Source organism: Streptomyces sp. NPDC104367 (genome assembly GCF_055583825.1).
The window spans coordinates 1-113,853 of record NZ_JBVJND010000031.1 but is presented as its reverse complement, the minus strand read 5'-3'; the positions used below and the strand labels follow the sequence as shown (position 1 = coordinate 113,853).

The 113,853-nt window shown below is 72.7% G+C and carries 102 protein-coding genes (1 of these 102 only partly in view); 55 read left to right on the top strand and 47 right to left on the bottom strand.

The window, feature by feature from the left end:
* The 8 genes in view from ACZ619_RS35520 to ACZ619_RS35485 are tightly spaced (at most 48 nt apart) and all read left to right on the top strand, a layout consistent with a single transcriptional unit that may run on beyond the window.
* Positions 1-580: the 3' portion of a 3-phenylpropionate/cinnamic acid dioxygenase subunit beta gene (locus tag ACZ619_RS35520; RefSeq protein ID WP_469608005.1), read on the top strand. The gene continues 41 nt to the left of window position 1, outside the view; the window shows 580 of its 621 coding nt (coding positions 42-621); its start codon lies off the left edge, out of view; it ends in the stop codon at positions 578-580.
* A 20-nt stretch (positions 581-600) separates the two neighbouring features.
* Positions 601-1,467, top strand: coding sequence for an alpha/beta fold hydrolase (locus ACZ619_RS35515; protein WP_469608002.1), 867 nt, complete (start codon positions 601-603; stop codon positions 1,465-1,467).
* Positions 1,464-2,300, top strand: a complete 837-nt coding sequence (locus ACZ619_RS35510; RefSeq protein ID WP_469607999.1) for an SDR family NAD(P)-dependent oxidoreductase — start codon at positions 1,464-1,466, stop codon at positions 2,298-2,300. The genes ACZ619_RS35515 and ACZ619_RS35510 overlap by 4 nt, the downstream gene beginning before the upstream one ends.
* Positions 2,301-2,319: 19 nt before the next feature.
* Positions 2,320-3,906, top strand: coding sequence for an AMP-binding protein (locus tag ACZ619_RS35505; protein WP_469607997.1), 1,587 nt, complete (start codon positions 2,320-2,322; stop codon positions 3,904-3,906).
* Between the two features lies 1 nt (position 3,907).
* Positions 3,908-4,363 (top strand): hypothetical protein, encoded by a 456-nt coding sequence (locus ACZ619_RS35500; RefSeq protein ID WP_469607996.1) that lies wholly within the window; start codon positions 3,908-3,910, stop codon positions 4,361-4,363.
* 48 nt (positions 4,364-4,411) lie between these two features.
* Positions 4,412-5,950: an AMP-binding protein gene (locus tag ACZ619_RS35495; RefSeq protein ID WP_469607993.1), complete on the top strand. Its 1,539-nt coding sequence runs from the start codon at positions 4,412-4,414 to the stop codon at positions 5,948-5,950.
* A gap of 12 nt (positions 5,951-5,962) precedes the next feature.
* Positions 5,963-6,748 carry a TIGR03084 family metal-binding protein gene (locus tag ACZ619_RS35490; RefSeq protein WP_469607991.1) on the top strand — a complete coding sequence of 262 codons (786 nt, stop codon included), beginning with the start codon at positions 5,963-5,965 and terminating at the stop codon, positions 6,746-6,748.
* A 4-nt stretch (positions 6,749-6,752) separates the two neighbouring features.
* Positions 6,753-8,174, top strand: a complete 1,422-nt coding sequence (locus ACZ619_RS35485; RefSeq protein WP_469607989.1) for an amidase — start codon at positions 6,753-6,755, stop codon at positions 8,172-8,174.
* Between the two features lie 55 nt (positions 8,175-8,229).
* On the opposite strand, the gene ACZ619_RS35480 is transcribed toward ACZ619_RS35485, so the two are convergent.
* Together ACZ619_RS35480 and ACZ619_RS35475 are read right to left on the bottom strand one after the other, a co-directional pair.
* Entirely contained in the window at positions 8,230-9,660 is a 1,431-nt protein-coding gene (locus tag ACZ619_RS35480) for an amidase (protein WP_469607986.1), read from the bottom strand.
* A 280-nt stretch (positions 9,661-9,940) separates the two neighbouring features.
* Positions 9,941-10,906 (bottom strand): Lrp/AsnC family transcriptional regulator, encoded by a 966-nt coding sequence (locus ACZ619_RS35475; RefSeq protein ID WP_469607984.1) that lies wholly within the window; start codon positions 10,904-10,906, stop codon positions 9,941-9,943.
* Between the two features lie 327 nt (positions 10,907-11,233).
* Between ACZ619_RS35475 and ACZ619_RS35470 the strand changes: the two genes are divergently transcribed.
* Entirely contained in the window at positions 11,234-12,616 is a 1,383-nt protein-coding gene (locus tag ACZ619_RS35470; RefSeq protein WP_469607981.1) for an NAD(P)/FAD-dependent oxidoreductase, read from the top strand.
* A 79-nt stretch (positions 12,617-12,695) separates the two neighbouring features.
* Here the strand turns inward: ACZ619_RS35470 and ACZ619_RS35465 are convergent, their stop codons facing one another.
* Positions 12,696-13,331 carry a TetR/AcrR family transcriptional regulator gene (locus ACZ619_RS35465; RefSeq protein WP_469607979.1) on the bottom strand — a complete coding sequence of 212 codons (636 nt, stop codon included), beginning with the start codon at positions 13,329-13,331 and terminating at the stop codon, positions 12,696-12,698.
* 76 nt (positions 13,332-13,407) lie between these two features.
* Here ACZ619_RS35465 and ACZ619_RS35460 point away from each other — a divergent pair, with 76 nt between their 5' ends.
* From ACZ619_RS35460 to ACZ619_RS35425, 8 genes are all read left to right on the top strand, one after another.
* The gene (locus ACZ619_RS35460; RefSeq protein ID WP_469607977.1) at positions 13,408-15,072 is read left to right on the top strand and encodes a CocE/NonD family hydrolase; all 1,665 of its coding nucleotides are present in this window, start codon (positions 13,408-13,410) and stop codon (positions 15,070-15,072) included.
* Positions 15,073-15,278: 206 nt separating this feature from the next.
* Complete coding sequence (locus ACZ619_RS35455; protein ID WP_469607975.1) at positions 15,279-16,901, top strand: ABC transporter substrate-binding protein; 1,623 nt, start codon at positions 15,279-15,281, stop codon at positions 16,899-16,901.
* 3 nt (positions 16,902-16,904) lie between these two features.
* A complete protein-coding gene (locus tag ACZ619_RS35450; RefSeq protein ID WP_469607972.1) occupies positions 16,905-17,864 on the top strand; it encodes an ABC transporter permease in 960 nt (319 codons plus the stop codon).
* Positions 17,861-18,730: an ABC transporter permease gene (locus ACZ619_RS35445; protein ID WP_469607970.1), complete on the top strand. Its 870-nt coding sequence runs from the start codon at positions 17,861-17,863 to the stop codon at positions 18,728-18,730. The genes ACZ619_RS35450 and ACZ619_RS35445 overlap by 4 nt, the downstream gene beginning before the upstream one ends.
* A complete protein-coding gene (locus ACZ619_RS35440) occupies positions 18,727-19,713 on the top strand; it encodes an ABC transporter ATP-binding protein (protein ID WP_469607967.1) in 987 nt (328 codons plus the stop codon). Before ACZ619_RS35445 ends, ACZ619_RS35440 begins: the two co-directional genes overlap by 4 nt.
* On the top strand, positions 19,710-20,528 hold the full coding sequence (locus ACZ619_RS35435; RefSeq protein WP_469607965.1) for an ABC transporter ATP-binding protein: 819 nt from the start codon (positions 19,710-19,712) through the stop codon (positions 20,526-20,528). Before ACZ619_RS35440 ends, ACZ619_RS35435 begins: the two co-directional genes overlap by 4 nt.
* Positions 20,522-22,192: a CocE/NonD family hydrolase gene (locus ACZ619_RS35430; protein WP_469607963.1), complete on the top strand. Its 1,671-nt coding sequence runs from the start codon at positions 20,522-20,524 to the stop codon at positions 22,190-22,192. Before ACZ619_RS35435 ends, ACZ619_RS35430 begins: the two co-directional genes overlap by 7 nt.
* A 21-nt stretch (positions 22,193-22,213) precedes the next feature.
* Positions 22,214-23,344 carry a class II histone deacetylase gene (locus tag ACZ619_RS35425; RefSeq protein ID WP_469607960.1) on the top strand — a complete coding sequence of 377 codons (1,131 nt, stop codon included), beginning with the start codon at positions 22,214-22,216 and terminating at the stop codon, positions 23,342-23,344.
* Positions 23,345-23,551: 207 nt separating this feature from the next.
* On the opposite strand, the gene ACZ619_RS35420 is transcribed toward ACZ619_RS35425, so the two are convergent.
* A complete protein-coding gene (locus ACZ619_RS35420) occupies positions 23,552-24,169 on the bottom strand; it encodes a TetR/AcrR family transcriptional regulator C-terminal domain-containing protein (RefSeq protein ID WP_469607958.1) in 618 nt (205 codons plus the stop codon).
* A gap of 374 nt (positions 24,170-24,543) precedes the next feature.
* Between ACZ619_RS35420 and ACZ619_RS35415 the strand changes: the two genes are divergently transcribed.
* Both ACZ619_RS35415 and ACZ619_RS35410 read left to right on the top strand, forming a co-directional pair.
* Positions 24,544-26,028, top strand: a complete 1,485-nt coding sequence (locus tag ACZ619_RS35415) for an APC family permease (RefSeq protein WP_469607955.1) — start codon at positions 24,544-24,546, stop codon at positions 26,026-26,028.
* Positions 26,029-26,186: 158 nt separating this feature from the next.
* On the top strand, positions 26,187-27,137 hold the full coding sequence (locus ACZ619_RS35410) for a tetratricopeptide repeat protein (protein WP_469607953.1): 951 nt from the start codon (positions 26,187-26,189) through the stop codon (positions 27,135-27,137).
* A 74-nt stretch (positions 27,138-27,211) separates the two neighbouring features.
* Here the strand turns inward: ACZ619_RS35410 and ACZ619_RS35405 are convergent, their stop codons facing one another.
* From ACZ619_RS35405 to benA, 5 genes are read right to left on the bottom strand one after another with little or no spacing between them, the layout of a single operon-like run.
* Positions 27,212-29,953, bottom strand: coding sequence for a helix-turn-helix transcriptional regulator (locus ACZ619_RS35405; protein ID WP_469607951.1), 2,742 nt, complete (start codon positions 29,951-29,953; stop codon positions 27,212-27,214).
* 30 nt (positions 29,954-29,983) lie between these two features.
* Positions 29,984-30,760, bottom strand: a complete 777-nt coding sequence (gene benD / locus ACZ619_RS35400) for a benzoate diol dehydrogenase BenD (RefSeq protein ID WP_469607949.1) — start codon at positions 30,758-30,760, stop codon at positions 29,984-29,986.
* On the bottom strand, positions 30,757-31,797 hold the full coding sequence (gene benC / locus ACZ619_RS35395) for a benzoate 1,2-dioxygenase electron transfer component BenC (protein WP_469607946.1): 1,041 nt from the start codon (positions 31,795-31,797) through the stop codon (positions 30,757-30,759). The genes benD and benC overlap by 4 nt, the downstream gene beginning before the upstream one ends.
* 8 nt (positions 31,798-31,805) lie before the next feature.
* Positions 31,806-32,324, bottom strand: a complete 519-nt coding sequence (locus ACZ619_RS35390; protein WP_469607944.1) for an aromatic-ring-hydroxylating dioxygenase subunit beta — start codon at positions 32,322-32,324, stop codon at positions 31,806-31,808.
* On the bottom strand, positions 32,321-33,667 hold the full coding sequence (gene benA / locus ACZ619_RS35385) for a benzoate 1,2-dioxygenase large subunit (protein ID WP_469607943.1): 1,347 nt from the start codon (positions 33,665-33,667) through the stop codon (positions 32,321-32,323). The genes ACZ619_RS35390 and benA overlap by 4 nt, the downstream gene beginning before the upstream one ends.
* Before the next feature lie 247 nt (positions 33,668-33,914).
* On the opposite strand from benA, the gene ACZ619_RS35380 reads away from it, so the two are divergent.
* From ACZ619_RS35380 to catC, 4 genes are read left to right on the top strand one after another with little or no spacing between them, the layout of a single operon-like run.
* A complete protein-coding gene (locus ACZ619_RS35380; RefSeq protein WP_469607940.1) occupies positions 33,915-34,814 on the top strand; it encodes a LysR substrate-binding domain-containing protein in 900 nt (299 codons plus the stop codon).
* Positions 34,811-35,911 carry a mandelate racemase/muconate lactonizing enzyme family protein gene (locus ACZ619_RS35375; protein ID WP_469607937.1) on the top strand — a complete coding sequence of 367 codons (1,101 nt, stop codon included), beginning with the start codon at positions 34,811-34,813 and terminating at the stop codon, positions 35,909-35,911. The genes ACZ619_RS35380 and ACZ619_RS35375 overlap by 4 nt, the downstream gene beginning before the upstream one ends.
* Positions 35,912-35,941: 30 nt before the next feature.
* Positions 35,942-36,796, top strand: coding sequence for a catechol 1,2-dioxygenase (catA, locus tag ACZ619_RS35370; RefSeq protein WP_469607935.1), 855 nt, complete (start codon positions 35,942-35,944; stop codon positions 36,794-36,796).
* A gap of 6 nt (positions 36,797-36,802) precedes the next feature.
* Positions 36,803-37,087, top strand: a complete 285-nt coding sequence (gene catC, locus ACZ619_RS35365; protein WP_469607934.1) for a muconolactone Delta-isomerase — start codon at positions 36,803-36,805, stop codon at positions 37,085-37,087.
* 65 nt (positions 37,088-37,152) lie between these two features.
* On the opposite strand, the gene ACZ619_RS35360 is transcribed toward catC, so the two are convergent.
* From ACZ619_RS35360 to ACZ619_RS35325, 8 genes are all read right to left on the bottom strand, one after another.
* Positions 37,153-38,643 (bottom strand): CoA-acylating methylmalonate-semialdehyde dehydrogenase, encoded by a 1,491-nt coding sequence (locus ACZ619_RS35360; RefSeq protein WP_469607931.1) that lies wholly within the window; start codon positions 38,641-38,643, stop codon positions 37,153-37,155.
* Positions 38,644-38,655: 12 nt separating this feature from the next.
* Positions 38,656-40,536 (bottom strand): 3D-(3,5/4)-trihydroxycyclohexane-1,2-dione acylhydrolase (decyclizing), encoded by a 1,881-nt coding sequence (gene iolD / locus ACZ619_RS35355; protein ID WP_469607928.1) that lies wholly within the window; start codon positions 40,534-40,536, stop codon positions 38,656-38,658.
* Positions 40,533-41,420 (bottom strand): 5-deoxy-glucuronate isomerase, encoded by an 888-nt coding sequence (iolB, locus tag ACZ619_RS35350; protein ID WP_469607926.1) that lies wholly within the window; start codon positions 41,418-41,420, stop codon positions 40,533-40,535. The genes iolD and iolB overlap by 4 nt, the downstream gene beginning before the upstream one ends.
* Entirely contained in the window at positions 41,417-42,286 is an 870-nt protein-coding gene (locus tag ACZ619_RS35345; protein ID WP_469607923.1) for a Cgl0159 family (beta/alpha)8-fold protein, read from the bottom strand. The genes iolB and ACZ619_RS35345 overlap by 4 nt, the downstream gene beginning before the upstream one ends.
* Entirely contained in the window at positions 42,279-43,232 is a 954-nt protein-coding gene (iolC, locus tag ACZ619_RS35340) for a 5-dehydro-2-deoxygluconokinase (protein ID WP_469607922.1), read from the bottom strand. Before iolC ends, ACZ619_RS35345 begins: the two co-directional genes overlap by 8 nt.
* A gap of 81 nt (positions 43,233-43,313) precedes the next feature.
* Positions 43,314-44,207 (bottom strand): TIM barrel protein, encoded by an 894-nt coding sequence (locus tag ACZ619_RS35335; RefSeq protein ID WP_469607920.1) that lies wholly within the window; start codon positions 44,205-44,207, stop codon positions 43,314-43,316.
* 209 nt (positions 44,208-44,416) lie between these two features.
* Positions 44,417-45,226, bottom strand: coding sequence for a TIM barrel protein (locus tag ACZ619_RS35330; RefSeq protein WP_469607918.1), 810 nt, complete (start codon positions 45,224-45,226; stop codon positions 44,417-44,419).
* Positions 45,223-46,284: a Gfo/Idh/MocA family oxidoreductase gene (locus ACZ619_RS35325; protein WP_469607917.1), complete on the bottom strand. Its 1,062-nt coding sequence runs from the start codon at positions 46,282-46,284 to the stop codon at positions 45,223-45,225. The genes ACZ619_RS35330 and ACZ619_RS35325 overlap by 4 nt, the downstream gene beginning before the upstream one ends.
* A gap of 142 nt (positions 46,285-46,426) precedes the next feature.
* On the opposite strand from ACZ619_RS35325, the gene ACZ619_RS35320 reads away from it, so the two are divergent.
* From ACZ619_RS35320 to ACZ619_RS35305, 4 genes are all read left to right on the top strand, one after another.
* Positions 46,427-47,509, top strand: a complete 1,083-nt coding sequence (locus ACZ619_RS35320) for a LacI family DNA-binding transcriptional regulator (protein WP_469607915.1) — start codon at positions 46,427-46,429, stop codon at positions 47,507-47,509.
* A 334-nt stretch (positions 47,510-47,843) separates the two neighbouring features.
* A complete protein-coding gene (locus tag ACZ619_RS35315) occupies positions 47,844-48,860 on the top strand; it encodes a sugar ABC transporter substrate-binding protein (protein ID WP_469607912.1) in 1,017 nt (338 codons plus the stop codon).
* Positions 48,860-49,939, top strand: a complete 1,080-nt coding sequence (locus tag ACZ619_RS35310; protein WP_469607910.1) for an ABC transporter permease — start codon at positions 48,860-48,862, stop codon at positions 49,937-49,939. Before ACZ619_RS35315 ends, ACZ619_RS35310 begins: the two co-directional genes overlap by 1 nt.
* A gap of 5 nt (positions 49,940-49,944) precedes the next feature.
* Positions 49,945-50,802, top strand: coding sequence for an ATP-binding cassette domain-containing protein (locus ACZ619_RS35305; protein ID WP_469607908.1), 858 nt, complete (start codon positions 49,945-49,947; stop codon positions 50,800-50,802).
* A gap of 81 nt (positions 50,803-50,883) precedes the next feature.
* Here the strand turns inward: ACZ619_RS35305 and ACZ619_RS35300 are convergent, their stop codons facing one another.
* Complete coding sequence (locus tag ACZ619_RS35300; protein WP_469607906.1) at positions 50,884-51,030, bottom strand: hypothetical protein; 147 nt, start codon at positions 51,028-51,030, stop codon at positions 50,884-50,886.
* A gap of 165 nt (positions 51,031-51,195) precedes the next feature.
* Here ACZ619_RS35300 and ACZ619_RS35295 point away from each other — a divergent pair, with 165 nt between their 5' ends.
* Entirely contained in the window at positions 51,196-51,603 is a 408-nt protein-coding gene (locus tag ACZ619_RS35295; protein WP_469607904.1) for a DUF6153 family protein, read from the top strand.
* Positions 51,604-51,688: 85 nt separating this feature from the next.
* A complete protein-coding gene (locus ACZ619_RS35290) occupies positions 51,689-52,288 on the top strand; it encodes a DUF305 domain-containing protein (RefSeq protein ID WP_469607902.1) in 600 nt (199 codons plus the stop codon).
* Positions 52,289-52,607: 319 nt separating this feature from the next.
* Here the strand turns inward: ACZ619_RS35290 and rocD are convergent, their stop codons facing one another.
* The 3 genes from rocD to ACZ619_RS35275 form a co-directional block, all read right to left on the bottom strand.
* The gene (rocD, locus tag ACZ619_RS35285; protein ID WP_469607899.1) at positions 52,608-53,843 is read right to left on the bottom strand and encodes an ornithine--oxo-acid transaminase; all 1,236 of its coding nucleotides are present in this window, start codon (positions 53,841-53,843) and stop codon (positions 52,608-52,610) included.
* 19 nt (positions 53,844-53,862) lie between these two features.
* A complete protein-coding gene (ddaH, locus tag ACZ619_RS35280) occupies positions 53,863-54,672 on the bottom strand; it encodes a dimethylargininase (RefSeq protein ID WP_469607896.1) in 810 nt (269 codons plus the stop codon).
* 155 nt (positions 54,673-54,827) lie between these two features.
* On the bottom strand, positions 54,828-55,313 hold the full coding sequence (locus ACZ619_RS35275; RefSeq protein ID WP_469607894.1) for an Lrp/AsnC family transcriptional regulator: 486 nt from the start codon (positions 55,311-55,313) through the stop codon (positions 54,828-54,830).
* A gap of 111 nt (positions 55,314-55,424) precedes the next feature.
* On the opposite strand from ACZ619_RS35275, the gene ACZ619_RS35270 reads away from it, so the two are divergent.
* The 4 genes from ACZ619_RS35270 to ACZ619_RS35255 are packed head-to-tail and all read left to right on the top strand — an operon-like array spanning position 55,425 to position 59,494.
* Positions 55,425-56,174, top strand: coding sequence for a LytR/AlgR family response regulator transcription factor (locus ACZ619_RS35270; RefSeq protein ID WP_469607891.1), 750 nt, complete (start codon positions 55,425-55,427; stop codon positions 56,172-56,174).
* A 2-nt stretch (positions 56,175-56,176) separates the two neighbouring features.
* Positions 56,177-56,536, top strand: a complete 360-nt coding sequence (locus ACZ619_RS35265; protein WP_469607888.1) for a hypothetical protein — start codon at positions 56,177-56,179, stop codon at positions 56,534-56,536.
* A gap of 22 nt (positions 56,537-56,558) precedes the next feature.
* The gene (locus ACZ619_RS35260; RefSeq protein ID WP_469607885.1) at positions 56,559-58,289 is read left to right on the top strand and encodes a sodium/solute symporter; all 1,731 of its coding nucleotides are present in this window, start codon (positions 56,559-56,561) and stop codon (positions 58,287-58,289) included.
* A complete protein-coding gene (locus ACZ619_RS35255; RefSeq protein ID WP_469607882.1) occupies positions 58,286-59,494 on the top strand; it encodes a sensor histidine kinase in 1,209 nt (402 codons plus the stop codon). The genes ACZ619_RS35260 and ACZ619_RS35255 overlap by 4 nt, the downstream gene beginning before the upstream one ends.
* A 4-nt stretch (positions 59,495-59,498) precedes the next feature.
* On the opposite strand, the gene ACZ619_RS35250 is transcribed toward ACZ619_RS35255, so the two are convergent.
* The 7 genes from ACZ619_RS35250 to ACZ619_RS35220 all read right to left on the bottom strand — a co-directional run bounded on the left by ACZ619_RS35250 (position 59,499) and on the right by ACZ619_RS35220 (position 67,105).
* Positions 59,499-59,681 carry a hypothetical protein gene (locus ACZ619_RS35250; protein ID WP_469607879.1) on the bottom strand — a complete coding sequence of 61 codons (183 nt, stop codon included), beginning with the start codon at positions 59,679-59,681 and terminating at the stop codon, positions 59,499-59,501.
* A gap of 13 nt (positions 59,682-59,694) precedes the next feature.
* Positions 59,695-61,476 carry a serine/threonine-protein kinase gene (locus tag ACZ619_RS35245; protein WP_469607876.1) on the bottom strand — a complete coding sequence of 594 codons (1,782 nt, stop codon included), beginning with the start codon at positions 61,474-61,476 and terminating at the stop codon, positions 59,695-59,697.
* Positions 61,477-61,498: 22 nt separating this feature from the next.
* On the bottom strand, positions 61,499-62,803 hold the full coding sequence (locus ACZ619_RS35240; RefSeq protein WP_469607874.1) for a DUF6777 domain-containing protein: 1,305 nt from the start codon (positions 62,801-62,803) through the stop codon (positions 61,499-61,501).
* Between the two features lie 57 nt (positions 62,804-62,860).
* A complete protein-coding gene (locus tag ACZ619_RS35235; RefSeq protein ID WP_469607873.1) occupies positions 62,861-63,811 on the bottom strand; it encodes a cytochrome c oxidase assembly protein in 951 nt (316 codons plus the stop codon).
* A gap of 100 nt (positions 63,812-63,911) precedes the next feature.
* Positions 63,912-64,937: a 6-phosphofructokinase gene (locus ACZ619_RS35230; protein ID WP_469607871.1), complete on the bottom strand. Its 1,026-nt coding sequence runs from the start codon at positions 64,935-64,937 to the stop codon at positions 63,912-63,914.
* 180 nt (positions 64,938-65,117) lie between these two features.
* The gene (locus ACZ619_RS35225) at positions 65,118-65,846 is read right to left on the bottom strand and encodes a type 1 glutamine amidotransferase (protein ID WP_469607869.1); all 729 of its coding nucleotides are present in this window, start codon (positions 65,844-65,846) and stop codon (positions 65,118-65,120) included.
* Between the two features lie 20 nt (positions 65,847-65,866).
* Positions 65,867-67,105, bottom strand: a complete 1,239-nt coding sequence (locus ACZ619_RS35220) for a MurT ligase domain-containing protein (RefSeq protein ID WP_469607867.1) — start codon at positions 67,103-67,105, stop codon at positions 65,867-65,869.
* 152 nt (positions 67,106-67,257) lie between these two features.
* Here ACZ619_RS35220 and def point away from each other — a divergent pair, with 152 nt between their 5' ends.
* Entirely contained in the window at positions 67,258-67,797 is a 540-nt protein-coding gene (gene def / locus ACZ619_RS35215; protein WP_469607865.1) for a peptide deformylase, read from the top strand.
* 43 nt (positions 67,798-67,840) lie between these two features.
* Here the strand turns inward: def and ACZ619_RS35210 are convergent, their stop codons facing one another.
* Positions 67,841-68,485 carry a TetR/AcrR family transcriptional regulator gene (locus ACZ619_RS35210; protein WP_469607863.1) on the bottom strand — a complete coding sequence of 215 codons (645 nt, stop codon included), beginning with the start codon at positions 68,483-68,485 and terminating at the stop codon, positions 67,841-67,843.
* 172 nt (positions 68,486-68,657) lie between these two features.
* Between ACZ619_RS35210 and ACZ619_RS35205 the strand changes: the two genes are divergently transcribed.
* On the top strand, positions 68,658-69,884 hold the full coding sequence (locus ACZ619_RS35205) for an acyl-CoA dehydrogenase family protein (protein WP_469607861.1): 1,227 nt from the start codon (positions 68,658-68,660) through the stop codon (positions 69,882-69,884).
* A gap of 139 nt (positions 69,885-70,023) precedes the next feature.
* Here ACZ619_RS35205 and ACZ619_RS35200 read toward each other — a convergent pair whose 3' ends face one another.
* The 8 genes from ACZ619_RS35200 to ACZ619_RS35165 form a co-directional block, all read right to left on the bottom strand.
* The gene (locus tag ACZ619_RS35200; protein WP_469607858.1) at positions 70,024-70,545 is read right to left on the bottom strand and encodes a cupin domain-containing protein; all 522 of its coding nucleotides are present in this window, start codon (positions 70,543-70,545) and stop codon (positions 70,024-70,026) included.
* Positions 70,546-70,552: 7 nt separating this feature from the next.
* A complete protein-coding gene (locus ACZ619_RS35195; protein ID WP_469608045.1) occupies positions 70,553-71,800 on the bottom strand; it encodes a cytochrome P450 in 1,248 nt (415 codons plus the stop codon).
* Positions 71,797-72,861, bottom strand: a complete 1,065-nt coding sequence (locus ACZ619_RS35190) for a type III polyketide synthase (protein ID WP_469607855.1) — start codon at positions 72,859-72,861, stop codon at positions 71,797-71,799. Before ACZ619_RS35190 ends, ACZ619_RS35195 begins: the two co-directional genes overlap by 4 nt.
* 417 nt (positions 72,862-73,278) lie before the next feature.
* Positions 73,279-73,515, bottom strand: a complete 237-nt coding sequence (locus ACZ619_RS35185) for a DUF6213 family protein (RefSeq protein WP_351698394.1) — start codon at positions 73,513-73,515, stop codon at positions 73,279-73,281.
* Between the two features lie 24 nt (positions 73,516-73,539).
* Positions 73,540-74,925, bottom strand: coding sequence for an NADP-dependent succinic semialdehyde dehydrogenase (locus ACZ619_RS35180; protein ID WP_469607852.1), 1,386 nt, complete (start codon positions 74,923-74,925; stop codon positions 73,540-73,542).
* A 75-nt stretch (positions 74,926-75,000) separates the two neighbouring features.
* Positions 75,001-75,477 carry an NUDIX hydrolase gene (locus tag ACZ619_RS35175; protein WP_469607849.1) on the bottom strand — a complete coding sequence of 159 codons (477 nt, stop codon included), beginning with the start codon at positions 75,475-75,477 and terminating at the stop codon, positions 75,001-75,003.
* Positions 75,474-77,012 (bottom strand): ATP-dependent DNA ligase, encoded by a 1,539-nt coding sequence (locus tag ACZ619_RS35170; RefSeq protein ID WP_469607846.1) that lies wholly within the window; start codon positions 77,010-77,012, stop codon positions 75,474-75,476. The genes ACZ619_RS35175 and ACZ619_RS35170 overlap by 4 nt, the downstream gene beginning before the upstream one ends.
* A gap of 29 nt (positions 77,013-77,041) precedes the next feature.
* Complete coding sequence (locus tag ACZ619_RS35165) at positions 77,042-77,971, bottom strand: NAD(P)/FAD-dependent oxidoreductase (protein ID WP_469607844.1); 930 nt, start codon at positions 77,969-77,971, stop codon at positions 77,042-77,044.
* Between the two features lie 78 nt (positions 77,972-78,049).
* Between ACZ619_RS35165 and ACZ619_RS35160 the strand changes: the two genes are divergently transcribed.
* The 5 genes from ACZ619_RS35160 (at position 78,050) to ACZ619_RS35140 (ending at position 82,402) form a co-directional block, all read left to right on the top strand.
* Positions 78,050-78,625 carry a helix-turn-helix domain-containing protein gene (locus ACZ619_RS35160; protein WP_469607841.1) on the top strand — a complete coding sequence of 192 codons (576 nt, stop codon included), beginning with the start codon at positions 78,050-78,052 and terminating at the stop codon, positions 78,623-78,625.
* A gap of 88 nt (positions 78,626-78,713) precedes the next feature.
* The gene (locus ACZ619_RS35155; protein ID WP_469607839.1) at positions 78,714-79,682 is read left to right on the top strand and encodes an NADPH:quinone oxidoreductase family protein; all 969 of its coding nucleotides are present in this window, start codon (positions 78,714-78,716) and stop codon (positions 79,680-79,682) included.
* The gene (locus ACZ619_RS35150; RefSeq protein ID WP_469607838.1) at positions 79,679-80,860 is read left to right on the top strand and encodes an acyl-CoA dehydrogenase family protein; all 1,182 of its coding nucleotides are present in this window, start codon (positions 79,679-79,681) and stop codon (positions 80,858-80,860) included. The genes ACZ619_RS35155 and ACZ619_RS35150 overlap by 4 nt, the downstream gene beginning before the upstream one ends.
* Entirely contained in the window at positions 80,857-81,939 is a 1,083-nt protein-coding gene (locus tag ACZ619_RS35145; protein ID WP_469607835.1) for an acyl-CoA dehydrogenase family protein, read from the top strand. Before ACZ619_RS35150 ends, ACZ619_RS35145 begins: the two co-directional genes overlap by 4 nt.
* 268 nt (positions 81,940-82,207) lie before the next feature.
* Positions 82,208-82,402, top strand: a complete 195-nt coding sequence (locus ACZ619_RS35140) for a hypothetical protein (protein WP_469607833.1) — start codon at positions 82,208-82,210, stop codon at positions 82,400-82,402.
* 7 nt (positions 82,403-82,409) lie between these two features.
* Here the strand turns inward: ACZ619_RS35140 and ACZ619_RS35135 are convergent, their stop codons facing one another.
* The 4 genes from ACZ619_RS35135 to ACZ619_RS35120 form a co-directional block, all read right to left on the bottom strand.
* Positions 82,410-83,648 carry a phosphodiester glycosidase family protein gene (locus ACZ619_RS35135; RefSeq protein WP_469607830.1) on the bottom strand — a complete coding sequence of 413 codons (1,239 nt, stop codon included), beginning with the start codon at positions 83,646-83,648 and terminating at the stop codon, positions 82,410-82,412.
* 76 nt (positions 83,649-83,724) lie between these two features.
* On the bottom strand, positions 83,725-84,093 hold the full coding sequence (locus ACZ619_RS35130) for a DUF779 domain-containing protein (protein WP_469607828.1): 369 nt from the start codon (positions 84,091-84,093) through the stop codon (positions 83,725-83,727).
* 80 nt (positions 84,094-84,173) lie between these two features.
* Complete coding sequence (locus ACZ619_RS35125; RefSeq protein WP_469607826.1) at positions 84,174-86,516, bottom strand: ABC transporter permease; 2,343 nt, start codon at positions 86,514-86,516, stop codon at positions 84,174-84,176.
* Positions 86,513-87,205, bottom strand: a complete 693-nt coding sequence (locus ACZ619_RS35120; RefSeq protein WP_469607824.1) for an ABC transporter ATP-binding protein — start codon at positions 87,203-87,205, stop codon at positions 86,513-86,515. The genes ACZ619_RS35125 and ACZ619_RS35120 overlap by 4 nt, the downstream gene beginning before the upstream one ends.
* A gap of 174 nt (positions 87,206-87,379) precedes the next feature.
* Here ACZ619_RS35120 and ACZ619_RS35115 point away from each other — a divergent pair, with 174 nt between their 5' ends.
* Together ACZ619_RS35115 and ACZ619_RS35110 are read left to right on the top strand one after the other, a co-directional pair.
* Positions 87,380-88,615 (top strand): sensor histidine kinase, encoded by a 1,236-nt coding sequence (locus ACZ619_RS35115; RefSeq protein ID WP_469607822.1) that lies wholly within the window; start codon positions 87,380-87,382, stop codon positions 88,613-88,615.
* Positions 88,612-89,286 (top strand): response regulator, encoded by a 675-nt coding sequence (locus ACZ619_RS35110; protein ID WP_469607820.1) that lies wholly within the window; start codon positions 88,612-88,614, stop codon positions 89,284-89,286. The genes ACZ619_RS35115 and ACZ619_RS35110 overlap by 4 nt, the downstream gene beginning before the upstream one ends.
* 40 nt (positions 89,287-89,326) lie before the next feature.
* On the opposite strand, the gene ACZ619_RS35105 is transcribed toward ACZ619_RS35110, so the two are convergent.
* Positions 89,327-90,919 carry an MFS transporter gene (locus ACZ619_RS35105; protein ID WP_469607819.1) on the bottom strand — a complete coding sequence of 531 codons (1,593 nt, stop codon included), beginning with the start codon at positions 90,917-90,919 and terminating at the stop codon, positions 89,327-89,329.
* A 192-nt stretch (positions 90,920-91,111) separates the two neighbouring features.
* Here ACZ619_RS35105 and ACZ619_RS35100 point away from each other — a divergent pair, with 192 nt between their 5' ends.
* The 10 genes from ACZ619_RS35100 to ACZ619_RS35055 all read left to right on the top strand — a co-directional run bounded on the left by ACZ619_RS35100 (position 91,112) and on the right by ACZ619_RS35055 (position 104,319).
* The gene (locus ACZ619_RS35100; RefSeq protein WP_469607816.1) at positions 91,112-92,107 is read left to right on the top strand and encodes an Lrp/AsnC family transcriptional regulator; all 996 of its coding nucleotides are present in this window, start codon (positions 91,112-91,114) and stop codon (positions 92,105-92,107) included.
* 191 nt (positions 92,108-92,298) lie between these two features.
* Positions 92,299-93,474 carry a sensor histidine kinase gene (locus ACZ619_RS35095; RefSeq protein ID WP_469607813.1) on the top strand — a complete coding sequence of 392 codons (1,176 nt, stop codon included), beginning with the start codon at positions 92,299-92,301 and terminating at the stop codon, positions 93,472-93,474.
* The gene (locus ACZ619_RS35090) at positions 93,471-94,151 is read left to right on the top strand and encodes a response regulator transcription factor (RefSeq protein WP_469607811.1); all 681 of its coding nucleotides are present in this window, start codon (positions 93,471-93,473) and stop codon (positions 94,149-94,151) included. Before ACZ619_RS35095 ends, ACZ619_RS35090 begins: the two co-directional genes overlap by 4 nt.
* 166 nt (positions 94,152-94,317) lie before the next feature.
* A complete protein-coding gene (locus ACZ619_RS35085) occupies positions 94,318-97,518 on the top strand; it encodes an efflux RND transporter permease subunit (RefSeq protein ID WP_469607808.1) in 3,201 nt (1,066 codons plus the stop codon).
* Between the two features lie 58 nt (positions 97,519-97,576).
* Positions 97,577-98,191 (top strand): TetR family transcriptional regulator, encoded by a 615-nt coding sequence (locus ACZ619_RS35080; RefSeq protein ID WP_469607806.1) that lies wholly within the window; start codon positions 97,577-97,579, stop codon positions 98,189-98,191.
* Between the two features lie 184 nt (positions 98,192-98,375).
* Positions 98,376-99,983 (top strand): MDR family MFS transporter, encoded by a 1,608-nt coding sequence (locus tag ACZ619_RS35075; protein ID WP_469607804.1) that lies wholly within the window; start codon positions 98,376-98,378, stop codon positions 99,981-99,983.
* Positions 99,984-100,237: 254 nt separating this feature from the next.
* Complete coding sequence (locus ACZ619_RS35070; protein ID WP_469607802.1) at positions 100,238-101,506, top strand: bifunctional glycosyltransferase family 2/GtrA family protein; 1,269 nt, start codon at positions 100,238-100,240, stop codon at positions 101,504-101,506.
* Between the two features lie 23 nt (positions 101,507-101,529).
* The gene (locus ACZ619_RS35065) at positions 101,530-102,045 is read left to right on the top strand and encodes a mannosyltransferase YkcB-related protein (RefSeq protein WP_469607800.1); all 516 of its coding nucleotides are present in this window, start codon (positions 101,530-101,532) and stop codon (positions 102,043-102,045) included.
* A 22-nt stretch (positions 102,046-102,067) separates the two neighbouring features.
* Positions 102,068-102,811 carry a response regulator transcription factor gene (locus ACZ619_RS35060; protein WP_469607798.1) on the top strand — a complete coding sequence of 248 codons (744 nt, stop codon included), beginning with the start codon at positions 102,068-102,070 and terminating at the stop codon, positions 102,809-102,811.
* Complete coding sequence (locus ACZ619_RS35055) at positions 102,808-104,319, top strand: sensor histidine kinase (protein ID WP_469607795.1); 1,512 nt, start codon at positions 102,808-102,810, stop codon at positions 104,317-104,319. The genes ACZ619_RS35060 and ACZ619_RS35055 overlap by 4 nt, the downstream gene beginning before the upstream one ends.
* Positions 104,320-104,378: 59 nt before the next feature.
* On the opposite strand, the gene ACZ619_RS35050 is transcribed toward ACZ619_RS35055, so the two are convergent.
* The 3 genes from ACZ619_RS35050 to ACZ619_RS35040 form a co-directional block, all read right to left on the bottom strand.
* Complete coding sequence (locus tag ACZ619_RS35050; protein ID WP_469607793.1) at positions 104,379-105,020, bottom strand: DedA family protein; 642 nt, start codon at positions 105,018-105,020, stop codon at positions 104,379-104,381.
* A 183-nt stretch (positions 105,021-105,203) separates the two neighbouring features.
* Complete coding sequence (locus ACZ619_RS35045; RefSeq protein ID WP_469607790.1) at positions 105,204-106,310, bottom strand: NAD(P)/FAD-dependent oxidoreductase; 1,107 nt, start codon at positions 106,308-106,310, stop codon at positions 105,204-105,206.
* 130 nt (positions 106,311-106,440) lie between these two features.
* A complete protein-coding gene (locus tag ACZ619_RS35040; protein WP_469607788.1) occupies positions 106,441-107,418 on the bottom strand; it encodes an AraC-like ligand-binding domain-containing protein in 978 nt (325 codons plus the stop codon).
* A gap of 200 nt (positions 107,419-107,618) precedes the next feature.
* On the opposite strand from ACZ619_RS35040, the gene ACZ619_RS35035 reads away from it, so the two are divergent.
* Positions 107,619-108,920, top strand: coding sequence for a helix-turn-helix domain-containing protein (locus ACZ619_RS35035; RefSeq protein ID WP_469607785.1), 1,302 nt, complete (start codon positions 107,619-107,621; stop codon positions 108,918-108,920).
* A 13-nt stretch (positions 108,921-108,933) separates the two neighbouring features.
* Here ACZ619_RS35035 and ACZ619_RS35030 read toward each other — a convergent pair whose 3' ends face one another.
* Positions 108,934-111,219, bottom strand: a complete 2,286-nt coding sequence (locus ACZ619_RS35030; RefSeq protein WP_469607782.1) for a helix-turn-helix domain-containing protein — start codon at positions 111,217-111,219, stop codon at positions 108,934-108,936.
* Positions 111,220-111,472: 253 nt separating this feature from the next.
* On the opposite strand from ACZ619_RS35030, the gene ACZ619_RS35025 reads away from it, so the two are divergent.
* Together ACZ619_RS35025 and ACZ619_RS35020 are read left to right on the top strand one after the other, a co-directional pair.
* Complete coding sequence (locus tag ACZ619_RS35025; protein ID WP_469607779.1) at positions 111,473-112,444, top strand: alpha/beta hydrolase; 972 nt, start codon at positions 111,473-111,475, stop codon at positions 112,442-112,444.
* A 23-nt stretch (positions 112,445-112,467) separates the two neighbouring features.
* On the top strand, positions 112,468-113,187 hold the full coding sequence (locus ACZ619_RS35020; protein WP_469607776.1) for an alpha/beta fold hydrolase: 720 nt from the start codon (positions 112,468-112,470) through the stop codon (positions 113,185-113,187).
* Between the two features lie 69 nt (positions 113,188-113,256).
* Here the strand turns inward: ACZ619_RS35020 and ACZ619_RS35015 are convergent.
* On the bottom strand, positions 113,257-113,853 hold a 597-nt coding region (locus ACZ619_RS35015), incomplete at its 5' end, for an IS481 family transposase (RefSeq protein WP_469607774.1).

Here is a 113,853-nt window from a genome sequence, read left to right as displayed (position 1 = left end):
GAAGGGACCGAACGACACCGTGAGCACCAGCACCTCCCGCGCCGGAGCACGGGCCGACCGCGACATTCACTTCGAGGTCGAGCAGTTCTACTACGAGGAGGCCGATCTCCTCGACGAAGGCCGCTACACCGACTGGCTCGACCTGCTCGCCGACGACCTCGACTACTGGATGCCGACCCGCACCAACCGGCTGCGCCGCCAGCAGGCCCTGTCGGTGGCCGCCCGGGGCGAGGCCGCGCTCTACGACGAGACCAAGGAGAGCCTGGCCTGGCGGATCCGCCGCTTCGACTCCGGCATGGCCTGGGCCGAGGACCCGCCCTCCCGCACCCGGCACCTGGTCACCAACGTGCTGGTCCGGCACGTCGACCCGGAGGACAACCCCGACTTCGGGGTCGACGACCTGCACGTCCGCTCGGCCTTCCTCGTCTACCGCAACCGCCTGGAGCGCGAGGAGAACGTGTTCGCCGGCGGCCGTACCGACATCCTGCGCCGCACGCCGGACGGTCTGCGCGTGGCCCGCCGGACGATCCTCCTCGACCAGAACATCCTGCTGGCCAAGAACATCTCCACCTTCTTCTGACCTTTCCGACGGGACGTGTCGTGACCGACCTCGAACTCAAACAGCACCGCGTGGCCACCTCGCTCGGCGAGATCGCCGTGGCCGAAGCCGGTGAGGGACCCGTGCTGGTGATGCTGCACGGCGGCGGCCCGGGCGCCTCCGGTGTGAGCAACTACCACCAGAACCTCGCCGCCCTGACCGAGCACTTCCGGGTGGTCCTGCCCGACCAGCCCGGTTTCGGGGGCAGCTACCGCCCGACCGAGGCCGACCTGGACGAGCGGTCCATCACCAGGATCACCGTCGACGCCCTGTACCAGGCCCTGGACTCCCTCGGCATCGACACCTTCCACCTGCTCGGCAACAGCCTCGGCGGAGCCGCCGCCCTCGCCATGGCCCAGGAGCGGCCCGAGCGGGTGACACGGCTGGTGCTGATGGCCCCCGGCGGCGGCTGGCTGCCCTTCGGACCCACCCCGACCGAGGGCCAGAAGGAGATGTTCCGCTACTACAACGGGACCGGCCCCAGCGAGAGGAAGATGGGCGCGTTCATCCGCACCATGGTCTTCGACCACAAGCAGTTCGGCCCCGACGTCGTCAAGGCCCGCTACGAGTCCTCCCTCGACGACAGCCACATCGCCTTCTACCACCGCTACAACGCGGCCTTCGCCAAGCGCGGCGGCATGGACCCGCTCTGGCGCGACCTGCACAAGATCAAGGCACCGACCCTGCTGCTGTGGGGCCGTGACGACCGCACCATCACCCTCGACGGCGCCCAGCTCATGCTCAAGCAGATCCGCGACGTCCAGCTGCACGTCTTCGGCCGCTGCGGTCACTGGGTGCAGCTGGAACGCGCCCGTGAGTTCGAGCGGCTGGTCTCCGGCTTCCTCGCCGAGAGCGGGGAGCGGGCGTGAGCGGCGGCTGGCTGGAGGGGTACAGCGCCCTGATCACGGGCGGCGGCTCGGGCATCGGCCGCGCGGTCGCCGAACGCTTCGTGGCCGAGGGCGCCTCGGTCACCGTCATCGGCCGGGACAAGAAGCGCCTCGACGAGGTCGCCGCGGCCTCCCCGGCACCCGACCGCTTCCACACCGTCGCCGCCGACGTACGCGACTCCGACGCCCTGCACGCGGCGGTCGGCGCCACCGTGGAGCGCTTCGGCAAGCTCGACACCCTGGTCGCCAACGCGGGCGTGTGGGACTACCAGCGCCAGCTCACCCGCCTGTCGGGCCCGGAGCTCGCCTCCGCCTTCGACGAGATCTTCTCGATCAACGTCAAGGGCTACGTGCTGGCGGCCGAGGCGGCCTGGCCGGAACTGGTCAAGACACGCGGCAGCATCGTCATGACGCTGTCCAACGCCTCCTTCTACGTCAACGGCGGCGGCCCGCTCTACACTGCCAGCAAGCACGCCTGCCTCGGTCTGATGAAGGAGCTGGCCTACGAGCTGGCCCCCAAGGTCCGGGTCAACGGCGTCGCCTGCGGCGGCATGAACACCGACCTGCGCGGCCCCGAGGCTCTCTCCCTGAACGACCGCTCCCTGTCGGCCTCGTTCGCCAAGAAGAGCCCGGACGCCCCGCCGCCCCCCATTCCCCTGCACGACTCCAGCACCGACCCGCGCGACTTCACCGGTTCGTACGTCCTGCTGGCCGCTCGCGAGCAGAGCGGCCCCATCACGGGCCAGGCGATCTCCGTCGACGGCGGGATCGGCGTCCGTGGCTTCGCCACCGCCGCCGGCGGCGACCACCTCTGAGCTCAACGAGGAGCCCACCGTGACCACGCCCCACCCGCACAACTCCGGCCTCGGAGTCGACCTCAACCCGGCCGCGGCCGTCGCCCGCAACGCCCGGTACCACGCGGACACCGTCGTCCTCGACTACCCGGGCGGCGACCTCACCTACGCGGAACTGGACGACAGGGCCGCCCGTCTGGCGACGGTCCTCGCCGACGGCGGCACCCGCGACGGTGACCGAGTCGCCTACCTGGGCCTCAACAGCACCGCCTTCTTCGTCACCCTGCTCGCCGCCTTCCGGATCGGCGCGCTGTTCGTCCCGGTCAACTTCCGGCTCGCCGACCCCGAACTCGCCCAGGTCCTGCAGAGCAGCGGCTCCCAGGTGATCGTCTGCGAGGAAGGCCACCGCGCGAGCGTCGACCGGGTGCGCGAGCAGACCTCCCTGACCCGCCTTCTGCTGGTCGACGACGACCCCGAGGTGCCGGCCGGCGCACCGGACGGCGACTGGGAGCCCTGGGCCGCGCTGATCGCCGCCGCCGGACCCACCACGGCCGTCACCGCCAAGCACGCCGACGACCCGGCCATCCTGATGTTCACCTCCGGCACCACCGGAACGCCCAAGGGAGTCGTCCTCACCCACGGCAACGCCTGGTGGAACTCGGTCAACGTCGAACTCCACCTCGACACCCGGCGCGGCGACACCACCTACGCCGCCGCGCCCCTGTTCCACATCGGTGCCCTCAACAGCTTCGCCCTGCGCACCCTCACCCGCGGCGGCACGGTGGCCGTACGCCGGACCTTCGACCCGAAGGCCTGCGCCGACGACCTGGTGAACCTGAAGGCCAACTCGATGTTCGGCGTGCCCCAGATGTTCAGCGCGCTCGCCCGGGTGCCCGGCTTCTTCGACCACGACCTCGGCCACCTGCGGGCCGTCGTGGTCGCGGGCGCCCCGGTCGCGCCGTCCCTGGTCGAGCAGTACGCGCAGCGCGGTCTGCTGCTCCAGCAGGCGTGGGGCCTGACCGAGACCGCGCCGTTCGCCACCCACCTCCCGGCCGAGCGCACCCTCGACAAGGCCGGCTCGGCGGGCATCCCCATGCCGTACACCCAGGTCAGGGTCGTCGACGTACTCAGCAACGAGCCCGTCGAGCCGAACCAGCGGGGCGAGATCGTGGTCCGGGGGCCCAACGTGGCGGCCGGCTACTGGAACAACGCCGAGGCGACCGGGGCCGCGTACGACGCCGAGGGCTGGTTCCACTCCGGTGACATCGGCTACCTCGACGACGACGGCTGCCTCTATGTCGTGGACCGCCTCAAGGACATGATCATCAGCGGCGGCGAGAACGTGTACCCCGCCGAGGTCGAGCACGCGCTCGCCACCATGCCCGGCGTCCTGGACGTGGCCGTGGTCGGTGTCTCGGACCCGCAGTGGGGCGAGACCGTCGCCGCGGTGATCACCGTGGCCCCGGACGCCCGGATCACCCTTGACGACGTCCGCGACCACGCAGCCCGCCATCTGGCCCGGTACAAGCTCCCGCGCCGTCTGAAGATCGTCGGGACCATGCCGCGCAACGGCTCCGGCAAGCTCAACAAACCTGTCATCCGGCAGGTCGCCGCCGAGAAGGAGTGACATGATCCCGGTACCGCCGCTGCCCGAGCTGCACCTCCCCGCACCGTGGACCGCCCGGCCGGCCCGGCTCGGCCGCCACGCCCAGGAACTGCGGACGCCGGACGGCAGCGGCGGTGCCCGGATCCGGCTGGAGCGCTGTGCGGCCGGCCGGCTCCGCGACGCCTACCCGGTGGGCCTCCACGACATCGAGGTCCGGGCGGACGACCTCGCCGGCCACGCGCTCGGCGAGGTGCTGACCGCCCTCACCGCCGCCCTGGCCGACGCCGACCCCCGGTGCCGCCGCCTGGTGGTGGCGGCCCCCGCGGGCGACGGCCCGCGCATCGCCGCGGCCGAGTCCGCGGGCTTCCGCAACGTCGTCGACGTGGACCTCGGCTCCGCCGAACTCACCCTGCTGACCTGGGAACCGGCCTGGGCCACCCGGACCGACCCCGATCTCGACCGGGTGCCCGGCGCCTGACGACACGGACGGGCCCACCGCCGTGCCCGCCTCGAACGAAGGACATCGATGCACCAGCCCATCGCCTCATGGATCGGGCACCACGCCCTGCGCGTCCCGGACCGGACGGCCCTCGTGGACCTGGACACGGGCCGGACCACCTCGTACGCCGAACTCGCCGCGCGGGTGGCATCGCTCGCCCACTCCCTCACCCAGAACGGGGTGGGCCGCGGCAGCAGGGTCGCGGTGCTCTCCCGCAACGACCCGCGGGTCTTCGAGGTCCTGTACGCGTGCGCCGCCGTCGGCGCGGTGACCGTGCCGCTGAACTGGCGGCTGACCGCCACGGAACTCGCCGCGGTCGTCGCGGACGCCGAGCCGGCCGTGCTGCTGCACGACGTCCCGGGCGCCGAGGCGGCCGCCCGGATCGTGGCCGAGACGCCGGTGCCGACCGTGCTCGGCTGGAGCGACCAGGAGACCGGCCCTGACCTCTACGAGGAGTGGGCCACCGCACCACGGCCGTCCGGCTGGACGGCGGCGCGGGTCGAGGAGGACGAGGTGTGGGCCATCATCTACACCTCCGGCACCACCGGCCGTCCCAAGGGCGTCCAGATCACCCACCGGTCCATGCTCGCGAGCATGCTCGGCATCCTGGTCGCCCACGGCGTCTCCGGCACCTCCCGCGCGCTCACCGTGCTGCCCACCTTCCACGTGGCCGGACTCAACCTCTTCGCCAACCCCGTGCTGTACGCGGGCGGCACGGTCGTGGTGGCCCGCGCCTTCGACGCGGCGGCCACCCTGGCGCTGCTCACCGACACCGACACGCCCGTCACGCACTTCTGCGGGGTGCCGGCGAACTACCAGTTCATGCAGCAGCTCCCGGACTTCGAGGCCGCCGAGCTGCGCCCCTTCACGGCGGTGGTCGGCGGTTCCCCGGTGCCGTCCGCCCTGCTGGCGCACTGGAAGGCCCTCGGTGTTCCGCTCACCCCCGTGTTCGGCATCACCGAGGCGGGCGCCTGCGTCACCAGCGTGCCCCCGGGCCATGACGCCGCCCCCGGCGTGATCGGCATCCCGACCCTGTACGCCCGCTGCCGGGTGCGGACCTCGGACGGGGCGGACGCGGCCCCCGGCCGGACCGGCGAGCTGCAGATCAGCGGTCCGCTGGTGACGCCCGGGTACTGGCGCGCCCCCGAGGCCACCGCCGAGGCCTTCACCGCCGACGGCTGGCTGCGCACCGGTGACGCGGCGGCCGTCACCGAGGACGGCCTGCTCGTCCTGGTGGACCGCTGGAAGGACATGTACATCTCCGGCGGGGAGAACGTGTACCCCGCCGAGGTGGAGAACGTCCTGCACGCGCACCCCGAGGTGTCGCAGGCTGCGGTCGTCGGCACCCCGCACGTCCGCTGGGGCGAGTCCGGCGCCGCCTTCGTCGTACCGGTGAAGGGCACCGCGCCACAGCCGGACGAGCTGGTGCGGTGGTGCAAGGAGCACCTGGCCGCCTACAAGGTGCCGGTCACGGTCACCGTCGTCGACGACCTGCCCCGCAACGCCACCGGCAAGGTCGTCAAGGCCCCGCTGCGCGAGCGCGCGGCGCACCTCACCCATCCCTGACAGGAGCCAGGCATGGCCGTCCCCCTCCGCCGGCTCACCGACGACCTCGACGCCGAGTCGGCCGATCTGCGACGCCTGGTCGCACCGCTGGACGAGACCGACTGGCGGCTGCCCACACCGGCGGCCGGCTGGTCGGTCCTGGACCAGCTCACCCACCTCGCCTACTACGACGAGGCCGTGGTGACGGCAGCCCTCGACCCGGAGCGGTTCGCCGCGGAGGCCGCCCGGCAGCCGCAGCCGACCCCCGACGACATCGCCGCCCGCCACCGCTCGCTGTCCGGCGCGGACGCGCTCGACTGGTACGACCGGGCCCGCGGCCGGCTGATCGAGGTGTTCGCCGGCCTCGACCCGAGCACACGGCTGCCCTGGTACGGACCGCCGATGAGCGCGGCCACCTGCCTGACCGCCCGGATCATGGAGACCTGGGCCCACGGCCAGGACGTCGCCGACGCCCTCGGCATCACCCGTGAACCGACCGCACGCCTGCGGCACATCGCCCATCTCGGCGTACGGACCCGGGAGTTCAGCTACACCGTCAACGGCATCGAGCCGCCCGGGACACCGGTCCGGGTGGCGCTCTCCGCACCGGACGGGGCGGTGTGGACCTGGGGACCGCCCGAGGCGAGCTGCCGGGTGGAGGGCACGGCCCTGGACTTCTGCCTCGTCGTCACCCGGCGCAGGACCCCCGAGCGGACCCGCCTGCTCACCCTGGGCGACGAGGCGGCCCGATGGCTGCGGCTCGCCCAGGCCTTCGCGGGCCCGCCGTCGGCCTCTTCCCCATCCGACAGAAGGAGCTGAGCAAGTGACCACCGCACCCCTCTGGGAGCGCACCGCCGCCGAACTGACGGCCGCCGTCCGCAGCCGCGAGGTCAGCGCCGAGGACGTCGTACGGTCGTTCCTCGACCGCATCGAGCAGACCAACCCACGGCTGAACGCGCTGGTGGAGGTCCGTCCCGACGAGGCGCTGGAGCAGGCGCGGCAGGCCGACCGGGCCGTGGCCGCCGGCGAACCGCTCGGGCCGCTGCACGGCGTACCGGTCTCGGTCAAGATCAACACCGACCAGCGCGGTCACGTCTCCACCCACGGCGTGGAGGCCTTCAAGGCCGCTCCTCCCGCGTCGCAGGACGCCGCGTGCGTGGCCGCCCTGCGCGACGCCGGGGCGATCCTGCTGGGCCGGAGCAACGCGCCCGCGTTCTCGCTGCGCTGGTTCACGGCCAACGCCGCGCACGGGCGCACCCTCAACCCCTGGGACACCGGCCGTACTCCGGGCGGCTCCAGCGGTGGTGCCTCCAGCAGCCTCGCCGCCGGGATGACCCCCCTCGCGCAGGGCAACGACATCGGCGGCTCCATCCGGCTGCCGGCCGCCTGTTGCGGGGTGGTGGGACTGAGGCCGACCGCGGGTGTGGTCTCCGAGTGGTCCGGAGGGCCCCGCCTGGACTTCCCTCTCAGCCCCCAGTACATGGCGGTGGAGGGACCGCTCGGCCGGACCGTCTCCGACGTGCGGCTCGCGCTGCGGGTCATGAGCACACCGGATCTGCGCTGCCCGGCGGGTGTTCCCGCGCTGCCCTCCCCGGAGCCCCGGACGCCCGGACGGGTCTCGGTGGTGCGCGGGATCGGCACCGTGGCCAACGCCCCCGCCGTGGACGCGGCGCTGGACGACGCGGTGGCCAAGCTGACCGACGCCGGGTACGAGGTCGAGGAGACCGACGGGCTGCCCCTGCTGGCGGAGGCGGCCCGGCTCTGGCAGCTCCTGCTGTTCGAGGACCTCAGGGCGACGATGCTGCCCGACATCCACCAGGTCGGGGACGACGAGATCCGGACCGCCATGGAGTACTACTACGCGGCGGTGGCCGAGGAGTGGACCGAGCGTCCGTCGCTGGAGACCTACGTCAGGGGCTGGGCGAGAAGGGGATCCCTCATCGTCCAGCTCCAGGAGTTGCTGGGCGGCGGACGGCTTCTGCTCACCCCCGTGACCGCCGAGCCGGCGTTCGAGCAGGGCGCCGACCTGGTGTCGGCCGAGCGGACCGCGGAGCTGATGCGGGCGGTCTGGCCGATGACCTCCGTGCCCGTGCTCGGCTTCCCCGCGGTCACCGTGCCCACCCTGCTGTCGGACGGCCTGCCCACGAGCGTCCAGCTCATCGGCGGCCGGTTCGACGAGAGCGGCATCCTGGCGGCGGCCGAGGCGATCGAGGCGCGCACCGAGCGCTTCGCCCCGGCGCTGTAACGGGTGATCCCCGCCGTGCGGCCCCCGGGAGTCGTCCCGGGGGCCGCACGGCGCGTCAGGCGCCCGTGGCCGCCAGCGGGGGAGTGCGGTCCACCCAGTGGGTGGCCTGCTCGTAGGCGTGCCCCAGCTGGAGCACCGCCAGGTCCGCCCGGTGCCGGCCGATCAGCTGGACCCCCATGGGCAGTCCCCGCTCCCCGAAGCCGACCGGCATCCCAAGGACCGGCAGCCCGGTCAGCGACCAGCAGGCCACGGTCTCCATCCAGCGGTGGTACGTGTCCATCGGCCGGCCGTCGATCTCGGCGGGCCAGTGCACCCCCTTGTCGAACGGGAAGACCTGCGCCGACGGGGCGAGCACGAAGTCGTAGCGCTCGAAGAGCCGCTGCACCGCCGCGTACAGGTCGGTCCGGGCGGCGGCCGCCGCGGCGACGTCGAGCCCGTTCAGCCGGAGCCCGTTCTCGATCTCCCAGACGGCTTCGGGCTTGAGCAGCGCGCGCCGCTCCTCGGGCCGGTGAAGGTCGTGTCCGGCCGCCGCGTTGCCCCACCAGCGCCAGGTCAGGAAGGTCTCCCAGATCCGCTCCGGGGCGAAGTCGGGAAGCGCGCTCTCCACCGAGCAGCCGAGGGACTCGAAGACGGCGAAGGAGGACTCGCACAGCTCCAACAGGCCGGGCTCGGTGGCCAGACGGCCGTTCCAGTCCCCGACCCAGGCGATCCGGGCGCCCCGGAAGTCGCGTTCGAGGGACCCGGCGAAGACGGCGGGGTCCTCGTCGACGGCCAGGGGCGAGCCGGGGTCGGGGCCGGCCAGCACGGACAGCAGGGCGGCCAGGTCCTCGGTGGTACGCGCCATCGGCCCCACGACGGCCGGCGAGACCAGGAAGCCGGGCTCGGGCACCCGTCCCGCGCTGGGCCGCAGGCCGAAGACGTTGTTGAAGGCCGCGGGGTTGCGCAGCGAGCCCATGAAGTCGCTGCCGTCCGCCACCGGCACCATCCGCAGGGCCACGGCCGCCGCCGCGCCACCGCTGCTCCCGCCCGCGGTCAGGGCCGGTTCGTAGGCGTTGCCGGTGGTTCCCCAGACCGGGTTGTAGGTCTGCGAACCGAGCCCGAACTCAGGGGTGTTCGTCTTGCCGACGAAGACCGCTCCGGCGGCCCGCATCCGGGCCACGAACAGCTCGTCCTCGGCGGCCACCCGGTCCGCGAACAGCGGGGAACCCATGGTGAAGGGCAGCCCGGCCGCGGCCGCGAGGTCCTTGACCGCGTGCGGGAAGCCGTGCATCCACCCCAGGTACTCGCCTCTGGCCAGCTGTTCGTCCCGCTCGCGGGCCTGGGCGAGGGAGAGTTCCGGGTCCTGGAGGCCGACGATGGCGTTCACCCGTGGGTTCACCCGCTCGATGCGGTCCAGGTACGCCTCCATGACCTCGACGCAGGAGAGGGCGCGCTGCCGGACGGCCCGGGACAGGGATACGGCGTCGAGGGCGACGATGTCGTGCACGAAGTGCCTTTCTGGACGCGAGGGAGCCACGGCGAAGCGGTCGTGCGGGCCCCTGGATCCGGTCCGCCGGGAGCCTGTCCACGGGCAGGGCGGGGCGCCACGGCCGCTGCGGCGCGATGCCCGGGGCCGCGAAGGAGGGGGAGTTGACGGCGCACGCACCCCGGCCCGGGACGGCCCGGGGTGCCGGACCTGCCCTCATCGTGGAGCCGTCCGGCGTGAATAGTCAAGATGACGTCAGTGATTGACTGGATGGTTCATTTCATCGACCGCAAAGGCTGATTCAGTCATCGGTCGCTGTACCGCTGCGCTTGAAGGCCCGGATCACCAGCTGGGTCTCCACCGCCGCCGCCTCCGCCATCCACGCGGCGCCGCCCAGACAGTCCAGAAGGGCCGCCCTGGACGGCTGGGCGACATGCACCAGCAACTGGTGTTCACCGGTGACGACCGCCGCGTAGCGCACCAGCGGATCGCGGGCGGCCAGCGTGCCGACCCGCTCGACCGCGTCGGGGCGGGTGCGCAGCCAGAGCAGTGCCTCCACCGGAAGCCCGAGCAGCGCGGGGTCGACGGAGGCCCGGATGCTGATGACACCGGCCTGGAGCAGTGCCTCGACGCGTCTGCGCGCCGTGGCCTCGGACATGCCCGCGAGCGCCGCGAGTTCCTCGTACGGCAGGCGGCCGTCCGCCGCGAGGGCGGCGACGATCCTCTGTTCGCCGGGATCCAGGACGAGGTCGGGCGCGCTCGCCGAGGGGTCGTCCCGGTCCGGGAAGCGGCTCAGCCCGGCGACCTCGTCCGGGGTCAGGATCCCGGGCTGCCAGCCGCGTACCGTGCGGTGGTAGCGCAGCACCGGTGCCACCGCCCTGGCCGTCAGGCCGGGCAGCCGGGGGAGGTCGTCGAGCGTGAGCGCCGCGAGACGGCCGGCCGGGCACTGGAGTTCGGCCACGCAGTCGCCCGCGCCGCTCAGCACGTAGGTGAAGACCGAGTCCGGCCGTCGGGCCACGGCCCGCGCCGCGGCGACGACGGCGTCCGGGGCGCAGCCGAACCGGACGACGACGGTCTCCCCGGTGGCGACGAGCGCCGCCACGGTGACGAGCCGTTCCGCCAGCAGGCGCCGGCCGCGCCGGGCCACCGTCCGCTCGGACTCGCCGAGGACGCGGGCGACATTGCTCCAGCCGGCCCGCCCGTCGATCTGGAGTGCGGCCACGATCCGCCGGTCCAGGGCGTCCAGGCCGTGCTCGTTCGTGCTCACGGACGGCAGCCTAACCAGCCGCGCTCCGGCCCGGGGGCGGGCCGCGGCACTTACGACAACGCTATTGACGATAGGGGTGCCGTCAGGGTTGCATGCCCCAAGTGGCCGCGGACGAGCGTACGTTCGCCTGCCGTATGCCTCGGCCGTGTCCGCCGGGGCGCGGCCCCGCGCGGCGTGGAGATCCCGCACGCTCTCCGCGCGCGCCGGTACAGCCGCGTCCGTCGCCCCTCGGACGGCGGTGCGTCCGGCGTTCCCGCCGGGGCGGCCGCCCCTCGTCCTCCGCAGCAGCACAGCACCGAGCCTCCTCGGGAGGCTGACAGGAGTTCCATGCCCACCGACCGCGAAACGCCCGCCGAGGAGGCGCTGGCCGAGGCCAGACCCGTCCCGCTCTGGCTGGACACCCCGGACCGCCCGGCTCCCCGGCCGCCCCTGACCGGCGAGCACACCGCCGACCTGCTGATCGTCGGCGGCGGCTTCACCGGCCTGTGGGCGGCCGTGCGCGCCAAGGAGCGGAACCCGGAGCGCGAGGTGCTCCTCGTGGAGGGCGACCGCGTCGCGGAGCACGCCACCGGGCGCAACGGCGGCTTCTGCGAGGCCAGCCTCACCCACGGCGAGCCGAACGGGCTCAGCCGCTGGCCCGAGGAGTACCCGGTCCTCGAACGGCTCGGCGCCGAGAACCTCGCCGGCATCGCCGCGACGGTCGAGAAGTACGGCATGCAGTGCGCGTACACCCCCGGCGGGGTCCTCGCCGTGGCCACCCGCCCGCACACCGTGGCGGCCCTGGAGCCCGGCACCGACGGCTACCTGGACCAGGACGCCGTACGCGGGCTGGTCGGTTCGCCGACCTACCTCGCGGGGCGGCTGCACACCGAGAGCTCGGCGACGGTGGATCCCGCGCGCATGGCGTGGGAGCTGGCCCGGGTCGCCGAGTCGCTCGGGGTGCGCATCGCCGAGGGCACCCGGGTCGCACGGCTGCGCAAGGGCCCGGACGGGGTGACCGCGGAGTGCGGCGCGGCCCGGGTCCACGCCGCTCGGGCGGTGCTGGCCACCAACGTCTTCACCTCGCTGCTCGGGGCCCGGTCGCTGGCGGTCGTCCCCGTCTACGACCACGTGCTCGCCACGGAGCCGCTCACCCCCGAGCAGTGGGAGTCGGTCGGCTGGACCGGGTCCTACGGCATCGCGGACACCAACAACCAGTTCCACTACTACCGGCGCACCCCGGACGGCCGCATCCTCTGGGGCGGCTACGACGCGGTCTACCACTTCGGGCGCGGTATCCGCCCCGAGTACGAACAGCGCGAGCAGACGCACCGGTTGCTGGCCCGGCACTTCTTCGAGACCTTCCCCCAGCTCGCCGGGGTGCGGTTCACCCACCGCTGGGGCGGTGTCATCGACACCTGCTCACGGTTCACCGCGTTCTACGGCGTCACGCACGGCGGCCGGGTCGCCCACGCCGCCGGATTCACCGGGCTGGGTGTCGGCGCCTCCCGGTTCGCCGCCGACGTCATGCTGGACCTGCTGGCCGGCGAGGACACCGAGCGCACCCGGCTGCGCATGGTGCGGGAACGGCCGGTGCCCTTCCCGCCCGAGCCGTTCGCCTGGGCGGGCATCCAGCTGACCCGCCGCGCCATGGCCCGCGAGGACGAGACCGGCCGGCGGTCCCTGTGGCTGAAGCTCCTCGACCGCCTCGGACTCGGCTTCGACTCGTGAACCCGGCGGGCGGTGGTCCGTCCGGCGGACGCTGCCCGGAGCCGCCCCCGCCGGAGCGGGCGGTGCGTACGGCGCGCGCTCACGAACCGCCGTCGGCGCCCGCTCCGCCACCGCCCTCGTTCCCGGGGCGCGCGGGGGCCCGCAGTGACTCCACCATTCCCATCGCCAGGTTCTTCATCCCGGACTGCCGGGACGCCGGAAAGGGCAGCCCGGTCAGCGCGGAGTGCCCGAACGCCATGCAGATCAGGGCGTAGGCGAGCTGGAGGCTCTCCGCCGAGCCGCATCCCGGGACCGACTCGCGGACGACCTTGGCGATCTCGCGCTCCAGCCGGCTGTAGCTGTCGTAGATGCGGCCGCGCAGCCGGACGTCCTGCACCGCGCCGCTGATCAGCGCCTCGATCACGGGATCGTCCTCGTTGCGGGCCATCTGCGGCCCGAAGAGGTAGTCCACCAGCGCCGGCAGCGCGGTTCCGGGCTCCCGCCCCGCCAGGGCCTCGCCCGTCGACGCAAAGTAGGGCGTCATGACGTGGTCCCACAGCGCGTCGATCAGCTGGTCGCGGTTGCCGACGTAGTGGCGGATGTGCGAGCGGCTCATCCCCGACATGCCGGCGATCCGCTCCAGGGTGCTCGCGGCCAGCCCGTACGTGGCCACCGACTGCGCGGCTGCCTTCAAGATCTCTGCCCGCCGCTGGTCGGCGAGGCTCGGCCTTCCCACATGGCCCCCTTCGGTCTAGATTCCTTGTCACTCCCGACAAAGAACATCTGAACGCTCAGTGTAAGGAGACCAAAGTATGTCCCTCGTGTCAGCGACCCCCGAGTCGGTACCGGACTGGGCCGAGACCCATCTCGTCGCCATGCGGGACGGTGTCCGCCTCGCGACGGACGTGTACCGCCCCGCCGGTGCCGCCGCCGCCCTGCCGACCGTTCTCGTGCGCCTGCCGTACGACAAGAACAGCAGGTACGTCTTCATGGAGTCGGTCGCGCGGCGGCTGGTGGCCTGGGGCTACGCCCTGGTCGTCCAGGACGTGCGCGGCAAGTTCCGCTCCGAGGGCGAGGCGCTCGGGCTGGTGAACGAGGCGCCCGACGGTTACGACACCATCGAGTGGATCACCCGTCAGCCCTGGTCGGACGGCCGGGTGGGGATGTTCGGCGACTCCTACTACGGCTTCACCCAGTGGGCCGCCGCCAGCATGTCGCATCCGGCGCTGCGGGCGATCGTGCCGCGGGTGACGTCCGTGGACATGCCCTCGTTCGCGCCCTTCGAGCAGGACACCGTGGCCGACGTGCCCTGGGGCGCCTTCGCCGCCTACATCGCCGGCTGCTGGAGCGGGCGCTGGCTGCACGAGCGCGAGTTCGACTACGGGCGGGTGCCGCTGACCGAGGTCTTCGAGGACGCCTTCGAGGCCATCGGGGAGCGGGCGGCCTGGTACGACCGGGTGGTGCCGGAGCGCGTCCCGGCGGAGATCTTCCCCAAGGACCACCCGTTCGACGCCCGGCCGATCCCCACGCTGCACGTCGTGGGCTGGTACGACAACGTGCTGCCGCACTCGATGCGCGACTACCGGGCGCTGATGAGCCGCCCCGGCCACGCGCCCCTGCAGTACCTCTACGCGGACTCCATCGACCACGAGAACTACCACCTCTCGATCGCCCCGGTCGCGGAGCCGGACGACCACAACGTCGGCGAGGCCGCCCTGGAGCGGATGCTGGACATCTACCTGGATCCGGCGATCGAGTTCTTCGACGCCTTCCTGGCCGAGCGCGCCGATCCCGAGGCCGTTCCCCGGGTGCGCTGGCACCTGGGCCACGCCGGATGGCGGGAGGCCGCCTCCTGGCCGCCGCCGGAGTCCGTCACGCGCACCCTCTACCTGACCGGCCTGGCGGCCGCCGAGGGCGCCGGCACCGGACTGCTCGCCACGGAGGCGCCCGGCCGCGACGAGTCCGTGAGCTGGACGCACGACCCCGCCGACCTGGTTCCCTCGGCCGTGGGCAACTCCTTCGCCGTCCTCTTCGAGTACCCCGACGAGCGTGCGACGGGCGACCGGCCCGACGTCCTGCGGTTCGACGCGCCCGAGGCGGAGCACGACGTGGATCTCGCGGGCCCGGTCGACCTCCACCTGCGGGTGGCGGCGGACGCGCCGACCGCGGACGTCTGCGTCAAGCTCCTCGACGTCGCCCCGGACGGCTCCTGCCGGATGATCAGCCGGGGCCAGGGAGTCCTCACCGCTCCCGGCGCGGACCGCCTCGTCCGGCTGGAGATGACGCCCACCGGGTACCGGCTGCGCCGCGGGCACCGCTTCCGGCTGCACATCGCCGCCAGTGACTACCCGGAGTTCGCGCCGAACCCCGGCACCGACGAGAACCGCTGGAGCGCCGCGCACCGGGTGCCGATCCGGCAGACCCTGCACACCGGAGCGGTCCTGCCGAGCCGTCTGGAGCTGCGGATCCTTCCGTGAGCCGGGAGAAACATCGAATTTTCTTCGTCACCATTGACAAAGAATCGTGGCGGCGAAGACTCTAGTACCCCGCGGATTCATCCGCCCGCAACAAACTTTTCGGCCAGCCACGCATCCAGTGAGCGGTCGGCATATGGGTGACTGCCCATTCCTCCTCTGGCGCCCGCATCCCTACGGCCCGCTTCAGCACATCGAAGGGTCCACTCATGAAGAACACCTACAAGGCCTCGCTGGCCGCCACCCTGGTGGGTGCGTGCGTCCTCACCGGATGCGCCGGCAAGAGCACCTCGGCCGACAAGCAGACCAAGAACCGGACCATCACCACGTCGGTGCCCGCGGCGACCAAGAGCGTGAGCACGGTCAACTGGAACCTTCCCACGGGTGAACCGTCGACCCTCGACCCCGCGCTGTCGGCCACCGAGTCCGTCAGCACCGTCGTGGGCAACATGTGCGAGTCCCTCTTCACCCTCGACAAGAACTCCGAGCCGCAGCCGGCCCTGGCCACGGAGATCGACCACCCGGACTCCCTGACCTACGTGATCCACCTGCGCGACGGCGTCAAGTTCTGGGACGGCAAGCCGGTCACCGCCGAGGACGTCCTCTACAGCATCAACCGGGTGCTCGACCCGAAGACGGGCTCGTCCTGGATCGGCTGGTCGACCAACCTCGACAGCATCAAGGTCACCGGCTCCACGCAGCTCACGATCAAGCTGAAGAAGGTCGACGCCCTGGTGGCCGACTACTTCGCGATGCCCGCCTTCACCGTCGTGGAGAAGGCCTTCGCCGAGGCCGCCGGCAAGGACTTCGGCACCGCCAAGGGCGGGGTCATGTGTACCGGCCCCTACAAGCTGGACAAGTGGTCGCAGGGCCGCAACATCGTCCTGACGCGCAACGACGCCTGGTGGAACACCGAGGTCAAGCCCAAGGTCAAGACCCTGCGCTTCAGCTTCGTCTCCGACCCCTCCGCCCAGACCGCCGCCCTGGCCGGCGGTGACATCGACGGCGAGTACACGGCCCCCGGCGCGGCCCACGAACAGCTCGCGAAGAAGGGCAACATGCTCTTCGGCAAGAGCCTGTCCCCGACCTTCCTGTCGGTGCTCAACGCCAAGGGCGCCCTCTCCGACCCGGCCACCCGCCAGGCGCTCCAGAGCCTCATCGACTACCAGGGCATCGTGAAGTCCGTCTACGACGGCACCGCGCAGCCGCTGCGCGCCCTGGTCCCGCCCTCGGCGTGGGGTTACGGCAAGGACGTCTACCAGGCCGCCTACGACAAGCTGCCCGCTCCGGCGCAGAACCTCGAGAAGGCCAAGTCGCTGGTCAGCAAATCGGCCAAGGCCAAGCAGAAGATCGTCCTGGGATACACCTCGGCGAGCGAGGAAGAGACCAAGATCGCCACGGTGATCGCCGACGCCGCCACCCAGGTCGGCATGAACATCGAGCTGAAGCCGCTCACCGCCGAGCAGTTCGGCGCCATCTTCTCCTCGGCCCAGGCCCGTGCCGGCATCGACATATTCCTGGTGAGCGGCTACCTGGACTTCCCCGAACCCCTCACCTACTACGGCTACTTCACGACCGGCAACTTCTACAACTTCGCCGGTTACAAGAACAAGGCGTACGACAAGGCCATCACCACCGCGCAGACCACCGAGGACGAGGACAAGCGCGCCGAGCTGGTCAGCCAGGCGCAGGCGATCATGGCCAAGGACCTGGCCAACATCCCGATCGTCACCCAGTACGTCAACGTCTACTACCGCAAGGGCCTGACCGGTCTCGTCCCGCGGCAGAACTACCTGTACACCCCCTGGGCCACCAGCCTTGGCGGTGCCTGACCCATGCTCCGCAGCATCGCCCCCTGGGTGGGCAGGCGCCTCCTCGGCGCCCTGCTCACCCTGGTGGTGGCATCCGTCATCATCTACAGCACGTTGCGGCTCGTCCCCGGCGATCCCGTGCTCGCCCTGGCCGGCGGTCGCCGCCTCACCGCCGCGCAGCTCGCGGCCCTGCGCCACAGCTACGGTCTCGACCAGGGCTTCGCCCAGGGCTACCTGGCCTGGATCACCGACGCGCTCCACCTCGACCTCGGCAGGTCGCTGGTCTACCAGACCTCCGTCACCTCACTGCTCACCAGCAGACTGAGCGTCTCGGGGCTGCTGATCGTCTACTCGGCACTGCTGGCGACGGTCTTCGGGCTCGGCGTCGGACTGCTCTCCGCCGTCAAGGGCGGGCTCGTCAACCGCGCCGCCTCGGTGCTGGCCTCCGTCACCACCGCCACCCCGACCTTCCTCGCCGCCATCGGCCTGCTCACGGTCTTCTCCGTCGACCTCGGCTGGTTCCCCGCCACCGGCGCGGGCACCGGCTTCGGCGACCGGATCTGGCACCTGACCCTGCCCGCCCTCGCCATGGCCATCGCGGTCTTCGGTGTGCTCGCCCGGCTCGCCAACGTGGCCTTCGCCGAGGAACTGGGCCGCGAGCACGTGGAGGTCGCGCGCAGCCGGGGCATCGGCGGGGGAGCGGTGATCGCCCGGCACGTCGTGCGCAACGCCCTGCCGCCGCTGCTCACCGTCATCGGCCTGCTCGTCGCGACCCTCTTCGTCGGCACCGCCGTCGTGGAGACCGCGTTCGGCCTCGACGGCGTCGGCTCCCTGCTCGTCCGGGCGGTCAGCCGCCGGGACTTCCCCGTCGTGCAGGGCATCGCCCTCATCGCCGTGGCCCTGTTCGTCGTCGTCAACACCCTGGTGGACCTGGTGACCCCCTTCGTCGATCCCCGCGTCACGAGCGGAGGACCGGCACGATGACGTTCACGATCCCCGCACTGCGGGCCAAGTCGGCGCGCAAACGCCGCCGTCGGCCGCTCAGCCTCACCCTGGCCGCCGCGTTCCTCGCCCTGGCCGCGCTGACCGCGCTGCTGGCACCCGTCCTGGCACCGCACTCGCCGGACGCCACGAGCCTGCTGGACTCGCTGCTGCCGCCCGGCAGCCCGGACCATCTGCTCGGCACCGACTCCACCGGCCGGGACGTGCTCTCCCGGCTCATGTACGGGGCGCGGCTGTCCCTGCTCGCCCCGCTGGGCGTGGTCCTGCTCTCCGCCCTGCTGGGCACCACGATCGGACTGGCGGCCGCACGGGCCGGCGGCTGGGCCGACGCGGTCCTCTCCCGCGGCATGGACATCGTCTTCGCCTTCCCCAGCATGCTGCTCGCGATGCTGGTCGTCGCGGTCTTCGGGCCGGGGGTGGTGGCGCCGGTGTGCGCCCTCGCCATCAGCTACACACCGTTCATCGGGCGGATCGTGCGCAGCGTCGCCCTCCAGGAGAGCGCCAAGCCGTACCTGGAGAGCTACCGCGTCATGGGCTTCGGCGAGATCTGGGTGACCGTCCGTCACCTGCTGCCCAACGTGCTGCCGGTGGTGATCGCGCAGAGCGCCCTGTCCTTCGGCTACGCGCTGGTGGACCTCGCCTCCCTGTCCTACCTGGGCCTGGGCGTGCGCCCGCCGGCCTCGGACTGGGGCTCGATGATCAACGAGGCGCAGAGCGCCATCCTCCAGGGCTCGGCCTGGACCGGCCTGGTACCGGGCGTGGCCGTGCTGCTGACGGTGGTCAGCGTGAACGTCATCGGTGAGCACGTCGGCGCCTCCATCGGCCGCAAGGGAAGTGAGGGGGCATGACCGTGCTCACCGAGGAGAAGGACACCGCGCGGGAGACCGCACTCCACATCGAGCGACTGAGCCTGTCGATCGGCGCCACCCCGCTGCTGGCCGACGTCAGCGTGCGCGTCGCCCACGGGGAGACGGTCGGACTGGTCGGCGAGTCCGGTTCCGGCAAGTCCCTCACCTCCAGGACCGCGCTCGGCATGCTGCCCCGGGGCGCCACCGCCACCGGTGCCGTCCGGGCGGCGGGCCTGGACGTGCTCACCGCGAACAAGGCCGCGCTGCGCGACCTCCGCCGCACCCGGGTGTCGATGATCTTCCAGGACCCCCGGTCCTCCATCAACCCGGTGCGCCGCGTCGGCCACTACCTCACCGAGGGCCTGCGCGCCCGCGGCACCTCCGCCCAGGAGGCGACCGAGCGGGTACTGGAGCTGCTGGACCAGGTCGGCATCCGCGATCCGCGGGGCGCGCTGCGGCGCTACCCCCACGAGTTCTCCGGCGGCATGCTGCAACGGGTGATGATCGCGGGCGCCCTGTCCACCGAACCCCGGATGCTGCTGGCCGACGAGCCGACCACCGCGCTCGACGTCACCACCCAGGCCGAGGTCGTCACCCTGCTCAAGCGCCTCCAGCGGACCCACGGCACCGGAATGCTGTTCGTCACCCACGACCTGGACCTGGCCGCCGCCATCTGCGACCGGATCTACGTCATGTACGCGGGCCGCATCGTCGAAGAGGCCACCAGCGAGCAGCTGTTCGCGGCGCCCTCCCACCCGTACACCAAGGCCCTGCTGGAGGCGAGTCCCTCGGTGCACGGCGACAAGGCCGTGATCAAGGCGATCGAAGGACGGCCCCGGGCCCTGTCCGAGGCGCCGGAGGGCTGCGCGTTCCGCGACCGCTGCCCGCTGGCCGACGGCGACTGCGCCACGCAGGTACCCGCTCTCCGCCCGCACGGGACGTCGCTCGCCGCGTGTCTCCGCCCCGAACAGGTGACGCCATGACCACACCCGTGCTCAGCGTGACGAACCTGGTGAAGAGGTTCAAGGACTTCACCGCCGTCGACGACGTGAGCTTCGACCTGCCGTCCGGCGCCTCGCTCGGCATCGTCGGCGAGTCCGGCTCCGGGAAGACCACCACCGCCCGCATCCTCGCGGGCCTGGAACAGGCCACCTCCGGAACCGTCCAGTTCGACGGCGAACAGGTCACCGCCCGCTCCCGCCGGGACCGGCTGCACCACGCCCGCCGGCTCCAGATGATCTTCCAGGACCCGTACGCCTCCTTCGACCCCCGGCTGACCATCGCGGAGTCCGTCACCGAACCGCTGCGCCTGCACCGGACGGCTCCGGGCCGCGAACAGGAGCGCGTCACCGAGCTGTTGAACCAGGTCGGCCTCAGCACCCGGGCCGGACGGTCCCGGCCCCGCGAGCTCTCCGGCGGACAGCGCCAGCGCGCCGCCATCGCCCGCGCGCTGGCGGTCGAACCGCGCGTCCTGGTCCTCGACGAGGCCGTCGCCGCGCTCGACGTCTCGATCCAGGCCCAGATCCTCACCCTGCTCGACGAACTGCGCCGCGAGACCGCCATCTCCTACGTGTTCGTCAGCCACGACCTGGCGGTCGTCCGCTACATCACCGACTCGGCCATCGTCATGCGCCGCGGCCGGGTGGTGGAAAGCGGACCGACGGAGCAACTCCTGCGCGACCCCCAGCACCCCTACACACGCCTGCTGCTGGACTCCATTCCGTCACCCGACTGGGATCTCGACCGGGTGGCGGAAGACCGCCGCGCGCTGGACACCTACGGAGAGAAAGCATGTTGAACGTCACCCATGTCGGCCCCGGACCCGAGCCCGAGGACGCCCGGCAGGTCATGGTCCCGATGCGCGACGGCGTCCGCCTCGCCGCCGACCTCTACACCGCGGACGCCGACCGTCCCGGCGCGGTGATCCTCGTACGGCTGCCGTACGACAAGGACGGCTCCTACTGCTTCATGCCCGACGTCAGCCGCTACTTCACCGCCCGCGGCTACCACGTCCTGGTGCAGGACGTCCGTGGCAAGTACCGCTCCGAGGGCGCCACCGAGTTCGCGCGCCACGAACCCGACGACGGCTACGACACCATCCAGTGGATCACCGAGCAGCCCTGGTCCGACGGGAACGTCGTGATGTGGGGGGACTCGTACTACGGGTACACCACCATCGCCGCGACGATCAGCGGCCACCCGGCCCTCAAGGCGATATCGCCACGGGTCACCGGCTCCCAGCTCGCCATGACGCTCACGTACGACGACGGCACCGGCGACGTGGAACAGACCACGCGCAAGGGCTACTTCGCCACCCACTACGTGGACGCCGACCACTACGAGTGGGAGCCCGACTGGAGCGTCCGCCCGCTGCGCGACGTCTTCGAGCCCTTCTTCGACCAGCTCGGCAGTCGCTCGCCGAATTTCGACGCCGAGTTCACCGGCGACTCCCCGTTCGTGCCCCGGCCGGTGAGCGCCCTGGCCGGGAGCACCCCCGTGCCCGCCCTCTACACGATCGGCTGGTTCGACAACTGCGCGGTCTGGTCGTGGAACGACGTACGCGCGCTGCAGCGCACCCCCGCCTGGGCCGAGCACCTGTACCTCCGCCTGGAGGCCATCGACCACGAGAACTACTGGCTGGGCCACGCGCCGGTGGGCCCGGAGAACGACCACAGCACCGAGCCGGCCGCCCTGGCCCGGATGCTGCCCCGGTACCTGGACCCCTCGATCGAGTTCTTCGACGCGATCCTCGGCCGGTCCGCCGAGCCCCTGCCGCGGGTGCAGTACGAGGTGTGCCACGGTGACGGCGACTGGCGCACCGACACCGCCTGGCCACCGCCGAAGGCCGCCGAGTACGAGTACCACCTCGCCCCCGACACCCTCGCCGAGCAGCCGCCCGCCGAGGAGAGCCGGCTGGCCTGGACCCACGACCCGGCCGACCTGGTGCCCTCGGCCGGCGCCAACCCGTTCGCCATGCTGCTCGACCGCGCCGACCTGGCGCCGGTCGGCAAGCGCGACGACGTTCTGCACTTCGTCGCTCCGGCGGTCGAGCGGGACACCGACCTCGTCGGCGCCGTGACCCTCACCCTGCGGCTGAAGGCCCCCGAGGGCGCGAACGTCCACACCCGTCTGCTGGACGTGACCCCCGACGGCGAGGCGTACCTCGTCACCTACGGGCAGGCCCGGCTCGACGCCGGGGCGCGGGGCGGCATCACCGCCGTCGACCTCCAGAGCGTCGCCTACCGTCTGCGGGCCGGGCACCACCTCGCCCTGGACGTCATGAGCAGCAACTTCCCGGACTACGTCCCCGAGGCGGCCGCCGGCACCGACCCGTGGACGGCGCTGCCGGGCGGGCCGGTCACCCGCGAACTGCTCACCGGCGGCCCGGCGGCGGCCTCCTGCCTGCGCATCGGCGGCACGGACATCGACAGCCTCCGGCGCGCCGGCACCACCACCCCCTGAGGCCCCAGCACACGGAGAACCATGCACAACGACCGAAGCGGCGCCGCCCGCCGGGTGGGCTTCGTCAGCCACGAGCAGTACTTCTGGCACCAGTCCGTCGTCGCCGTGGGCGGCGACATCGAACCCGGCGCCGAACTGGAGACCCCCACCCCCCGGCGCCGGCTGCTCGGCCTCCTGGCCAAGTCGGGCCTGCTGGCCCTGACCCGTCCCCTCACCCCGCTCGACCTGGAGCGCGCGGACCTCCTGCGTGCCCACGACCCCGGCTACCTCGACGCCTTCGAGCGGCTCTCCGCGGCCGGCGGCGGCGAACTCGGGGACTTCGCCGGGTTCGGGCCCGGCGCCTACGACACCGCCGTGCTCAGCGCGGGAGGCGTGGCCGAGGCGGTGCGCGCCGTCACCGCGGGGGACGTCGACACGGCGTACGCCCTCGTCCGCCCGCCGGGACACCACGCGGAGCGCGACCGCGCCCGCGGCTACTGCCTGCTGGCCAACCTGCCCATCGCCCTCCTCAAGGCACGCGCCGACCAGGGGCTGCGCCGGGTCGCCGTGGTCGACTGGGACGTCCACCACGGCAACGGCACGCAGAGCATCTTCTACGACGACCCCGACGTCCTCGCGATCTCCCTGCACCAGGAGCGGCTCTACCCGCACGACTCGGGCACGGTCGCCGAGACCGGCACCGGCGACGCCGTCGGCACCACGGTCAACGTCCCGCTGCCCGCTGGCAGCGGACGGGGCGCGTACGAGTACGCCTTCGACACCGTCGTGGAGCCCGCGCTGCGGGCGTTCCGCCCGGACCTCGTCGCGGTCGCGTGCGGGTTCGACGCCGGCGGTCTGGACCCGAACGGCCGGATGGCGCTGTCGGCCACCGCGTTCGCGACCCTGACCCGGCGCCTGCTGGAGGTGGCCGGCGAACTCTGCGGCGGCCGGCTCGTGCTGGCGCAGGAGGGCGGCTACTCCCCGCTGCACGTCCCGTTCTGCGGCGCACAGACGCTGAGCGCCCTGCTGGACGTGAGCGGCCTGGTCACCGACCCGTTCGCCGGTATGGACGAGTCCCCGGAGCAACCGCTCGCGCCCCACCAGAAGGCCGCCGTGGACACGGCCCGCCGAGCGGCCCACGACAGCGGCGCCCTACCGGCCGCGGCCGGGTAGCCGCGTCGAACCGGCCGGCGTCGCCGGACCGGCCGGGCACCGGGACGAGGTCATCGGCCGCGTCGCAGGCGCGAGGCCGCGCGCACGGGGCCGGTGGCCGGTGGCCGATGTCGCGGGCCCCGTCGGCGTGACCCGGGCACCGTGCCCTTCTCCGGAGAGCCGCGGCCGGCGCGGCGCCGGGCGGTGGTCGGACCCGGTCCGGTTCGCTCAGGCGGCATCGTCCAGCACGGCCGCGAACCCCTTCAGCATCGCCCGCAGGCCCGCCTCGAAGGCCTGGGTGGCGCGGTGCTCGCCGCCGGGGGTGCTGTCGAGCGCGGCGCTCAGGTACGGGGCGGAGTCGTGGTCGACCATCGAGAGCATGACCGCGGGCGCGACCAGGTCCAGGGCCGAGCCGAGCACGAAGCTCTCCAGGGCGGTGATGAGGGGCATGACCTGGGGGAGCGGGAACCCGGCGTCGGAGAGGGTCCGCGCGACGTTGTCGTAGACCGTGTGCATGAACGTCTCGGAGAGCGGTGCCACGGCGAGGATCGGGATCGCGCCCGGGTGCGCCGCGAAGCCGTTGAGGTAGGCCCGGGCCCACTGGTCGAGGACCTCCTCCCAGGTGCCGGAGTAGGGCTCCTCCATACCGGTCTCGCGCAGCAGTTCCTCACGCATCAGCGCGATGATCTCGTCCCGGCCCCGCACGTGGTGGTAGAGGGCGGACGGGGCCACCCCCAGGGATCTGGCGAGTCCCGGGATGGTCAGGGAGCCTTCGTGGTCGGCCAGTCGCAGGGCCGCTCTGCCGATGACGGCGCGATCCAGCAACGGCGTCCTGGGGCGTCCCATCGGGCTCCTTCTCGGTCCGGCTCGGCTGAGTCCGGGGGGAGGTGGCGCGCGGCCTCCCCCTCCGCGGACACCCGGCGTTAGCGGATCGTTACCGAATGCCATTCAGTAAAGACTTCCCCACGGGCTGTGATGTCCTTAGATTAGCCGTACTGAATGCCTTTCAGTTTGGTGCCCGGGGCGCACGGTTCGCCCTGTGGTGTGCTGCAGCGCGGCCGCACACCGGTCGCGCTCCAGGGCCCGCCCACCCCGTCCACGGCCCGCCGCCCACGGCACCAGTGACCGACAGACCCACCGTCGCCCGGCAGCCGTGTCCACGAGATCGAGGCCCCCCGGTCGCCGGGTGACCCACTCGCCCCTCGTGGAGACAGACCCTCATGACCCACAACTACGTGCCTCCGGCTCCCCCTTCGGCAGCGGGCGTCGATGCGGAGGCCGGCGCGCACCTGCAGCGCAACCTGCTCGGCGTCAGCGACATCGTGTTCTTCGTGGTCGCCGCCGCGGCCCCGCTCACCGTCATGGCCGGAGTGGCACCGCTCGCCATCCTCCTGGGCGGCATCGGAGCGCCCGCCAGCTATCTCGCGGTCGGCGTGACCCTCCTGCTGTTCTCGGTGGGCTTCACCGCCATGACCCCCTACATCCGCAACGCGGGAGCCTTCTACTCCTACATCGCGCGAGGCCTCGGCCGCCCCGCGGGCGTCGGCGCCGCCTACCTCGCCGCGTTCTCCTACAACGCCATGCAGATCGGCATGTACGGGGCCTTCGGCTTCTTCTCGGCCACCACGCTGAACGACATGGCCGGCATCGATCTGCCCTGGCCGGTCTACGGGTTCCTCGGCATCGTCATCGTCTGGTTCCTCGGGTTCCGCTCGATCAACCTGGGCGCCAAGGTCCTCGCGGCCCTCCTCATCGCCGAGACGGCCATCCTGGTGCTGCTCGCCGCGGCCGTGCTGATCGACGGCGGAGCCTCCGGCCTGACCTTCGACTCGTTCGCACCGGCCCACGTGTTCACCGGCGACATGGTGGCCCCGGTGCTCATCGCCGCGGCGGCCTTCATCGGCTACGAGGCCACCGTGATCTACCGCGAGGAGGCCCGCCGCCCCGACCGGACCATCCCGAAGGCGACCTACGTCGCCGTCGCCTTCCTCGCGCTGTTCTACACCTTCATCTCGTGGATCATCATCCAGGCGTTCGGCAGCGACCGGGTCGTCGCCGCCGCGGCCGAGAACCCCTCCGAGCTGTTCTTCGTCGCCATGGACAAGTACGTCGGCGGATGGGCGTCCGACGTCCAGCGCATCCTCATCGTGACCAGCCTCCTGGCCGCCCTGCTCGCCTTCCACAACACGATCACCCGCTACTGCTACGCGCTCTCCGCCGAGCGGGTCTTCCCCGCCCCGCTGGCCCGGGTCCACCTCTCGCACGGCTCGCCGTGGATCGCGGGCGTCGTCCAGTCCGTCCTCGCGGCCATCGTGGTCGCCGTGTTCGTGCTGAGCGGTGTCGACCCCTACTCGGAGTTCTTCCTCTGGGTGAACACCCCGGGGATCGTGGGCATCATGACCCTCCAGACGCTGGCCGCCGTCGCCGTCGTGGTCTTCTTCCGCCGCAACCCGCCCCAGCGCGGGGAGAGCTCCTGGCGCACGCTGATCGCGCCGGCCGCCGCGGCGGTCCTGCTCGCCACCGGCACCACGATGGTCGTCAAGCGCCTGGACCTGCTGACCGGTGCCGGGGACGGCGTCAACCTGACCCTGGCCGCCCTGACCCCGGTCGTCTTCGTGATCGGCCTGGTCGCCGCGCTGCGCCTGCGCAACCGGCGTCCCGACGTCTACCAGAAGCTGGGCACGACCGAGATCGACGCCGGCTGACACCGGCCGACCGGACGGGGCCGGGCGGCCCGATCCGGGTGGACCGCTCGCTCGCACCGAGCCGGCACCAGGTCCGCCCCGCCCCGTCCGCAGCACCCGGTCCCCGGACCCGTCCCCCGTACCGCCCACTCCGCCCGATCGGACCTGCCACCGGAACCGTGATATTCAACCGACGTAGAAGAGCAACTCCCCGTCTCGCCCCGGAACTCGACGATGTCGACCTCGGCAAGGTCTGCCGCCAGCTGGACGTCAGGAACAACGCACGCGCCCGCCCCGTCGTCGGGCCGCTCGTGGAACGGCTCCTCAAGGAGACCGGCCGGGACTGGGACCGCCGCTCGCACCGGCTGGCCGTCCTGGCCTCCATGACCCGGCCCGGCGCTCAGGAGTCCTGGGCCCAGCAGGCCTCCGACAGTGCCGAGGCCATGAACCTGTACGCCTGGGGGGCGATGACACGGGGCGCGCGCACCCCGCTCTCCTACGCCGAGGTCTCCGCCGCCCTGGACGCCTGCCGCAAGGCGGCCCGGCTGGATCCGTCCGACCCCAGCCCCTGGGTCGCCCAGCTGGGGCTGCTGCGCCAGTGGCGCCGGCCCACCGACGAGGTGTTCCCGGTCTGGGACGAGATCGTCTCGCGCGACCCCTGGCACCGCGAGGCGCACGTGCAGATGTTCGGCTACCTGTCGGCCGACGAATGCGGCTCCCACGCCCAGGCCATGGAATTCGTCGACCAGGTGCGGTCCAGCGCGCCCGCCACCGCACCGACGGTGGCCCTGCCGCTGGTCTCGCTCGTCGACCGCTACTTCCGGCTGCTGGCCCAGGGCGGCCTCAACGCCCTGATGGCCGACCAGTTCTGGTCCGGACACGAGGTGGACGGCGTGCTCAGCGAGGGGCTCACCCACTGGTCGCGCCCCGGCCACCTCCAGCACGCCGAGGCGCTGCGCGACCTCAACCTGCTGGCCTTCGCGCTGCTCGCGGCCAAGCAGACGTCCCTGGCCGCCCCGGTGTTCGAGGCCATCGGCGGCGTGGTCACCCCGGTCCCGTGGGGGCACGGAGGCCAGGACCCGGTGGACGCGTTCACCAACGCCTGGCAGCGCACCGACCCGTCCCGCTGACACCCGGTGGTCCACGGGCGGCCCGCCCGTGGACCACCCGGCCCGCGCCCGGAACCCGCCGACGGCACCGCGGCCTACCCCACCGACTCCCGGAAACGGGCGGCCAGTTCGCTGCGCGAGCGGACGCCGAGCTTCCCGTAGACATGGGTGAGGTGGTACTGGACGGTCTTGACGGAGATGTACAGCTCCAGCGCCGTCTGCTTGTTGGTCGCGCCCGCCGCCACCAGCCGTGCCACCTCCCGCTCCTGCGGAGTGAGCCGGGCCAGTCCCGGTGCGAGCCGGGCCGCGTGCAGACCGCCGGCCTGGAGCTCCCGGTCGCAGCGGGCCACGTAGGTGAGCGCGCCGAGCGTGGCGTACAGGTCCCGGGCGTGGTGCAGCACCGCGTCCGCCTCACGGCGCTTCCCGGCCCGGCGCAGCGTCTGCCCGTAGGCGAAGTTCACCCGGGCACGGTCGTACGGCAGCGGAAGCCCCTCCAGCCGGGCCAGCGCCTCCTCGAACCGGTCACGGGCGGCCTCGGTGTCACCGCGCGCCCCGGTGAGCCGTCCGCGGGCCAGACCGAGCCGGGCCGACGACGAGCGGTGCCCCCGTTCGGCGGCCAGTTCCTCGTACGGCGTCAGGAACGCGTCGGCCTCGTCCAGCTCGCCGGTCATCACCAGGGCGTTGGCGTACACGTCCTGCCAGGGCCAGAACCCCGGTTCGTCTATCGAGGCGCGCGAGGGCAGCTGGACGACGGGTTCGAGGGCGTCCAGGACCCGCGCGTAGTCCCCGCGGGCCTCGGCGACCTGCGCCCGGGCCAGGCAGGCGGGCACCAGCATCACCTCGTAGTGGTGCGGAGCGGCGGCGGCCTCCCGGAGGTGGTGCTCGGCGGCGTCCCAGTCGCCGCGCAGGGCGTGGATCTGGGCGGCGGTCCAGTGCACCGTGGGCCGGACCAGTTCGATCCTCGCCTCGGCCAGCCGCGCGGCCGCCTGCTGCACCGTCTCCAGCGCCTCGTTCCAGGCGCCCAGCGCGAACTGGGTGCGGGCCAGCCAGCCCTGCGCCCACAGGGAGATCCGGGTGGAGCCCATCCGGTAGCCGGTCGGTACCGCCGCCTCCAGCCTGCGGCGCGCCGACTCGGGTGCGTCCAGGGCCAGTTCGATCCAGCCCCGGCCCAGCTGGAACCGCTGCGGCTGGGCTCCGCCGGGCATCCGGGCGGCAGCCGCCTCATAGGCCTGGACCGCTTCCCGGGTGCGGCCCGCGGCGGCCAGACCGAGGCCCAGGACGGCCTCCGACTCGACGGCGGAGGGGTCGTCGGGGTCCGCGAGCTCCAGCGCCCGGCGGGCCCAGGAGACCAGTTCGGGGCCGTCCCAGCGGCCCAGGGCGTGCAGCACCCGGCGCTGGCAGATCCTGGCCACCAGGTCCGGGCGGTGCCGGGTGTCGCAGCGGTCCCAGGCGCTGGTGAGGAAGGTCTCGGCCTCGGCGGGCCGGCCCCGCATGATCGCCAGGTAGCCGAGGACGACCTCGCGCAGGGTGCTCGGGGCGAAACTCTCCAGTTCCGCGGCGAACACCGCGGCCTGCGGCACGTCACCGGCGCCGATCATGGCCTCCGCCGCGCGCAGCAGACGGTTCTCCCGCTCGGGTCCGGCGGCGCTCAGGCGGCTGGCCCGCACCAGGGCCTCGGCCGCCGAGGCCCACTCGCCCGCCGCGGCGCGCTGCGCCGCGTACCGGTCGAGTTCCGCCGCGAGCGCGCCGTCCGGGGCGGTGCTCGCGGCGACCCGGTGCGCGAGACGGCGGCCCCGGTCCTCGGTGAGGCCCGCCGCGGCGCGGTGCAGCGCGGCCCGCCGGGACAGGCCGAGTCCGCCGCGGACGGCGGCCCGGACCAGGGGGTGGGTGAAGGCCAGCAGCAGCCGTCCGGGCTCCACCGCGGCCGTGAGCAGCCCCGTCGCACGGGCCTCGTCCACGGCGGGCAGCGGATCGTCGAGGCCCGCCAGGGCGGACACCTCGGTGAGCGTGGCGTCGTCCAGGCCGGAGCACGCCTCGACGAGCGCCCGGGTGGCCGGGGCGCACCGGGCGAGCCGGTGCCGTACCGCCGCCGAGTAGCGGCCGGGCGCGGGCAGTTCGGGCTGCCAGTCCTGCCAGGTCTCGGGCGGCAGTTCGCGCAGCAGCTGCTCGATGTGGCGGGGGACTCCGCCGGTGTGCCGGCACAGCTGCCGCGCGGCCGGCACCGTCAGGGTGACACCGCAGGTCTCCCGGGCCAGCAGCCGGGTCTCCTCCGGCGTGAACGCGACGAGCCGGACCGCGTGGTCCCGCAGACCGTCCAGGAACTCCATGCCGGACAGGACGGACGCCGGTACCTCCTGGCTCTCGTCCGTCACCTCGCTCAGGGTGGAGCGGGCGACGAGGACGACGAGAACCCGGTCGTGCCGCATCCGCCGCACGGCGGACCGGATCGCGCGCAGGCTCTCCACGTCCGCCCACTGCGCGCCGTCGACGACGACCACCAGCGGGTCCCGTTCCTGCCGGGACGACCAGCGCCGGTGCAGCTCCTGCCCCGTCTCCGACAGCGTGCCGGGGGAGTCGGACCGGATCAGCTGCCGGGCCACCGCCAGGGGCAGGTCCGACTCCCAGGAGACCCCCGTGACCCGTTCCACGACGCAGGAGGCCGCCGACGGCAGCCGCAGGACGTGTTCGACCAGAGCCGTCTTGCCGATGCCCGCCGGGCCGTCCACCAGGACCAGCCCCGGCCGCCCCGCCAGTGCGGCCTCGATCGCCCGGGTCAGCGCGGCGATCCCGTCCCGCCGCCCGATCAGGCGGGCCTCTGGGCCGGAGCGGTCAGTCATGAACCAGCACGCTAACACCGAAGGCGCTGGTCACCCCAGGTCTCCGCCGGCGACCGGCAGTACCGTGCCCGTGATGTACGACGCCTCGTCGGACGCCAGGAAGCAGATCGCCGCCGCCTGCTCGTCGAGAGTGCCGTAGCGCTTGAGCAGGCAGGAGCCGAGCGTCTGGTCGATATGGGCCTGGAACCAGGCCTTCTCGCGCTCGTTCCGCGGGATTGGCGTGCCGCGGGAGATACGGCGCGGCGGAGCCTCGGTGCCGCCGGGGGCGGTCGCGACCACCCGGACGCCGGCGTCCGCGTACTCGAGGGCCAGGGAGGCGGTGAGGGCGTTCACCCCGCCCTTGGCCGCGGAGTACGGGATGCGGTGGATGCCGCGGGTGGCCGCCGACGAGACGTTGACGATGGTCCCGCCGCCCTGTCCGACCATGACCGGAAGCACGGCCCGGCAGCACCACAGGGTCGGCATCAGCGAGCGGCTCACCTCGGCCTGGATCTGGTCCGCGGTGAACTCGGTGAACGGCTTGAAGTTGATCGCACCGCCGACGGTGTTGACCAGGACGTCCACCCCGCCGAGCCGCTCCACCGCGTGCGCGACGGTCTCCTCGGCGCCGGCGTAGCCCTCCAGGTCGGCCGTGACCGCCCGCGCCCCGATCTCCTCGGCCGCCTCCTTCACCAGCTCCGAGCGGTCGACGAGCAGCAGGGCCGCGCCCTCCGACGCCATCCGGCGGGCGACGGCGAGGCCGATGCCCTGGGCGGCGCCGGTGACGACGGCCCGCTTGCCGGCGAAACGGCCGTCGGGCGTGCTCACGCGGCCTCCGCACCCACGCGGGCGAGTGCCGGCGTGAACTTCTCGTAGTGGAAGCCCGCCGGGCTCACCCCGAGCTCGGCGACGTGCTTGCGGACCCCCTCCACCATGGTCGGCGGACCGCACAGGTAGATGTCCACGTCACCGTCGTGCAGCGTCGAGGCGTCCATCAGGTTCGTGACGAAGCCCTTGTTGCGGGCCGTGGTGGCGGGGTCGGCGACGCAGTGGTCGAAGGTGAGGCCCGGGATGACCTCGGCGTAGTCCTCCAGGGTGTCGAGGTGGACCAGGTCCTGGTCCGTGGTGACGCCGTAGAGCAGGTGGATCGGCTGCCCCGACGGCTTGCGGGCCGTCTCCTCCAGCATCGACAGCAGCGGGGCCAGGCCCGTGCCGCCCGCGAGCAGCAGGAGGGGACGGGTGACCTGGCGCAGGTAGAAGCTGCCCATCGGGCCGGTGAACTCGACGCGGTCGCCGACCTGGGCCCGGTCGGCGAGGTAGCCGGACATGGCACCGCCCGGCACGGTCCGCACCAGGAACGAGATCCGGCGCTGCGCGGGCCCCGAGCTGAACGAGTACGAGCGGGCCTGGTCCGTTCCCGGCACGGCGATGTTGACGTACTGGCCGGGGAGGAAGTCCAGCGCGTCCCGGTCGTCGGCGTCGAGGGCGAACTCGACGGTGGTGGCCGAGTGCCGCCGGATGCCGGCGACCGTGGCGGCGTGCGCCGACGGTCCGGTCTTCGCCGAGGCGGCGGAGGCCGGGACGCTCAGCACCAGGTCGCTGCGCGGGGTCATCTGGCAGGGCAGGCAGTAGCCGGACTCCGCCTCGTCGTCGCTCAGCGCCTCCTCGATGTAGTCGCCGCCGTCGTAGGAACCCGACTCGCACAGCGACTTGCAGGTACCGCAGGCACCGTCACGGCAGTCGAGGGGGATGTTGATGCGGGCCTTGTAGGAGGCCTCGGCGACGGTCTCGTCCGGCCGGCACTCGACGAACCGGGTGACGCCGTCCTCGAAGTTGAGGGCGACCTGGAAGGACTGGGTGGGCATGAGGGTGCTCATTTCGGGCCGGTCAGACGTGGTAGATGTCGACGACGTGGTGCACGTAGTCGTTCTTCAGGACGACCTTCTTGCGTGATCACGGGCTCGGGCCCGGAGACGTCGAGGCGGTAGAAGGAGGTGCCGAAGTAGGTGTCGACCGTCTGGTAGCGGTAGTAGAGCGTGAACCAGTTGAAGCGGACGTCCAGGAAGTCGCCGTCGCGGTCCGTGATCTCGACGTTGGTGATGTTGTGGCCGGTGCGCGGCTCCGGCAGGCTCGTGGCGCTGGAGCGGTCGGTGCGGATGCGGAAGACGCGGTCCTCCAGGCCGGCCCGGCTGGGGTAGTAGACCAGGGAGATCTCCGTCTGCGGGTCCCGGGTGAGCTCGTCGTCGTCGGCCCAGGCCGGTATCCAGAACTCGGCGTCCGGGTGGTAGCACTCCAGCCACTTCTCGAACTCGCGGTCGTCGGGGTGGCGGGCCTCGCGGTAGAGGAACTGGCGCACGCCTTCCAGCGTGATCTGCTCGGTCGCCGTGCTCACTTCGTGTCCTCCAGTGCCTTGCGCAGGGTGTCTGCCCAGTAGCCGTGCTGGATGGGGTAGAGCCCTTCGTCCTCGGTGCGCACACCGCTGGCGACCGGGTTGATGCCGATCTTCCTCGCGTCCTCGTCGGGGCCCGCGAGCTGGTGCACGGCCCCGCGGCTGAGGTCGTTCCACGGCATGGAGTCGGCCAGGTACGTCTTCTGGCAGGAGCGGAACTCCTCCAGGTCGTCCGGGGTGGCCATGCCGGTGGCGTTGAAGAAGTCCTCGTACTGACGGATGCGCCGGGCCCGGTCCGCGGGCGGCTCGCCCTTGGGGGCGATGCAGTAGATCGTGACCTCGGTCCTGTCCACCGAGATGGGCCGGAAGTGCCGGATCTGCGAGCTGAACTGGTCCATCAGATAGACGTTCGGGTACAGGCAGAGGTTGCGGGAGACACCGATCATCCAGTCGGCCTTCTCCGCGCCGAACCGCTCGGCCAGCTCGTCGCGCTGGTCGAACAGCGGTCGGTTCGCCGGGTCCAGCCACTTCGTCCACAGCAGCAGGTGGCCGTGGTCGAAGGAGTAGAAACCGCCCTTCTGCTTGGACCAGCCGCCCGCGTCCATGGTCCTGGTGTCGTTCTTGGACTCGCCGGAGGTACGGCGGGCCTGGGTGGCCGCGTAGTTCCAGTGGGTCGCGGAGACGTGGTAGCCGTCGGCGCCGTTCTCCGCCTGGAGCTTCCAGTTGCCGTCGTAGTGGTACGTCGAGGAGCCGCGCAGCACCTCCAGGCCCTGAGGCGACTGGTCGACGATCATGTCGATGACGACCGCCGCGTCGCCCAGGTGTTCCTTGAGGGGCTTGACGTCCGGGTTGAGGCTGCCGAAGAGGAAGCCGCGGTAGTTCTCGAAGCGGGCGACCTTCTTCAGGTCGTGCGAGCCGTCCTTGTCGAACTGCTCGGGATATCCGGCCTCGCGCGGGTCCTTCACCTTCAGCAGCTTGCCGCTGTTGTTGAAGGTCCAGCCGTGGAACGGGCAGGTGAAGGTGGTCCGGTTGTCGGTCTTGCGGCGGCAGAGCATCGCGCCCCGGTGGCTGCACGCGTTGATCAGCAGGTGCAGCTCGCCCTGCTTGTCGCGGGAGACGACCACGGGCTGCCGGCCCATGTAGGTCGTGAAGTAGTCCCCGACCTCCGGGACCTGGCTCTCGTGCGCGAGGTAGACCCAGTTCCCCTCGAAGATGTGCTTCATCTCCAGCTCGAAGAGCTCCTCGTCGGTGAAGACGCTGCGCCGGACCCGGTACACACCGCTGTCCGCGTCCTCCACGAGGGCGTCTTCGAGGATGGCCCGCGCACGGCCGTGGTCCTCCGCCATGGTCCCGTCCCTCCGCTGATGTCACCGCCACCCGGGCCGTCCGGGCGGCAACGGCGCGTTACGGCCGCTTTTCGACACCATGGCAGTCCCGTGAAGAACCGGCCCCAGGCATTTCGCCAGGGTTGACCCAGGGGGGTATTGATATCGCGGACGTCTCAATAGCGTGGAACCAGGTATTTGTGGGATAAGGGAGGTCCTCCCTACGCTGAGACGCATCGAGGGCCCCGGAAAGAGAAGGGGCGATCCGATGGAACTCAGGTATCTCCGGTATTTCGCGGCCGTGGCCGAGACCCGCCATTTCGGCAGGGCCGCGGAACAACTCCACATGGCACAGCCCCCGCTCTCCCAGGCCATCCGCCGGCTGGAATCGGAACTCGGCGTGGAGCTGTTCAGCCGGACCACCCGCCAGGTCTCCCTGACCGGTGCGGGCGAGGTGTTCCGCACCGACGTGGAGCGCATCCTCAAGGCCGTCGACGAGGCGACCGCACGGGTGGCGCGCTTCGCGTCCGGCGCGGAGGGGGTGCTGCGGATCGGGCTCACCGGATCCGCCTCGTACCGACAACTACCCGTACTCGCACGCCTGGTGAAGCGCGAGCTGCCGCACGTGATGATGGAGGTGCACACCGAGATGCTGACCCCCGCGCAGGAGGCCGGCCTGCTGGAACGCCGCCTCGACATCGGCGTGCTGCGCCCCCCGGTCCGCCAGGAGGGCATCGCCCACCGCCCCATCGCCGCCGAGCCGTTGGTGGTCGCCGTACCCGAACAGCACTGGCTGGCCGAGGCGGACACGGTCCGCGTCGAGCAACTTCGGCACGAGGACTTCATCGTGTACGGGGTCACCCTCGGCTCCGTCGTCAACGACGCCGTGGCCCGCAGCTGCCTCGCCGCCGGCTTCTACCCGCACCAGGCCTACGAGGTCACCGAGACCTCCGCCGCCCTGGCCCTGGTGGCCGCCGGCCTCGGCATCGCCGTCCTGCCCGACTCGATCCGCTCCGCGCCCCGCGAGGGCGTGCTGTGCAAGGAGATCGAGGACGCCCTCAGCGTCCGGCTGGACCTGGCGTGGCGCGCGGACGACGAGTCCCCGCTGCTGCGGAACCTGCTGGCGGTGCTGGAGCAGAACGACGTGTTCCTCGAAGGAGTGGCATGAAGATCGTCCGCGTGGAGGCCATCCCCTTCGCCATCCCCTACGCCAAGCCGCTGAGGTTCGCCAGCGGCGAGGTGCACACCGCCGATCACGTCCTGGTGCGGGTGCACACCGACGAGGGCCTGGTGGGCATCGCGGAGGCACCTCCGCGGCCGTACACCTACGGGGAGACCCAGGAGTCGATCGTCGCGGTGATCGACAAGATCTTCACCCCGCAGATCCTGGGCCTGACCCCGCTGGAGCGCGAGGAGATCCACGCCCGTCTGGACCGGACCGTCGGCAACCCGACGGCCAAGGCCGCCCTCGACATGGCTCTGTGGGACATCCTCGGCCAGGCCGCGGGCATGCCGGTGTCGGGCCTGCTCGGCGGTTACACCGACCGGATGCGGGTCAGTCACATGGTGGGTTTCGCCCCGGCCGCTCAGATGGTCGCGGAGGCCGGGCGCATCCGTGACACCTACGGCATCACCACGTTCAAGGTGAAGGTGGGCCGCCGCCCCTACGGCGACGACGTCGCGGCCTGCCGTGCCCTGCGCGAGGCGTTCCCTGACGCCGACCTGTACATCGACGGCAACCGGGGCTGGACCGCGGCCGAGTCGGCGCGTGCGCTCGGGGAGATGGCCGATCTCGGCCTCCTGTTCGCCGAGGAGCTCTGTCCCGCCGACGACGTGCTCGGCCGGCGCTGGCTGGTCGAGCGCTGCCCGGTGCCCTTCATCGCGGACGAGAGCGCCACCCGGGCGGCCGAGGTGACCCGCGAGATCCTCGGCGGCTCCGCGACCGCCGTCAGCATCAAGACCGCCCGCACCGGCTTCACCGCCTCCCAGCGCGTGCTGCACGAGTGCGAGGGACTCGGCGTGCCGGTGGTGATGGGCAATCAGATCGACGGCCAGATCGGCACGTTGTGCACGGTGGCCTTCGGCGCCGCCCACCGCTCCAGCTCGCACTACGCGGGCGAGCTGTCCAACTTCCTGGACATGACCGACGACCTGCTCGCCGAACCCCTGGTCATCGCGGACGGCACCCTGCGTGTGCGCGAAGGAGCAGGACTCGGCATCACCGTCGACGAGCACAAGCTCGCCCGTTACCGCCAGGACCGTTGACCCGCTTCAACGACGAAGAACGGAAGAGACATGACCGACATCATCACCGAGCAGGCCACCGCCGCGGCTTCCGGCGCGGCCGCGACGGAGCAGTTCCGCAGCAAGCAGCGCGCCGAGGGCGCCGGCAGTGACACGCAGCGTGTCGACAGCCTGGTCACCGCCCTGCTGACCGCCGCCCACGGCATCATCCGTGAGCAGAAGGTCACCTATGCCGAGTACGACGCCCTGAAGTCGTGGCTCATCCAGGTCGGCGCGGACGGTGAGTGGCCGCTCTTCCTGGATGTGTGGCTGGAGCACGTCGTCGAGGAGGTCGCGAGCGAGAGCCGGGAGGGCAGCAAGGGCACGATCGAGGGTCCCTACTACGTGCCGGACGCCCCCGCGCTGCCGGCCGAGGCCACGCTGCCGCGGCGGGACGACGAGGCGGGCACCCCGCTGCTGTTCCAGGGCCAGGTGACCGCGGTGGGCGGCACGCCGCTGTCCGGCGCGAAGGTGGAGATCTGGCAGGCCGACGACGCCGGTTTCTACTCCCAGTTCGCCCCGAACCTGCCGGAGTGGAACCTGCGCGGCACCGTCGTCGCCGACGCGACCGGCCACTTCTGGATCGACACGATCCAGCCCGCGCCCTACCAGATTCCCACCGACGGTGCGTGCGGGAGTCTGATCTCGGCGGCCGGCTGGCACCCCTGGCGCCCCGCCCACCTGCACCTGAAGGTGTCGGCGCCCGACTACCAGCTGATCACCACCCAGCTGTACTTCAAGGGCGGCGAGTACGTCGACAACGACATCGCGACCGCGGTGAAGCCCGAGCTGATCCTCGCCCCGACGCCGGCCGCGTCCGGCACCGGCAACGAGGTCACCTACGACTTCGTTCTCGACAAGGCCTGATGCGACGTGCTCTTCGCGGTACGGATGGACGTGGACATCCCGCGTGACCTCGATCCCGGGGTCCGCGGGGACCTGGTGGTCCGTGAGAAGGCCTACTGCCGGGAACTGCAGAAGTCGGGTCAGTGGGTGCACATCTGGCGATGCGTCGGCCAGTACGCCAACATCAGCGTCTTCGACGTCGCCGACAACGAGGCCCTGCACCAACTCCTGTGGAACCTGCCGCTGTTCCCCTACATGAGCATCGAGGTCACCCCGCTGGCCCAGCACCCGTCCGACCTGGCGGCCGGCTGACGGACGAGCGGGCCCATGAGAAAGCCGCCCCTCACGAGGGGCGGCTTTCTCATGGGCTGCGCGGGTCAGCTGGAGGTGGGGAAGTTGAAGCCGGCGCTGACCTGCTGGGCGGGCTGGGGCCAGCGGGTGGTGACGACCTTGGGGCGGGTGTAGAAGCGGATGCCCTCGGGGCCGTGCACGGGGGAGTCGCCGATGAGGGAGTCCTTCCAGCCGCCGAAGGAGTAGTAGGACATCGGGACCGGCACCGGCACGTTGATGCCGATCATGCCGACCTTGATACGGCGCTGGAAGCGGCGGGCGGCCTCACCGGAGCCGGTGAACAGCGCGGTGCCGTTGCCGTACGGGTTGGCGTTGATGAGGTCGATGGCCTGGTCGAGGCTCTCGGCGCGGACGACGGCGAGGACGGGGCCGAAGAGCTCCTCCTTGTAGGCGTCCATCTCGGTGGTGACGTGGTCGAGGAGGGAGGGACCGGTGAAGAAGCCGTCCTCGTGCCCGTCGATCTTCAGGCCGCGGCCGTCGACCACCACGGTGGCGCCCTGCGCGGCGGCGGTGCCCACCGCGTTCTCGACGCGCTCCTGGGCGGTCTTGGTGACCAGCGGGCCCATCTCGGTGCCGGGCACGTCGCCGGGGCCGACCTTCACCTCGTTCGCCTTGCGGGTGAGGATCTCCACGAGGGAGTCGGCGGCGTCGCCGACGGCGACGGCCACGGAGACGGCCATGCAGCGCTCGCCGGCGGAGCCGTAGGCGCCGGCGGTGATGTGGTTGGCGGCGAACTCCAGGTCGGCGTCGGGCAGCACGACGGCGTGGTTCTTCGCGCCGCCCAGAGCCTGGACGCGCTTGCCGTGGGCGGTGGCCTGCTCGTGGACGTACTTGGCGATGGGCGTGGAGCCGACGAAGGAGACGGCCTCGATGCCGGGGTGGGCGAGGATCGCGTCGACCGCGTCCTTGCCGCCGTGCACGACGTTGAAGACGCCGTCGGGCAGGCCGGCCTTCTTGTACAGCTCGGCGACGAAGTTGGCGGCGGAGGGGTCGCGCTCGGACGGCTTGAGGATGAAGGTGTTGCCGGTGGCGATGGCGACCGGGTGCATCCACAGCGGAACCATCGCGGGGAAGTTGAACGGCGTGATGCCCGCGACGACACCGAGCGGCTGGCGGAAGTTGTGCACGTCCACACCGCGCGAGACCTGGTCGGAGAACGAGCCCTTCAGCACGTCGCCGAGGCCGCAGACGTACTCGACGACCTCACGGCCGCGGGTGATCTCGCCACGGGCGTCGTCGACGGTCTTGCCGTGCTCGGCGGAGATGATCCGGCCGAGCTCCTCCTCGTGCTCCACCAGCAGCTGGCGGAAGTTGAACATGACCTGCACGCGCTGCGAGAGCGAGGAGTCCTGCCAGGTCTCGAACGCGGCGGTGGCGGCCTGGACGGCGGCGTCGATCTCGGAGCCGGCCCCGAGGACGACACGGGCCTGCTCGGCGCCGGTGGCGGGGTTGAAGACCGGCTGTGTGGCGGTGCCGGACACGGCGGTGCCGTTGATCCAGTGCGGGATGGTGTTCACAGGGGGGTGTCCTTACAGGTAGTGCCGCTGGGCGCGCTTGTTCGCGGCGTAGGTCTCGTACGCGGTGCGGGTGGTGTCGAGGGCGGAGGTCTGGCTGACCGGCACGTCCCACCAGGCGTGGCCGGGCGGGTTCGGGCCGTAGAGGTCGGTCTCGACGTGCACGACGGTGGTGCGGGTGGCGGCCTTCGCCTTCTCCATCGCGGAGCGGAACTCCTCCACGGAGGCGGCGTGCAGGACGTCCGCGCCCAGGGACGAGGCGTTCGCGGCGAGGTCGACGGGCAGGACGTCGCCGTCGAGCCGGCCCGACTCGCCGTCGCGGTAGCGGTACTTGGTGCCGAAGCGCTGGGAGCCGAGGGACTCGGAGAGGGCGCCGATCGAGGCGAAGCCGTGGTTCTGGACCAGGACGATGACGACCTTCAGGCCCTCGGAGACCATGGTGACGATCTCCTGGGCCATCATCAGGTAGGAGCCGTCACCGACGAGCACGACGACCTCGCGCGAGGGGTCGGCCATCTTGGCGCCGACGCCGGCGGCGACCTCGTAGCCCATGCAGGAGTAGGCGTACTCGACGTGGTAGGCCTTCGGGTCGCGGGCCCGCCACAGCTGCTGGAGGTCACCGGGCATGGAACCGGCCGCGTTGATGACCACCGCGCGGTCGTCCAGGACGTCGTTGAGCGCGCCGAGGATCTCCGTCTGGGCCGGGAGCGGGGAGTGGCCGACGTTGAAGCAGGCGTCCTCGATCTCCCGGGTGCGGGCGATGAGTTCACGGCTGCGACGGCGGTAGGACTCCTCGACCTCCCAGTCGGAGAGGGCCCCGGCGAGGGCCTGGACACCGAGGCGGGCGTCCGCGACCAGCGGCTCCGCCGAGTGCTTGACCGCGTCCAGGCGGGCCACGTTGAGGTTGACGAAGGTGACGTCGGGGTTGGCGAACACCGTGTGGCTGGCGGTGGTGAAGTCGGAGTACCGGGTGCCGATGCCCAGCACCACATCGGCCTCGCGCGCCAGCTCGTTGGCCGCGTACGACCCCGTCGAGCCGATGCCGCCGACCGCGTAGGGGTGGTCCCAGGGGACGGCGCCCTTGCCCGCGTGGGTGTCGGCGACCGGGATGCCGGTGGCCTCCGAGAAGGCGCGCAGCGCGGTCTCCGCGCCGGAGTACACCGCCCCGCCGCCCGCGACGATCAGCGGCTTCTTCGCGTTGCGGAGCAGCGCGGCGGCCCGCTCGACGGCGGCGGGCTCCGGCACCGGGCGGCCCACGTGCCAGACCCGGCGCCGGAAGAACTCGACGGGCCAGTCGTACGCCTCGGCCTGCACGTCCTGCGGCAGGGCCAGGGTCACGGCACCGGTCTCGACCGGGTCGGTCAGCACCCGCATCGCCGCCAGCGCGGCCGGGATCAGCTGCTCGGGCCGCTGGACGCGGTCGAAGTACTTGGACACCGCGCGGAAGGTGTCGTTGACGGTGACGTCACCGCCGCGGGTGTCCTCCAGCTGCTGGAGGACCGGGTCGGCGGCGCGGGTGGCGAACATGTCGGAGGGCAGCAGCAGGACCGGGATGCGGTTGGTCGTGGCCAGCGCCGCACCCGTGATCATGTTCGTCGAGCCGGGACCGGTGGAGGCGGTGCAGGCGAACGTGGCGAGGCGGTCGCGCATCTTGGCGTAGGCCACCGAGGCGTGGACCATGCCCTGTTCGTTGCGGGCGAGGTAGTAGGGCAGGTCGGCCTCGCCGGTGGTGGCGGCCTGGAGGAGGGCCTGGCCGATGCCGGCGACGTTCCCGTGGCCGAAGATGCCCCACACGCCGGGGATCAGGCGCTGCTCCTGGCCGTCGCGCTCGCTGTACTGGGCGGCGAGGAAGCGGACCAGCGCCTGCGCGGTGGTCAGTCGTACGGTCTTCTTCATCGGTCTTCTCCGAAGGGCAGCCGGTCGTCGACGTCCTGGGCGTCCCAGGTCGTACGGACCCAGCCGTGGGCGGGGTCGTCGCAGATCAGCCAGGCGCGGTCCTGGCCCGGGCCCGCCATGACGTTGAGGTAGTAGAGGTCGTAGCCCGGGGCGGCGATGGACGGGCCGTGCCAGCCGTGGGGGATCAGCACCGTGTCGCCGGAGCGGACCTCGGCGAGCACGTCGATCGGCCGCTCCGGGGTGCCGTAGACCCGCTGGTAGCCGAAGCCGTTGTCGTCGCCGGAGACCTCGAAGTAGTAGATCTCCTCCAGCTCCGACTCGACCGGGGTGCCGTCCGCGTCGGTGCGGGCCTCGTCGTGCTTGTGCGGGGGATAGGAGGACCAGTTCCCGCCGGGGGTGAGGACCTCGCACACCAGCAGCTGCTCGGCGTCGAAGGTGCCGGGCAGGCAGTAGTTGTTGACCTGCCGCGAGCAGGCGCCGGCCCCGCGCAGTTCGACGGGCACGTTCTCCCGGGCACCGTACCGGGCGGGGAGGCCACCGCGCCCGGTACGGGCCGAGGGCAGCGCGAACCTCCCGCCGGAGGCGCTGCCGATGACGGCCGTCGACTCGCGGGGAAGGTACGCGAAGTCGGTGGCCGAGGCGAACACGCCCGTCCGGCCGGCGAGTTCGAAGGTGCTGCCGTCCGTGGTGACGGTGCACGAGCCCGTCAGCGGCAGGACCAGGAACTCGCTGTCCCCGGTGGACAGGGCGTGTGTCTGGCCCGGCCCCAGGGTCAGGATCCTGAGGCCGGAGTATCCCCAGCCCGCCGACTCGGGCGTGACCAGGAGGTCGTAGGGTCCGTCAGCCGAAGTCCCCTTCGGCAGGTGGTACTTGTTGGTGCTCACAGCAGGCTCACCGCCTTGTCGACCGCGCCGGCCACGTCGCCGCCCGCGGGGTAGAGCAGGGAACGGCCCACGACCAGACCCTGTGCGGTCGGCTGCTTCAGCGCCCGGCCCCAGGACGCGAACGCCGCCTCCGCGTCCCGCACCTCGCCGCCCAGCAGCAGCGCCGGCAGCGTCGAGGAGGCGAGGACCCGCTCCATGTCGGGTACGACCGGCAGCTTCAGCCAGGTGTAGGCGGTGCGGCGGCCGAGCCCGGACGCGATGGTGACCGACTTGATCACGGCGTCCGTCGACAGGTCGTTGCGGATCTTCCCGTCCTGCCACTCGGACAGGAACGGCTCGATCATGGCGATCAGTCCGCGGTCGTTGAGCTCGTTCACCGCGTGGGCCGTGTTCTCCAGGACCGACGGGGTCGCCGGGTCGCCTAGGGCGATGCGGGTGAGCATCTTGCCGCCGTCGAAGCCCATCGCGGCGATCGTCTCGGCGTCGTAGCCGGTGAAGCGGTCGTCGATCTCGAAGACCGAACCCGCAAGGCCCGCCCGGTTCATGGAGCCGAACACGGACTTGCCGTCCAGCACGCCGAGCAGCAGCAGGTCCTCCAGGATGTCCGCCGTGCCCAGCACGCCCGTCACACCGGGACGTTCCAGCGCGACGCACAGCCGGTCGAGGAGTTCACCGCGGTCGGCCATGGCGTTCGGGTCGCCGCCGACGCCGTTGGCGCCGCGCGCCGGGTGGTCGGCGGCGATGATCATCGCCTTGCCGTGCTCACCCAGCACCGAGTCCGCCTTCACCCGGCGCTCGGCGGCGGTCGCGACCGCGCCGGGGTTCTTCACCCGTGCGTCCACGATCCGGTTCAGGTTCTCAGACACCCGTGGTCACCTCGTCGAGCTTGGCGTCGACCTCGGCCTCGGTCGGCATCGCGTCGGAGCAGGACAGCCGGCCGGCGACGATGGCACCGGCCGCGTTGGCGAAGGACACCGCGCGGCGGGTGTCCCAGCCGGACAGCAGCCCGTGGCACAGGGCGCCGCCGAAGGCGTCACCGGCACCCAGGCCGTTCACCACGTCCACCGGCACCGGCGGGATCTCCGTGGCCGAGCCGTCCCGGTCCATGGCCAGCACGCCCTTGGGGCCCTGCTTCACCACCGCCAGCTCCACCCCGGCCGCCAGCAGCGCCTTCGCCGCCGCGTACGGCTCGCGCTCACCGGTGGCGACCTCGCACTCGTCGACGTTGCCGACCGCGACCGTCGTGTGCCGCAGCGCCTCCCGGTAGTACGAGCGTGCCTCGGCCGGGTCGGCCCAGAACATCGGCCGCCAGTCCAGGTCGAACACGGTCGTCCCGGACTTCGCCCGGACCTCCAGGGCGGCGAGCGTCGCCGAGCGGCTCGGCTCCTCGCTCAGCCCGGTGCCCGTCACCCAGAACACGGAGGCCCCGCGGACCGCCGCCACATCCAGCTCGTCGGGGCGGATGTCCAGGTCGGGCGCCTTCGGCAGCCGGTAGAAGTAGAGCGGGAAGTCGTCCGGCGGGAAGATCTCGCAGAACGTCACCGGGGTCGGGGCGATCCCCGACGTCCCCACGTAGCGGGTGTCCACGCCGTAGCCGTCGAGCGCCGTGCGGACGAAGTCGCCGAACGGGTCCCGGCCGGTCTTCGTGATCACTGCCGCGGAACGCCCGTACCGAGCCGCGGCCACCGCCACGTTCGTCGGGCTGCCGCCGAGGTACTTGCCGAACGACGTGACGTCCGCAAGCCCCACTCCGGTCTGGAGCGGATACACGTCCACCCCTGAACGGCCCATGGTCAGCACATCGAACGACATCACTCTGTTTTCCCTTCAGGCCAACGTTCACTTCGAGCAAGAGTATGTCATGACATATTGATGTCAATACCCTGGGTGGTTCTATCCGATGGCCGAGTCGCGGAGGGCGTGGCGGGTGCGGCTGGCGATCGGGAGGGGGCGGTCGGGGCTGCAGGGGTACATGTCCTGTTCGACGATGACGAAGGTGTCGTCGGCCAGGTGTGCGAGGCCTTCGCCGATCTCCTGGAGGCTGGGCACGCCGAGCGGGGGTTCGCACATGACGCCGAGGCGGACGGCCTCCGCGAAGGGGAGCCGTTCGCGGTCGGCCCTGTCGAGTATCCGGGGGTCGACCTGCTTGAGGTGGACGTACCAGATGCGGTCGGCGTGCTCGCGCATGAGCCGGGCGGTGTTCCCGTGGCGGTAGGCGACGTGTCCGGTGTCGAGGCAGAGGCCGACGAGGTTCGGGTCGGTGTCGGCGAGGAATGCGGCGACCTGTTCGTCGGTCTCCACGTGGGTCTCTGCGTGCGGATGGAAGACGAAGCGGGTGCCGGTCTCCTCGTGAAGGACGCGGGCGAGTTCGGTGGCGCCCTCGACGAGTGTCCGTCGGGCGTCGGCGTCGAGTTCGTCGGGTTCGAGCAGTGAGCCGTTGTGGAGGTCGCGGTACATGGCGGGGAGGAACACGACGTGTTGTGCGCCCTGGCTGGCGACGAGGCGGCCGACCTTGAGGAGTTCGTCGCGGATGCCTGCGTGGGCTTCCTTGATGTGGAGGGGGCCGCCGGCGGTGCCGCCGGACAGTTTGAGGTTGCGGCGGCCGAGTTCGTCGCGGAGTACGTCGGGGTCGGTGGGGAGGAATCCGTAGGGGCCGAGTTCCAGATAGTCGTAGTCCGCGAGGGCGAGTTCGTCGAGGAAGCGTGTCCAGGTGGTCTGGTGGGGGTCGTCGGGGAACCAGATGCCCCAGGAGTCGGGGGCGCTGCCGATGCGGGTGCGGGCGTTCATCGGTGTGTCACCTCGGTGGGAGGAGGGGGAAGGTCCCGCCGGGCGGCCGAGCCGCCCGGCGGACGAATCTGCGGGTGCCGCGAGAAAGGGCTGCCGCGGACGAGGCCGGCGCGGACGAGGCCGGCGCACGGCCGGGCGGGGGCCGCCCTCGGGCGGTGCCGGGGCGGCGGTCCTGCGGCAGTGGGGTGGCGGTTACCGGGCGGCGGTCGTCACGCCGGTTCGGCGACGGTGAACGCGTCGCGGAAGGCGTCCAGCGCGGCGTCGGAGTCGTCGCGGGCCCAGCCTTCGAGGCCGATGACGCCGGTGTATCCGAAGCTGTGGAGAGCGCGCGCGACGGCGGGGTAGTGGATCTCCCCGGTGCCCGGCTCGCAGCGGCCCGGGACGTCGGCCACCTGGATCTCACCGACGAACGGCAGGGCCTGGCGGCACAGTTCGACGAGGTTTCCCTCGCCGATCTGGGCATGGTAGAGGTCCAGGTTCATGCGCAGGTACGGGCTGTCCACGGCCCGGACGAGGGCCAGGGTGTCGGCGGCGCGGGCGAAAGGGGTGCCCGGGTGGTCGACGGCCAGGTTCAGGTTCTCCAGGGTGAAGACCCGGCCCGCGGCCTCGCCCAGCTCCGCGACCCGGCGCAGGGTGTCGGCGGCCGTGAGCCACATCTCGGGGGGCACGACGTCGACCGGCAGTACCGGAAGGCCCTTGTCGTCCAGGCCCGTGCCGTGCAGGTTCAGCCTCGGACACTCGATCCGGGCCGCCGCCTCCAGGGAGGCGCGGGCCGAGGTGAGCAGGGCCTCGATGCCGTCGGGGTCGGTGAGGTTGCCGGTGAGGTAGCCGGTCATGGAGGAGAAGGTCGCGCCGGTGGCGGCCAGGGCGTCGAGGTCCTTGGCCGACCAGTCCCAGATCTCCACCTGGAAGCCGCGCTCGGCGATCCGGGTCACACGCTCGGTGAACGGGCGGTCCCGGTAGAGCATCTCGGCGCTGGCCGCCAGGACGAAGGGGGACCGGGAGGACGTGCTGGTCATGCGGACACCTCGGCGATCGTGGCGGGGCGGCCGGTCTCCACGCTGCGGATCGAGGCCAGGGCGATGGACAGGGCCCGGCGGGCGTCGTGGCCGGTGACTGTGGCGGGGTTCTTGTGGCGGACGGAGTCCGCGAAGGCGGTCAGCTCCCCGACGTACGCCGCGTGCATCAGGTCGGTGTCGCGGCGGGCGGTGTCGATGTGGATGCCCTGGGCGCCGTAGAGCGTCATGTTCGTGGTGCGGGCGTCGCCGGCGGTCACCATGCCCTCCGAGCCGAAGACCTCGGCGCGGACGTCGTAGCCGTAGAGCGCGCAGAAGGATGCCTCGGCGGTGGCGATGGCGCCGTTGTCGAAGCGGACGGTCACCACGGCGGTGTCCAGGTGGCCCTGGTCCTTGGCGTCCGGGCGGACCAGCGCGTCGGCGGTGGCGTGGACGCTGACCGGTTCGGCGCCGGGGTTGAGCCAGCACAGGGTGTCGAAGTCGTGGATGAGCGTCTCCAGGAAGATCGTCCACTGCGGGATACGCGCCGGGTCGGCGGTGAACGGCCCCGGGTCACGGGTGAGCGAGCGCAGCAGCTGGGGGGTGCCGATCCGCCGCTCGTCGATCGCGGCGCGGGCGGCGGCGAAGCCCGGGGCGAAGCGCCGGTTGAAGCCCACCTGGAGCACGACGCCGGCCGCCTCGGCGGCGGCGATGGCGCGGTCGGCGTCCGCCAGCGTCACCGCCATCGGCTTCTCGACGAAGATGTGTTTGCCGGCCTCGGACGCCGCGACGACCAGGTCCGTGTGGGCCCGGGCCGGTGCGGTGACGAGTACGCCGTCGATGTCCTCGTTGGCGAGGACCTCGTTCACGTCTGTGGTGGCCAGCGGCGCGCCCAGTTCGGCGGCGAGGCGCTCGGCGGCACCGGGCACCGGGTCACTGACCGCTGCCAGGGCGACGCCGGGGATGTGCCGGGCGACGATCGCGGCGTGGTTCGAGCCGATGCGGCCCGCGCCGATCGTGGCCAGCCGCAGGGGGCGGGGGACGGGCCGGTGGCGGCCGGGGGAATTGTCAGCGACGACCATGTCGGTGCTCCCAAAAACTAGTACGTTCTAGTCGGGAAGGTAAACGCCCGGAAGGGATCGGTCAAGGGGGTCGATATGCTCGACCGCGGGCCGTCCGGCCGGGCGGCCGAACCGGCATTCGACCAGGTTGGGGAGTGGCGAAGTGACGGAGCTGGACGACGACACCTGCGGCGGCACCGGACGGTCGGGGTCATCGCGCCCCCCGCGTGCCGCTGTTGCCGGCTCCACGCGCAAGGGCCGCCCGACCATGGCGGACGTGGCGCGGGCCGCCGGAATCTCCACCGCCCTGGTCTCGATCGTGATCCGCGGTGTCCCGGGGGCCAGCGAGGAGACCCGGCGACGGGTGCTGCGGATCGCCGACGAGCTGGGCTACGTCCCCGACCAGCGGGCCCGGACGCTCAGGCGGTCCAGCTCACGGGTGCTCGGCGTCGTCTTCGAGCTCCAGCAGCCCTTCCACGGCGACCTCGTCGAGCACCTCTACGCGGCCGCGGCGCGACAGGGTTACGAGGCCGTGATCAGCGCGGTGGCTCCCAGCCGTGCGGAGTCCACGGCCGTCGACGCCCTGCTCAGGGAGCGCTGTGAAGCCGCCGTCCTGCTGGGCAGCAGCCTGTCCGACACGGAACTCGAACAACTGGCCGCCCGGCTGCCCACCCTGCTCGTCGCCCGTCGCAGCGCGGTGCCGACCGTCGGGGCCGTCCGCGGTGACGACCTGCTGGGCATCAGGCTCGCGGTCGACCACCTCGTCGGCCTGGGGCACCGGCGGATCGCGCACATCGACGGCGCCGGCGCCCCGGGCAGTTCCGACCGCCGGATCGGCTTCCTCCAGGGGATGGCCGAGCACGGGCTGGCCGACTTCGCCGACGTGCTCGCGGGCGGCCTCACCGAGGAGGCCGGCGCGGAGGGCATGCGCTACCTGCTGGACCGGCAGGTGTCGCGGCCCACCGCCGTCATCGCCTTCAACGACCGGACCGCCACCGGTGTGCTGGACGTTCTCGCCCATCACGGCCGTGCCGTGCCCGGGGAGATCTCCGTGGTCGGCTACGACGACTCGCGACTGGCGAAGATGCCGCACGTCCAGATGACCACCGTCTCCCAGGACGCGGTCGGCATGGCGGACGCCGCGGTGACCGCCGTCCTGGACCTCATCAAGGGCGGAACCCCGCGGGAGACCGTGCTCACGCCCCGCCTGGTCGAGCGTGCGACGACCGGCCCCGCGCCCCGCTGAGGCCTCCCGGCGGCACCCGCGCGGCAAGCCGGGACGGTCGCATGTCTTGACAATCTCTAGAACGTACTAGTTCCCTAGTGGCATCCCCTCCCGTTGTCGGCGGTGTTCGGCGGCATGGCTCTAGAACGTTCTAGCTCCGAAATGAGAACGTCGTGACAAGCTGATGTCCGGACAAAGTCTTGACAGGGGGCGGGGCAGCGGATTTGATCCCGTCTCGACAAGGCGCCGCGATCGCGGCGAAAGGTTCGTATCCGGCGGTCGGATGACGTCCTGCGGATCCTCGCGATCCACCTCTCCCTCGTCTCTCCCCGTCGCACAGTGAGGTGCACGACAGATGGAACGCTCTACCTCTCGCTCCCGCAGACTGGTCTCCCTGGTGGCTGTCGCGGCTGCGGCGGCCCTGACCCTCGCCGGCTGTTCCAGCAGCTCCGGGGGCAAGAAGTCCGAGGAGGGCGGTACGACCGCCGCCGCGGGCAAGGCCGGCACCCCTCGTATGACGGTCGCGCTGGTCACCCACCAGGCACCCGGTGACACCTTCTGGGACATCGTCCGCAAGGGCGCCGAGGCCGCGGCCGCCAAGGACAACATCAAGCTGGTCTACTCCTCCGACCCGAGCGCCGGCAACCAGGCCAACCTGGTGCAGAACGCGATCGACCAGAAGGTCGACGGGATCGCGGTCACCCTCGCCAAGCCCGACGCCATGAAGGACGTCGTCGCCAAGGCCGTCGAGGCGGGCATCCCCGTCACCGGTCTCAACGCCGGTCTGAGTGACTGGAAGAAGCTCGGCATGCTGTCGTACTTCGGCCAGGACGAGACGGTGGCCGGTGAGGCGTTCGGCAAGAAGCTGAACACGGAAGGCGCCAAGAACGCCGTCTGCGTCATCCAGGAGCAGGGCAACGTCGCCCTCACCCAGCGCTGCGACGGTGTGAAGAAGACGTTCTCCGGCAAGCTCCAGACCCTCTACGTCAACGGCACCGACATGCCGTCCGTGGCATCGACGATCACGGCCAAGCTCAAGCAGGACACCTCCATCGACCAGGTGGTCACGCTCGCCGCCCCGATCGCGATGACGGCCGTGCAGTCGGTGTCCGACGCGGACAGCAAGGCGAAGATCGCCACCTTCGACCTCAACAAGGACCTGACCGGAGCCATCAGCAAGGGCACCATCGCCTTCGCCGTGGACCAGCAGCCCTACCTCCAGGGCTACCTCGCCGTCGACGCCCTGTGGCTCTACAAGAACAACGGCAACTACAGCGGCGGTGGCGAGCAGCCGGTGCTGACCGGCCCGGCCTTCGTCGACAAGTCCAACGTCGCCGCCGTCACCGCCTTCGCCTCGAAGGGCACCCGGTGATGGGGACGACGCAGCACGCCGAGCCGGCGGTGTCCGCACCGCCGGCCCCCGGCCCCGGCCGCGAGACCGACGGCCGCACCGCACAACGCTCGCTGCTGCTGCGCCTGTTGGCGCGTCCAGAGGTCGGCGTGTTCCTCGGCGCCGTCGCCGTGTGGGTGTTCTTCCTGGTCACGGCCCCGCCGGTACGCGACGGCGGTTCGCTGGCGAACATCCTGTACCAGTCGTCCACGATCGGCCTGATGGCCCTGCCGGTCGCCCTGCTGATGATCGGCGGGGAGTTCGACCTCTCGGCCGGTGTCGCGGTGATCACCTCCGCGCTGACCGCGTCGATGCTGGCCTACCAGCTCTCCCTGAACGTGTGGGTGGGCGTGATCGCGGCCCTGGTCGTGTCGCTGGCGATCGGGTTCCTCAACGGCTGGCTGGTGGTGCGCACCGGACTGCCCTCCTTCCTGATCACCCTGGGCAGCTTCCTCATCCTCCAGGGCGTCAACCTCGCCGTCACCAAGCTCGTGACCGGCAACGTCGCCACCGACGACATCAGCACCATGGACGGCTTCGCCCAGGCCAAGAAGGTCTTCGCCTCCTCCTTCGAGCTCGGCGGCGTCCAGGTCAAGATCACCGTGGTGTACTGGCTGGTCTTCGCGGCCCTCGCCACCTGGGTGCTGCTGCGCACCAGGTACGGCAACTGGGTCTTCGCGGTGGGCGGCAACAAGGACTCCGCGCGGGCCGTGGGCGTCCCGGTGACCTTCACCAAGATCTCGCTGTTCATGCTGGTCGGCCTCGGTGCCTGGTTCGTCGGCATGCACCAGCTGTTCTCCTTCAACACCGTGCAGTCCGGCGAGGGCGTCGGGCAGGAGCTGATCTACATCTCCGCGGCCGTGATCGGCGGCTGCCTGCTGACCGGCGGCGCCGGTTCGGCGATCGGCCCGGTCTTCGGTGCCTTCATGTTCGGTCTGGTGCAGCAGGGCATCGTCTACGCGGGCTGGAACCCCGACTGGTTCAAGGCGTTCCTGGGCGTGATGCTGCTCGGCGCCGTACTGATCAACTTGTGGGTCAGCCGCACGGCGACCCGGAGGTGACCCCCATGACATCCACTCACGAAGCCGCGCCCCACGGCGCCGTACCCGCCGATGCCCCGCAGGGCGGCGACGGAGCGATCGTCGAACTGCGCGCCACGGGCAAGTCGTACGGCAACGTCCGTGCCCTGCGCGGGGTCGACCTCAAGGTCTTCCCCGGCCAGGTGACCTGTGTCCTCGGTGACAACGGGGCGGGCAAGTCCACCCTGATCAAGATCATCTCGGGGTTGCACCAGCACACCGAGGGCGACTTCCTGGTCGACGGGGAGCCGGTGCGCTTCTCCAGCCCGCGCGAGGCCCTCGACAAGGGCATCGCCACCGTCTACCAGGACCTCGCCACCGTCCCGCTGATGCCGGTCTGGCGGAACTTCTTCCTCGGCTCCGAGATGACCAGGGGCCCCTGGCCCCTGCGCCGTCTCGACCTCGAGAGGATGAAGCGGACCGCCGACGAGGAACTGCGCAACATGGGCATCGTCCTGGACGACCTGGAGCGGCCCATCGGGACCCTCTCCGGCGGCCAGCGCCAGTGCGTGGCCATCGCCCGCGCGGTGTACTTCGGCGCCCGTGTGCTCATCCTGGACGAGCCGACCGCCGCGCTCGGCGTCAAGCAGTCCGGTGTGGTCCTGAAGTACGTGGCGGCCGCCCGTGAGCGCGGTCTGGGCGTCATCTTCATCACCCACAACCCGCACCACGCCTACATGGTCGGCGACCGCTTCAGCGTGCTGCGGCTCGGCACCCTCGAACTCTCCGCCGAGCGCAGCGAGATCACGCTGGAGGAACTCACCAACCACATGGCCGGCGGCGCCGAACTCGCGGCCCTCAAGCACGAGTTGTCCCAGGTCCGGGGCGTGGACGTGGCGTCCTGAGGTGACCCGGGCGGTGTACGCCCCGCGGTGCCGGGACCTTGGAGGGCTCCGGCGGGCACCGCCCGCCGGAGCCCTCCCGTTTTACGTTTCCCGCTCGCCGGGATTCCGGGCGGCCCCGGACGGACGGGCCCGCGCCGCTCGGCCGGTGGAGCGCCCGGGACCGCGGGCGAGCGCGGTGAGCGCGGCGAGCGCGGCGAGCGCGGCGAGCGCGGTGATCACGGCGATCATGGCGAGAACGCGGGCGGTCGCCGTCGTCCTCAAGTCCGGTGCCGGTGGAGAACAGGGCCGTGCCCGCGTCGACTTGAGGCTCGGGGAGGGTGTGGTGCGGGTGTCCGGGGCGGTGGTGCCGTGTCCGTGCCGGTGTCTTCTCAGCCCGTGCATAGGATGGGGCCGATGCGCCCCACCGGACAGCCGACCCCGCGACCGCCGCACCGGCGGTGGCGAGCGCTGCTCGTGCTGGGGCTGCTGGCCGGGCTGTTCGGTATGCACGCGCTGGCCCCCGGCGGTGTCATGGAACGGCACGGCGCCCACCACCGGGCCCTCCCCGCCATGGCGGTCATGGTCAGCGCCGACGACGGCTGCTCCGGCGGCGACGGTCACTGCGGCGGCGACCACGCCCACCACGCCGACGCCACCTGCGCCTCGGGCGCGGTGAGCGGGGGACCGGTGCTGCCCGCGCTGGTGCCGGACCCGGTGCCCGTCACCGGCCGCGCCGCCACCGCCGAGTCCCTCGCGGCCACGGCGCCGGACGGCGCCCGGGCACCTCCCGATCTGGCCGAACTCCAACTCCTGCGGATCTAGAGGCACCTGAGCCGGCCGCGCGCGTCGAGCGTCGTGGTCGTGCTCCCGCGTGCCCGTTCACACCCTTCGCAGCAGGAGATCCAGCATGACCACCACGCGTACCCGTGCCGTCCTCGTCGCGCTGACCGCGACCGCCGCCCTCGCCCTCACCGCGTGCGGCAGCGGCGACGACACCACGCACTCCGCCCACGGCGCGTCGTCGACGGCGTCCGCCGCCGGCGCGCACAACGCGCAGGACGTGTCCTTCGCGCAGGGCATGATCCCGCACCACCAGCAGGCCCTGGTGATGGCCGGGCTCGCCGCCGACCGGGCCTCCTCCGCCCAGGTCAAGGACCTGGCCGCCCGGATCGAGAAGGCCCAGGACCCGGAGATCAGGACCATGACCGGCTGGCTGAGGGCCTGGGGCGAGGACGTGCCCATGGCGGGCATGGACCACTCCGGCCACGCGGGCATGGCCGGGATGATGGCCGACGCGGACATGACCGCGCTGAAGAAGGCCCGCGGGAAGGACTTCGACACGATGTTCCTCACCATGATGGTCGAACACCACCAGGGCGCCGTCGAGATGGCCGACACCGAGAAGATCAAGGGTGACTACGCCCCGGCCACCGGCATGGCCGACGACATCGTCACCGCCCAGAACGCCGAGATCAAGGAGATGGACACGCTCCTCGGCAAGAGCTGAGCGAGAGCGTGCGGTGGCCGTGCGCACAACGGCGCGCGGCCACCGCACACTCGGCTGTCGGCGCGGCCACCGCACACCCGGCTGTCGGCTCGGGCGCCGACTCGGCTGTCGGCTGGCCGTAGGCTCGGGCGCCGACTCGGCCTCCCCGGCTGAGCACCTCGACTCAGCCTCCGCTCAGCCCCCCCGCTCAGCCTCCGGCTCCCGCCTGCTCAGCCCTCAGGCTCAGCCCCCGGCTCCCCCTTCCGGCTCACCCCCGCTCAGTCCCTCGGCTCAGTCCCCCTCAATCCTCCTGCTCACCCGCTCACCCGCTCACTCCCGTTCAGTCGGCCGGTGTCAGGACCTTCTCCAACGACGCGAGTGCGGAGCGCAGTTCGTCGGCCGTGACGGTCAGCGGCGGGGCCAGGCGGATCGTCGAGCCGTGGGTGTCCTTGACCAGGACGCCCTCGCGCATCAGGCGCTCGCCGATCTCGCGTCCGGTGCCGATCGCCGGGTCGACGTCGACCCCCGCCCACAGCCCGCGCGAGCGGAAGCCCACCACGCCCCTGCCGACCAGCTCCGCCAGCCCGTCCCGCAGGATCACGCCCAGTTCGGCCGCCCGGCGCTGGAACTCACCGGTTTCGAGGAGCCCGACCACCGCCGTGCCGACGGCCGCCGCCAGCGGGTTGCCGCCGAACGTCGAGCCGTGCTCGCCCGGCCGCAGCACGCTCATCACCTCACGCCGGGCCACCACCGCCGACACCGGCACGATCCCGCCGCCCAGCGCCTTGCCGAGCAGCAGCACGTCCGGCACCACGTCCTCGTGGTCGACGGCGAGGGTCCGGCCGGTGCGGCCGAGGCCCGACTGGATCTCGTCCGCGACGAACAGGCAGCCCGCCCGCCGGGTCAGCTCACGGACCCCGGTCAGATAGCCCTCGTCCGGGATCACCACCCCGGCCTCGCCCTGGATCGGCTCGATCAGCACGGCCGCCGTCGTCCCGTCGACCGCCGCCTCCAGCGCGGCCAGGTCGTTGTACGGCACGATCCGGAAGCCCGGCGCGAACGGGCCGAAGCCCGCCCGGGCCGACTCGTCCGTGGAGAAGCCGACGATCGTCGTCGTACGGCCGTGGAAGTTGTCCGCCGCGACGACGATCGTGGCCCGGTCGGCCGGGACGCCCTTCACCTCGTAGGCCCACTTGCGGGCCACCTTGATGCCGCTCTCCACCGCCTCGGCGCCGGTGTTCATCGGCAGCACCATGTCCAGGCCGGTCAACTCCGCGAGCCGCTCGGCGAATTCGGCGAGCCGGTCGTTGTGGAAGGCGCGGGAGGTGAGGGTGAGCCGGTCCAGCTGGCGGTGGGCGGCCTCGATCAGCGCCGGATGGCGGTGGCCGAAGTTGAGGGCCGAGTAGCCGGCCAGCATGTCGAGGTAGCGGCGGCCCTCGACGTCCTCCACCCAGGCGCCCTCCGCGCGGGCGACGACGACGGGCAGCGGATGGTAGTTGTGCGCGAGGACCGGCTCCTCCGCCTCGATCAGTTCGGCGGAGGAGCGAGCCGTACGGGTGCGCGCGGGTGCGGTCATCAGGGCGATCTCCTGGTCCTCAGCGGATTTCCTGGGTGCAGCACTTGATGCCGCCGCCGGCCTTGTGGAACTCCGACAGGTCGACCGGGACGGGCTCGTAGCCCTGGTCGCCCAGGCGGGCGGCGAGGGCCTCGGCCTGCGGGGCGATGAAGACGTGGCGGCCGTCGGAGACGGAGTTCAGGCCGAAGGCCATCGCGTCGTCGCGGGTGGCGAGGACCGCCTCCGGGAACAGCCGGCGCAGCACGTCCCGGCTGCCGGCGGAGAAGGCCTCCGGGTAGTAGACGATGTTCGTGTCGTCGAGCACGAACAGCGCGGTGTCCAGGTGGTAGAAGTACGGGTCCACCAGGGTCAGGCTGATCACCGGGTGGCCGAAGAACTCCTGCGCCTCCCGGTGCGCCTCGCGGGTGGTGCGGAAACCGGTGCCGGCGAGCAGGTAGCGGCCCGTCCAGACCAGGTCGCCCTCGCCCTCGACCACCGAGCCGGGGCGGTGCACGTCGTAGCCCGCCGTCCTGAACCAGAGGTCGTAGTGGGTGGACTCGGGGCGCCGCTCGGGCGAGTGGAACAGCGAGCCGAAGACCCGGCCGCCGACGACCACCGCCGAGTTCGCGGCGAAGACCATGTCGGGCAGGCCGGCGACCGGCTCCAGACGGTCGACGCTGTGGCCGCGGGAGCGGTAGGCGCCGATCAGCGCGGTCCACTGCTCCTGGGCCAGGTCGACGTCGACCCTGGTGTCGGGGTTCATCCAGGGATTGATCGCGTACTGCACGGCGAAGTGTCTGGGTTCGCAGACGAGGAAGCGCCGGACGCGCGGCACACGGCTTTCGGGCACAGAGGTGTTCCTCCGCTCTCCTGCGGTGTCGACTGAGGGTTGACACCAAGGTAGAAAGCGACGTATCCGCACGACAAGCGATAAATGTTGCGTGTCTGTGCAGGAATACTGCGTCTGTGGTCGTGCATACGCAGCATCGGTGCGTTTATCGGGGCCTACTGTGGCGCCGGGTGGGTCGCGCCCGCCTCCGGGCTCTCCGGGAGCAGGTGGGACAGCACCATCACGCTGATCGTCTTCCGGATGAAGGGCTCGACGCGGATCCGCTCCAGCACCTCCTCGAAGTGGTCCACGTCCCTGGCCCGCACGTGCAGCAGCGCGTCCGCGCCGCCGGTCACCGTCATGGCCGCGGTGATCTCCGGATGGTTGCGCACCACCTCCGCGAGCCGCCGGGGCGGTGCCGCGCCCTCGCAGTACACCTCGACGTACGCCTCCGTGCGCCAGCCCAGGGCGGACGGCTTCACGGTGGCGGTGAACCCGGTGATCACACCGGTCTCGCGCAGCCGGTCGACCCGCCGCTTCACGGCCGTCGCCGACAGCCCGACGGCCGCGCCGATCTCGGCGAAACTGGTCCGCGCGTTCGCCATCAGCGCGGTGGTGATCTTGCGGTCGAGATCGTCGAAAGAGGCGGTGCCGCTGTTCATGTCCGCACTGTATCCACGGGCGCGGACGGGCCGGGAACGCCACTTCGTCCGGCGCGGACGTCCACGTCCGGCACATGTCCAGCGCCCCGCTCCGCCGCCTACACTCCGTTCATGCTGCGCGCCCTCGCCGTCGACGACGAACGCCCCTCGCTGGAGGAGTTGCTGTACCTGCTCCACGCCGATCCGCGCATCGGCAGCGTCGAGGGCGCCGGGGACGCGACCGAGGCGCTGCGCCGCATCACCCGGGCCCTGGAGTCCGGACCTCAGGGCGCGGACGCGATCGACGTCGTCTTCCTCGACGTCCAGATGCCCGGCCTGGACGGCCTGGAGATGGCCCGGCTGCTCACCGGGTTCGCCCGGCCCCCGCTGGTCGTGTTCGTCACCGCCCACGAGGACTTCGCGGTCAGGGCCTTCGACCTCAAGGCGGTCGACTACGTCCTCAAGCCGGTGCGCAAGGAACGCCTGGCCGAGGCGGTACGGCGGGCCGCCGAACTGCGCGGCGCCACCCCCCGGATACCCGTGCACGAACCCGACCCCGACCACATACCGGTCGAACTCGGCGGTGTCACACGGTTCGTGGCGGTGGACGACATCACACACGTCGAGGCCCGGGGCGACTACGCCCGGCTGCACACCGACCGCGGCAGCCACCTCGTCCGCATCCCGCTCTCCACCCTGGAGGAGCGCTGGCGCTCCCGGGGCTTCGTCCGCATCCACCGCCGCCACCTCGTCGCCCTGCGCCACATCGGCGAACTCCGCCTGGACGCGGGCACCGTGAGCGTCCTGGTCGGCGGCGAGGAACTCCAGGTCAGCCGGCGCCACACCCGCGAGCTGCGCGACCTGCTGATGAGGAGGGCCTGACCTTGCCCACGGACCCCGCCGAACGCCGGGTCGTCGTCACCGGCCCGCCCCGCCGCAGCCGCCGTACCTCCGGCTACTACCGGCCGCGCACCGAGATCGACGAGCAGACCACCCTCGGCCACACCTACGTCCGCTCCCTGATGCGCACCCAACTCCGCGCCGCCCTGGCCGTGTTCGCGGTCCTCGTGCTCCTCGTGGGCCCGCTCCCGCTGGTCTTCGCCGCCGCCCCCGAGGCCCGCCGCCTGGAGTGGCTGGTGCTGGGCTTCTGCCTCTACGCCCCACTGATCCTGCTCGCCCGCTGGTACGTGCGCCGCGCCGAACGCAACGAGGAGGACTTCGTCCGCCTCGTCGAGGACCGATGAACCGCAGCCGCTTTGAGGCGAGATGAACTCCGGCTACGCCGTACCCGCCGTCGCCCTCGTGGTCGTCGCGACCGTCCTCGTCGGCGCCTTCGGCCTGCGCATCTCCCGGACCACCTCGGACTTCTACGTCGCCTCCCGCACCGTCGGCCCACGCCTCAACGCGGCCGCCATCAGCGGCGAGTACCTCTCCGCCGCCTCCTTCCTGGGCATCGCCGGGCTGGTCCTCGTCCAGGGCCCGGACATGCTCTGGTACCCGGTCGGCTACACGGCCGGCTACCTGGTCCTCCTCCTGTTCGTCGCCGCCCCGCTGCGCCGCTCCGGCGCCTACACGCTCCCCGACTTCGCCGAGGCCCGGCTCGCCTCACAGGCCGTACGACGGCTCGCCGGGACGTTCGTCGTCGGCGTCGGCTGGCTCTATCTGCTGCCCCAACTCCAGGGCGCCGGACTGACGTTGGCGGTGCTCACCGGCGCCCCCGACGCGCTCGGCGGGCTCATCGTGGCCGTGGTCGTGGTGGCCACCGTCGCCGCCGGCGGCATGCGCAGCATCACCTTCGTCCAGGCCTTCCAGTACTGGCTCAAACTCACCGCCCTGCTGGTCCCGGCCCTCTTCCTCGTCCTCGCCTGGCAGAACGCCGGCGCCCCCACCCACGCCTTCGACGAGCCCGCCGCCTTCCGCGACCGGCGCACCGTCGCCGTCCAGGACACCCTCGCCCTCCGGCTCGACCGCCCCCTCACGGTCACCGTCACCGGCACGGTCGACGGCCGCCCGCACCACGACGCGCCGGTCACCCTCCCCGAGGGCACCCACCGCATCGCCGCCGGCACCCGGCTCACCTTCGCCGCGGGCACCCGCGTCCCCGCCACCGACCGCGGCACCGGCGGCGGCATGTCCACCTCGCTCGCCGAGAGCCGCGAGGAACGCCCGCTGTACGCCACCTACGGACTGATCCTCGCCACCTTCCTCGGCACCATGGGCCTGCCGCACGTCGTCGTCCGCTTCTACACCAGCCCGCACGGCGTCGCCGCCCGCCGCACCACGGTCGCCGTCCTCGCCCTGATCGGCCTCTTCTACCTCCTGCCGCCCGTCTACGGCGCCCTCGGCCGCCTCTACACCCCCGAACTCACCCTCACCGGAGACGCGGACGCCGCCGTACTGCTGCTGCCCGACCGGATCATCGGCGGCCTCGGCGGCGAGCTGCTCGGCGCGCTGGTGGCCGGCGGCGCCTTCGCCGCCTTCCTCTCCACCGCCTCCGGACTGACCATGGCGGTCGCCGGCGTCCTCACCCAGGACGTCCTCCCCTCGCGCGGCGTACGCCACTTCAGGCTCGGCACCGTGCTGGCGATGGCCGTACCGCTCGCCGCCAGCGTGCTGGTGGGCGGGCTGCCGGTCGCCGATGCCGTGGGCCTCGCCTTCGCCGTCTCGGCGTCCTCGTTCTGCCCGCTCCTGGTCCTCGGCATCTGGTGGCGGCGGCTGACCCCGCCCGGCGCCGCCGCCGGGATGCTCGTCGGCGGCGGCTCGGCGTTCTGCGCGGTGACCGCGACCATGGCCGACTTCCCGGGCACCGGATCCGCGCACGCCCTGCTCGCCTGGCCCGCCCTCTGGTCGGTGCCGCTGGGCTTCCTCACCATGATCCTGGTGTCCCTCGCGACCGCGAGCCGGATACCGCCCGGCACCGCCGCGATCCTGGCCCGCTTCCACCTGCCCGAGGAACTGCGCGCGGAGGCCACCGGACCCCGTGAGGCCAGGACGTGACCGGATTCCTGGCCGGCCTCCTGGTCGCCATCCTCCCGCTGCTGGCCGCCGGCTTCTGGCTCGGCCGCCGCACCGCCCGCCCCGAGAGCCTCGGCGGCGGCCTCGGCACACCCGTCGAGCACGCCACCTTCGAGACCCTGCACACCGCCTCCCTCGCCGCGCCCCCGCTGCGCGCCGGCCTCACCGAGGAGACCGCCCGCCGCTCGGCCCGCCGGCTGCGCACCCTGCTCGGCACCGACGCGCTCTGCCTCACCGACCACGAGAACGTGCTGGTCTGGGACGGCGTCGGCGGCCACCACCGCACCGAGATCATGGAGCGCCTCGCCGGACCGCTGGAGTCCGGCCGCGGCGAGGCCTTCGGACTGCACTGCGAGACCCCCGACTGCCCGGTCCGCTGGGCCGTGATCACCCCGCTCACCGTCGACGACCGGGTCCACGGCACCCTGGTCGCCTGCGCCCCGCGCGAGTCCGCCGTACTGGTCCGGGCCGCAGGCGAGGTGGCCCGCTGGGTCAGCGTCCAGCTGGAACTGGCCGACCTCGACCGCTCCCGGACCCGCCTCATCGAGGCCGAGATCCGCGCCCTGCGCGCCCAGATCTCCCCGCACTTCATCTTCAACTCGCTCGCGGTGATCGCCTCGTTCGTCCGCACCGACCCCGAGCGCGCCCGCGAACTGCTCCTGGAGTTCGCCGACTTCACCCGCTACTCGTTCCGCAGGCACGGCGACTTCACCACCCTCGCCGACGAACTCCACGCCATCGACCACTACTTGGCGCTGGTCCGGGCCCGCTTCGGCGACCGTCTCACGGTCACCCTCCAGATCGCCCCCGAGGTGCTCCCGGTCACCCTGCCCTTCCTCTGCCTCCAGCCCCTGGTCGAGAACGCCGTCAAGCACGGGCTGGAGGGGAAGACCGGCATCTGCCACATCCAGATCACCGCCCAGGACGCGGGCGCCGAGGCCCTGGTCGTCATCGAGGACGACGGCGCCGGCATGGACCCCGTCCTGCTGCGCCGCATCCTCGCGGGCGAGGGCAGCCCCTCCGGCGGCATCGGCCTGTCCAACGTCGACGACCGGCTGCGCCAGGTCTACGGCGACGACCACGGCCTGGTCATCGAGACCGCCCCCGGAGCGGGCATGAGGATCACCGCCCGGCTGCCCAAGTACCAGCCGGGCGTCCACCGCACGGCCCGCCTCACGGCGGACTGACCGGTCAGCCGTTCTGCTGCGTCATCACCATCGCCAGGGTCAGCAGCCCCAGCACCACCCAGCCGAACCACAGCCAGCCGTTGCCGCCGAGCGCCACCGTGTAGGCCGTGACCACCACCAGGCCGCCGACGGTGAGCACCCCCATCGCCTTGGTCGCGCCGTTCGAACCGTTCGCGGAACCGGGCATCGCGACACCCTCCTCATGGGCCGTCTCCCTCCATGGTGCCCCCGTTCTGCTTCCGGACGGCGCAGACGACGAAATGAGCCCCGGTCTTCCACATCCCCTCACTGGTCCAGGAGGCCGCCTCGTACACGGAAGGGCCGAATCCGTACCGCCGGGGCGGCACGTCCCGCGCACAGGCCGCGTCCGACCTGGTGCGCGCCTGCGCCAGGGTCACACCGGCGCCGAGCCGGGTGAATCCCAGCACCTGCTGGTCGTGCGCCCCCGAGCACGGCACCAGCACGGCCTCCCGCGCCGACGGCACCCGCAGACAGTCCCGCTCCTGCATGGTGGCCGTGTCCGCGAACGAGGTGCCCGCCCCGCGGTGCCCGTCCAACGGCCCGTACACCGGCCCGTGCGCCCCCAGCACCAGACACGCCACCCGCCCGCCGGCGGCCCGGAACCCCCGCCCGGTCGGTACGACGGCCACCGACCGCACATCGGCGAGCCTCCCGCGCAGGTCCCTCGTCCGCCGCGCGCACCGCGCCGCCCCGCGCTCCCGGGCCTCGGCGGCGGACGCCACCGGCACCAGGGCCAGCACCTGGCCGTCCGGCGCCCGGTCCCCGCAGGTCGGGTCCAGGGCCAGCCGCGGAACGCCCGCGAACCGGGTCCCGCCCGGCCAGTCGGCGAGCACGCAGTCGCCGTCCTTCAGCGGGTGCGCGAGACCCACCGCGGCCCCGTACGGCCGCTCGCCCCCGCCGCCGGGCTGCTGCGCGGTCGCCCACCACACCCCGGCCAGGGCGAGCACCACGCCCAGGGCGGCGGCGAGGCAGGCGCGCAGGACGCGGGGCAGGGGCCGCCGCCGGCGGTGCCCGGCCGGCCGCCGGACCGGGCCGGGGGCCTCGCCCCGGGGCGGTACCGAACCCGGTTCGGTGCGCGCCGCGGCGAACGCCTCCCGCGCGGCCAGGACCCGCGCCAGCCCGGCCTCGGCGGTCACCGCCGGGAGGCGCAGCGTCGGGTCCTTGGCGAGCATCCCGAGCACCACGGCGGTCAGGGCCCCGGCCCGCACCGGCGGATCCGGCTCCTCCGTCACCACGGCGGTGATCTCCGACAGCGGCGAACCCCGCTCGAAGGGCCCCCGGCCCTCCACCGCGTGGTACAGCGTGCAGCCCAGCGAGAACAGATCGGCGGCGGGTGTCGGCGGCCCGCCCGTGGCCCGCTCGGGCGCCAGATACCCCGACGTCCCCACCAGCGCCGACGCCGCCGTGTACCGGGTCTCGCCGCCGTCCGGCTGCACCGAGATGCCGTAGTCCGTCAGCAGCACCCTGCCGTACGGCGCCCCCGCGCGGTCCGGGGCGAGCAGGATGTTCGCCGGTTTCACGTCCCGGTGCAGCACCCCGCGCTCGTGCCCCGCGGCCAGCGCGTCCAGCACGGCGAGGCCGATCCGGGCGCACTCGGCGGGCGGCAGCGGCCCGCGCCGCTCCACCAGGTCGCGCAGGTCGACCGCGCCCGGCACGTACTCCATGACGATCCACGGCAGCCCCGCGTGCTCCAGCACGTCGTGCACGGTCACCACGTGCGGGTGCCCGCGCAGCCCGGCCGCGTGCCGCGCCTCCGCCCGGGCCCTGGCCACCCGCGCCGTCCGGTCCCGCTCCTCGTCCGTGTCCCGCAGGGCCAGCTCCTTGAGCGCGACCTCGCACTCCAGTCTCCGGTCGTGCGCGAGCCAGACGTGCCCCATGCCGCCGCTGCCCAGCCGGTTCAGCAGCACATACCGGCCGGCGACGACCCGGCCCACTCCCGACGTCGGTGATCCATGAGACATCCGGCCACTCCCGGGTCAGGCGTTACGTCATCGGTCCCGAGCCGCCCGCACCGGCCGCGACCGGGGGAGAGCCGGCGGCGGGCAGTGGGGTGCCGCTCGTCGGACGGGCGGCGGAGGACGGCGCCGACGAGAACGACGACGGCGCGGCGGAGGACGCGGCGAGGGACGCCGCCGGTGCGGAGGACGACGCGGCCGGCGCCGAGGACGGCGCAGAGGACGACGGCGGCGGGCCCGAGGAAGGCACCCCCGCGGACGACGACGCCGGCGGCGCGGCCGAGGAGGCCCCGGTCCCGGCACCCGAGCCCGTTCCCGTCCCGGACGGCGGAGCCGGCGTGTCCGGCGCGCCCGGTGTACTCGGCGGCCCGCCGCTCCCACCGGTCCGGTCGTCCCCGGCCACCCGTACCAGCACGTACTCCCCGAACCGCAGCAACGTCCCCGCCGCCGGGGCCGTCGCCAGGACCCGGGCGTCGTCGGGCGGCGGCTCGGCGCCGTCGTACGCCGTCGCCAGCCCGGCGGCCGACAGCCGCCGGCTCGCCTCCCCGAAGGACAGGCCGAAGACCTCGGGGACGGCGTGCCGTTCGCCGGTGCGGAAGACGGTGTCCTGCGCGCCCGTCGTCCCGACCGGCCGTTCGATGCCCCGCCCGGGGGCGCTGACGTCGACGAGGGCGAGCCCTCGCAGCGGGCGCACGGCGGGGCGTACGGCGCTCACCTCGCGGCGGTCGTAGCCGCGCCACCTCTCGTTGCCGTCGCCGAACTCGACCTTGACTCCGTTCGCACGGCCCCCGAAGGGCCGCAGCGGATTTCCGCACGAGCACTTCACGGCGGGCTGCCCCCTCCGGTCGACGAGAACGGCGATCCCGGACTGGAGCAGTGAGTCGAAGGGGACGGCGATTCCCTTCCTGTAATCGTGGTTTTCCACGAGGGTGTCGTGACGCAGCAGTACGGGAGTGAGCCGGTCGAGAAATGCGGGAATCCGTCCGGTGCCGATTCCGAAGACACCGGCCCACGCCCGCGCCTTGTCGTGGTTCACGGGATCGGTGAGGAATTTCCTGAGTTTCCCGACGTCACAGGTCGTCGGCTGCCGGGTGCCGCCGTAGAGACCGGGCGAGTCACCCTGCTGGAGGCCGCCCCGCACCGGCAGCGAACGCACCCGCTCGTCGTGGCCGAGCCCCTGGTCCTCGGCGAAGAACGGGTTCGCCGTCGGTACGTCGGCGGCGACCGCCCGGACGACGGACAGCGGCGAGCCGCGCCCGCACCCGCTGACCGTCAGCACCGGAACCAGGACGGCGAAGAGAAAGGCCCTGTGCAGAAAAGCGCGAAGTGTCATCACCGCTCCCCCCGGCGGTTTTCCCCACGCGCTTCATGCTACTGAACGAAAAGCCGTTCAGCCCTTGCGTGCGTTCAGTGAGGCCAAATAGGCGTTGTAAGCCTCGAGTTCCTTGTCGCCGTCCCGGTCGGCGGCCCGGTCCTTTCGCCGGGCCTGGCGCTGCTCGGAGCCGTACCACTGGAACAGCAGGGCGATCAGCACCAGCACGGACGGAACCTCGCTGAAGGCCCAGGCGATCCCGCCGGCCGCGTTCTGGTCGGAGAGCGCGTCGACGGCGAGCGAGGCGGGCGGGTTCCTGAACGTCTCCACCATCGGCTGCGAGGCCATCATCAGCGCGATGCCGAAGAACGCGTGGAAGGGCATCCCGGCGAACAGCTCCAGCATCCGCATCAGGTAACCCGGCCGGTGCGGCCCCGGGTCGATGCCGATGATCGGCCAGAAGAAGACGACACCGACGGCCAGGAAGTGCACCATCATCGCGACGTGCCCGGTCCTGGAGCCCATCAGGAAGTCGAAGAGGGAAGTGAAGTAGAGCGCGTACAGGCTCGCGATGAACAGCGGGATCGTGAAGGCGGGATGGGTCACGACCCGCATGTACCGGCTGTGCAGCAGGGCCAGCAGCAGCTCACGCGGCCCCTTGCGGCCCTTCCCGGCGACGGGCAGCGCGCGCAGCGCCAGGGTCATCGGGGCGCCCAGCAGGATCAGGATGGGGGACAGCATGCTGATGACCATGTGCTGCACCATGTGCACGCTGAACATGACCATCCCGTAGTCGTTCAGCCGGGTGCACATCATGAGCATGATCGTCAGGACGCCGGCGACGTACGACACGGTCCGCCCCGCGGACCACGCGTCCCCGCGCCGCCGCAGCCGCACCACACCCCACCCGTACAGGGCGAGCCCGGCGACGCACGCGACGAGGAAGAAGGGATCCGCCGACCACTCCAGCCCGCGCCCCAGCGTGAACGGCGGCAGATCCATCGTCATGCCGTGCCCGCTGTGCTCCATCCGGCGGCTCCTGATTCGTGGGGGGTTGTGCGTTTTCCGTCGCCCCCAGGTTAGAACCGCCCCCGACGATGCCTGTGAGCGGGGGGCACGACCGCCCCGCCTAGAGCACCGTCTCCGCTTCCTCGTACCGCTGCGCGGGGACCGTCTTCAGGGTCTCGACGGCCTGCGCCAGCGGCACCATCACGATGTCCGTCCCGCGCAGCGCGGTCATGTGGCCGAACTCCCCGCGGTGCACGGCCTCCACCGCGTGCCACCCGAACCGGGTCGCCAGCACCCGGTCGTACGCCGTCGGGGTGCCGCCGCGCTGCACGTGCCCGAGGATGACCGGCCGCGCCTCCTTGCCGAGCCGCTCCTCCAGCTCGACGGAGAGCTGCCGGGCGATCCCGGCGAACCGCTCGTGGCCGTAGATGTCCTTGCCGCCCTCGTCGAAGGCCATCGTGCCGGCCTTCGGCTTCGCGCCCTCCGCCGCGACGACGATGGCGAACCGCTTGCCCGCCTCGAACCGCTCGCCGACCCGGCGGGCCAGCTCCTCGATGTCGAAGGCCCGCTCGGGCACGACGATGGCGTGCGCGCCGGCCGCCATCCCGGAGTGCAGGGCGATCCAGCCGGTGTGCCGCCCCATGACCTCCACCACCAGCACCCGCTGGTGGGACTCGGCGGTCGTCTTCAGCCGGTCCAGCGCCTCCGTGGCGACCCCGACGGCCGTGTCGAAGCCGAAGGTGACGTCCGTGACCGCGATGTCGTTGTCGATGGTCTTCGGCACGCCGACGACCGGCAGACCCGCGTCCGACATCAGCCGGGCCGCCTTGAGCGTGCCCTCACCGCCGATCGGGATGATCGCGTCGAGACCGAGCTCCTCCACATGCCCCTTGGCCCGCTCCACGCCGTCGCGCAGATGCGAGGGCTGGACCCGGGAGGAACCGAGGATCGTGCCGCCGCGGGCCAGGATGCCGGCCACGGCGTCGAGGTCGAGCTTGAGGTAGTCGCACTCCAGGAGGCCCTTCCAGCCGTCCCGGAAGCCGATGACCTCGTCGCCGTGGTCGACGACGGCACGGTGGACGACGGACCGGATGACGGCGTTCAGGCCGGGGCAGTCGCCGCCGGACGTGAGGACACCAATGCGCATAGCCCGAAACAACCTTCTCCACGTGGGCCGAGGACCGGACCACGCTGTCCGGCTGACATCGCGGCCACCCTACCGGCGCGAGGGGGTCCGTCCGTAGCGGGCGTCCGCCTGCTGGACGCGCCCGCACATGTGAGCGGACGCGTCGTCAGGCGGGCCCCGGATCAGCCGTCCGGCCTGCGGTTACGCGGGCTGCTGGGCGGAGGCGATCCGCTCGTTGCGGAGCGCCTCGTACCAGTGGTCGTCGATCGGCGGCAGCGCGTTCACGTCGAGCGCCAGCTTCAGCAGCAGGTCGGCGATGAGCGGGTTGCGGGCGAGGACGGGCCCGTGCATGTACGTACCGAACACGGTGTCGTTGTACGCGCCCTCCGTGCCGTCCCCGGTGCCGTTGCCCCTGCCGAGCTGGACCCGGGCGAAGGGGCGGGCGGTGGGGCCGAGCTGGGTGACGCCCTGGTGGTTCTCGAACCCGGTGAGCTGGGGGAGCCCGAGCCGCGGGTCGATGTCGGCGAGGACGTCACCGACGCACCGCTCGCCGGTGCCGCGCACGGTCGTCACGTCGAGCAGCCCGAGCCCCGGCTCCCGCTGCCCGAGGTCGTTGATGAACTCGTGCCCGAGGATCTGGTAGCCGGCGCACACGGAGAACACGATCGCGCCGTTCTCCACCGCCCGGTACAGGTGCCCGTCGCGGCGCAGCCGCTCGGCGGCCAGCCGCTGCGGACGGTCCTCGCCGCCGCCGATCAGGTAGATGTCGCCGGAGGTCGGGATCGGCTGGTCGCTGCGCACGTCGAGCCGGGCCACGTCCAGGCCGCGCTGCCGGGCCCGGCGCTCCACGACGAGCGCGTTGCCCTGGTCGCCGTAGGTGCTGAGCAGGTCCGGGTAGATCCACACCAGCCGCAGTTGGTTGTCGCTCATGAAGTCCTCGTCCTTCGTGGTCAGTTGCCGACGCGGCGGCGCAGGTCCTGGAACGCGGTGTAGTTCGCGATGACCTCGACCCGGCCAGGCGGGCACATCTGGACGGCCTGGTCGAGGGAGTCGCAGACCTGGAAGTGCTGGTTGGCGACTTCCAGGCGTACCGCGAGGTCCAGCTTGCGGTCGCCGAGCACGAAGATCGGGTGACCGGTGAGGCGGGTGTAGTCCACGTCCCACAGCCAGGAGGTGTCGGTGCCGTCCGCGCCGCGGGCGTTCACCGACAGGATCACCGGCGCCGGCGGCGGGTCGATGAGCGAGAACGTCTCCAGCCAGCCGGCCGGGTTCTTCGCCAGCAGCAGGCGCAGGTCGCGGTTCTGGAACTGCACGACGTCGTAGCGGCCCGCGACGGCCTGCACCTGGTACATCCGCTCCAGGGCGACCTGCGGCGGTACGCCGAAGACGGCGGCGACGGCGGCCGACGAGGCGGCGTTGGCCTTGTTGGCGCGGCCGGGCAGCTGCAGGTGGATGGGCCAGGCGGAACCGTGCGGGTCGAGCACGTGGTCGCCGGAGAGCACCCAGCTGGGCGTCGGCCGGCGGAAACCGCACTCACCGCAGAACCAGTCGTCGCCGGGCCGCTGCATCACGCCGCCGCACGACGGGCAGGACCAGGCGTCGTCCTTCCACATCTGCCCGGCCGCGACCCAGATCACGTTCGGGGAGGAGGAGGCGGCCCAGACGACCAGCGGGTCGTCGCAGTTCGCCACGATGACGGCCTTGGAGCCGGACAGGCCCTCGCGCCAGTTCTCGGCGAGCATCCGGGTCTCGGCGGCCCGGTCGAGCTGGTCGCGGGAGAGGTTGAGCAGTGCGATGCACTTGGGTGCGGTGTCCCGGGCCACCCCGGCCAGGTACTTCTCGTCGACCTCGATGACGCCGAACTTGGCGTCCGAGCCGCCGGCCAGCGCCGAGGTGATGCCCGCGGGCATGTTGGCGCCGAGCGCGTTCGACACGACCGGCCCCGCGGCCTTCAGCGCCTCGGCGATGAGCCTGGTGGTGGTCGTCTTGCCGTTGGTCGCCGAGACGAGCGTGACGTCCAGGTGGGTGGCGAGCCGGGCGAGGAGATCGGGGTCGAGTTTGAGTGCGACCTTGCCACCGATCACGGATCCGCTGCCGCGTCCCGCCGCACGGGACGCCGCCGCAACCGCCTTGCCCGCGGTCACGGCCAGCTTGGCCCGCGGCGTGAGCGGGTCCGAGTTGCCTGCCATCAGTTCTCGATCCTCCTAGCCGTACGCGCCGCGCCTGAGCCATCCGGCAACGTGGTGTGCACCTCAGCCTATCGAGATCCGTTCGCACGCCCGAATTCCGGCCCATGCCTGCGCGGCGGGCAGGGGCCGAATCGAACCGTACCCTTGCGGCCATGCGACAAGGTTCCATTCCGGGCGCCCACGGGCGGGTCCGGCCTCTCACCCTGCTCGGCGACCCCGTGCTGCACGCCCGCTGCGCGGAGGTCACCGCGTTCGGCCCCGAACTGTCCCGGCTGGTGGAGGACTTGTTCGCGACGATGTACGCGGCCGAGGGGGTGGGGCTGGCCGCGAACCAGGTGGGGGAGTCGCTGCGGGTGTTCGTGTTCGACTGTCCCGACGACGACGAGGTCCGCCACCTGGGCCATGTGGTGAACCCCCGGCTGGTCGAGGCGGACGGCGTCACGGTCCGCGGCCCCGAGGGCTGCCTGTCCCTGCCGGGCCTGGAGGCGGGCACCGAACGCTACGACCACGCGGTCGTCGAGGGGTTCACGGCCACCGGGGAGCCCGTCACGATCCACGGCACGGGCTTCTTCGCCAGATGTCTCCAGCACGAGACCGACCACCTGGAGGGCCGGGTGTACGCGGACCGCGTCACGGGGTGGCGCAAGCGCAGGCTGACGCGCCAGGTGGCGAAGTCCTCCTGGCGGCCGTGACACGGCACGCGGACGTCAGGGAACCGCCTTCACGGCACCGCCCTCAGAATCCGGGACCTCCCACTTTGTCCCCCGCGGCCGCCAGCCGGCCCCAGAGCAAATCAGCCAGACTCTTGACCAGTTCGGCACGGGAGCAGGGCCGTTCCCCCAGCCACCAGTCCCCGGCCGCGTGCATCATCCCGACGATCCCGTGCCCCCACACCCGGGCCAGCTGCTGGCTGCTCGGTCCCAGGTCCAGCCGGTCCTCGATGACCTGCGCCAGCTCCTCGCCCATCCGCCGCAGCAGCGGAGCCGAGTGCTTGCCGACGTCGAAGCCCTGCTCCGCCCCCGGGCTGCCCTCGGCCGGGTGCATCAGGAACCGGTACACCTGGGGCCGTGCCTCGATCGCCGCGAGGTACGTCTCCAGGGTCGCCTCGACCCGCTCGCGGCGCTCCGCGGGCGCGTCCAGCGCGGCCCGCAGCGAGTTCAGCAGGGCGTCCGTGTGCCGCTTGGCGAGCGCCGCGTACAGTCCGCCCTTGTCGCCGAAGTGGCGATAGAGGATGGGTTTGGTGATGCCGGCCTCGGCCGCGATCGCGTTCATGGAAGCCTGTGGACCGTCCCGCAGCACCACCCGGTCCGCGGCCTCCAACAGCTCGCGCCGTCGACGGTCGGCGGACCGCTGCTGTTCGGTCCGCTGTGTGGTGTCCATGTGCTCTCCCCACCCCGTGCTGTTTCGGTGACGCCTGCGCAAACTAACACCTGACGCCCGACTCACCTCGAACTGGCTACCGAGGTGACCTCGGGAGTTGACTTTTCCTACTGACGAGTAACAGACTTGGGTTACCGCTAGTAACAGATTATGCGCCGCCGCTGGAGGGGTCATGGCCGAGTTCACCATGGAGCTCAACGACGAACAGAAAGAGGTCCGGGACTGGCTGCACGGCTTCGCCGCCGACGTCATCCGCCCCGCGGCCGCTGAATGGGACGAGCGTGAGGAGACCCCCTGGCCGGTCATCCAGGAGGCCGCGAAGGTCGGCATCTACTCCCTCGACTTCTACGCCCAGCAGTACTTCGACGCAACGGGCCTCGGCATCCCGATGGCCATGGAGGAGCTGTTCTGGGGCGACGCGGGCATCGCGCTCTCGATCGTCGGCACCGGACTCGCCGCCGTGGGCGTCCTCGCCAACGGCACCGAGGAGCAGATCGGCACCTGGATCCCGCAGATGTACGGCGACGCCAACGACGTGAAGGTCGCCGCGTTCTGCTCCTCCGAGCCCGACGCCGGTTCCGACGTGGCCTCCATGCGCACCAGGGCCGTCTACGACGAGGCCAAGGACGAGTGGGTGCTCAACGGCACGAAGACCTGGGCCACCAACGGCGGCATCGCCAACGTCCACGTCGTCGTCGCGGTCGTCGACCCCGAGCTGGGCTCCAAGGGCCACGCGTCCTTCATCGTCCCGCCGGGCACGCCCGGGCTCGCCCAGGGCCAGAAGTTCAAGAAGCACGGCATCCGCGCCTCGCACACCGCCGAGGTCGTCCTCGACAACGCCCGCGTGCCGGGCTCCTGCCTGCTCGGCGGCAAGCAGAAGCTGGACGAGCGGCTGGCCCGCGCCAGGGAGCGGGCCAGGACGGGCGGCGAGCGTGTCAAGAACGCCGCGATGGCCACGTTCGAGGCGAGCCGGCCCGCGGTCGGGGCGATGGCCGTGGGCACCGCCCGGGCCGCCTACGAGGTCGCCCTCGACTACGCGAAGACCCGTGAGCAGTTCGGCCGGCCGATCATCGACAACCAGGGCGTGGCCTTCCAGCTCGCGGACATGCGCACGTCCATCGACGCGGCCCGGCTGCTGGTGTGGCGGGCGTCCTGGATGGCGATCAACGGCAAGCAGTTCACCGCGGCCGAGGGATCGATGTCGAAGCTGTTCGCGAGCGAGACGGCGAAGAAGGTGACCGGGCAGGCCATCCAGATCCTGGGCGGCAACGGCTACACCCGGGAGTACCCGGTGGAGCGGATGCACCGGGACGCGGCGATCTACACGATCTTCGAGGGCACCAGCGAGATCCAGCGGCTGGTGATCGCCCGCACGCTGGCGGGGATGCCGATCCGGTAGCGCCTCGGGGATGCCGGTCCGGTGGCGCCGCGGGGGCGCGGGTGCGCTTCGGACCGGCCGTCCGCCGCGTGGCCGGTCGCGCCCACGCGGCGGAGCCGCTCATCGACAGCGCCCCGCGCCGCTGGCGGGGCGCATCGACTCACCGGTGCTTCAAAGGCGTCAGCTGTTCGATGTCGTAGCGACCGCGGAGTTCCTCGATGGCCTCGTGGTCCGGTGGGCCACCGTCGCGCAGGATCTCCAGCAACTCCTCGAAGTAACGCTCGTGATCCGGTGGCGGAGACGCCTGGAAGAACATCCGCGCGGGTGTCTCCGTCGGGTTGGCGAAGGCGTGCGGGCAGCCGGGCGGTACGACGATGACCGTGCCCGGGGTCGCCCGCACCACCCTTGTGCCCGAACTCGACTCCCACCTCTGCCAGTTGTCGGGGGTGCGGACACGGGGCTCGAAGGCGAGCACGTCCAGCTCGCCCTCGAGCACGTAGAACAGTTCCTCGCTGCGCGTGTGCACATGGGCGCCCACGTCGAAGCCCGGCGGGACCTCCACCTCGAAGGTGGAGGCCATCCGCGAGTGCGTGCCCGTCACCTTGAACGTGACACGCTGGGCCGGCGTGTGGACCACGCGCCCGTGGCCCGGAGGCACGAGGAGTCCCTCGGTCGTCGTCATCGGCTGCTCACCAGGTCACCGGAAGGGCCTCGGGTCCCCGGATCAACGCCCCCTTCTTGAAGGGAACCCGGTCCGGGGGCACCGCGAGCCGCAGCCCGGGCAGCCGGTCCAGCAGGGCGTCGACCAGGAGTTCCTCCTCCAGTCTGCCGAGCTGACCGCCGGGGCAGTAGTGCGGTCCGAAGCCGAACGACACATGCGGGTTGGGGCTGCGCGAGAGGTCGATCGTCTCGGGGTCCGGGAAGACCTCCGGGTCGCGGTTGGCGGCCAGGTACGAGACGTAGACCGCATCGCCCGCCCGGATCCGCACGCCCTTGACCTCCACGTCCTCCAGGGCGATCCGGGACAGGCCCACCGCGCTGCGGTGCGGGATGTAGCGCAGCAGCTCGTCGATCGCCCGGGGGCGGATCGCCGGCTCCGCGCGCAGCCGCTCCATCAGGTCGGGGCGGGTCAGCAGCAGGTAGAACATCTGCCCGCTGTTGTTGGTGACCGCCTCGCCGCCGATCTGGAGGAGGACGGCGAGACCGACGGCCTCCTCCAGCGTGACCTCGTCCCGGTCCACCGCGGTGCCGAGCAGCGAGGCCACGTCCTCGCCCATGCTGCTCCTGCGCCGCCCGACGAGGTCGGCGAAGTAGGCGCCCATCTCGCGCTTCGCCCGCTCGCTGACCTCCTTGCCGTGCGAGGAGGACAGGATCAGCTGGGTCCAGACGTGCATGTCGTGCCGGTCGGCCGCCGGGACCCCCATCAGCTCGCAGATCACCGCGATCGGGAAGGGGCTGAGGACCGCCGCCGTGAGATCGGCGGGCGGGCCGTCCTGCACGAGCGCGTCGACCAGTTCGTCCAGCATCAGGCGCGACCGCTCGCGCACCCGCTCCACGCCCTTGGCGGTGAGCGCGGCGGCCACCGAGCGGCGCAGCCGGGTGTGGTCGGGCGGGTCCAGGAAGCCGACCGCGCCCCGGTCCGGGATGAAGTGCGGGGCGAGCCGGGTGACCGGCTGGTCCATCACCGCCTCGCGGCTGAACCGGGGGTCGTTGGCCACCGTCCGTACGTCGTCGTACCGGGTGACCAGCCACGCCCAGCCCTCGCCGTTGGGCAGCCGGATCCGGGTGACCGGACCCTCGCGCATCAGCTCGGTCAGGGTGGGGTCGAAGTCCACCCCCGTCAGGTCCGGCACCTCCCAGTGCCGGACCGGACAGGCGGCCTCGCCGGGGGCCTCGTCGGCGGGGTCGAGCGGTTCGGTGAGCGTCATCTCGGTCAGGCCGCCTCTTCGTCCGAACGCCGCCAGCGCCCCAGCGACATCTCCGCGGTGATACCGGGACCGAACCCGGCCAGCAGGCCGCGCGCCGCGTGCTCGGCGCCGCCCTCGTCGAACATCCGGCGCAGTGCGTCCAGGACCACGGCGCTGGCGATGTTGCCGTACTCGGTGAGCGTGGCCCGGCTGAACCGGAACGCGTGCGGATCGACCCGGAGGAACTTGCTGAGGTCGTCCAGGATTCGCGGCCCGCCGGCGTGGACTATGTAGAAGTCCAGGTCGGAGGCGTCCCAGCCGTGCAGTCCCGCCAGGTCCTGGAGGGCCGGAGCGAGCGGCTCCATGGTCGCGGGGACCCGCTTGTCCAGCAGGAAGTGGAACCCGGTGGCCCGGACGTCGTACATGATCCACTCTTCGGTCTTCGGGATCAGGTACGAGCCGTTGCGTTCGAGCTCGACGCCGTTGCCGCCCTTGCCGCGGACCACGGCGGCGGCGATGCCGTCGCCGAAGAGGCCGTTGGAGAGCAGCGAGCCGATGCCGAGGTCGGTCGGCTGGTAGCACAGCGAGCAGAACTCGCAGGCGACGATGAGCGCGTTGGCGTCCGGGTACGCCGAGCAGAAGTCGTGCGCCCGGTTGATGGCCGCTCCGCCGGCCGCGCACCCCAGCTGGGCGATGGGGATCTGGCGGGTGGTGGAGTCGAAGTCCATCGCGTTGATCAGCCACGCGGTGAGCGAGGGCATCATGAAGCCCGTGCACGAGACGTAGATGATCACGTCGATGTCGCTGGTGCGCAGTTCGGCGTCGTCCAGCGCGCGCCGGATGACTTCGGGGACCCGGGCCTTGGCCTCGACCTCGTAGAGCTTGTTGCGCTCCTCGAAGCCGGGGTGCTTGAGGGTTTCCTCGATCGGCTGCACGATGTGCCGGGTGCGTACGCCCGTGTTCTCGATCAGTCTCAGCGCCAACGGCAGCTGCGGGTGGTCCGCGTGGCGGGAGCGCGCCAGTTCCAGCGTCTCCTCCATCGTGATCACGTATTCCGGGACCGACACTGAGGGTTTGCACAAAGTCGCCATGAACCATGCCTGCTTTCAGCCTTCCGGCGGGTTTGGGCCCGGCCGGTCAGAAGGTGGTTCACCTCAGGAGGTGGTTCCCTCACGATCACCCGTGAGGGCGACGATCTCGCGCCGGACTACTCCGAATCGGTGACCCGGTGTCAGGCCCGAAGACGTCCGGTCGAGGTGCAGGCGACACCCCGAGCGGCCCTCGAACTTCGTGAAACCCGCAGGTCAGGCCAGATGTCGGCCTTGGACGCGCCGCCCGTCGCAGAAGGCCGTGCGACCCCCGGGACACCCGCCACGCGGCCCCCGGACCGACACCACCCGATCCCCCCGGACCACCGGGCGTTCCTGCATCCGGCCCCGGGGCGCGTGCAGGGACCCCCGCCGCCGGCCCGCGCGGTCACTCCCACGCACGGCGCCGCACCCGCCGGACTACCCCTGCTGCCCGCTGCTGTGCGCGATGCAGGCCACGTCGATCCGGTCCGCGAGCTTGGCCAGTTCGATGGTCAGCGCGGCCACGGTGTCCTCGTCCAGCCCGCTCTCCCCGGCCTCCACCAGCCGTACCCACCGCCCGCCCACGGTCCGCAACAACTTACTCACGTCGGCCGCGGCCACCTGCAAGGTACCGCGGTCGTCGACGATCAGAGGCAGAGTCACTTCGCGGTTCACACACGGATCGTAGCCGTGCGGCCGTCACGCACCCTGCCAAACGGTGGTGATGTTGCAGAACTCCCGGATTCCGTGCCCGGACAGCTCACGCCCGTACCCGGACCGCTTCACTCCCCCGAAGGGGAACGCCGGGTGGGAGGCGGTCATGCCGTTGACGAACACCCCACCGGCCTCCAGGTCCCGTACGAACCGGTCCACCTCGGCCTCGTCCCGTGTCCACACGTTCGAACTCAGCCCGAAGGGCGAGTCGTTGGCGATCAGCACCGCCTCGTCCAGGTCGCCGGCCCGGTACAGCGTGGCCACCGGCCCGAACGCCTCCTCGCGGTGGATGCGCATGTCGCGGTGGATCCCGGCGAGGACGGTCGGCGGGTAGAACCAGCCCGGCCCCTGCGGCCGCCGCCCGCCGCACAGCACCCGGGCGCCCGACCGCCTCGCGTCCTCGACGAGCTCCTCCAGGTCCGCGCGGCCCTGCTCGCTCGCCAGCGGCCCGACGTCCGTGGCCTCGTCCATCGGGTCACCGACCGTCAGCGCCGCCATGCCCGCCGCGAACCGCTCGGCGAACGCGTCGTAGACGTCCGTGTGCACGATGAACCGCTTCGCGGCGATGCACGACTGCCCGTTGTTCTGCACGCGCGCGGTCACCGCGATCCGCGCGGCCCGGTCGAGGTCGGCGGAGGGCATCACCACGTAGGGGTCGCTGCCGCCCAGCTCCAGCACCGTCTTCTTGATCATCTCCCCGGCGGTGGCGGCCACCGCCCGGCCCGCGGGCTCGCTGCCGGTGAGGGTCGCCGCCCGTACCCGTTCGTCGCGCAGGATCCCGTCGACCGCGCCGGAGCCGATCAGCAGGGTCTGGAAGCAGCCCTCGGGGAAGCCCGCCCGGTGGAAGAGGTCCTCCAGGTACAGGGCGGTCCGCGGCACGTTCGAGGCGTGCTTGAGCAGCCCCACGTTGCCCGCCATCAGGGCGGGCGCGGCGAACCGGACCACCTGCCACAGCGGGAAGTTCCACGGCATCACCGCGAGCACCGGGCCGATGGGCCGGTAGCGCACCCGCACCCGGGACGCCCCCGAGTCCTTCACGTCCGTCCCGGCCGGCTCCTCGTCGGCCAGCAGCTCCTCGGCGTGATCGGCGTACCAGCGCATCGCCCTGGCGCACTTCGCGGCCTCCGCGCGGGCCTGCGTGACCGGCTTGCCCATCTCGGTGGTCATCGTGCGCGCGATGTCCGCCACGTCCGCGTCCAGCAGGTCGGCGGCCCGGTGCAGCAGCCGGGCGCGCTCGGCGAACGCGCTCGTGCGGTAGGTGCGGAACGTCGCCTCGGCGAGTTCGAGGCGGCGTTCGAGCTCGTCGTCGTCCATGGCCTCGAACGTTTCGAGCGTCTCGCCGTTCGCCGGGTTGACCGTGGCGATGGGCATGGCTGACCTCCGGGGGAGCGGGCTTGGTACGACCTTCCCGCGCGGCCCGGGCCGCCGCAACGCGTACGCGGCTGTTCAGCCCGGTCGGCCCAGGTGCTCCGCCAGCCGGTCGAGGAAGGCGGCCTGCGCCCCGACGATCACCTCGCGGGCGCGGGCGGGGGTCAGCCAGGCCACCCGGTCCAGCTCGGGGAACTCCTGGATCCGGCCGGACCTCGGCGGCCACTCCATGACGAAGGTGCCGGGTTCGACGGCGGCCGGGTCCAGGTCGGCCTCGACCGCCCACACGGTGACGATCTTGCCGTTGGTCTGCCGGACCTCGCCCAGGGCGATGGCCCCGCCGTCCGGCGGCGCCATGCCCAGCTCCTCCCGGAACTCGCGCCTGGCCGCCTCCCAGGCGGTCTCACCAGGTTCGTACTCGCCCTTGGGGACACTCCACGCGCCCGCGTCCTTCTTCGCGAAGAACGGGCCGCCCATATGGCCGAGCAGCACTTCTGTGCCGTCGCCGGTGTGCCGGAACAGCAGCAGCCCCGCGCTTCGCCTCGGCTCCGTCACGGTCGTACCTCCGGATGGGCGGCCAGCAGGGTCTCCACCGTATCGGCCTCCCGCGGCGGCTTGTCCTCGCGGTAGCGGACCACCCGGGCGAAGCGGAGGGTGACGCCGGCCGGGTAGCGGGAGGACCGTTGCAGGCCGTCGTAGGCGATCTCCACGACGAGTGCGGGGCGTACGGTCACCACCCGGCCGTCGTCCGAGACGGCCAGCTCCTTCAGCCGGGCGGTCTGCCACGTGAGCATCGCGTCGGTCAGGCCCTTGAAGGTCTTGCCGAGCATGGCGAAGGAGCCGTCCGGGGTGCGGGCGCCCAGGTGGAGGTTGGAGAGCCTGCCGGTGCGGCGGCCGTGGCCCCACTCGGCGGCCAGGACGACCAGGTCGAGGGTGTGGACCGGCTTGACCTTCAGCCAGGAGGCGCCCCTGCGGCCGGCGCTGTAGGAGGCGTCCAGGGCCTTGACGACGACGCCCTCGTGGCCGCGGGCGAGGGTCTCGGCCAGGAACGCCTCGGCGGCCGCCGTGTCCCGCGGGCCGCGGACCAGTGCCCGGCGCACCCGCATCGGCTCGGGGACCAGCCGGGCCAGGGCCGCGTGCCGGTCGGCGAAGGGCAGGTCGAGGAGGTCGTGGCCGTCGGCCGAGAGCGCGTCGAAGAAGACGGGGGCGACCGGGACCTCCCGTGCCGCCTTCGCCACGTCCGCGCGGGAGCCCACCCGGCCCGCCGTCTCCTGGAAGGAACGGGGCCGTCCGCCGGCGTCGAAGGAGAGCACCTCGCCGTCCAGGACGAACCGGTCGCCCGCCAGCTCCCGTGCGGCGGACGTCACCTCGGGGAGGCGGTCGGTGATGTCGTCGAGGGTGCGGGTGAAGACCCGGACGGTGTCGCCGTCTCGGTGGACCTGCACCCGGATGCCGTCCAGCTTCTCCTCGACCGCGCAGTCGCCCAGCTTTCCCACGGCCTCGGCGACCGAGGCCGCGGTGTGCGCCAGCATCGGCAGCACCGGGCGGCCCACGGTGAGCCGGAAACGCTCCAGGGACGACGGGCCGTCCGCGAGCAGCGCCCCGGCCACCGTCTGGAGCGACCCGGCGAGCATCACCGCCCGCCGTACGGCCGCCGCCGGTGTGCCGGTCGCCTGGGCGAGACCCTCCACGGCCACCGCGTCCAGTGCGCCCTGCCGCACCTCGCCGGTGATCAGGCCGAGCAGGAAGCGCTGTTCCTCGGCGGTGGCCTCGCCCATCAACTCGCCCACGATCCGCGCCCGTTCGGCCTGCGAGCCGGGGCCCGAGACCTTGCCCAGCTCGGTGAGCCGGGCGTCCACCGCGCGGACGGTGAGGGTCGGGCCGGCGGCCGGCGGAACGCTCCGGCCCAGCACCTTCCAGCCGACGCCGAGCCTGCCCTGCGGGAGCCGGCCGGCCAGATAGGGGATGACGACCGGCACGTCGTCGGGGGCCGTCTCCCGGAAGAGCCCGGCGAGCAGCGCGGTCTTGCGGGACCTGGCCGCGGTGGCGGCGACCTCCCGGGACACTTCGGCGAGCCGGGCCAGCAGCATGCAGCCATGGTGCTACGCGGGCGCCCGCACTACATCCGGACGGCCGCGTCCAGGTCCTCGAAGAGCAGCTCGCCGTTGATCGCCGCCCCGGCCCGGTAGCCCCGGCTGACCGCGTTGACCACCTGCTCGGTGAACCCGCTCGCGTTGCCGGCCGCCCACAGTCCGGGCACCGTCGTCAGACCCCGCTCGTCGATCACCGGGTAGGCGCCGAAGGGCGTCTCCCGCATCCGCGCGCCCAGCTCGACCAGCAGCTCGTTGCGCGGGACCGGGCGCGGGGCCACGAACAGCGCCTCGCGCCCGTGCACCGTGCCGTCCGCGAGCCGCACACCGGTCAGCCGGTCGTCCTCGACCCGCAGCCCCGCCACCTCGCCCGGCACCACCCGCACACCGGCCGCGGCGAGGCGGCGCAGGTCGTCGTCGCCCAGCTCGGCCTCGGCGACCCGGTGCAGGAAGAGCGTCACGTTCTTGGACCACTGGCCGACGATGAGCGCCTGGTGCACGCTCAGCGGGGTCGTGGCCAGCACCCCGAAGGCCTGGTCCCGGACCTCCCAGCCGTGGCAGTACGGGCAGTGCAGCACATCCCGGCCGAACCGCTCGGCCACGCCCGGCACGGGCGGCAGCTCGTCCCTGAGGCCGGTGGCGACGACCAGCTGCCGGGCCCGGACCGTCCGGCCGCCGGCCAGCGACACCGTGAAGCCGCCGTCCCGGGCCGCCGCCACCGCCCGGTCCCGGACCAGCTCCACGCCGTACCGGGCGATCTCCTCCCGCCCCACGGCCAGGAACTCCTCCGGCGGCATGCCGTCCCTGGTCAGGAAGCCCTGCATATGGGCGGCCGGGGCGTTGCGCGGCTCGCCGGCGTCGACGACCAGGGTGCGGCGCCGGGCCCGGCCCAGCACCAGTGCGGCGGAGAGTCCGGCCGCGCCGCCTCCGACGACGACCACCTCGTACGTATCGGTCATGGTGACCACCTCCGCCGTCGAGCGTCGCCCGGCCGCTGCCGGATTGACAAACGGAGTTGCCGAACCTGCAATGCAGGGATGACGACCGACGACGTACTCGCGGAGGTGGGGCCCCGGCTCCGCCGGATCCGCAAGGAGCGGGAGGTCACCCTCTCCGCCCTGTCCGAGACCACCGGCATCTCGGTGAGCACCCTGTCCCGGCTGGAGTCCGGGCTGCGCAAGCCCAGCCTGGAGCTGCTGCTGCCGATCGCGCAGGCCCACCAGGTGCCCCTGGACGAGCTGGTCGGCGCCCCGCCGGTCGGGGACCCGCGGGTGCGGGCCAAGCCGATGGAGCGCTACGGCCGCACCTTCCTGCCGCTGACCCGGCAGCCGGGCGGTCTCCAGGCCTTCAAGGTGCTCGAACCGAAGCGCAGGCTCGACCCCGAACCGCGGACCCACGAGGGCTACGAATGGCTGTACGTGCTGTCGGGCAGGCTGCGGCTGGTGCTCGGCGAGCACGACGTCGTCCTCCAGGCCGGGGAGGCTGCGGAGTTCGACACCCGGGTGCCGCACTGGTTCGGGTCGACGGGGGAGGGGCCGGTGGAGTTCCTCAGCCTGTTCGGGCCGCAGGGGGAGCGGATGCACGTCCGGGCGCGGCCCAGGGGGAAGGCGTGACGCTGTGACCCCGGACACGGTTCCCTCGATGACAAGCGACCGCTTAGTATGCGATGGACCCTGACGAAGCAGTCTGTGGAGGCACCGCATGCAGGCATGGCAAGTGCACGAGAACGGTGAGCCGAGCGAGGTGATGCGGCTCCAGGAGGTGGAGCGGCCCACGCCCGGCGACGGCCAGGTGCTGCTCAGGGTGCGTGCCGCCAACATCAACTTCCCCGACGTGCTGATGTGCCGCGGCCAGTACCAGGTCCAGCCGCCGCTGCCCTTCACCCCCGGCGTGGAACTCTGCGGCGAGACCGAGGACGGCCGGCGGGTGATCGCCAACCCCGTGCTGCCCCACGGCGCCTTCGCCGAGTACGCGGTCGCGGACGCCGCCGCGCTGCTGCCCGCGCCTGAGGCGCTGGACGACTCCGAGGCCGCCGCGCTGCACATCGGCTACCAGACGGGCTGGTTCGCACTGCACCGCCGGGCGGCCCTCCAGGCCGGTGAGACGCTCCTGGTGCACGCCGCCGCAGGCGGGGTCGGCAGCGCGGCCGTGCAGCTCGGCAAGGCCGCCGGGGCCACCGTGATCGGCGTCGTCGGCGGGGCCGGCAAGGCCGCCGTCGCCCGCGAACTGGGCTGCGACGTCGTCATCGACCGGCGTGCCGAGAACGTCATCGGCGCCGTGAAGGAGGCCACCGGCGGACGGGGTGCCGACGTGGTCTTCGACCCGGTCGGCGGCGAGGCCTACACCCAGTCGACCAAGGTCGTCGCCTTCGAGGGCCGGATCGTGGTCGTCGGCTTCGCGAGCGGCACCATCCCGACCCCGGCGCTCAACCACGCCCTGGTGAAGAACTACTCGGTCCTCGGACTGCACTGGGGCCTGTACGCCGCCAAGAACCCCGGGCTCGTCCTGCGCTGCCACGAACAGCTCACCGAACTGGCCGCCGGCGGTGCCGTCAGGCCGCTGGTGAGCGAGCGGGTGCCGCTGGGCGAGGCCGCGGCGGCCGTGCAGCGCGTCGGCGACGGCGTCACCACCGGCCGGGTCACCGTCGTGCCGAAGGGAGCAGCGGCATGACCGACGCCGCCGAACTGGAGCGCCGCACAGCCGAGTTGCTGGCCGCCCACCCGCCCGCCACCACCGCGAAGTCCGACTTCCTGCGGGCCCGGTTCGACGCCGGACTCGCCTGGGTGCACTACCCGGAGGGCCTCGGCGGTCTCGGCGCCCCGCGCTCCCTCCAGGTCGTCGTGGACGCCCTGCTGGAGGCCGCCGGCGCCCCCGACAACGACCCCCGCCGCAACGGCATCGGCCTCGGCATGGCCGCGCCCACCATCCTCAGGTACGGCACGGAGGAGCAGAAGCTCCGCCATCTGCGGCCGCTGTGGATCGGCGAGGAGGTCTGGTGCCAGCTCTTCAGCGAGCCGGGCGCCGGCTCCGACCTGGCCGCGCTCGGCACCCGGGCCGTCCGTGAGGGCGACGACTGGATCGTCAACGGGCAGAAGGTGTGGACGTCCGGCGCCCACAACTCCCGCTGGGCCATCCTCATCGCCCGCACCGACCCCGACGTGCCCAAGCACGCGGGCATCACCTACTTCGTCTGCGACATGACCGACCCCGGCGTCGACGTCCGGCCGCTGCGGCAGGTCACCGGCGAGGCCGAGTTCAACGAGGTCTTCCTCACCGACGTCCGCATCCCCGACTCCCGACGCCTCGGCGCGGTCGGTGACGGCTGGCGGGTCGCCCAGACCACGCTCAACAACGAGCGCGTCGCCATCGGCGGCATGCGGCTGCCCCGCGAGGGCGGCATGATCGGCCCGGTCGCCAGGACCTGGCGCGAGCGCCCCGAGCTGCGCACCCACGACCTGCACCAGCGGCTGCTCAAGGTCTGGGTCGAGTCCGAGGTCGCCCGGCTCACCGCCGAACGCCTGCGCCAGCAGCTCGTCGCCGGCCAGCCCGGCCCCGAGGGCGCCGGCATGAAGCTCGCCTTCGCCCGCCTCAACCAGGAGATCAGCGGCCTGGAGGTGGAACTCCGCGGCGAGGAAGGCCTGTTGTACGACGACTGGACCATGCGCCGGCCCGAACTCGTCGACTTCGTCGGCCGGGACGCGGGCTACCGCTACCTGCGCGCCAAGGGCAACAGCATCGAGGGCGGGACCAGCGAGGTCCTGCTGAACATCGTCGCCGAGCGTGTCCTGGGCCTGCCGGCCGAGCCGCGCACCGACAAGGACGTCGCCTGGAAGGACCTCGCCCGATGAGCGCACAGCCCGACCTGCTGTACTCGGAGGAGGAGGACGCGCTGCGGGCCGCCGTGCGGGATCTGCTCGCCGACCACTGCGACGCGCCGGGCGTCATCGCCCGCACCGAGTCGGACGCCCCGCACGACCTCGCGGCCTGGAAGGCGCTCACGGACGGCATGGGCCTCGCCGGGCTGCTGGTGCCGGAGGAGCTGGGCGGCCAGGGCGCCTCGCACCGTGAAGTCGCCGTCGTGCTGGAGGAGCTGGGCCGGGCCGTGGCCCCCGTGCCGTATCTGACCAGCGCGGTCGTGGCGACCGAGGCACTGCTGGCCTGCGGCGACGGCGAACTGCTCGGCCGGCTGGCGTCCGGGCGCACGGTCGGCGCGCTGGCCGTGGGGCTCCATCTCGCCCCCGGGGCCGCGTTCCGGACGGTGCGGGTCGAAGACGGGCTGCTGTACGGCGAGTTGACCGGAATCGCGGACGCGGTCGCCGCGGACGTGCTGCTCGTGCCCGGGGACGACGGCGGGCTCCACGCGGTCGCCGCCGACGCGGTGGGCATCGTGCCGCAGGTCTCCTTCGACCTGACCCGGCCGCTCGCCACGGTCACCCTCGACGGGGCGGCCGGGCGCCGCGTGGGCGACGCCGGTCCAGCGGTACGGCGGGCGCTGCGGGCCGGGGCCGGGCTGCTGGCCTCCGAGCAGTTCGGTGTCGCCGAGTGGGCGCTGACCGAGACCGTGCGCTACCTCAAGGAGCGCAAGCAGTTCAACCGGCCGGTGGGCGGCTTCCAGTCGCTCAAGCACCGGCTGGCGCAGCTGTGGCTGGAGGTCGTCAACCTGCGGGCCGCCGCCCGGGGGGCCGCCGACGCGCTGGCCTCCGGCGAGGACGCCGACGTCCTGGTGGCCGTCGCCCAGGCCTACGCCGGGCCGGTCGCGGTCCGGGCGGCCGAGGAGGCGCTCCAGCTGCACGCGGGCATCGGCATGACCTGGGAGCATCCGATCCACCTCTATCTGAAGCGGGCCAAGGCGGATTCGATCGCCTTCGGCACGGCGGGTGCGCACCGGGAGGCCCTGGCCGAGATGGTCGACCTCCAGGCGCTGTGACGTAACGGATTTCGGGTGCGGGTGTGCGGGGGCTGGTCGCGCAGTTCCCCGCGCCCCTTCGGGCGCGAAGTGAAACCGGGGGCGGCGGTCCGGCCGCTCTCCCGCGCCGACCACTCCTCGCAGAGCCCTCACCACCCTCGGCGCCGCCTCGCGAGCGCCGTCGTGAGACCACTCGAACGGGGGACGTGTCAACCGCACGGACCAGCCCTCCGCTACGCCACACTTGCGGCCGAACGCCGTGAAATGGGCGTGGCGGAGGAGGTTCCCGATGGCCGTTTCCATCTCTGTGGTGCTGCTGCTCCTGGTCCTTGCCGTGATCTTCATGCGCCAGGGCGCGCTGAAGGTCTCGCACGCCCTGGTCTGCATGCTCCTCGGCTTCTACCTGGCCAGCACCAGCATGGCCCCCACCATCCACAGCGGGCTCACCGCGACCGCCGACCTGGTCAGCAGCCTGCGGCCCTGAGCCGGTCTCAGGGTTTCCAGAAGACCCCGATGCCGTTGGCCACGGCGCGTTCGGGGCTGTCCGTCGGGTGGTTGAGCACGGACACCGTCCTGGCCCCCGCGATGCGGGCCACCATCGTGCTGGAGCCGCCGCCGTCCAGACCGAACGCGTCGACGGCTCCCAACGCCCGCATCTCGGCGGCCACTTCGGCGATGGTCAGCCCGCTCCGGTAGGCGGCCGCGCCGTCCAGGGCGAACAGCAGCAGCCTGCGGCCGCCGTTCCCGTAGCCCACCGCCGTGCGCACGGCCGAGGTGGTGTCGTTCAGTCCGGGCAGCGGCCGGCCGCCGCGCAGCACCGGGTAGCCGCCGACCGCGAAGCGGTAGGGGACACGGGAGACGGACGCCGTCAACTGCCGCCGTACCGTGACCCGTTCGCCCACGGCGAGCCGGCGCAGCCTCTCCGCGCCCCTCTCCCGGCCCAGCAGGACGGTCGTACCCGCCGCGATGGCGCCGCCCGGAGCGGTGGACGCCGAGACCACCCTGCCGCCGCGGATCCGCACCTCGTAGGTGTCCTTGCCGCAGCCGGCCGCCCGGTCGGTGTCCGAGCCGCAGGCGGCGCGTCTGCGGGAGGCCGAGCCCCAGGCGCTGGTGTAGGCGCCGATCGAGTCCTCGGCCAGCGCGTACTGGTTGAGGCCGCGGAGGGCGAGCGAACCCTTCGGGGTGCGGATCGAGCCGCTGAGCGAGAGCCGGTCGAGCCGGGCCCTGCGGTCCACGCCGACACCGAGGACGTCCGTGGTGCCGGTGCCGGGCGGCAGCGACGGACCGAACCGCTGGGCCGTCGGCACCGCCGACTTGAGCGTCCGGCCGTGCGCGATCGCGGGGCCGACGCTCGCGCCGGTCGCCCGGACGCCGGGGTGCTGGGTCTCGGTGATGTTGAAGAAGTCGCCGTTCACGCCCGCGACCGCGCCCGCCGCGTCGGCCATCGCGGACACCCGCGCCCGGGCCGCCACCGCGCCCGGGTGCAGGAGGTCCACGCGCACGTGCGGGTCGGTGAGGTCGACGGTCAGCAGATGGACATGGACCGTGCCCCTGGCCGCGGGCAGGTCGAACTGCCGGTAGCCGACACCGGACGAGATCCTCCCGGCGCCCGGCACGGCAGCGGCCGGCGCGGCCCCGGTGAGGGCCGCACCGGCCAGCAGGCCGGACGTCGTGAGGACCGTGAGCAGTGTCCGGGCCGTCGCCGCCGGCCGTCTTTGACGATGCGTCACCGCACCCCCTGATGTCTCGTCGATTCCCTGAGGACTCACAGGGAGTGCAGCAGACGAGCATCGACCGGCAGGGCCGCTAGACCTCCACTACGCGAGAACGGGTGAGAAAACGTACCCCCTCGGGTGCTTCCAGCGAGAAACCGCTCCCTCGTCCGGGTACCACGTCCACGATCAGCCGGGTGTGGCTCCACGCCTCGTACTGGCTCCGGGACATCCAGAAGGTGACCGGCTCCGCCACGCCGTCCACGACCAGTTCGGCCAGCAGCACGTCCGAGCCGCCGGTGCGGAACTCGCCGTCCGGGTAGCACATCGGGGCGCTGCCGTCGCAGCAGCCGCCGGACTGGTGGAACATCAGCGGCCCGTGCTCGGCGTGCAGTCGCCGTACCAGCTCGGCCGCCTGCGGGGTGAGCTCCACGCGTGCCGGAGCTGCCTGGTCGTCGTCCATGGTCACCCTCCTGGGGCCGGGGCCGTCGGACTCCCCAGTCTCACCCCTCGTCAGGAGCCCGTCCAGAAGGTGCCGTCGGTCTACTCCGTGCGCAGCGCGGTCGCCGTACGGACCCGGGCCGCCCAGCCCGCCGGGAGCAGCGCGCCGAGGGCCGCGATCACCGTGCCGCCCAGGGCCAGGAGCAGCAGTTCGGGTGTCCGGTAGACGTCGAGGACCACACCGGGCAGATGTATCCCCGCGCTGTCGCCCATGGCGGGCATGACGACACGGTGCACGGCGAGTCCCAGCGGGACGCCCAGCGCGCCGCCCGCCAGACCGGGGACCGCGACCGAGGCGAGCACCATCGCCACCGTCTGCCGGGGCGTCATCCCGAGCGACTTGTGGATGCCCAGGTCACGGATGCGCTCATGGGTGTCCAGGACGACCGTGCCCAGCACCCCGAGTCCGGCGACGCAGACCAGGATCAGGGTGAGCGCCGTGGTCAGCGCGTCCAGGGCGGTCGCGGTGTCACTGCCGTTGACCGACCTGTCGTCGGTCGCGGTCATGCCGAGCGGCTTCAGCGCGGTCCCGAGGCGTTTCACGTAGGAGCTCGCGTCGGTGCCCGGGGCCAGCCGGACGGCGTGGTCGGTCGGCCGCAGACCGGGCGCGGCCGTGCGGAGCGTCGCCAGGTCCGTGAAGACCCGCAGACCCTGCTGACCGGTGTCGAAGACCTCGCCGACGATCCGGACCCGCACCGGCGTGCCGTCCACGGTGAGGGTGACCGTGCCGCCCACCTCGGTGCCGCTCGCGGTCAGGAACGGGCCCGCCGCCACGGCCTCGCCCGCCGTACGGATCCAGCGGCCGGAGACCATGACGAAGCCGCCCCAGGAGGCGTCCCCGTCGTAGGCGGTCACCGGGACGCTCTCCGTCACCCCGGCGACCTTGGCCTCGGCCGTGACGCTGCCGTACTGGTCGCGGGTGCCCGGCTGGGCGGCGATCGCGGCCGTCACGGCGGCGGCCCGGGCGGCCGTCACCCGAGGGACCCCCTGCGCGACAGGGCGCCGCTCGCCGGGCCGTTCGGCGCTCACCGTCACATCGGCCGCGTTGTGGTTCTTGGCCGCGATCACCTGGCCCAGGGAGTCCGCCATCCCGACCGAGAAGGTGACCGCCGCCGCGCCGAAGGCGATCGCCGCGACCATGGCCGCGGTGCGGGCCGGCCGGTGGAAGGGGCGGGCCAGACCGAGCCCCACCGCCCGCGGCACCGGCAGCCGCGCCGCCAGCCGGGCCGCGGTACGGCCCCGGCCCGGCGCCGGGGCGCGGCCCACGGCCAGCGCGTCCACCGTGCGCAGCCGCCCGGCCCGCCGGGCGGCCGCGCACGCGGTGACCGCGACCACGCCCAGCACCGCGGCGGCCACGGCCAGATCGACCCCGGCGGAGACCCCGAGCCCGACCGAGCCGTACACGTCCGAGGTCTCCGCGAGCAGGGGCGCGGCGAGCGTCCGGCCGCCGAGCACGCCCAGCCCGGTGCCGATCGCGGCCGGTACCAGCGCCTGCGCGGCATAGGCCCCGACGACCTGCCCCGGAGTGCAGCCGACCGCCTTGAGGACGCCGATCCGCTGCGTCCCGGTGCCCACCGCACCGGCCACCACGCTGCCCACGACCAGCGCCGACATCACCAGGCCCAGCACCCCGAAGGCCACCAGGAACGGCACGTACAGCGCGGTCTCACGGGTCGCGAACTCCCTTACGGAGAGCCAGGACCGGGCCCCCGAGAGCGCGCCCCGGGGCACGGTCGCCGCCACCGCCGCACGGTCCCGGGCGACCTGGGCCGCGGTGGCCGCGTGGGCGAAGCGGTAGAGGATCTGGTAGCCGTCGGCGCGGCCGGACGCGGTGAGCCCGGCGATCTGCGCGGGCACCACCCACGCGTCCGCGGTCCGGCTGACCGAACGGGCGATGCCGACCACGGTGAGCGTCGGGCTGCCGGGCAGGCCGGTGAACTCCAGCCGCCGGCCGAGCTGTACGGGCGGTCCGTCGGAGTCCTCGGCGAGCACGATCTCACCGGTCCGGCGCGCCCACCGGCCCTCGGTCACCGTCACCCGGTCGACCGCCCCGCCGGGGCCGGCCCGCCCGACCACCGACAGCGCGCCCGCGCGGTCCGGCGTGGCCGTCGCCGTCGGGAACGGCCCGGACGTCCCCGTCACCCCGTCCGCGCGCAGGGCGGCGGCCAGCCGGGCGGCGCCGGTGCGGCGCGCGTCGAACTCGACGCTGAGCTGGGCCCCTTGCCCGCGGGCGAAGGCGCTGTCGAAAGGCGCCCGGGACGCCACCAGCAGCGCACCGGCCAGCACGGACGCCGTCACCGCCAGGAGCGTGGCCAGGGCGATGACCAGGCTCTGGGTACGGCGCCGGGTCATGCCCGACCGGACGACCCGGACCAGGGCGCTCATCGGACCGCCTCCGCCCCGACGTCGCCGGTGACCCTGCCGTCGGCGAGACGGACCGTGCGCCGGGTGCAGGCCCGGGCCAGTTCCCGGTCGTGGGTGACCAGGACCAGGGTCTGGCCGTCGGCGTTGAGCTCCCGCAGGAGGCGGCCGACCTCGGCGCCGGACGCGGAGTCCAGGGCACCGGTCGGCTCGTCCGCCAGCAGCAGCGCGGGACGGTTCATCAACGCCCGTGCCACCGCGACGCGTTGCCGCTGCCCGCCGGAGAGACGGCCCGGACGGGCGGCCGCCTGGGCGGCGATGCCCAGCGACTCCAGCAGCTCGTCCGCGCGCCGCCGGGCCTCGCGCCGCCCGGTTCCGGCGAGCCGGGCGGGCAGCGCGACGTTGTCCGCGACGGTCAGGTCGTCCAGCAGGTTGAAGAACTGGAACACCATCCCCACCTTCGCCCGGCGGTAGCGGGCCGCGCCCGCCTCGCCCAGCCGGTCCACCCGGACGCCGTCCACGGTGACCGTGCCCTCGTCCGGCCGGTCCAGGCCCGCGACCAGGTTCAGCAGCGTCGACTTGCCGCTGCCGGACGGCCCCAGCACGGCGACGGCCTCCCCGGGCGCCACGGTCAGGTTCACCTCGGTCAGCGCGGGGGGTCCGGCGTCGTACCGCCGGGTCACGTCCCGGAGTTCGATCAGCGGTGTCGTCATGGGTGGGTCTCCGTCCCTCTGTGGCCGCCGACGCTAGGCGGCGGACCGGGGCGGCCACGACGGCCGCCGGACGTAACCGCCGTACCGTGCCGGGGGTACGGGGGCGCGGGGTCGTCCTCCGGATGTAGCCGGGAGGGGGATGCCCCGGGGCACGGCGTTGCCGAGAATGGGGCGATGACGACCACACGGGCCCGCGAGTGGCTGCGGACACGGCCGGGCGCGCCGGCCGGGACGAGCGGTCCGGCGCCCGGGCCCACCGCGCGCGGCAGGGTTCTTGACGCGGTCCTCGCCCTGGTCGTGCTCGTCTCCTCGCTCGACTACGCGGCCGGCGATCTCGACGAGCAGTGGCACACGCACAGCACGGGAGAGCTGGTCTGCCTGGTGCTCGCGGCCTCCGTCCCGCTCGCCTGGCGCCGCCGCTTCCCGCTGGCCGTGCTCTGGATCGTGCTGGTGGCGAACGCGCTGACACCCGGTGACGTCACCCGGCTCACCTTCTACGCCTGTGTCATCGCCGCCTACAGCGCGGCCGCCTACAGCCCCCACCGGGCGGCGGCCATCGCCACGCTCGCCCTGGCCGTGCTGCTCGCCTTCACGATCGGCAGGTCGGTGCCGCACACCCCGTTCGGCGTCGAGCCCACCGTCCCCACCCAGTACGTGCCGTTGCTGATCTCCGCCCCGCTGGTCGTGGTCACCGTCGGGCTGCGCACCTGGAAGGTGCGGGCGGCCGAGAGCAGGGTCCGGCTGGCTGAGGTGGAGCGGCGGCGGGCCGAGGAGCTGCGCAGCGCCGTGGAGCACGAACGCGCCCGGATCGCACGGGAGTTGCACGATGTCGTGACACACAACGTCAGCGTGATGGTCATCCAGGCCGGGGCCGCCCGCAAGATCATGGACAGCTCGCCCGAGCGGGCCCGCGAGGCGCTGCTCGCGGTGGAGGCGGGCGGCCGTACCGCGATGGGGGAGCTGCGGCAGGTGATGGGGCTGCTCACGACGGCGGACCCGGGGGAGGCGGAGCTGGAGCCGCAGCCCGGACTGGCGCGGCTCGGGCCCCTGGTCGACCGGACGCGCGGCACCGGCACCCCCGTCGAGCTGTCGGTCCACGGAGCGGTCCGGCCGCTGCCCGGCGGCATCGAGCTGACCGCCTACCGTGTGGTCCAGGAGGCGCTCACCAACACCCTGAAGCACGCGCGGGGTTCGGCGGCCAGTGTGCGCGTCGACTACGGTACGGACGAACTGCGGGTCGAGGTCACCGACTCCGGCGGCACCCCGGGACCGGCCGCCGCGACCGGCAACGGGCACGGACTGATCGGGCTGCGGGAGCGACTCGCCGTGCACGGCGGCACCCTGAGCAACGGGCCCCGCCCACTGGGCGGTTACCGGGTCCGGGCCCTGATCCCCCTGGAGTCCGGATGAGTTCACCGGCGAGCCCGCCACGGGTCGTCGTCGCCGACGACCAGGCCCTGGTGCGCACCGGCTTCCGGCTGATCCTCGGCGCCGACGGCATCGAGGTGGTCGGCGAGGCCACCGACGGCCACGAGGCGGTGGAGGCGGTCCGGCGCACCCGGCCCGACGTCGTCCTGATGGACATCCGGATGCCCGAACTGGACGGCCTGGAGGCCGCCCGCCGGATCCTCGCCGCGCCGGACCCGCCGCGCGTCCTGATGCTGACCACCTTCGACCTCGACCGCTACGTGTACGCGGCGCTGTCGGCAGGGGCCAGCGGCTTCCTGCTCAAGGACGTCACGCCCGAGCACCTCACCGCCGCCGTCCGCCTCGTGCGGGCCGGGGACGCGCTGCTGGCCCCGTCCATCACCCGCCGCCTCGTCGAGCGCTTCGCCCGCGCGGGCGCCGACACCGCCGCCCTGCACCGCGACCTCGCCCACCTCACCCCACGCGAACTCGACGTCCTGCGCCTGCTCGCCCAGGGCCTGTCCAACGCCGAACTCGCCGCCCGCCTCCACCTCTCCGAGGCCACCGTCAAGACCCACGTCTCCCGCGTGCTCGGCAAACTCTCCCTGCGCGACCGGGCCCAGGCGGTGGTCGTCGCCTACGAGACCGGCCTGGTCGCACCCGGCGCGCGCTGACCGGGGGGCCGGGCGGCCGCCCCGCCCCCCGGTCCCGCCGTCAGGCGGCCCGGGCGGCCGGCGCCTTCTCGCCGGCGGTGCGGCCGGCGGGCCGCGGGTCCGCCGGGGGACGGGGCGCGCGGAGCAGGACCGCCGCGGCCAGGGCGGCCAGCAGGGTCAGGCCGCCCGCCGTGATCAGGCAGAGGCGCAGACCGTCCAGGAAGGAGTCGCCGAGCGCGCCCATCACCTGCCCGGTCCGCGCGCCCAGGTCCAGTTCGGCGACCGCGCCGAGCCCGTCCGCCCGCGCGACGGAGACGACACGGTCCCGCGTCGCGCCGGTCACCCCCGCGTCGGCGAGGTGGCCGGGCAGCCGGCCGACGGCTCGGGTGGTCAGCAGCGCGCCCAGCACGGCGGGACCCAGCGCACCGCCGACCTGCCGGAAGGCGTTGTTGCCCGCGGCCGCCATGCCGGCCAGCCGGTACGGCACGGAGGCCACCGCGGTCGCCGTCATGGGCGTCATGACGAAGCCCATGCCGAGCCCCAGCAGGGCCAGCCGCCAGGCCGCCGAGCCGAAGGAGGTGCCGGCGCCCAGGTCGACCAGCAGGAACTGCGCGGCGGCGACCACCAGCAGGCCCCCGGTGATCATCACCCGGGCCGGCACCCGGTGCATCAGCCGTCCGGCCGGCCCGCCGACGAGCAGGGCCGCCCCGGTGACCATCAGCAGCCGCCAGCAGGCCTGAAGGGTGTCCAGCCGCTGCACCATGCCGAAGTAGAGACTGAGGACGAAGAAGAAGCCGATCAGCGCCAGGAAGCTGGTCGTCGCGACGAGCGCGGTGGCGGTGAAGGCGGGGCTGCGGAACAGGCCCGGATCCAGCATCGGGCTGTCGCTGCGCCGCTCCACCAGCACGAAGGCGACCCCGGCGGCCACAGCGGTGAACAGCGCCACCATCACCTTGACGTCGGTGAACGAGGCCGCCCCGCCCTCGATCACGCCGTACACCAGCGCGGTCACGGCGAGCGTGGCGGTGAGCTGGCCGGGCCAGTCCAGCCGGCGCCCCTGCGGAGCCCGGGAGTCGGGCAGCCGCCGGGCCGCGACGGCGACGGCGAGCAGCGCGACGGGGACGCTCGGCAGGTAGATCCAGCGCCAGGAGAAGTGCTGCACGACCACACCGGCGAGCACCGGACCGACGGCCAGGGCCGCCATCAGACAGGTGGCCCATATGCCGATGAACTTCCCGCGCTCCCGGTGGTCGGGCACCGCGTGGCTGATCAGCGCCAGCGTGGTCGGCAGCAGCGCGGCCGCGCCGGTCCCGGCCAGCGCCTGCCCGGCCCAGACGGCCTCGACGGAGTGCGCGCACAGGGCGGTGACCGCGCCCGCCGCCGAGAACAGCAGACCGGCCTGGAACACCCGCTTGCGCCCGTGCACCTCCCCGAAGACACCGGCGGTCAGGATGAACGCGGCCATCGGCAGCACGAACGCGTCCTGCACCCAGGACAGTTGGGAGGTCGACGCACCCAGCGCCGCCTGGAGGGCGGGCAGGCTCACGGCGACGGTGGTGACCGGCAGATAGGCGACGAAGACGCCCAGGCAGGCCATCACGATCGTGGCCGCCCGTCGCTCGACCGGCCCGCCGGCCGGTGTCGTCACGTTCACGGAGACACTCCTTCGCGGCACACCGCGCCGCGGTCGGGGACCACCGCGCTACCCGGTGGCCCGTGGGGTACGGACCTCCGGTGGGAGACCCGCCGGCACAGCATCCGGTCCGCCGTCCGCAACCACCAACCGCGTCCCCCGTGAGCCGCAGAATCCTCCAGAGGACCCGCATCCCCGTGGCAGACTTCCGCCATGCTCGACCTCGTGGACAGAAAGATCCTCCGCGCCCTGCAGTGCGCGCCCCGGCTGTCCTTCCGCCGGATCGGCGAGGCGGCCGGCGTCTCCGAGCAGACCGCGGCCCGCCGCTACCAGGCGCTGCGCAGGAGCGGCGCGCTGCGGGTGGTGGGGCTGGTCAACCCGTGGGTGTACGGCGCCGCGCAGTGGGTGGCCCGGATCCGCTGCCGTCCCGACCGGGTCGACCCGCTGGCCGAGGCCCTCGCCCGCCGCCCCGACATCTCCTGGGCCCATCTGGCCTCGGGCGGCTCGGAGATCATCTGCATCATCCGCTCACCGCTGGAGATGCCGCGCGAGGACGTCCTGCTGCGGCAGCTGCCGCGGTCCGCCGCGGTCCTGGACGTCAGCATCGACCTGGTCATCCACAACTACGACGCCCCGGGCACCGCCGAGTGGACCGGCTACGGCGACAGCCTCGACCCCGAGCAGGTCCGGCGGCTGACGGCGCAGCGCCCGCCGCTCGTCCCGGGGCCGCCCACCCCGCCCGCCGAGGAGGACGCACCGCTGCTCGACGCGCTCGCCGAGGACGGCCGTGCCACTCACACCCGGCTCGCCGAGGCCAGCGGCTGGTCCCTGAGCCGGGTGGCGCGCCGGCTGGAGTCGCTGGAGAGCTCCGGCACCCTGGAGTACCAGGTCGAGCTGCTCCCGGAGCGGCTCGGCCACCGTCTCAACGCGATCCTCTGGCTGCGGGTCGCCCCCGCCCATCTGGAACGGGCCGGCACCGAACTCGCCCGGCACGAGGAGGTCCCCTTCGTCGGGGCCATCAGCGGCGAGCACAACCTGATGGTCAGCGTCATCACCCGCGACCCCGAGGACTTCTACCGCTATCTGACCACCCGCGTCGCCGCGATCCCCGGCGTCGGCGGCTACGGCGTCAGCGTCCGCGTCCGCCACCTCAAGAAGGCCGCGTCCCTCATCTCCCGGGGCCGCCTGGTACCCCCGTCGTCCCGGTAGCGCGCGCCCGCTCAGGGCCCGTCGCACCGGCTCCGACCGGCACAAACGGTGCCGTACCATCGGCGAGGCCGTGTACCGCGGGCGCGGTACGCCGATCTGCCGCGTTCGGGGGACGAAGCGGGCCCGCGGTCGTGCCTAGTCTGTCGCCATGGGTTCCCCGAGCCGACGAACCCCCGAGGAGGGCCGCTCACGTGAGAGACGCCCCCCTGGTCGGCGGTGTGACCCTGCTGGCGCTCGCCGTCGACTTCTTCGACCCGGCGGGTCCGCGGGTACCGAACGCGCTGGACGTCGCCGTGGTGCTCCTCGCGGGCGCGCTGCTGCTGGCGCGGGCGCGCCGGCCGCTGGCGGTGCTCGCCGGGGTGTCGGCGCTGTCCGTCGTCCACCAGGCGTGCGGGGGCCTGGCCGCGGCCACCGCACCGGCCCTGATGACCGCGCTGTACTGCTGTGGTGTGCGCACCGACCGGCGCACCGCCTGGCTCGCCACCGCCGCCGCGGCGGTCGCGGTGGCCGGGGCGGGCACGGTGTTCCAGGAGGGCCCGCTGCTGGGCCCCATGCGCCTGGGCACGGCGCCGATGATGGGCCTCGCCACCGCGCTCGGGGACTCCCTGCGCAACCGGCGGGCCTACATCGACGCGCTCCGGGAGCGCGCCGAGCGCGCGGAGCGCACCCGCGAGGAGGAGGCCGCCCGCCGGGTCGCCGAGGAACGCGTACGCATCGCCCGCGAACTGCACGACGTGGTCGCGCACGAACTGACGCTGATCAACGCGCAGGCGGGCATCGGGGCCCATGTCGGCCGGGACGATCCGGCCCAGCTGGCCGAACTGCTCCTCGCCATCCGCGACGGCTCGCGCGGAGCCCTGGACGAACTGCGCTCCATCGTCGGCCTGCTCGGCCGGGCGGGGGAGCCGGGCGCACCGATGGAACCCACCCCGGGGCTGGCCCGGCTCGACGACCTGGTGCGGTCCTTCGCCCGCGCCGGACTCCGCGTGGACGTGGTCCGGGAAGGCACCGCGGAGACGGTGTCCCCGGCGGTGGACGTCGCGGGCTACCGGATCGTCCAGGAGGCACTGACCAACGTGACCAAGCACGCCACCACGGACTCCGCCAGGGTCCGGCTGCGGTACGGCCGCGACGCGCTGCGGATCAGCGTGGAGAACCCCGGCGGCGCGGTGCCCGCCCGGGCCGGCGGGGAGGGCACCGGGCGCGGGCTGATCGGCATCAGGGAACGGGCGGCGGCGGCCGGGGGCAGCACCGCGATCGGGCCGCGCCCCGACGGCGGCTTCCTCGTCGACGTGCGCCTGCCGCTCGGCCGCGGCCGGGTCCTCGACGCAGGCTCCCGCAAGCGCGCCGCGGAGGGCGCCGTATGACGGTCCGTGTCCTGCTCGCGGACGACCAGGCGCTGCTGCGGGGCATGCTGCGGCGGCTCGTCGAGGCCACCCCCGGCATGGAGCTGGCCGGGGAGGCCGTGGACGGCGCCCAGGCCGTGGAGGTCGCCCGCGCCGAACACCCCGACGTCGTGCTCATGGACGTCCGCATGCCCGGGCTCGACGGGATCGAGGCCACCCGCCGGATCACCTCCGACCCGGATCTGGCCGGGGTGAAGGTACTGATCCTGACCACCTTCGAGATCGACGAGTACGTGGCCCAGGCCGTCCGCGCGGGCGCCCGGGGATTCATCGGCAAGGGCGCCGACCCGGAGGACCTGCTGACGGCGATCGAGACGGTCGCCGCCGGCGAGCCGATGCTCTCGGCCGCGGCCACGGCGGCGCTCATGGCCCGGTTCCAGCTGACCGCCGCGGAGACCTGGACCGAGCGGCCTGACCTGCTGGAGGAGCTGACCCCCCGCGAGCGCGAGGTCCTCGCCCTCGTGGCCCGCGGGCTCACCAACGAGGACATCTCCCGCGACCTCGGGCTCAGCCGGCACACCGTCAAGACCCATGTGAACCGGGCCATGGGCAAACTCCGGGTCAGCGAACGGGCCCAGCTGGTCACCATCGCCTACGAGACCGGACTGGTCCGGCCCCGGCCCCGGCCGCGCCCGTGACCGCGGTACGGGGCCGGTCCGTGTAGCGCGTCCGCGGTACGCGCGGAACACCGCGGCGGGGCGACGACAGGGCGGACGGCGGCGGCCAGGGTGGTGGCGGGCCGCCCGGCACCCATGGACCGGGCGGCCCGTTCCTCGTCCGCCCGCAGAAGAGAGATCCCGCCCGATGTCCTGGTTGTCCAGGGTGAGCATCGCCAACCGCAAGTTGGCCGCGCTGATCACGATGCTGGTCGTCGTCCTCGGCGTGTACGCCGTCCCGTCCCTGAAGCAGCAGCTGCTGCCTGACCTGTCCTTCCCGTCCGTCACCGTCACGGCCACCTACCAGGGCGCGTCGCCCGAGGTGGTCGAGGACCAGGTGGTCAAGCCCATCGAGGACGCGGTCAAGGGCGTCGACTCGATCCAGACGATGACCTCGACCTCGCGCCAGGGCTCGGCGACGGTGTCCCTCCAGTTCGACTTCGGTGTCGACACGGACACGAAGTCCAGCGAGGTGCAGCAGGCCCTGTCGAAGAGCAGCGCACAGTTCCCCGACAACGTCGAGCCGCAGGTGGTGACGGGCGGCACCGGGGACCAGCCGACGCTCACCCTGGCCGCGACCTCGGACGCCGACCAGCAGAAACTCGCGGACCAGCTCGACGACAAGGTCGTCCCGGAGCTGAAGGCCGTCGACGGGGTCAACCAGGTCACCGTGTCCGGTGAGCGCGACCAGGTCGTCGTCATCACCCCGGACTCCGCCGAGCTGGCGCGGGCGGGGCTGACCACCCAGTCGATCAGCACCGCGCTGACCTCCGACGGCCGTACCGGCGCCGGTGGTTCGGTCGACTCGGACGGCAAGAGCCTGAGCATCGTGATCGGCGGCTCGATCACCTCCGTGCGGCAGATCGAGGACCTGTGGCTCAGCGGCTCCGCGTCCGGCTCGGGCTCCGTGTCCGGCTCGGGCGCGCCCGCGGTCTCCTCCGGCGCCGCGGCCACCGGGGATCCGGTGCGGCTCAAGGACGTCGCCTCGGTCGAGCTCAAGGACGCCGAGGTGTCCTCGCTGACCCGGACCGACGGCCGGGCGAGCCTGGGCGTCTCCGTCACCATGGACCACGGCGGCAGCTCCGCCGCCATCTCCGAGGACGTCCGCGCCGAACTGTCCGGCCTGGAGAAGTCCCTCGGCGACGGCGCGAAGCTCACCATCGTCTCCGACTCCGGCCCCCAGGTGAGCGAGTCCGTCGACGGACTGCTGGAGGAGGGCGTCCTCGGACTCCTGATGGCGATCCTGGTGATCGTCCTGTTCCTGCGCTCGGTCCGGTCGACCCTGGTGACGGCCGTCTCGATCCCGCTCTCCCTGCTGATCGCCCTCATCGCGCTGTGGATCGAGGACTACTCCCTCAACATCCTCACCCTGGGCGCCCTCACCATGGCCGTCGGACGGGTCGTCGACGACTCGATCGTGGTGCTGGAGAACATCAAGCGGCACCTCGGATACGGCGAGGAGAAGCGCGCGGCGATCATCTCCGCGGTGCGCGAGGTGTCCGCCGCGGTCACCTCCTCGACCCTCACCACGGTCTGTGTCTTCCTGCCGATCGGCCTGGTCAGCGGACTGGTCGGAGAGCTGTTCGGGCCCTTCTCGATGACCGTCGCGGTCGCGATGATCGCGTCCCTCGTGGTGTCGCTGACCCTGGTGCCCACCCTCGCCTACTGGTTCCTCAAGCCCCCGAAGGAGGCCGAGGGCAGGGATCCCGAGGAGTTCCGCCTGATCGTCGAGGACGAGGAGCGCCACGGCGCCCTCCAGCGGGCGTACGTCCCCGTCATCGCGTGGGCGACCCGGCGGCGCAGGACCGTGCTCGGTATCGCCGTGGCGCTGCTGGTGCTCACCTTCAGCATGGTCGCCGGGCTCAAGACCAGCTTCCTCGGCGACTCCGGACAGGACTCGCTGAGCGTGACCCAGACGATGCCCGCCGGAACCAGCCTGAACGCCACCGACAAGGCCGCCAGGAAGGTCGAGAAGGTGCTCGCCGGCATCGACGGAGTCGCGTCCTACCAGGTCAACATCGGTTCGCAGGGCGGCGGGTTCATGGGCGGCGGTGGCGGCGCGGCCGACAGCGCCTCGTACAGCATCTCCCTCAAGGACGACGCGGACCCGGACGCCGTGCAGGACACCCTGCGCGCCAGGTTCGAGGGACTCTCCGGCGCGGGCGAGCTGACCTTCAGCTCCAACTCGGGCTTCGGGACGAGCAGCGACGTCGAGATCACCCTCAAGTCGGACGACGACACGACGCTGAACACGGCCGCGCGGCGGGTGCAGGACGCCCTGGCCCACGTCTCCGAGGTCACCGGTGTCACCAGCGACCTCTCCCAGGAGGCCCCGCAGCTCACCGTACGGGCGAAGGGCGAGGCCGCGGCCCGGTACGGCCTGACCGACACGAGCATCGCCTCGGCCGTGAGCGAGGCCGTCCAGGGGTCCACGGTCACCCAGATCACCGTCGACGGAACCCAGCGCGACGTGGTGCTCAGGACGGCGGCGAAGGCACCGAACTCCGTCTCCGCGCTCAAGGCCCTGGAGATCTCCACCTCCTCCGGTGACGTCCGGCTGGACAAGGTGGCCACGGTCACCCGGACCGAGGAGCCCGTCGAGCGCAGCCGGATCGACGGCGCCGAGGCCGTCACCGTCTCCGCGACCCCGGTCGGCGACAACACCGGTGCCGCGAGCAGCGCCGTGCAGGCCGCGGTGGACAAGGTCGACCTGCCCTCCGGTGTCACCTACGAGACGGGCGGCGTCACCTCCAGCCAGGACGACGCGTTCAGCCAGCTCGCCCTCGCGATCCTGGCCGCCGTCGCCATCGTCTTCCTGGTGCTGGTCGCGGTCTTCCGCAGTATCCGGCAGACCCTGGTCCTGCTGATCTCCATCCCGTTCGCGGCCACCGGCGCCATCGCGCTGCTCCGGATCACCGACACCCCGCTGGGCGTGGCGGCGCTCATCGGCATGCTGATGCTCATCGGCATCGTGGTCACCAACGCCATCGTGCTGATGGACCTGGTCAACCAGTACCGGGCCCGGGGGATGTCCATCGAGGAGGCCGTGCGCGAGGGCGGCAGCCGCAGGCTCCGGCCCATCCTGATGACCGCGCTGGCCACGATCTTCGCGCTCATGCCCATGGCGCTCGGCATCACCGGATCGGGCGGGTTCATCTCCCAGCCGCTGGCCGTGGTCGTCATCGGCGGTCTGCTCAGCTCGACCCTGCTGACCCTCGTGCTGATCCCGACCCTCTACACGATGGTCGAGACCAGGCGGGAGCGCCGGGCCGCCCGCAAGGCGGGAGGAGGTGCGGCGGCAGCGGCGGCGGTGCCGGAGCAGTCGGCGGATCACGTCGGCGTGAGCTAGGCGCCGGGGCGTTCTTGCAGTCACTGCACGCTTTACGCCTCGTGCAATAATCTCGTCCATGGTCATGCCCGGCGAGAGTCTGCGCGAACGCAGGCGCCGACAGACGCGGCGCGAGATCCACCTCGCCGCCCTGCGGCTGGTCCAGGAACACGGCCTCGACAAGGTCACGACCGACATGATCAGCACGGCGGCGGGGGTCTCGCCCCGCACCTTCTTCAACTACTTCCCGAACAAAGAGGAAGCCGTCCTGCCGGGGCCGGCGCAGTTGCCGCCCGCTCTGGTCGAGGAGTTCGTCGCGGCGGGTCAGACGCCGGCCAGGGAGGTACTGGCCGACCTGACCCGGCTGCTTGTCCGGGATCTCGCCGCCAACCCGCCCTCGCGCACGGACTTCCGTGACGTGTTCGCGCTGGCCGGCGGTCATCCCGCCCTGCACACCGCGCTGGTGGCCCGCTTCGACGGCTTCGGGCGGTCCGTCGCCGAGGCGGTCGCCCGGCGGCTCGGCCTGGAGCCCGAGGACGAGGTCCCGAGCCTGATGTCCGCCCTCGCCCTCGCCGCGGTGCGCACGGGCATCGAGCGCTGGTCGGGCGCCGGTCCGCAGGGCGGTGCCGAGGACTCGCCGGTGCCCCACGTGGAACGGTCGATGGCGCTGCTGCGGTCCCTGCTGACCGACTGACCGGAGCCGTCCGGGCACGAGAGGGAGCCGGTGCGCACGGCCGCGCCGCCCTTCCCGCCGTCCCGGTCGGCTCCGCCATGCCTTCATGGTCCGCACTTGGTGCCGAATCCGCAGAACTTGCAGAGTGTGCAAGACTGGTCGTGGGGCGCCCCGAGACGCCGCCGATCCCGAACCCGGAGACCCGATGAGTGACACCGCCCCCGCGGCGGCCCTGGCGCAGGAGCGGGCATCCTCCGCCGAGCCCGGCCGCTTCGGCCTGATATACGCCGGCCTGATGGCCGTGATGCTGCTGTCCTCGCTGGACCAGACCATCGTCAGCACCGCGCTGCCCACGATCGTCGGCGAACTGCACGGCGTGAACCACATGGCCTGGGTGACCACGGCGTACATCCTCGCCGCCACCATCGCGATGCCCGTCTACGGCCGCCTCGGCGACCTGCTCGGCCGCAAGAACCTCTACATCGGCGGCATCCTCGTCTTCCTCGTCGGCTCGGTGATCGCCGGGTCCGCGCAGGACATGGCGATGCTGGTCGTCGGCCGGGCCGTCCAGGGCCTGGGCGGCGGCGGACTGATGATCACCTCGCAGGCGATCGTCGCGGACCTGGTACCGCCCCGGCAGCGCGCCAAGTACATGGCCCCCATCGGCGCCGTCTTCGGCCTCTCCGCCGTCGTCGGCCCGCTGCTCGGCGGCTGGTTCACGGACGGCGTCGGCTGGCGCTGGTGCTTCTGGATCAACCTGCCCGTGGGGCTGATCGCCCTCGCCGTGTGCGCCGTGGTCCTGCGCCTGCCGCGCAAGGCGGCCAGGGTCACCATCGACTACCTCGGCATCACCCTCATGGCGGCGGCCGTCACCTGCACCGTCCTGGTCGCCGACTGGGGCGGCACCGACTACGCCTGGAGCGATCCGCTGATCCTCGGCATGGGCGCCGCGGGCGCCGCCGCCTGGGCCCTGTTCTTCCTCTCCCAGAGCCGGGCCGCCGAGCCGGTCATCCCGCTGCATCTGTTCCGCAGCCGTATCTTCAACATCGCCACGCTGATCGGCATGATCGTGATCGGCGTGGGGATGTTCGCGGTCATCGGCTACCTGCCGACCTATCTCCAGATGGTCTACGGCGTCAGCGCCACCCAGTCCGGCTGGCTGCTGCTGCCGATGGTGGTCGGCCTGATGGGCGCCGGCATCCCGGTCGGCCAGCTGATGAGCCGTACCGGCCGCTACAAGGTCTACCCGATCATCGGTTCCGCCGTCGTCGGGGCCACCGCGCTCGCGATGTCCACCATCGACGTGGACACCCCGCTCACCCTGCTGTGCGGGTACCTCCTCCTGCTGGGCGTGGGCATCGGCCTGATGTTCCAGACCCTCGTCCTCGCCGTCCAGAACGCCTTTCCGCCGGGCGACGTCGGGACCGCGACCTCGGCGAACAACTTCTTCCGCGAGATCGGCGCCACCCTCGGCACCGCGGCGGTCGGCGCGGTCTTCACCAGCCGGCTGGGCGACCAGCTGGCCGCCCGCCTGTCACCGGGCGACCTGAAGGCGGTCGGCGGCAGCGAATCCCTGACCCCGGCACTGGTCCACTCCCTCCCCGACGAGGTCCGGGACGCGGTCGTCAGCGCCTACCAGCACGCTCTCACGCCCGTCTTCCGCTACCTGGTCCCGCTGTTCGCCCTCGGCCTCGTGCTCGCCTTCCTGCTGCCCGAGAAGCGCCTCGCGAGCGGCGATCCGGACGCGGACGACGGGACCGGCCACGACACCGAGCCCGAGGGGCGGGGCCCGAAGGCCGTACCGGTCGGCTGAGCGCCCCGCGCGGACGACGGCTTCGCACCCCGCCTCGCGCCAGGCCCCGCACCCGGCCTCGCCCCGCACCCGGCCCGGGCCCACGGTGTTCTGTGGACCCGGGGCCGAACACTGCACGCACGCAACGGTTCTGACGCTCCGTCAGTTCTCAGAATTCTTTCCGGCATCACCCAGTCGCACCGGCAAGAGTCATGACCCGCCCACCACCGGGCCCAGGAGCCGCCCCCATCTGTCTCCTCCCGCTCTAGGAAGCCATGCCTCCCACCGCCCCCCACCTCACCACCGCCCCGGCCCACGACTTCCAGCGCCCCGGCACTGCGGAACCCGCCGGTCCGGGCACGGCCACCGTCGACATCGTCATCCCGGTCCACAACGAGGAACGCGCCCTCCCCGGATGCCTGCGCACCCTCCACGCCCGGCTGCGGGAGGGGTTCCCCTTCCCGTGGCGCATCACGGTCGCGGACAACGCGAGCACCGACGGCACCCTCGCCGTGGCCCGGCGGCTCGCCGCCGAACTGCCCGCCGTCGCCGTCGTCCACCTCGACCGCAAGGGCCGCGGCCTGGCCCTGCGCACCGTCTGGGGCGCGAGCGAGGCCGACATCGTCGCCTACATGGACGTGGACCTCTCCACCGGTCTCGACGGTCTGCTGCCCCTGGTCGCCCCCCTGGCCAGCGGCCACTCCGACCTCGCGATCGGCAGCCGCCTCGCCCCCGGGGCACGCACCGTGCGCGGCCCCCGCCGCGAGTTCGTCTCCCGCTGCTACAACGGCATCATCCGGCTCACCCACGGCGTCCGGTTCACCGACGCGCAGTGCGGCTTCAAGGCCGCCCGCACCGAGGTACTGGGCCCGCTGCTCGAAGTGACCCAGGACGACGCCTGGTTCTTCGACACCGAACTGCTGCTGCTCGCCGAGCACAACGGACTGCGCGTCCATGAGGTCCCGGTCGACTGGGTGGAGGACGTGGACACCCGGGTCGACGTGGTCGGCACCGCCACCGACGACCTGCGCGGACTGTGGCGGATGGCCCGCGCGAAGGCCTCCGGGGCCGCCCGGGTCGAGCTGCCCGGCCGCTCCGCACCCGCCGCCGAGCACCCGGACGCCGTCCTCGCCGCCCCCTCCACCCGGCGCACCGTGCTGTCCTGGGAGGTCGGCTGCTTCGTCGCCGTCGGCGTCGTCTCCACGGTCGGCCAGGCCGTCCTCTACGCCCTGCTGCGCTCCTGGTGGTCGCCCGCCCTCGCCAACCTCGCGTCCCTCCTCGTGCTGACCCTCCTGAACACCGAGGCCAACCGCCGCCTCACGTTCCGGCACACCCGGGCCCGTCCGGCCCGCGCCCACCTCGGCGCCGGCGCCCTCTTCGTCGTGGGCTACCTGGTCACCTCGCTCGCGGTGCTCCTGTTCAGGCAGGCCGAACCGACCGCCTCGACGGCGGCCGAGACGCTCGTGCTCACCTGCGCCTCCCTGGTCGTGACCGCCGTGCGCTTCGTCGTCCTGCGCACCGCCGTCTTCCGCAGCTCCCACTGACCCCACGAGAGCGACCCCCCTCGATGAACACATCCGCTCGCCCGGCGCCGCCCACGCCGGTCCACCAGGCGCCCGGACACCCGGCCCGCCGCCCGGGCCCACCTGGACGGCTCACCGGCGAGCGGCGCAAGATCCTCGCCCACGCCGTCGAGCACGCGCCCCGGGCACGTACCGAGCCGGCCGTGGCGAGCGGAGCCCGGGGCGCCGCCCCGTTCATACTGGACACCGACGAGACGGTGACCGGCATGGGCGGATTCACCGACCAGGACGACTCCCCGTCCGTCGACCAGCTCGAACGCTGGACCAGGGACGGCGAGCTGCGCCACATCCTCGGCACCGAGACGTCGGCCGGCGGGGCGGGCGCGCCGTCCACGGGCGGCCAGAACGGCCGGGCCGCCAAGCGTTCGGAGTGGATCTCGAAGAACTGCACGAAGGTATCCGCCTCCGCGTACGGCAACTCGTCGGGCGAGGACACCGGCACCGCCTCTCCGACGGGCGGCGCCTCCGTCCTGTACGACTGCGCGGCCGACCGGCACTGAGAGAGAAACGGAACGACGCACCATGACCCCGCCGCCCACCGCCGGCCCCCGTCACCGGCTCCTCGTGGTCGAGGACGAGCCCAGTATCCGCACACTGCTGGAATCCACCCTCAGGCTCGCCGGGGGATACGAGGTGAGCGGCGCGGACAGCGGGCGGTCGGCGCTGGTCGAGGTCGAGCGGGTGCGTCCGCACCTGATGCTCCTCGACGTGATGCTGCCGGACCTGGACGGCTTCGAGGTGACCCGGAGACTGCGGGCGGCGGGCAACGACGTGCCCGTGCTGTTCCTGACCGCCCGCACCGGCGTCGACGACCGGATCAAAGGGCTGGCGGCGGGCGGCGACGACTACGTGGCGAAGCCCTTCAACATCGAGGAGGTCCTGCTCCGGATCGAGGCCATCCTGCGCCGCACCGCCGCCGAAGCGGAGCCGCCCGAACCCGTCGGGATGCTCCGCTACGCCGACGTCGAACTCGACGAGCTCGCGCACGAGGTGCACCGGGCCGGCCAGTACGTCGCGCTGTCCCCCACGGAGTTCCGGCTCCTGCGCTATCTGCTCGTCAACGCCGGCCAGGTGGTCAGCAAGACGCAGATCGTCGACCACGTCTGGAGCTACGACTTCGCGGGGGACCAGCGGATCATCGAGACCTATGTGAAGTACCTGCGGCGCAAGATCGACCGGTTCGATCCGCCGCTGATCCACACCGTCCGCGGCATCGGCTACTGCCTGCGGCTGCCGCGCGACCACCAGGAAGCGCCCGAGTCGTGACCCGGCGGGCCCCCCTCTCCCCGAAGTCCCTGCGCGGCCGGCTGATCCTCGGCGTCACCCTGCTGGCCACGGCCGCGGTGGTGGCGTCCCAGCTCGCCGGGTTCCTGGTGCTGCGCACCTGGCTGATCGACCGCGTCGACCAGCAGCTGACCTCCTTCCAGCCGCCGTCCCAGGCGCTCCTGAAGGCGCTGCGCGAGTCCGACGCGGACCGCACCGGCCAGACGAACCCGCTGCCCTCCGACTTCCGGGTCTACCAGTACGACGCCGACACGGGCCGCCTGATGAAGTCCTCCCTCGGCTCGAAGGACGTCCCCGCGCCGCGGCTGCCCGCCGAGGCGGACGACCTCACGCTGCGGGAGGGACGGCCCGTCACCGTGGCCGCCGTCTCCGGCGACGGCCACTGGCAGGTGCTGCTGCGCACCACGGACGACGGCTCCAGGATGGTGGTCGCCCTGCCGCTCGACACGGTCGACGGCGCCATGTCGAAGCTCCTGTGGGCGGACGTCGTCCTGCTCGCCGTGACGGTCGCGGCCCTGCTCGCCCTGAGCCGTTCCGTCGTACGGCTGGGACTGCTGCCGCTGACCCGGATGGAGCGCACGGCCGCCGACATCACCGAGAGCCGCCCCGACCTCAGGCTGCCCGACACCGACCCGCACACCGAGATCGGCCGGCTCGGGCGGGTGCTGAACTCGATGCTCGACCGGCTCCAGCGGGCGCTGGGGGAGCGGGAGGCGTCCGAGGCCAGGCTGCGCCGGTTCGTCGCCGACGCCGGCCACGAACTGCGCACCCCGCTCACCGCGATCCAGGGGTACGCCCAGCTCGCCCTGCGCCCCGAACGCCGGCCGGCCGAGGAGGAGCGCGAGGCACAGCGGATCGTCGCGCAGAACGCGGAGCGCATGAGCCTGCTCGTCGACGACCTGCAACTGCTCGCCACCCTCGACAAGGAGCCCGCGTACCAGGCGGAGGAGGTCGACCTGCTGTCGCTGGCGGCCGACGCGGTGAGCAGTGCCGCCCTGCACGGGCCCGCGCATCCGGTCGACCTGGGGCCGCTGGGCGGGGCGGGCGACGACGCCGAACTGGACATAGTCCAAGCCCTCGGCGACCCGCACCGGCTGCGCCAGATCGTGGAGAACCTGCTGTCCAACGCCCGCGTCCACACCCCGCCGGACACCCGGGTGCATGTGCGCGTCGGTGTAGCCAAGGCGGGCTTCCGCAGCGGCGGCACCAACCGGTCGGGGCGCTACGCGGCCTCCGCGCCGCTGCCCCCGGGCTCGACGGTGGCCGTCCTGGAGGTCGCCGACGAGGGGCCCGGTCTCGCCGCGAAGAACGCCGAGCACGTCTTCGAGCGCTTCTACCGCGCCGACCCGTCCCGGTCCCGGGCCCACGGGGGCAGCGGCCTGGGCCTGGCCATCGCGGCGACCATCGCCGAGGGCCACGGCGGACGCCTCGAACTCGACACGGCCCCCGGCCGGGGCTGCACCTTCCGCCTGGTCCTGCCGGCCGTCTGACGGCCCCGGCCGCCCGGCCGGCACCCCGGCGGCCCCGCTGCGCCTCCGCGCCGGTCCGCTCACCGGCAGTCCTGGCCGGCCCGGGCGCGGCGTGCCCGGCGGGCCTCCACCAGCAGGGGCAGCAGGGACAGGACGACGATCACCGCGACCATCGGCATCAGATAGCGGTCGACGTGGGAGACCGACGACCCCAGGGCGTACCCGGCGAGCACGAAGGTCTGGGACCAGAGCACACCGCCGACGACCTGCCACAGGGTGAACGTCCGCACGGGCACCCCGAGCGCGCCGGCCGCCGGATGCAGCACCGACCGCAGTAAGGGCACGAAACGGCCGATCACCAGCGCCTTGCCGTAGCCGTAGCGGGCCAGCAGCCGCTCCGCCCGGGCCGCCCCCGCCCGCACCCGGGGCCGCCCGGTACCGGTCAGCAGCGGACGCCCGCCGTGCCGTCCGATCAGATAGCCCACCTGCGCGCCCGCCACCGCGCCGACGGCCGCGCACACCAGCACCTGCCACAGCTCCAGCCGGGGCCCCCGGTCCGCGTTCGCCGCGCACAGCACGCCCGCCGGGAACAGCAGGGTGTCACCCGGCAGGAAGAACCCGACGACCAGCAGCCCGGACTCGGCGAAGACCACCGCCAGCACGCCCAGCGCCCCGAACGCGGCGAGCAGCGCCCCGCTGTCCGTCACCCCGACAGCGATCACCGCTCTCGCCTCCCCGTCCCCGTCCGCCGGTCCCTCCCTCAAGTGTCACGTGCCGGAGCCCGGCACGCCCGGACGAACCGACGGCGGTCCGGTTTCCGACCCGCGCGGACAGCCGGCGGACGGCGGGCGGGCGGGCGGGCGCGGGGCGCCGGAGGGGGAGGACGGGCACCGGTGCGGTCGGGGTCAGGCCGCGGAGTACCCCAGCTGCCGTCTGATGTAGGGGGTCATGAGGTTCTTCGCCTTGGCCATGGCGGTCGTACGGGTGCCGAGCACCGCGGTCTCGCCGAGCGGGACGGGCAGCACGGTCACCCCGTCGGCCGAGCCGAAGGGCACGATGAGCGGGGTGCGGTGGACCGCGCGGTAGGAGCGCGCCTTCTTGCTGTGCCGTCCCGAGCTGCGCAGGTAGGACGTGATGTTGTGGGCGGCGACCTCCGCCTGGGCGAGCGCGGCGGGGGTGACCTTGAGCTCGGCGACGTCGTTCACGTCGCCGACCGCGAACACGTCCGGCCGGCTCTCCACCCGCAGCGTCCGGTCGACCCTGACGTGCCCCGTCTCGTTCAGCCAGTCGCCGTGCCCGGCCAGGCGCAGCCAGAGCGTGTTCGGGGTGGTGCCGGTCGCCCAGAAGGAGAGGTCGGCGCTGAGGACGGCGCCGTGCGCGTCACGGTAGGTGCCGAACTCGTGGCCGGGGGACATGAAGGAGTCCAGCCGGACCGCCACGTCGTGCGTCTCCAGCCAGGTGCGGGCCTTGCGGCCGGCGCGGGCGCTGCCCGTGGAGTTGAGCAGTTCCTCTCCGGAGTGCGCGAGGGTGACCCGGGCGTCCGGCCTGGCCAGCCGGATCTCCGCGCTCAGCTCGACGCCGGAGGGACCCCCGCCGACGACGAGGATGTGCCCGGCGGCGGCGATGTTCTGCTGGTGCTCGGCGAAGGCCTTGGCGGCCTCGTCGGTGCTGGCGCCGACGAAGCGGGCCGGTTCGGGGTAGTCGGCGCCGGTGGCGATCACCAGCACGTCGTACGGCAGCCGGTCGCCGGTGGCCAGGACGACCCGGCGCTCCGCGGTGTCGACGCGGACCGCCTTGCCCACCACGACCGTGCCGTTGGTCAGCAGCCTGTCGTACGGGATGAAGGGGGCCGACGTCCAGTCCGAGCGCACCCCCGCCCGCAGGGAGGCGATGCGGTGGAAGAAGACCTCCTTGCGGTCCACCAGCGTGACCCGTGCCGACGCGTCCAGCTTCTTCGCGAGCCGTACGCCCGCGTAACCGCCGCCGATCACCACTACGTTGCCGTCCCGCACAGCGCTACTCCTGAGACAGGTGGGAGGGAATGGCCAGCGAGTGTAACGCTTGAAACCTCAATCGTACGGTGGGATGTGTGAGAGAGCTGTAAAGAGGCCGAAACGTGCCCCCTGCGGATCGGTTCCGTGCCTAGGAGACCGCGTCCGTCGGCAGCGGCGGACGCCGGCCGGACTGCCAGTCGCGGGGCGAGACACCGTAGGCCGCGCGGAACACCCGGCTGAAGTGGCTGTGGCTCACGAAACCCCAGCGGCGGGACGCCGCGCCCACGGTCAGCGCGGTCGCCGGGTGGCGGGACAGGTCCTTGCGGCATCGCTCCAGACGCTCCCGCAGGATCCAGCGCGCGACCGTGACGCCCTCCCACTCGAAGGTCTTGTGCAGATGGCGCACGGAGACCCGGTGCGCCGCCGCGATCGACTCCGGCGTGAGCCGGGGGTCGTGCAGTCTGGCCAGGATGTAGTCCTTCACCAGCGCCAGCACCGAGTGCGGCTCCGCCCCCGCCGCCAGCCCGGCCCGCCCCGCCCGCTCGTGCGCCAGCACCGCCAGCAGGTCCGTCGCCACGTCGGCGAGGCCGCGCCCGCTGTCCGCCTCCCACGCGCAGGCCTCCGCCGACACCCGCGTGAGATAGTCGTTCACCAGCGCCGGAACACCCCGGTCCGCACTGAAGACGGTGGCGACCAGCGCCCTGAGGTCCCGCTCCGGCACGCGCAGTTCGGCCCGCGGCAGATGGATCGCGGTGAACCGGAAGTCCTCCGTCAGCGACTTGGTGAAGACCCGGCCGGAGTCCGAGACGGCGAACTGGCCCGGCCGTATCAACGCGCTCTTCCCGTCCTGCTCCAGCACCGCGATCCCCTGGTGCTGGAGCGTGAGGGTGAGCCACTCCGCGCCGTCCCGGGCGATCTGGCGGCGCCCCCGGGTGACGGTCTGCGCCCCGGCCCGCACCTCGGCGATCCGCAGGAACCCCAGACTCCTCGACCGGATCGTGCCGACGGCCGGCACCGGCTCGTGCAGCGTCACGTCGAGCGGGATGAAGGTCTTCGACACCGCCTCGTGCCAGTAGTCCCGCCGATCGGCCGGGGCGAGCGCCGCAGTGGACCGGACGACCTGCACGTACTGCCTCCTTCGAACCGCTGATCTTCGCGGTTCCATTCAACGAGGCGGCGGGAGGCGACTCCAGGAAGAAACACAGGAAGAAGTCGCCGGACCGCCGGCGCGGCTCCCGGGCCGGCAGGTGTCCGGACCGCCTTCGCGCACCCGCTCCGCATAGGATCGACAGGGTCCCGACGATCAGGAAAGCGAGCCGCCCCAGCGTGACGCCCCCGCCCGACCCCGGCTTCGGACCGCTGGTACGGCGCTACCGGCACGCGGCCGGTCTCACCCTGGAGCAGCTCTCCGAACGCGCGGGCGTCAGCGTACGCGCCATCGGCGACATGGAGCGCGGACGCAGCCTCAGCCCCCGCTCCCGTACGGTGACCGCCCTCGCCGACGCCCTCCGGCTCGGCGAGAGCGACCGGGCCGCGCTCACCCGGGCGGCCCGCGCCGGCCGCCGCCGTCCCGACGACCCCGCCCCCGGCCCCGGCGAACTGCCACCGGACACCTCGGACTTCGTCGGCCGGACCGAGGAGATCCGATGGCTCGCCCGGGACGGCGGCCGGACACCGGTCACCGTCGTCTCGGGCGCACCCGGCACGGGCAAGACCGCGCTCGCCGTCCACGCGGCACGGCAGACCGGCGAGCGGTACGGCGACGGACGCCTGTTCGTCGCGCTGCACGGCCTCGGCCCCGAACCGGCGGCACCCCGCGACGTGCTGCTGCGGCTGCTGCGGGCACTGGGGGTGCGCGCCCGCGCCGTCCCCGCCGACCCGGAGGAGCGCCGCGCCCTCTACCGCGCCCTGCTGCGCGAGCGCCGCGTGCTCGTCGTCCTCGACGACGCGGCCGACGAGGCACAGGTACGGCCGCTGCTGCCCGAGCCCGGCCGGGGCGCCGTCTGGATCACCGCGCGCCGCGCCCTGACCGGCATCGAACACGCCGGGCGCCTCCACCTCGGGCCGCTGCCCGCCGGGTCCGCCGCCGAACTGCTCGCCGAGGGCATCGCCGGCCGGGGCCCCCTGTCCGGCCCGGACCGGGCGGCCCTGCCCGCGATCGCCGAGTACTGCGGCCGGCTGCCGCTCGCCCTGCGCATCGCCGCGAACCGGCTGCTCGAACACCCCGCCTGGACCGTCCGCGACCTGGCCCTCGACCTCGCCGAGCCTGCCTTACGGCTGGACCGGCTCACCGCCGGGGACCAGGACGTCGGGTCGGCCTTCGCGCTGTCCCACGCCCGGCTCGCCCCCGGCCAGCGCGTCATGTTCCGACGGCTCGCCCTGGCGCCCGCACCGGACTTCGACGCCGCGACGGCCGCCGAACTCACCGGATTCCCGGCGCACCGGGCCGAGCAGCTGCTGGACGAACTCGTCGAACTCGGCCTGCTGGTCCCGGTGCGGGAGGACCGCGTCGCCTTCCCCGGCCTGCTCCGGCTGTACGCGGAGCGGCGGCTGCGCGGCGAGGAGGACCCGGCGGCGATCCGGCCCGCCCGCGACCGCCCGGACGCCCCGCGCACCCACGAGGGCTGACGCACCGGGGCCGTCAGCCCCGCGTCCACTGCGCGCGCAGCTTCTCGGCCTCGTCCACCTGCCCCTGGTCCCCGATCTCGGTTGCCACGCCGTGGCCCGTGCGCAGCCAGGTCAGAGCGGTCTCCTCCGCGCCGAGCGCCCACGCCGACCGCGCCTTGACGAGACATGCCTGGCAGTACAGCGCGGGCACACCGGCCCGGTCGTTCATCGCCAGCGCGCTGTCCGCCGCCGCGTCCGCCTCCTCCCAGCGGCCCAGACCGAGCAGCAGATGGGTGCGGCTGCAGTACGCGACCAGCGTGTTGCAGTCGGCGATGTGCCGGGCGGGCGCGGTGTCCGGGTCGGCGAGCAGGGCCAGGAGCCGGTCCGTGGTGCCGAGCGCGTCCCCCAGCCGGCCGCTCGTGCGCTGGGCCCGGGCCAGGACGATCAGCGCGGTGGGCCGGCCCTCCCGGTACTCCGTGCCGGCGAACAGCTCGTCGGCACGCCGGGCGTACGACAGCGCCTCCTCGAACCGCTCGCAGGACGCCGCCGTGTGGCCCGCGTACGTGTACGCCCAGGCCTCCTGGAGCGTGTCGGCGGCGCGGCGGGCGAGTCCGGCGGCCTCCAGGGCGAGCGTGAGACCGGTCGCCGCGTCGTTGCGGCAGTAGAAGTACGCCCAGGAGAGGTAGTTGGCGTGGGTGGCCTCCGCCGCCGGGTCGTCGAGCGCACGGGCGGCGGCGCGCGAGAGGGCGAACACGTCGTGCCAGTGCCCCCAGAACGGCCACCGGTCCGAGAACCAGTGCATCGACTCCGCGACCCGCACCACCGTCGCGTGGTCGCGGTCCGCCGCGGCCTCGCGCAGGGCGGCGAGCCAGTTCACGCTCTCCGTCTCCAGCCAGTGCTGCGCGGCCGGCCGGTCGGCGATGTCGACCAGGGGCGAGCCGGACGCGCCGGCCGTGGTGTCGTCGCCGGGCTCGAAGCGGGAGCCCGCCGTGTGCGCGGTCCCCAGCAGCCAGGTCCGCAGGGTGGTGCGGGCCTCGCGCACCGCCTCCGGGGACTCCTCGTCGCGCAGCCGCTGGCCCGCGTAGAGCCGGATGAGGTCGTGGAAGGAGGCACGGCCGCCGGGGGAGTGGCCGAGCAGGCCGAGTTCGAGCAGCTCGTCCGTGAGCTGCTCGGCCTCGCCGAGGCCCGACGCGGTGAGGACCGCGCCCAGCGCCGGGTCGAAGTCCGGGCCGGGCACCAGCGACAGCCGCCGGAACAGGGCCTGCGCGGGGGCGGAGAGCTGCTCGTAGGAGAGGGTGAACGCGGACTGCACGGCCAGGTCGCCGGCGGTCAGCCGGGTCAGCCGGTGGTCCTCGGCGGCCAGCCGGTCGGCCAGCGTGGCCGCGCTCCAGGCGGGGCGGGTGACCAGCCGGTTCCCCGCGATGCGCAGCGCGAGCGGCAGGCCGCCGCACAGCTCGGCGATCCGGGCCAGGGCGGCGGACTCGTCCGCGCCGCCGCCCGCACTGGCGGCTCCCTGCGGGAAGGAGGTGCGCCGGTGCTCCGTGATCGTGGTGAGGAGACCGGTCGCGGCGGTGTCCGGCAGCGGGGTCAGGGCGAGCCGGCGGGCGTCGGCCAGCCCGGTCAGGGCCCGGCGGCTGGTCACCCAGACGGCACCCCGGCCCGGCACCGGCAGCAGCGGCAGGGCGTGGCCCTCGTCGGCCGCGTTGTCGATCACCACGAGGACGTCGGCGCCGCCGACCGTCTCGCGGTACAGCGTCTGCCGGGCGTCGCGCGGCACCGGCAGGTCGCCCTCGGCCACGCCGAGGGCCCTCAGGAACCGGGCCTGCACGTCGTACGGGTCGAGCGGCTCGGCGTCGAGCCCGCGCAGGTTGACGAAGAGGCAGCCGCCGCCGAACCGGCCGGAGTGCAGCCGGGCCGCGTGCACGGCGAGCGCGGTCTTGCCGAGTCCGGGCGCACCGTGCACGACGGACACCGGGTGCGTGCCGTGCTCCCCGAGCCACCGCGTCTCCGGCTCGCGGCCCGCGAAGTCGGGTATCGCGGCCGGCAGTTCGCACAGCCCCGGGGCGGCGGTGGGCGGCCGGCGGCGGCCCTCGCGGGCGGCGGTCAGCAGCGCGTCGGTGTCGTCGGGGGCCAGCCCCAGCGCCTCGGCCAGCGCCCGCACGGTACGGGCCTGCGGGCCACGGCTGTGCCCGCGCTCCATGTCACCGATCGCCCGCGCGGTGACCCCCGAGGCCCCGGCGAGTTCCTCCAGCGTCAGCCCGGCGGAGTGCCGGTGCGCCCGCAACAGCGACCCCAGCGGACGCGGTCCTGCCTCTCCCACAGCCGTACTTTCCTCTCGGTGACCAGTCACTTCAGCCTACGTGTCCCGGAGGACAACGCACCGGGGAGCCCACCGCCGTCGGGACCGGCTGGGCCGGTGGGTGTGGGGTTGGCAAGCGGGAACGTCGTTGTCGTGCGTGGAGGGGACGGTGGTCGTGCGCGGTCGGGACAGTGCGGGGTCGTGGGCGGGCCTAGCGTGCGAGTGGTGGCGTCGGGAACGGCCCGGCGCCGGGTCACACGTCTGGAGATTTGTCATGAGCGACGCCGTAGAGCCGGTGCGGCCGGTGCTGGAGCCCGCGGCCCAGGACTTCGTCGAGGCCACGGCCAACCCGCCCTACCTCTTCGACCTGGCGCCCGCCGACGGCCGCAAGGCCGTGGACGAGGTGCAGTCCGGCGAGATCGCCAAGCCGGACGTGGACGAGGAGTGGATCACCGTCCCCGGCGGTCCGACCGGCACGGTCCGTGCCCGGATCGTCAAGCCGGTCGGCGCCGCGGGCCCGCTGCCGGTGATCCTGTACATCCACGGCGCGGGCTGGGTGTTCGGCAACGCCCACACCCACGACCGTCTGGTGCGCGAACTCGCCGTCGGCGCGCGGGCCGCGGTCGTCTTCCCCGAGTACGACCTCTCGCCCGAGGCCCGCTACCCGGTCGCCATCGAGCAGAACTACGCCGTGGCCCGCTGGGTCGTGGAGCAGGGCGCGGCCAAGGGCCTCGACGGCAGCCGCCTCGCCGCCGTCGGCGACTCGGTGGGCGGCAACATGACCGCCGCGCTGACCCTGATGGCCAAGGAGCGCGGCGACGTCCCGCTGGTCCAGCAGGTGCTGTTCTACCCGGTGACCGACGCCGACTTCGACACCCCGTCGTACCACCAGTTCGCCGAGGGCTACTTCCTGCGCCGCGACGGCATGCAGTGGTTCTGGGACCAGTACACGACCGACGAGGCCGAGCGCGCCCAGATCACCGCCTCCCCGCTGCGCGCCACCACCGAGCAGCTCACCGGTCTGCCCCCGGCCCTCGTCATCACCGGCGAGGCCGACGTGCTGCGCGACGAGGGCGAGGCCTACGCCAACAAGCTGCGTGCGGCCGGCGTGCCCGTCACCGCCGTCCGCTACCAGGGCATCATCCACGACTTCGTGATGCTCAACGCGCTGCGCGGCACCCACGCCGCCGAGGCCGCCATCCAGCAGGCCGTCACCGTCCTGCACTCGGCCCTGCACACCGCCTGACCCGACACGGGGAGACCCCTCACATGTCCACGCCCACTCCCACCGTCGTCCTGGTGCACGGCGCCTTCGCCGACGCGGCCAGCTGGTCCGGCGTCATCGCCGAGCTCCAGGGCCACGGCATCCCGGTCGTCGCGCCACCCAACCCGCTGCGCGGGCTCGCCTCCGACGCGGCGTACATCGCCTCCGTCGCGGCCCAGATCGACGGCCCCGTCGTCCTCGTCGGCCACTCCTACGGCGGTGCCCTGATCACCGTCGCCGGCACCGCCGAGAACGTCGTCGGTCTCGTCTACGTCGCCGCCTACGTCCTGGAGGAGGGCGAGAGCCTCGGCGAACTTCAGGGCCGCTTCCCGGCGTCGCCGCTGGTCAGCAACCTGAAGCAGTGGACGTACCCGGTCGCGGGCGGGGACGAGGCGGTGGAGGTCACCATCGTCGAGGACGCCTTCCCGGCGGTGTTCGCCGCCGACGTGCCCGCTGCCACCACGAAGGTGCTCGCGGCCGCGCAGCGTCCGCTGGCCGTCGCCGCGTTCGAGGAGAAGGCCGCGGCCGCCGCCTGGCGCACCAAGCGGTCCTGGGCCCTGGTGGCCGGCGCCGACCGGGCCATCGACCCCGAGGTGGAGCGCTACGGCGCTCAGCGCGCGGGCGCGACCACCGTCGAGCTGGAGGGCGCCTCGCACGCGGTCGCGGTCTCCCGCCCCAAGGAGGTCGCCGAACTCGTCCGGGACGCCGTGCGCGCCACGTCCTGACGGTCCGGCGCGGCGCGGCCGACGGGGGAGAACCCCCGCCGGCCGCGCCGCGCCGTCGCTTCGGCCGCCCTAGGTGTATTGCCCTGTGAGGTTGGGGACGCGGCTGGCGGGTGGTTTGCCTGCGAGCGCGGTGTGTCCGCGGTGGTGATTGTAGGTGTGCAGCCAGTTGGGGAAGGCGTCGCGTCGTTCCTGCTCTGAGCGGTAGGGGCGGGCGTAGGCCCACTCGTCGAGCGGGGTGCGGTTGAGGCGTTCGACCTTGCCGTTGGTCTGGGGCCGGTAGGGCCGGGTTCGCTTGTGGGTGATCCCGGCCGCCGCCAGGGCGTCGCGCCAGTTGCGGGAGCGGTAGCAGGAGCCGTTGTCGGTCAGGACCCGTTCGACGGTGATCCCGCATGAGGTGAAGAACCCTTGGGCCCGGGTCCAGAAGGCGGTGGCGGTCTCCTTCTTCTCGTCTGCGTGGATCTCGCTGTAGGCCAGGCGGGAGTGGTCGTCGACGGCGGTGTGCAGGTAGCTGTAGCCGGCATTCGAGCGGGTCTTGCGGCCTGCCTGTCGGCCCAGGGCCTTGTGGCCGCCACCGTCGGGGATGTTGCCGAGTTTCTTGATGTCGACATGGACCAGTTCGCCGGGCCGGTCGCGTTCGTAGCGGCGGATGACACGGCCGGTGGCCCG

Excerpts from the sequence above, each read along its gene's own strand:
- ACZ619_RS35020 (WP_469607776.1), top strand. The coding sequence starts at position 112,468 with ATGTCCACGCCCACTCCCACCGTCGTCCTGGTGCACGGCGCCTTCGCC.
- def (WP_469607865.1), top strand. The coding sequence starts at position 67,258 with ATGCGACAAGGTTCCATTCCGGGCGCCCACGGGCGGGTCCGGCCTCTC.
- ACZ619_RS35115 (WP_469607822.1), top strand. The coding sequence starts at position 87,380 with ATGACGACCACACGGGCCCGCGAGTGGCTGCGGACACGGCCGGGCGCG.
- ACZ619_RS35075 (WP_469607804.1), top strand. The coding sequence starts at position 98,376 with ATGAGTGACACCGCCCCCGCGGCGGCCCTGGCGCAGGAGCGGGCATCC.
- ACZ619_RS35290 (WP_469607902.1), top strand. The coding sequence starts at position 51,689 with ATGACCACCACGCGTACCCGTGCCGTCCTCGTCGCGCTGACCGCGACC.
- ACZ619_RS35315 (WP_469607912.1), top strand. The coding sequence starts at position 47,844 with ATGGAACGCTCTACCTCTCGCTCCCGCAGACTGGTCTCCCTGGTGGCT.
- ACZ619_RS35470 (WP_469607981.1), top strand. The coding sequence starts at position 11,234 with ATGCCCACCGACCGCGAAACGCCCGCCGAGGAGGCGCTGGCCGAGGCC.
- ACZ619_RS35455 (WP_469607975.1), top strand. The coding sequence starts at position 15,279 with ATGAAGAACACCTACAAGGCCTCGCTGGCCGCCACCCTGGTGGGTGCG.
- ACZ619_RS35420 (WP_469607958.1), bottom strand. The coding sequence starts at position 24,169 with ATGGGACGCCCCAGGACGCCGTTGCTGGATCGCGCCGTCATCGGCAGA.
- ACZ619_RS35490 (WP_469607991.1), top strand. The coding sequence starts at position 5,963 with ATGGCCGTCCCCCTCCGCCGGCTCACCGACGACCTCGACGCCGAGTCG.
- ACZ619_RS35305 (WP_469607908.1), top strand. The coding sequence starts at position 49,945 with ATGACATCCACTCACGAAGCCGCGCCCCACGGCGCCGTACCCGCCGAT.
- ACZ619_RS35080 (WP_469607806.1), top strand. The coding sequence starts at position 97,577 with ATGGTCATGCCCGGCGAGAGTCTGCGCGAACGCAGGCGCCGACAGACG.
- ACZ619_RS35440 (WP_469607967.1), top strand. The coding sequence starts at position 18,727 with ATGACCGTGCTCACCGAGGAGAAGGACACCGCGCGGGAGACCGCACTC.
- ACZ619_RS35220 (WP_469607867.1), bottom strand. The coding sequence starts at position 67,105 with ATGGCAGGCAACTCGGACCCGCTCACGCCGCGGGCCAAGCTGGCCGTG.
- ACZ619_RS35300 (WP_469607906.1), bottom strand. The coding sequence starts at position 51,030 with ATGATCGCCGTGATCACCGCGCTCGCCGCGCTCGCCGCGCTCGCCGCG.
- ACZ619_RS35245 (WP_469607876.1), bottom strand. The coding sequence starts at position 61,476 with ATGTCTCATGGATCACCGACGTCGGGAGTGGGCCGGGTCGTCGCCGGC.
- ACZ619_RS35460 (WP_469607977.1), top strand. The coding sequence starts at position 13,408 with ATGTCCCTCGTGTCAGCGACCCCCGAGTCGGTACCGGACTGGGCCGAG.
- ACZ619_RS35100 (WP_469607816.1), top strand. The coding sequence starts at position 91,112 with ATGCTCGACCTCGTGGACAGAAAGATCCTCCGCGCCCTGCAGTGCGCG.
- ACZ619_RS35270 (WP_469607891.1), top strand. The coding sequence starts at position 55,425 with ATGCTGCGCGCCCTCGCCGTCGACGACGAACGCCCCTCGCTGGAGGAG.
- ACZ619_RS35190 (WP_469607855.1), bottom strand. The coding sequence starts at position 72,861 with ATGGCGACTTTGTGCAAACCCTCAGTGTCGGTCCCGGAATACGTGATC.
- ACZ619_RS35240 (WP_469607874.1), bottom strand. The coding sequence starts at position 62,803 with ATGACACTTCGCGCTTTTCTGCACAGGGCCTTTCTCTTCGCCGTCCTG.
- iolC (WP_469607922.1), bottom strand. The coding sequence starts at position 43,232 with ATGTCGTTCGATGTGCTGACCATGGGCCGTTCAGGGGTGGACGTGTAT.
- ACZ619_RS35500 (WP_469607996.1), top strand. The coding sequence starts at position 3,908 with ATGATCCCGGTACCGCCGCTGCCCGAGCTGCACCTCCCCGCACCGTGG.
- ACZ619_RS35125 (WP_469607826.1), bottom strand. The coding sequence starts at position 86,516 with ATGAGCGCCCTGGTCCGGGTCGTCCGGTCGGGCATGACCCGGCGCCGT.
- ACZ619_RS35450 (WP_469607972.1), top strand. The coding sequence starts at position 16,905 with ATGCTCCGCAGCATCGCCCCCTGGGTGGGCAGGCGCCTCCTCGGCGCC.
- ACZ619_RS35225 (WP_469607869.1), bottom strand. The coding sequence starts at position 65,846 with ATGAGCGACAACCAACTGCGGCTGGTGTGGATCTACCCGGACCTGCTC.
- ACZ619_RS35405 (WP_469607951.1), bottom strand. The coding sequence starts at position 29,953 with ATGACTGACCGCTCCGGCCCAGAGGCCCGCCTGATCGGGCGGCGGGAC.
- ACZ619_RS35120 (WP_469607824.1), bottom strand. The coding sequence starts at position 87,205 with ATGACGACACCGCTGATCGAACTCCGGGACGTGACCCGGCGGTACGAC.
- ACZ619_RS35140 (WP_469607833.1), top strand. The coding sequence starts at position 82,208 with ATGGCCGTTTCCATCTCTGTGGTGCTGCTGCTCCTGGTCCTTGCCGTG.
- ACZ619_RS35430 (WP_469607963.1), top strand. The coding sequence starts at position 20,522 with ATGTTGAACGTCACCCATGTCGGCCCCGGACCCGAGCCCGAGGACGCC.
- ACZ619_RS35150 (WP_469607838.1), top strand. The coding sequence starts at position 79,679 with ATGACCGACGCCGCCGAACTGGAGCGCCGCACAGCCGAGTTGCTGGCC.
- ACZ619_RS35415 (WP_469607955.1), top strand. The coding sequence starts at position 24,544 with ATGACCCACAACTACGTGCCTCCGGCTCCCCCTTCGGCAGCGGGCGTC.
- ACZ619_RS35090 (WP_469607811.1), top strand. The coding sequence starts at position 93,471 with ATGACGGTCCGTGTCCTGCTCGCGGACGACCAGGCGCTGCTGCGGGGC.
- ACZ619_RS35235 (WP_469607873.1), bottom strand. The coding sequence starts at position 63,811 with ATGGAGCACAGCGGGCACGGCATGACGATGGATCTGCCGCCGTTCACG.
- ACZ619_RS35145 (WP_469607835.1), top strand. The coding sequence starts at position 80,857 with ATGAGCGCACAGCCCGACCTGCTGTACTCGGAGGAGGAGGACGCGCTG.
- ACZ619_RS35230 (WP_469607871.1), bottom strand. The coding sequence starts at position 64,937 with ATGCGCATTGGTGTCCTCACGTCCGGCGGCGACTGCCCCGGCCTGAAC.
- ACZ619_RS35495 (WP_469607993.1), top strand. The coding sequence starts at position 4,412 with ATGCACCAGCCCATCGCCTCATGGATCGGGCACCACGCCCTGCGCGTC.
- rocD (WP_469607899.1), bottom strand. The coding sequence starts at position 53,843 with ATGACCGCACCCGCGCGCACCCGTACGGCTCGCTCCTCCGCCGAACTG.
- ACZ619_RS35380 (WP_469607940.1), top strand. The coding sequence starts at position 33,915 with ATGGAACTCAGGTATCTCCGGTATTTCGCGGCCGTGGCCGAGACCCGC.
- ACZ619_RS35375 (WP_469607937.1), top strand. The coding sequence starts at position 34,811 with ATGAAGATCGTCCGCGTGGAGGCCATCCCCTTCGCCATCCCCTACGCC.
- ACZ619_RS35325 (WP_469607917.1), bottom strand. The coding sequence starts at position 46,284 with ATGGTCGTCGCTGACAATTCCCCCGGCCGCCACCGGCCCGTCCCCCGC.
- ACZ619_RS35165 (WP_469607844.1), bottom strand. The coding sequence starts at position 77,971 with ATGACCGATACGTACGAGGTGGTCGTCGTCGGAGGCGGCGCGGCCGGA.
- ACZ619_RS35260 (WP_469607885.1), top strand. The coding sequence starts at position 56,559 with ATGAACTCCGGCTACGCCGTACCCGCCGTCGCCCTCGTGGTCGTCGCG.
- benA (WP_469607943.1), bottom strand. The coding sequence starts at position 33,667 with ATGGCGGAGGACCACGGCCGTGCGCGGGCCATCCTCGAAGACGCCCTC.
- ACZ619_RS35275 (WP_469607894.1), bottom strand. The coding sequence starts at position 55,313 with ATGAACAGCGGCACCGCCTCTTTCGACGATCTCGACCGCAAGATCACC.
- catA (WP_469607935.1), top strand. The coding sequence starts at position 35,942 with ATGACCGACATCATCACCGAGCAGGCCACCGCCGCGGCTTCCGGCGCG.
- ACZ619_RS35435 (WP_469607965.1), top strand. The coding sequence starts at position 19,710 with ATGACCACACCCGTGCTCAGCGTGACGAACCTGGTGAAGAGGTTCAAG.
- ACZ619_RS35065 (WP_469607800.1), top strand. The coding sequence starts at position 101,530 with ATGAACACATCCGCTCGCCCGGCGCCGCCCACGCCGGTCCACCAGGCG.
- ACZ619_RS35085 (WP_469607808.1), top strand. The coding sequence starts at position 94,318 with ATGTCCTGGTTGTCCAGGGTGAGCATCGCCAACCGCAAGTTGGCCGCG.
- iolD (WP_469607928.1), bottom strand. The coding sequence starts at position 40,536 with ATGAAGAAGACCGTACGACTGACCACCGCGCAGGCGCTGGTCCGCTTC.
- ACZ619_RS35250 (WP_469607879.1), bottom strand. The coding sequence starts at position 59,681 with ATGCCCGGTTCCGCGAACGGTTCGAACGGCGCGACCAAGGCGATGGGG.
- ACZ619_RS35335 (WP_469607920.1), bottom strand. The coding sequence starts at position 44,207 with ATGAACGCCCGCACCCGCATCGGCAGCGCCCCCGACTCCTGGGGCATC.
- ACZ619_RS35200 (WP_469607858.1), bottom strand. The coding sequence starts at position 70,545 with ATGACGACGACCGAGGGACTCCTCGTGCCTCCGGGCCACGGGCGCGTG.
- ACZ619_RS35110 (WP_469607820.1), top strand. The coding sequence starts at position 88,612 with ATGAGTTCACCGGCGAGCCCGCCACGGGTCGTCGTCGCCGACGACCAG.
- ACZ619_RS35310 (WP_469607910.1), top strand. The coding sequence starts at position 48,860 with ATGGGGACGACGCAGCACGCCGAGCCGGCGGTGTCCGCACCGCCGGCC.
- benC (WP_469607946.1), bottom strand. The coding sequence starts at position 31,797 with ATGCCCACCCAGTCCTTCCAGGTCGCCCTCAACTTCGAGGACGGCGTC.
- ACZ619_RS35425 (WP_469607960.1), top strand. The coding sequence starts at position 22,214 with ATGCACAACGACCGAAGCGGCGCCGCCCGCCGGGTGGGCTTCGTCAGC.
- ACZ619_RS35160 (WP_469607841.1), top strand. The coding sequence starts at position 78,050 with ATGACGACCGACGACGTACTCGCGGAGGTGGGGCCCCGGCTCCGCCGG.
- ACZ619_RS35130 (WP_469607828.1), bottom strand. The coding sequence starts at position 84,093 with ATGGACGACGACCAGGCAGCTCCGGCACGCGTGGAGCTCACCCCGCAG.
- ACZ619_RS35060 (WP_469607798.1), top strand. The coding sequence starts at position 102,068 with ATGACCCCGCCGCCCACCGCCGGCCCCCGTCACCGGCTCCTCGTGGTC.
- ACZ619_RS35210 (WP_469607863.1), bottom strand. The coding sequence starts at position 68,485 with ATGGACACCACACAGCGGACCGAACAGCAGCGGTCCGCCGACCGTCGA.
- ACZ619_RS35025 (WP_469607779.1), top strand. The coding sequence starts at position 111,473 with ATGAGCGACGCCGTAGAGCCGGTGCGGCCGGTGCTGGAGCCCGCGGCC.
- ACZ619_RS35070 (WP_469607802.1), top strand. The coding sequence starts at position 100,238 with ATGCCTCCCACCGCCCCCCACCTCACCACCGCCCCGGCCCACGACTTC.
- ACZ619_RS35330 (WP_469607918.1), bottom strand. The coding sequence starts at position 45,226 with ATGACCAGCACGTCCTCCCGGTCCCCCTTCGTCCTGGCGGCCAGCGCC.
- ACZ619_RS35295 (WP_469607904.1), top strand. The coding sequence starts at position 51,196 with ATGCGCCCCACCGGACAGCCGACCCCGCGACCGCCGCACCGGCGGTGG.
- ACZ619_RS35445 (WP_469607970.1), top strand. The coding sequence starts at position 17,861 with ATGACGTTCACGATCCCCGCACTGCGGGCCAAGTCGGCGCGCAAACGC.
- ACZ619_RS35205 (WP_469607861.1), top strand. The coding sequence starts at position 68,658 with ATGGCCGAGTTCACCATGGAGCTCAACGACGAACAGAAAGAGGTCCGG.
- ACZ619_RS35155 (WP_469607839.1), top strand. The coding sequence starts at position 78,714 with ATGCAGGCATGGCAAGTGCACGAGAACGGTGAGCCGAGCGAGGTGATG.
- ACZ619_RS35180 (WP_469607852.1), bottom strand. The coding sequence starts at position 74,925 with ATGCCCATCGCCACGGTCAACCCGGCGAACGGCGAGACGCTCGAAACG.
- ACZ619_RS35170 (WP_469607846.1), bottom strand. The coding sequence starts at position 77,012 with ATGCTGCTGGCCCGGCTCGCCGAAGTGTCCCGGGAGGTCGCCGCCACC.